Here is a 111,106-nt window from a genome sequence, read left to right as displayed (position 1 = left end):
AGCTGGACATGGTGCCGTCGCCGAGGGACTTGACGAATTGCCCGTCCGCGTCCTCGATGATCCGGCGCAGGGCGGCGAAATGGCGGGCGACCTCGGACGACCAGAGCCGGTCGCCCATCACCGAGGCGATGCGCGAGGAATTCACGATATCGGTGAACATGACCGAGGCGAAGCCAGCGCGCTGATCCAGGGCGAATCCCTGACGCGCTGCGGCGACCAGATCGGCAATCGCGGTCTGTTCGGTGCCGGTCATCGTGGCATTCGGGATCGGCACCGACCCGTGACGGTGCACGATGCGCCACGTCCCGCCTTCCAGAACGAAGACCAGCGTTGTGCGCACATTGAAAAGGCGGTCGGGCTGATTGGCGAAGATCAGCTCGTGGTTCAGAACGGCCCAGCCCGTGCCGCCATTTTCATGGGCCTCGGCAAAGGTTTCCTCGTGCCTGACGAGATCCGGGATCACGCCGAAGAATTCCGCGACCCCGTCGCGCACCGCGCCGCCGCGCCACAATTCGTCATCGCCGGTGCCCACGAACAGCAGATGATCGTGGTCGGTCAGCAGGTTGCGCAGTTCGTCGGGCCTGCGGTTGGGGATGGCGGCGATCCAGCGCCGCGCCACGGCCAGCAATTCAGGGGATGGCCTGACACCGCTCATGCCTGCCACGCAAGCCGATAGATCATGTGTTCGCCCTCCAGCCCCTTGAGTTTCACGGCCACGGCTTCGCCAAAGGCAAACTCGGGCGCGGTGCCGACCATGATCCGGGTGGCATCCGACAGGCAGATTTCCGCAGGCCCCGCCAGCGCCGCGACGCGCGCCGCCTTGTTGACGACCGTGCCGAAGAAATCGTCGCCTGCATCGACCACTTCGCCGGTGTGAATGCCAACCCGCAGGGGCAGGCGCGGTTCCTGCTGGCTTGCCGCCATGGCGGTCTGGATGTCGCGCGCCGTCTGAAGCGCCTGGCGGGCACTGGGATAGGTTGACATGGTGCCGTCGCCCAACGTCTTGATCAGCCGGCCACCCCCTGCCGAAATCAGGTCTGACAGGGTTTCCAGATGGCGTTTGACCGCGCCGCTCCAGACCGTGTCGCCAACGGTTTCGGCAATGGCCGAACTGTCGACGATATCGGTGAACATGACCGAGGCCATGCCGGTCTGGCCGATATCCAGCGGCGTATCTGTCGCGGCCTGCAAAAGCTCTTCGACGCCCCTGGCCTCATAGCCCATGTTCTCGGTATTGGGGCGGGGGCTTGAATGATGTGCGTGCACCAGCCGCCATTGCCCGCGCTCCAGGCGAAAAAGATGCGTGCCGCGCACCACCGCCGTCTTGCCGGTGGTAAAGGTGATCTCGACCCGGAAAACCGCATAGCCGGTGTCGCCCCGCTCGAAGGCGTTGACCTCCAGCCGGTCGAGCGCGAATTGGGGCTTTGTCTGCACATAGGCGGGCATGATCGCGCGCAATGTCGCCCCGTCCCACAGCTCGTTTTCGGCAGTGCCCTGATAGAACACCGCCGGGCTGTCGCTGAACAGGTTCAAGAGCGTCTCAACGTCATTGCCGCCATAGGCCGCAAGGTACCGGCGCACGATGGCGCCCAGCTCCGGGGAGGCGTCGAACTCTGTGTCGGCAAGCGTGGCCATCGCCGGTCAGACCTCGATCGCCAGCATCACCTCGGGTTCGATCACCTCGACCCCCGGCAATCCGGCGCGCAGATCTTCCGCGCCCTGTTCCAGAATCGGGAAGGTCCTGTAATGGCAGGGAATCACTGTCTGGAAATTGAAATAGCGCCTCGCGGCATAGGCGGCGGCCTTCATGTCCATGGTGAAATGCCCCCCCGCCGACAGGATGCCGATCTGGGGTTTGTAATACGCCCCCATCCAATCCATGTCGGCCATGATGTCGGTGTCGCCGGAAACATAGACCGTCTTGCCCTCGGCCCGCAGCATGTACCCCACCTCGGATCCGGCCGCCCTGGGACCGTCATCGCCCGCGAAAGTGGAACTGTGCGAGGCGGGCACCATCGAAAGCTGCACACCGCCCAGATCCACCGTGCCACCCTTGTTGAAACCAATGGTGTCCAGATGTTCGTGTTCGTTCCAATAGGACATCAGATCGTACTGGCCCACCATGGGCGCACCCAGCTTGCGCGCCAGCGGCAGCATGTCGGCCACGTGATCGAAATGCGCATGGGTCAGGATCAGGTGCGTGCCACCCGCCACCGCCGCCTCGTGCCGGTCTTCGGGCAGGACCGGGTTGCCGGTGAGCCACGGATCGATCAACAGCACCTTGTCGCCGGTTTCGATGCGAAAGCTGCCATGGCCAAGCCAGATGATTTGCATGATGACTCTCCCTGTGTCTGAAATGGGCTGGCACCAGACTAGCACGGCAAACCCGTGAGGGAAGACAGCAGATGGATTGGACGCGCAGCGTAGACAGCTATTGCGAGCGGCTGGGGCCACAATACTGGGCCGAACCGGTCAACGCCCTGACAAATCTGGCGTTTCTGGTGGCGGCCTGGGTGATGTGGCGCCGGGTGCAGGGGCCGGGCCTGGGGGTGGCGCGGGGTCTGGTCGGGGTGCTGGCGGCTATCGGGATCGGCAGCTACCTGTTCCACACCCATGCCCGGGTCTGGGCCGGTCTGGCCGACACCGTGCCGATCGCCCTGTTTGTCCTGCTCTACATCGCCGCCGCGAACCGCGCCTTCTGGGGGCTGCGCCCCTGGCCCGCGCTGGGCGCGACCCTGCTGTTCTTCCCCTTTGCCGCCCTCACCATCCCGCTGTTTGCGCAAATCCCCCTGATCGGCGGATCGGCCTTCTACTGGCCGGTGCCGCTCCTGATCGCGCTCTATGCGCTGCTGCTGCGCGCCCGCCTGCCCGAAACAGCCCGCGGCCTCGGCCTCGGCGCGGCGATTCTGAGCGTGTCCCTCACCCTGCGCAGCCTCGATGCGCCGCTCTGCGCCGCCTGGCCGCCGGGCACGCATTTCCTGTGGCATATCCTGAACGCAGTCATGCTGGGCTGGATGATCGAGGTCTACAGGCGGCACGTGATCCGACAGCACTGACCCCGCGCTCTTCTTTTGGCCCCAAATATCCCGGGGGAGTCGCCAAAGGCGACGGGGGCAGCGCCCCCCCATGGCCCCCGTCGCGGACCCGCGCGCCGGATCGGGCCGGAATGCCCGGCCAACCGCTTGCACCGCGCCGGGCGGGGCGGTAAAGGCTGTGGTCAAGTTGCAACCGGAGAGACCTCGCTCATGTCGATTGACAAGGACACCGCCGCGCGCGTTGCCAAGCTGGCGCGCATCAGGGTCGAAGAAGACGCGCTGCCCGCGCTGGCGCAGGAATTCAACACGATCCTGGGCTTCATCGAACAGCTCAACGAAGTGGATGTGAGCGGCGTGGAGCCGATGACCTCGGTCACGCCGATGCGCCTCAAGCGGCGTCAGGACGTGGTGACGGACGGCAATCAACAGGACAGGATCCTCGCCAACGCGCCGGACGCGCGCGAAGGCTTTTTCGCAGTCCCGAAGGTGGTGGAGTGATGGGCGATCTGAACAAGCTGGGGCTGGCCGAAGCCCGTGACAAACTGCGCAGCCGCGATCTGACCTCGGTGGATCTCACCCAGGCCTGTCTGGACGCCATCGAAGGCGCCGGCGCGCTGAACGCCTTTGTGCACAACACGCCCGAACTGGCGCTGGAACAGGCCAGGGCGGCGGATGCCCGCATCGCCATGGGCGACGCGCCGGACATGTGCGGCCTGCCGCTGGGCATCAAGGATCTGTTCTGCACCAAGGGCGTGCCAAGCCAGGCGGCAAGCGGCATCCTCAAAGGGTTCGTGCCCGAGTATGAATCCACCGTCACCCGGAACCTGTTCGATGCGGGTGCGGTGATGCTGGGCAAGCTGAACATGGACGAATTCGCCATGGGCTCGTCCAACGAAACCTCTGTCTATGGCAACGCGGTCAATCCGTGGCGCCGGGGCAATGAAGACACGGCGCTGACGCCGGGCGGCTCTTCGGGCGGCTCCGCCGCCGCGGTGGCGGCCGATCTGTGTCTTGCGGCCACCGGCACCGATACCGGCGGTTCGATCCGCCAGCCCGCCGCCTTTACCGGCATCACCGGCATCAAGCCCACCTACGGGCGCTGCTCGCGCTGGGGTGTCGTGGCCTTTGCCTCGTCGCTGGATCAGGCCGGGCCGATGACGAAAAACGTGCGCGACGCGGCGATCATGCTGGAAACCATGTGCAGCCATGACCCGATGGACAGCACCAGCGCAGACATCCCGGTGCCGAATTTCGAGGCGATGCTGACCGGCGACATTCGTGGCAAGAAGATCGGTATCCCCCGGGAATATCACATGGACGGGATGCCCGCCGAGATCGACGCGCTTTGGGCCGAAGGGCGCGAGATGCTGAAAGGCGCCGGCGCCGAGATTGTCGACATCTCGCTGCCGCACACGAAATACGCGCTGCCCGCCTATTACGTGATCGCCCCTGCCGAGGCCTCGTCCAACCTGGCGCGCTATGACGGCGTGCGCTATGGCCACCGCGCCACGCTAGCACAGGGCGACGGCATTACCGAGATGTACGAGAAAACCCGCGCCGAAGGTTTCGGCCACGAGGTGCAGCGCCGCGTGATGGTGGGCACTTACGTGCTGTCGGCCGGTTTTTATGACGCCTATTACAACCGCGCCCGCAAGGTGCGTGCGCTGATCAAGAAAGATTTCGAGGACGTGTTTGCGCAGGGTGTCGACGCGATCCTCACCCCGGCCACCCCGTCTGCGGCCTTTGGTCTGGGCGAGATGAGCGAGGCCGACCCGGTCAAGATGTACCTGAACGATGTCTTCACCGTCACGGTCAACCTGGCGGGTCTGCCCGGCATCGCGGTGCCGGCGGGGCTGGACAAGCAGGGGCTGCCGCTGGGGTTGCAACTGATCGGGCGGCCCTGGGAAGAGGGCGATCTGCTGAATACGGCCTATGCCCTGGAACAGGCCGCCGGGTTTGTGGCCAAACCGGCGAAATGGTGGTAAAACTGCTGCCAGGCAAGAAATAGCAGGGCAGACAATGAAGCGGATACTCCTTTCGGGAATTGCGCTGGCCATCCTGGCCGCGTGCCAGCCCCGGATCCCCGACAGCGCCGCCGGGGTCGGATTCGACAATGAGATCAACGCGCCCCAGGCGCGGGCCCGCCGCGAAGCGGACCTGAGCAGTCAGGCGGTTCCGCCGCCGCGCGTCGTCAGCCAGGAAACCGTTCCGGATGCGCCCCGCGTGACGGCGCCGCCGTTGCAGTCCACGGCGCCGCTGGCGACAACCGCCACCGCGCCCCGGCCCCAGCCGGCCACAACGCCCGGTCAATCCGCCAGCCAGGGCAGCGAAGCCGCCGATATCGCCCGCGAGACCGAGGCCGCACTGGCCGCGGCGCGCGCCAATTCCGGCCAGCAGCCGCTGGTCGCCAGCCCGTCCAACCCGCCGCCGCCGGTTCTGTCCAACCCCGGCATTTCCGACGAAAACGATTTTTCAGTCGTTGACGAGCGCCGGTCAATCGAGGCGGACGCGGCGCTGCGCGAACGCAACAAGGCCAATTACAAGCTGATCACACCGACGGCGGTGCCACAGCGGACGGGCAGCACCGGACCCAACATTGTGGCCTATGCGCTGTCCACAAACACTCCGCGCGGAACCCGGGTGTATCAGCGCATCGGCTTCACCTCCGCCGCGCGCTATGAAAAGAACTGCGCCAAGTTCTCCCATGCCGACCAGGCGCAAACCGCGTTCCTGGAAAAAGGCGGTCCCAAGGTCGACCGGCTGGGCCTGGACCCGGATGGCGATGGCTATGCCTGTGACTGGGATCCGTCGCCCTTCCGCAAGGCCGCCGGCAACTAGCGTGTCGGCCAGCCCGGACCCCGTGGATCTTCCCTCGCCGAATTTCGGGCCACGCCGCAACGGGCTGCGGCCCGAATTCGTCGTGCTGCACTATACCGCGATGATCAGCGCCAAAGCGGCGCTGGCGCGCCTGTGCGATCCCGGCCCGCAAGTATCGGCGCATTACCTGATCTGCGAAAAAGGGCGGGTTTTCCGGCTGGTGCCCGAAGAGATGCGCGCATGGCACGCCGGGGCGGGCCGCTGGCGCGGCAAGGATGACATCAACTCGCGCTCGATCGGTATCGAACTGCAAAATCGCGGCGATCACCCCTATTGCGAACCGCAAATGACGGCGCTGGAGACGCTGCTGACAGGGATCATGGCGCGCTGGAACATTCCGCCAGATGGCGTGATCGGCCATTCCGATATGGCGCCGGGGCGCAAATCCGATCCCGGGGCGCGATTCGACTGGCGCCGCCTTGCGCTGCAAGGCCTGTCGGTCTGGCCCGATGCCGGCGCCCGCGAAAGCGGCCCGCGGGACTGGCCGGAACTGGCAGCCCGGTTCGGCTATCCGATGGATGATCCGGACGCGAGCCTAGCCGCGTTTCGTGCCCGGTTCCGCCCGCGATACACCGGCCCCGCCGACATCGAAGACATACGCATCCTCGACCGCCTGCTGCACCGGTCCTGAACTTCATTTTGCCAAAAATACTCAAAAACCGACACTGCCACACGCGCTGCGATTGACGCCATGGGCGCAACCGCCTACATCCCGGAACGCGCAGAGGGCCGGATGGCCGCGGGGCAACCCGAGGAAAGTCCGGACTCCACAAGGCAACGGTGCCGGGTAACGCCCGGCCGGGGCAACCCGAGGGAAAGCGCCACAGAGAACAGACCGCCACCGCGCTCAGGTCGGGGAACCGATACCTGCGGGGGTAAGGGTGAAACGGTGGGGTAAGAGCCCACCGCGCCGCTGGCAACAGCGGTGGCACGGCAAGCCCCACCGGGAGCAATGCCAAATAGGGATCGCGTGCGGGTCAACCCGCAGGGGCGCCTTGCCCCGAGCAGATCCGGGTTGGCAGCTTGAGGCCACGCGGCAACGCGTGGTCCAGATGAATGGTCATCGGTCCCGGGGAAACCCGGGGTTACAGAATCCGGCTTACACGCCCTCTGCGCATATCTGCCTTCCGTCACGGCGGGGGCAGACAAACCTTGCCGATTGCGTTTAATCTGCCCGAAAACGGGATGGCGGGATGAGCATCGTCGAAGAGATTGCACTGCGCCAGGGCGCGCGGCTGGGGCTGATCGTGCTGGGGCTGATCGCGGCGGCGATCTATGCCCTGGTCTTTTGTCATCGCGGGCCGTCCGCCTGGAAGACCCTTGTGAAATCCATCCCGATGCCGGCCTTTGCGCTGGCCGCCGCGGTAAGTTTCGGCAGCCCGGCGGTGATCCTGGCGCTGGTGCTTTCGGCGGTCGGGGACGTGGCGCTGTCGCGCAACGGCGAACGGGCCTTTCTGGTTGGTCTGATCGGGTTCGCGCTGGCCCATCTGGTTTATGTCGGTCATTTCCTGTCGCTTTCGGGCGGCCTGACCGCGCCGGTCTGGGGGGTGGCGGCGCTGGTGCTGTTGGCCGCGTCAACCGAGCTTTGGCTGGCGCCGCATACCGGCACGATGAAATGGCCGGTGCGCATCTATGTAACGCTGATCACCGCCATGGGGGTAACGGCGCTGGGCTTGCCGGGGATGCCGCTGGCCGTGATCGGCGCGTTTGCCTTCCTGGCCTCGGACACGATCCTGGCAATACAGCTGTTTCGCATGTCCGGCATGTCGCGCTGGCAGCGCCCGGCCTCGGTCGCATTGTGGCTGCTTTATGCGGGGGGGCAATTTGCCATCCTTGCCGGCGCGGGCTGGGCAACGCCGCTCTTTCAAATCCTGTGAAATCGCCTTAGGTGAAGGGGATACCGGTGCGGAGGCCCCATGGCGTTTTTCAAGAAGCTCAAGGACAAGCTGTTCAAATCTTCCTCACGGCTGGAGGAAGGGCTGGAGGCCATCGTCGAAGACGGTGGCGAGGAAGGTGCCGCCGAAGCGGGGATGCCGCCAGAGCCCGCGCCTGATCCTGTCCCGGCCCCGGACCCGGCGCCGCAAGCCGCGACAGAGCCGGAACCGGAACAAGCGCCCGGCGCCGCGCAGGCGCGCGGGCCGGAGCCGGCCGCACCGGCCACCGGGCCGCAGACCCGGGACGCGCCAAAGCCCGGCATCCTGGCCCGGCTGACCGGGCGCGCTGCCGCCGCGAACGAAGTCAGGCGGGTGCTTGACGATGACATGCTGGAAAGCCTCGAAGACCTGTTGATCACCTCGGATATGGGGGTGGACACGGCGCTGCGTGTGACGGCGAATATCGCGGAAGGACGGTTTGGCAAACGCCTGTCCGCGCGAGAGATCAAGACGCTTCTGGCCGGCGAAGTGGCCCGGATCATGGAGCCGGTGGCGCGCCCGCTGCCGATCTATCCCAGCAAACCCCAGGTGGTGCTGGTGGTGGGTGTGAACGGGTCGGGCAAGACCACGACCATTGGCAAACTGGCCAGCCAGTTCCGCAATGCGGGCAAGAAAGTGGTGATTGCCGCGGGCGACACGTTCCGCGCCGCCGCCGTCGAACAGTTGCAGGTGTGGGGCGAACGCGCCGGCGTGCCGGTGATGACCGCGCCCGAAGGCTCGGACCCGGCCAGCCTGGCCTATGATGCCATGACGCGGGCCGAGGCCGAGGGCGCGGACCTGCTGATGATCGACACGGCGGGCCGGTTGCAGAACCGGCAGGATCTGATGGAGGAACTGGCCAAGATCGTGCGGGTGATCCGCAAGAAGAACCCGGATGCGCCGCACAACACCCTTTTGGTGCTGGATGCGACAACCGGCCAGAATGCGATCAGCCAGGTCGAAACCTTCCAGAAACTGGCGGATGTGTCGGGGCTGGTGATGACCAAGCTGGACGGCACCGCCAAGGGCGGCATTCTGGTGTCTCTGGCCGACAGGTTCGGCCTGCCGATCCACGCGATTGGCGTGGGCGAGCAGATTGACGATCTTGCCCCCTTCGACCCCGAGGAATTCGCCGCCGCCCTGACCGGGCTGGACGGGTGAACCGCCCAAGGCAATGCCCTGGCCATGTCTGACTGGCTGATCTCGCTGGAAGGCACCGAGGCGGGACGCCAGGTTGCGATGGGCCTGGCTTTGATGGCGGCGGTCCTGCACGCGGTATTCGGCGCCCTGCAAAAAGGGCGGCACGATCCATGGTTGAGCCGCGGCGCGATCGATTTTTCCTATGGCGCGATGGCGGCGCCCCTTGCTCTGTTCGTGGTGCCCTGGCCCGAGCCGCATATGTGGCCCATACTGGCGGGCGCGTTTTTCATCCATATCGGCTATAAGCTGATGCAAAGCTGGGCCTACACCAAGGGGGCGTTCACCGTCGTCTATCCGGTGGTGCGCGGCACGGGACCGTTTTTCACGGTCATCGGTGCCTACCTGATCTTTGGCGAGACCTTCAGCGGTCTGCAATGGCTGGGCGTGCTGGTGCTGATGAGCGGGATCCTTGGGCTGGCGGTCTACAACATGGTGTTCATGACCTCGGGGCGCGACACGCTGGGGCTGGCCATGATCCTGGCGGTTGTCACGGGGCTGTTCGTGGCGCTTTATACCACCTATGACGCCTACGGAATCCGCGCCACGGCCAACCCGTTCACCTTTCTGGCGTGGTTTTTCTTTATCGACGGGCTGTTTTTTCCGGTGCTTGCATTTCTGCGCTGGCGGTCGATGGTGCATCCGCCCGCGCCGGGGCCGCTGATGGTGCGTGGGTTGATCGGAGGGCTTGTGGCCTTTGCGAGTTTCGGCTCGGTGATGCTGGCCACGCGGCTCGACAAGGTGGGAGAGGCGGCGGTGCTGCGCGAAACCTCCACCGTGTTTGCCGCCGTGATCGGCTGGATGTTCCTGAAAGAGACGGTCGGGCCGCGCCGGGTGGCATTGATGGCATTGATCGCAGCCGGGGCTGTGATAGTGGAGATGGGAGGCTGAGAGGACAGGCGAACATGGACGACAAGAAGATCAACCCGACCCTGAAATTTACCCTGGAGATGGGGCCGATCATCGTATTCTTCGCAGCCTATCTGTGGTTGCGCGAACGTGTTTTCACGATTGGCGGGACGGAATACGAAGGGTTCATCATCGTCACCGCCGGTTTCGTGCCGCTGATGATCGCGTCAAGCCTGACCCTGTGGCGGCTGACCGGAAAGCTTTCGAAAATGCAGATCGCCACGCTGGTGCTGGTGGTGATCTTTGGCGGGCTGTCGGTCTGGCTGAACGATGACCGCTTCTTCAAGATGAAACCAACGATGATCTACCTTCTGTTCGGGGGCGTCCTGGGCGTGGGGCTGCTGCGCGGCGAAAGCTATCTGAAATACGTGATGGAAGAGATGCTTCCGCTGAAACATGAAGGCTGGATGATCCTGACCCGGCGCTTGACGATGTTCTTTTTTGGCCTTGCGGTGTTGAACGAGGCGATCTGGCGCACGCAAAGCACCGATACCTGGGTGTATTTCAAGACCTTTGGTTTGACCGCGGCGATCTTTGTATTCTTCATGACGCAGGGCAAAGTCTTTCAGGACTACGCCGACGAAACCGAGTAGGGGGCTTTGCCCCCGCCGCGCCTTGCGCGACTCCCCCAGGATATTTTGAGCCAAAAGAAGAACAGGGCGCAGGGATCTTCTTTTGGCCAAAAATATCCCGGGGGTGAATTGGCAAAGCCAAGAGGGGGCTGGCCCCCTCAGGCTCAGCTTTGCTGAGCCGCCGACAGATCGGCCTGCACCCAGGTGTCGGAACGGTCGGCGCGCAGGTTTGCGTGCAGGGCGCGGCCGCGGCGCAGGGCAGGGCGATCCCATAGCTCGTGCAGCCACCGGTCGAGATTGGGTTTGTCATCCAATGACTGTTCTTGCCCTTGCCAAAGCGAGGCCCATCCCCAAATCGACATATCCGCAATCGAGTAGAAATCTCCGGCTACGTAATGATTGTCCGCCAGTCGCCGATCCAGAACACCATAGAGGCGGGCGACCTCGTCGCGGTAGCGCGCTTTGGCATAGGCGATATCCTCCTTGGCATATTTCAGGAAATGATGGGCCTGTCCGGCCATGGGGCCGACGCCGCCCATTTGCCACATCAGCCATTCCTCGACCGAGATGCGGTCTCGGTCGGTGGTGCCGTAGAACCGGCCTGTCTTGCGCGCCAGGTACATCAGGATGGCGCCGCTTTCAAAGACCGAGACAGGCGCGCCGTCGGGGCCGTCGGGGTCGACGATGGCGGGCATTCGGTTGTTGGGGGCAATCTTGAGAAAATCAGGCGCGTGCTGATCGCCCTTGCCGATATTGACCAGGTGGGTGTTGTAGGGCAGCGCCATTTCTTCCAGCGCGATGGAGATTTTCCATCCGTTGGGGGTGGGCCAGTAGAAGAGATCGATGGGGCGGGTCATGGGGGTCTCCTGTCTGGGCCGCCATGATGCCTGTTTCAGCGGGCGGGGCAAGCGGAAGCCGTGCGGGTGTCGGGGCCGGGCGCGGGCGACAGGGTTTGCAGCCGCTGTAGCGTCAGGCGTTCGGGCGCCTGGATCAGGGCGCGGTAGAATGGAAAGACCCCGTCGCGCAGGTAGGTGGACCAGTGGCAGGCCCGGCGATGCGGCGGGGCGATGGCGAATCCAAGCTCGGACAGCCGGGTCAGCGTCCTGAAATCGTCCAGCTGTATGGTCATGGCGTTGCGGGCAAAAAGGCCCCGGCCCAGGGGCCGGTCCCGGCGGTTCAGGGCGTGCGTATAGAGAAAGTCGAAAAGCGCGTTCTCGCGGCTGGCGATATTGAAGATCTCGGCACCGCGCCCCGCCGGGGAGGCGAGTGCGCGGGTTGCGTCGAGCTGAAAGGCGGCGGCGTTCAACAGGATGACCCGCCCGACATCGCCCGCCCTGGCCCCGTGCAGTGCCCGCAACGCGACCAAGCCGCCCAGGGAATGCCCGATGAGATGCACCGGGCGGTCCGGTGCAAGGGCGCGCAGGATGGCGATGAGGTTGGTCAGCGCCTGTGCGGCCGCCGTCGCGGCGCTCCGGGCCTGTTGCAGGCTGCCGCGTGCGTTCCAGCCGAAGGCGATGCCGACACCGTGGCAGTCAAACCCCAGCCGCCGGGGCCAGCTGAGCGCCCTGGGGCAGTCGGCGTCCTGAAGCGAGAGGATATGCAGATGCGGACAATGCGCGGGATCGCCCGGCTGAAAGCGGTAGCCGTGGGTCATGATCGCGACCGGCCCCGGCGTGGCCAGCGCGCGGCTGAGTGTTGCGCGGATGCCTTGTCCAGCGCCATGCAGGATGGGCGTGGTGCCGTGGGCGTTGATCCGTATGAGCGCCATGGTTGCGTCCCACTACATCTTGTGTGCGGTTCGAGAATTTTTGTGCAAGTGGCGTGAATTCGGGGTTAGGGCAACGTGACGGTGTTGACGTGCAACGCCCGAAGGATTAATCGGACGGCGTGGCGATTTGTTACCGGATTGCGGGCCACGTTAAACAATTCCGCTAAAGAGGTCAGGAAGAAGGAGCCCCCTTTCGCTTGGCCGGAACGGGGCTTTTTTGATGGGCGGAGCATGCGCCCGAGGAGTGAACATGAGCGATTGGAACACACGCACAAAGCTGGTGCATGGTGGCACCCGGCGCAGCCAGTATAACGAGGTCAGCGAGGCGATTTTCCTGACCCAGGGCTTTGTCTATGACACGGCGGAGCAGGCCGAGGCGCGGTTTATCGAGGCGGGCCCGGACGAGTTCATCTATGCCCGTTATGGCAACCCGACCGTGGCGATGTTCGAAGAGCGGATCGCATTGCTGGAAGGCGCCGAGGATGCCTTTGCCACGGCCAGCGGCATGGCGGCGGTGAATGGCGCGCTGTGTTCGATGCTGAAGGCGGGCGATCATGTGGTATCGGCCAGGGCGCTGTTCGGATCCTGCCTGTATATCCTGGAAGAGATCCTGACCCGCTTTGGCGTGGAAGTGACATTCGTGGACGGCACCGATCTGGACGCCTGGCGCGCGGCGGTGCGGCCCGGGACCAAGGCGGTGTTCTTTGAAAGCATGTCCAACCCGACGCTGGAGGTGATCGACGTGGCCGGTGTGGCCGGGATTGCGCATTCCGTGGGCGCCAGGGTGGTGGTGGATAACGTGTTCTCGACCCCGGTGTTTTCCAACGCGATCGCGCAGGGGGCCGACGCGGTGATCTATTCCGCGACCAAGCATATTGACGGGCAGGGGCGCACGCTGGGCGGGGTGATCCTTGGCACGAAGGAGTTCATCCGCAAGACGGTTGAGCCGTACATGAAACATACCGGCGGCAGCATGTCGCCATTCAATGCATGGGTGATGCTGAAAGGGTTGGAGACCATTGATCTGCGGGTGCGCGCGCAGGCGGCGAGTGCATTGGCGCTGGCCGAGGCGTTGCAGGGCCATGCCGCGTTGGAGCGGGTGATTTACCCCGGATTGAAGGACCACGCCCAGAATGCGCTGGTGCAGCGTCAGTTGGGCGGCAAGGGCGGCACGGTGCTGTCGCTGGACATCCGGGGCGGGCAGGCTGCGGCGTTCCGCTTTTTGAACACATTGAAGGTTGCGGTGATTTCAAACAATCTGGGCGATGCCAAATCCATCGCCACCCACCCGGCGACCACAACCCATCAGCGGCTGTCGGACGATATGAAGGACGAGCTTGGCATCACACCGGGGTTGGTGCGGTTCTCGGTCGGTCTGGAAGATGCCGAAGACCTGATCGCGGATGTGCAGCAGGCCTTGGCGGCTTCGCAAGGGTAACAGGGCGCCGGCCCGGAGAAGTGATCCGGGCCGTCGCATTTGGCGTAAGACTCTTCGAGATTGGTAATCCGGCCGGGCATTGACTAGATTAGTCTGGCGACAGGACGCGAACGGAGGCACGCCGCCGATGAACATGCAGACACCCAAGGGCAGCGATACGCTGAGCCGTGACGACGCGCGCGAAGCGCTGGAAAAGCTGCGTGACTGGGCGGCGCAGGCCTCGGTCACGGAAATTGCCGAGCTGGACCCGGCCATCGCGCGTTTGCTGCCGCAACAGCCGCTGGGCAATTATCCGGACCTGTCGCGCAGCTATCCGGCCGATTTCAGGGGGGACGACGCCTATCGCGCCAGCCTGCCGGATTTGCAGAACGGGCCAAGCAGCCTGATCAAGGGCGAAAAGCAGCAGATCCAGCATGTGGGCATTTCCAATTTCCGCCTGCCGATCCGGTTTCACAGCCGCGACAACGGCGATATCACGCTGGAAACCAGCGTGACGGGCACGGTCAGCCTTGAGGCCGACAAGAAGGGCATCAACATGTCCCGGATCATGCGCTCGTTCTACAAACATGCGGAAAAGACGTTCAGCTTTGACGTGATGGAGGCGGCGCTGGCCGATTACATCACCGATCTGGAGAGCTTTGATGCCCGCCTTCAGATGCGGTTTTCCTATCCGATGAAGATCCGGTCGCTGCGGTCGGGGCTGGAGGGCTATCAGTATTACGATCTGGCGCTGGAAAAGGTGCAGATGAACGGCACGCTGCACAAGATCATCCATCTGGACTATGTCTATTCGTCGACCTGCCCCTGTTCGCTGGAGCTGAGCGAACATGCGCGGATGGCGCGGGGCCAGTTGGCCACGCCGCATTCGCAACGTTCGGTGGCGCGTATCTCGGTGGAACTGGCCGGACCGGACCGTTTGTGGTTCGAAGACCTGATCGATCTGGCGCGCACGGCGGTGCCGACCGAAACGCAGGTCATGGTCAAGCGCGAGGACGAACAGGCCTTTGCCGAGTTGAACGCGGCCAACCCGATCTTTGTAGAGGATGCGGCGCGCCTGTTTTGTGCGCAACTGAAGAACGATCCCCGGATCGGTGATTTCCGGGTGGTGGCCAGCCACCAGGAAAGCCTGCACAGCCATGACGCGGTGTCGGTCCTGACGGACGGTCCGCTGTTTGCCGGGCAAAGCCTGGACCCCAGGCTGTTCACCACCCTGTTCCATGTGGGATAGACCCGGGGCCCCCCCGATAGCAAGGTAGTGCTGTTTGCGGGCAACACCGGGGCCGGCGTATGGACCAAGCGGCGTGGTCAATTGGGTGGCCCGGTGTAGTCTGTGGCGTGGGAGGGAACCTGAAACGTGTTGCACGGAGGTTTCCAATGTGCAGGAACGACCCGGAAATTATCTTTGATACCAAAGGATTGATGGCGCGGATGGATCTTTTTCTGGCCAGCCAGGGCATGGGATTCAATGCGGGGATCGAGCGGCGGCGGCGTTTGCACGAAGCCTGGGCGCTGAACGCGCTGAGCGATCCGGAACTGACGGCCATGGGGCTGGCCCGCAAGGATATCCCGGCCTTTGTCTTTGCCGATCTGTTGGGGTGAAAATGCGGCTGGCGGCGGCGTGAACGGTTGATCCGGCTTGACAGTGCGCGACCGGCGGGCCAACGCTGCGCCCATGCTTGACCTGCGCCCTGTGGGATATGTGATCGGCCTTCTGGTGGCCATGCTGGGGCTGACGATGCTCTTGCCGATGCTGGTGGATCTGATCGACGGCGCCGGGCACTGGATGGCGTTTTTCATCAGCGGTGTGATCACGGTGTTGACCGGCGGGCTGGTGTCATTGTCCTGCCACAACGGCCGGGGAGGTGGGCTGACGCTTCAGCAGACCTTTCTTCTGACCACCGGTGTGTGGCTGGCGCTGCCGTTTTTCGGGGCGTTGCCCTTTTTGTTGGGGGCAACCGAAGCACGGTTCGTGGACGCGTTTTTCGAGGCGATGTCGGGGTTGACCACGACCGGGTCAACCGTGTTTTCCGGGCTGGATGCCATGCCGCGCGGGCTGTTGCTTTGGCGGGGATTGCTGCAATGGCTGGGCGGCATCGGGATCATTGTCGTGGCCATGGTGTTCCTGCCGGAACTGCGGGTTGGCGGGATGCAGATTTTCCGGTCTGAAGCTTTTGAAACAATGGGGAAAATCCTTCCGCGCGCTACGGCGATTTCCGGCCAGATCTCGGTGATATATCTTGCGCTGACGGGCGCGTGCATCATCACCTATACAGTTATGGGAATGCCGGTATTTGACGCGGTGGTTCACGCATTGACGACGGTTTCGACCGGCGGGTTCTCGACCAAGGATGCGTCTTTTGGCGCGTTTTCCGGTTCGCTGGAATACGCGGCCTCTGTTTTCATGGTCCTCGCGGCGCTTCCGTTTGTGCGCTATGTGCAGTTGCTGAACGGCAGCGCGCGCCCTTTGTTCGCGGATTCGCAGGTGCGGGTTTTCCTGCTGACGATCCTGGTTCTGGTTGTGGTGTTCTCCTTTGTCCTGACCGTGGTGTTTCCGAACCACTGGGAGCAATCGTTCCGCGAATCCCTGTTCAATATCACGTCCATCATCTCGGGAACCGGGTATGCCAGCGTCGATTATATGGCGTGGGGCAGTTTCATCATCACGATGTTCTTTTTCATCGGTCTGATCGGGGGATGTGCCGGATCAACCGCATGTTCGGTGAAGATTTTCCGGTATCAACTTCTGTTTGCGGCGATCAAGGTGCAGTTGCGCAAGATCCAGCATCCGAGCGGTGTTTTCACGACCCGGTATCAGGGCCGGCAGGTTGACGAGGACGTTCTGGGCTCGGTCATGACGTTTTTTGTGTTCTTCACCGTAAGTCTTGGGGTGTTGGCGGTGGCGCTGAGCATGACCGGGCTGGATTTTGTCACCTCGATTTCCGGCGCGGCGACCGCGATCGGCAATATCGGCCCCGGCCTGGGCGACATCATCGGTCCGTCCGGCAATTTTTCCAGCCTGAACGATGCTGCCAAGTGGCTGTTGACCATTGGAATGCTGGTGGGGCGGCTGGAGTTGCTTGCGGTTTACGTACTCTTTACCGTCCAGTTCTGGAGGGCCTGATGGGCGCGCCGGCCATGGCGCCGCTGGGGGCGCAGATTTCGCATATGCTGAGGGCGCGGGGGGTGGATGTGATCTTTGGCATTCCCGGCGTGCATAATATCGAGCTGTATCGCGGGATCGAGGCGGCCGGGATCACCCATGTTCTGGCGCGCCATGAACAGGGCGCCGGGTTCATGGCTGACGGTTATGCGCGGGCCAGTGGCCGTCCGGGGGTGGCTTATGTGATCACCGGGCCGGGTTTGTGCAATATCATGACGCCGATGGGGCAGGCCTATTCCGACAGCGTGCCGGTGCTGGTGATCTCGTCCTGCCTGGACGAGGCGGCGGCGGTGCGGGGGCAATTGCATCAGATGACGGACCAGCGCGGGGCGGCGGCCTGTGTGTGCGACTGGTCCGAAGAGGCGCGTTCGGCAGAGGCGGCCTATGGGCTGATCGACCGGGCGCTGGTGGAGTTCGCGGCAGGCCGGGCACGGCCAAAGCATATCCAGGTGCCAATTCCGCTATTGGGACAGGTGGTGGCGGCGGCGCCGCAGGTGCCCCCCGGGCAGGGCGCGGTTCGGGGGTGCCCGGCGCCCGGTGACATGCGCGCCATTGCCGGTGAACTGGCAGGCGCGCGCAAGCCGCTGTTCATTCTGGGCGGCGGATTGGCGGGGCACGGGGATGCGGGCGCGCGGCTGGCGCGGGCACTGGTGGCGCAAAGCGGCGCGGCGGCGTTCATGACCTATGCCGGAAGCGGGCTTTTGGCGCCGGATGACCCGATGAGTTTTGGCTGTTATCTGGGCCGGTCGGAGAGCAAGCGGATCATTGGCGAGAGCGACCTTGTGATCGCCATCGGGACCGAGCTGTCGCAAAGCGATCTGTGGCGCGATGAACTGGGTCACGAGGGGCGGCTGATCCGGGTGGATATCGACCCGGAGATGCTGACCGACCGGCATCGTGCCGATATCGCGGTTCAGGCGGATGCCCTGCTGTTCGTGCGGCAGGTGCTGGATGTGTCGGGTGCGGCGCGGCCCGCGAAATGGGATCGCGCCGGGATTGCCGCCGCGAAGGCCCGGTTCCGGGCCGAAACCGAGGCCGAGCGCCCCGGTATCGCCGGTTTGTGCGATGCCTTGCGCGCGGTCCTGCCGGAAGATGCGATGGTGTTTTCCGACATGACGCAGTTTGCCTATGTCGCCAGGGAAGTGTGGGACATGCCGGCGCCGGGCATGTGGCACCATCCGACAGGGTTCGGGACGCTGGGCTATGGCTTGCCCGCGGCGATTGGCGGGGCGATGGCGCGACCGGGACGCCCGACCCTGTGTATCGCCGGGGATTACGGGTTTCAGTATACGGTTCAGGAACTGGGGACTGCCGTGGAGATGGGGCTGCCCATTCCGATCCTGTTGTGGGACAATGGCACGCTGAAGGAGATCGAGGACAGCATGGTCGCCAGCCAGATCGCGCCCAATGCGGTAAAGGCTGTGAACCCGGATTTCTGTAAACTGGCCGAGGCCTATGGCTGTTTGTCCGAGGCGCCAGGCGATGTGGCATCGTTGCAGGGCGCGCTGTTGAAGGCGTTCGAGGCGGATCGTCCGACGCTAATCCGCATGACGCCGGAACTGACGACAGGCTAGGAGGGGGCGTTGCCCCCGTCGCCGCGCGCGGCGCCCCCCCCAGAGTATTTCGGGCAAAATGAAGAGGGGCGCCCGGTGTCAGGGGCACCCTTTGTCCTGTGGCCGTCGGTGGGTCAGTCCCAGCAGCTTACCAGGACGGTCATGCCGCTGGCCAGGCGGGCGAGATCTTCGGGGGCCATGTCGGGGCGGGGTGGTGTGGTGTCGGGGGTGACGCCCTCTTGTGCCAGCAGGGCGCGGATGGCATCGGCGTTGACCGCGAAATTGACCCCGACGGGCAATTGCCGGGTGCCGCTGGCGGGGCGGGGCAGCAGCATTCCGAACACCGCGCCCCCGGCGTCCAGAACCGGCCCGCCGGCATCGCCGGGTTGCGGGGCCAGTGTCAGCCGCGCGAGTTCCTGTTCGCCGCCCAGCCCCCTGATATCGGCCAGTTGGCCAAAGGTGAGCGTGGGGGCGCCCAGTTGCCCTTCATAGGAGTAACCGGCGACGGCGATGTCGGATTTCAGGCGCGGCGTGCCGGCGCGCAGGGTTGCCACACCGAGCGGGGCGAGGGCGTCGCGCGGTTCCAGAATGGCGATGCCAAGTGCCTCGTCCAGGGTTGCGACAGTGGCTTCGTAGTCTTCTTCCAGTGTGACCCTGGCGCAGCCCTGTACTGCCTGGGCGGTGGTGATGACGCGCCCGGCGCGGTCGATGAAGAAGCCGGAGCGCGACAGGTTCGGCTTGCGCACCTCGAGCCCGGAGACCAGATCGATATCTTGCGCAGGATTGCCGCCGGCGGCCGGATCGAGCACACCGTCGATGCGCGTGAAGCTGGTCTGCATTTGCGACAGGATACGCGTGCGGCGGTTTTCGTCGCCGGCCGGCCAGACAAGGGTAAATCCTTTGAGCGTGCCGTCTTTCAGGGTCACTTCGGTATGCGACACGATCCGGTCGTTTTGGCCGGTCAGAAGGAAGCTGCTGTCGTTGCGGTTGCGCGGGCCGGTGAGGGGCACGATTTCCAGCGTCTGCATGATATCGAAGAGGCCGAACAGCGTGGATTGATCGCCTGCCTGGCTGATCAACAGCACCCTGGCGGGGATGTCGCCGGTCGCCTCGTATTGCACGAAGGGATATTCGGTAGCGGATTTCGAGACCACGCCCAGGGGGATCAGCATTTCGATTCCGGCATCGGGCAGGGTGACGCGTTGCAGATCCATGCCATCGAGAATGGCAAAATACTGGCTGCGCAGGGTCTGGCGCTGTGCGGTGGTAAGCACGCCGGTTTCCTCGACGCCGTTGGCGCGCTGCCAGGCGGCCATGGCGGCGCGGGTGCCCCGGCCAAAGGCGCCGTCTATGGCGGCGTCGTAATGACCGGCCCATTTCAGCCAGGTCTGCAAGTCCTTGCGTTCGTCGCGGGTGAGCCTGGATTCGCTGGCGCGTGCCTGACGCGGGGTTTCATCGGCGGCCTGTGGCGCGGCGCTGGCGGTCCCGGCGGGCGGGGGCGGTGATGTTACCGGAGTGTTCAGCAGGTTCGCGCCGACGGGCCAGAATTGTGCGCGGTAGCTGTCGGAGGCGGAAATATAGCTGTCGCCCGGGATCAGCCCGTCGGAGAGGTAGGAGCGCAGCACGGTTTCGGCATCAGCGCGCCGGAAGGGGCCGAGCGCAATCGCGTACCAGCCGCCGCCAAGCGAGAACCCGTTCACATTGTCAAGGCGCCCGGCATGGATGCGAATGCGCTCTTGGGCCACGGTCAGGCTGGGCTGTGCTTCCAGTTGGACCCAGAAGGCATCGCTCCGGGCGGATTGGGACATGGCGGCGGTGGCGGAGATGGCTATGCAGGTAATCAGCGACAGAAGTAAGCGCAACATGGTCAGTCAGGCCCCTGAAATTCGGTTTGTTAACACGGTCAGACCTGTTTAGCAGGTTCCCGCCGTCATGCACCCCATTTTGTCCGCGCGCGCAATTGACCCCGTCCCGTCATGCGCATAAGCAAGAGCCGCGTTTTCAAGGGGCAGGGCCATGGTGCAATCAGACGGAAAACCACGCAGTTTTCAGGATATTATCCTGAGGCTACAGGGCTATTGGGCCCAAAAGGGCTGTGCGGTGATGCAGCCTTATGACATGGAGGTTGGCGCCGGTACGTTCCATCCGGCCACAACGCTGCGGTCATTGGGGCCCAAACCCTGGGCGGCGGCCTATGTTCAGCCCTCGCGCCGCCCCACCGACGGGCGCTATGGCGAGAACCCGAACCGGTTGCAGCATTATTACCAGTACCAGGTACTGATCAAACCCAGCCCGCCGGATTTGCAGGCGTTGTATCTGGGATCGCTGGAAGCGATCGGTATCGACATGGACATGCATGACATCCGCTTTGTCGAAGACGACTGGGAAAGCCCGACGCTGGGCGCCTGGGGGCTTGGCTGGGAAGTGTGGTGTGACGGTATGGAGGTGAGCCAGTTCACCTATTTCCAGCAGGTCGGCGGACATGACTGCCATCCGGTGTCGGGCGAGCTGACCTATGGGCTGGAGCGGCTGGCGATGTATGTTCTGGGTGTGGATCACGTGATGGACATGCCCTATAACGCGCCGGATGCACCGATCCCGTTGAGTTATGGCGACGTGTTCCGGCAGACCGAACAGGAATACAGCCGCTGGAATTTCGACGTGGCCAACACGGATGTGTTGCTCAAACAGTTCGAAGAGGCCGAGGCCGAGTGCGAGGCGATCCTGTCGCAAGCGCATGTTGATCCCAAGACCGGCAGGCGCATTGTCATGGCGCACCCGGCCTATGATCAGTGCATCAAGGCCAGCCATCTGTTCAACCTTCTGGATGCGCGCGGGGTGATCTCTGTCACCGAGCGCCAGGCCTATATCGGGCGGGTGCGGGCACTGGCCAGGAAATGCGCCGATGCCTTTGTGATGACACAAGCCGGGGGGTATGCGGCATGAAGGGGACAACGGTAGCGGGTTTCATCTTTGCGATTGCCCTGTTGGCGGGTGCCGCCATGTATTATTTGCAGGTTTATGCCTATTACGAAGAGGTGCCGGCGACGGGCACGGATGACGTGCAGCTGACGGCCCTGGCCAGCGGTGTGGCCGAACCGATCCTGTATGAAAATTTTCAGGCGATCGATGCCGACAGTTCTCCGATCCGGTACCGCGCCTGTTTCACCACCCCGACCAGCGTGCAGACCCTGAGCGAGACCTATCAGGCCTACCCGGGCGCCGAGCCGCTGGTGGCGCCGGGCTGGTTCGATTGTTTTGACGCCAAGGAAGTTGGCTATGCGCTGGAAGATGGCAAGGCGGCGGCGTTCATGGGGGTTGAGAATGTCGAATATGGCATCGACCGTGTTGTCGCGATCCTGCCGGATGGGCGCGGGTTTGTCTGGCATCAGATCAACCGGTGCGGCGAGGTGGTGTTTGATGGTCTGCCCGAGCCCGAAGGGTGCCCGCCCAAGCCGGAGAACTGATTTTTGTCCGACCCGATCCTGATACCGGACATGCTGACCGCGACTCTCGGGTTTGCCGTGTTCCTGCTGGGCGCGCGGCTGACGCGGAAGTTTGCGCTGTTGCGGGAGTTCAACATTCCCGAGCCGGTGACGGGCGGGCTTTTGGCGGCGTTGGGATTTGCGGCGGTGTCGTATGTTCTGGGGCGGGATTTCGAATTCAGTTTCGAAGGCCGGGATTTTTTCCTGATCCTGTTTTTCACCTCGATCGGGCTGAATGCGCGGTTGGCGGATTTGGCTGCCGGCGGCAAGCCTTTGGCGATACTGCTTGGGCTGACATTCGCGATCATCGTCGTGCAGAACGGGATCGGAGTGGGTGGGGCAATCCTGTTTAATTTTCCGATGCAGGCCGGGGTCATGTTCGGGTCCGCGGCCTTGATCGGCGGGCATGGCACCGCCATCGCCTGGGCGCCGGAGATCGCGCAATCGTCAGGGTTGCGCAGTGCGTCCGAGCTGGGCGTGGCGGTGGCGACGGTGGGGTTGATCGTGGCGGCGCTTGTCGGCGGCCCCGTCGCAAAGCTGTTGATCGAACGCAACAGGCTGAGCCCCAGCCGCCCCGACGAGGAACACACGGTGGGCCTTCCGTTCGAGAAAGAGGGCCACCAGCGCCCGATCACGCATATCAGCCTGATGCGGGTGATGCTGGCGCTGAACGTGGCGGTGATATTGGGGCAATTGTTGGCCGGGTTGATCGCGCAAGCCGGGCTGAAGCTGCCGGTTTTTGTGCCCTGCCTGATCATGGGGATTGTGATTGGCAATCTGATGCCGGCGCTGTTTCCCCGTGCCGCCCCGATTGCGCGCACGCCATCGCTGGCGGTGATTTCGGATTTTGCGCTGGGGGCGTTTCTGGCGATTTCGCTGATGACTCTGGATTTCGGAACGTTGGCCGGGCTGGGGCTGCCGATTGTCGCGATCATCGGGGTTCAGACATTGGCGACGGTGCTGTTCGTGCTTTACATCCTGTTTCCGCTGTTGGGGCGCGGCTACCGGGCTGCCGTGCTGGCGGCCGGGTTCGCCGGGTTTTCGCTGGGCGCCACCCCGACCGCCATTGCCAATATGACCGCCGTGACCAAGCGGTATGGGCCTTCTCCCATTGCTTTTGTGGTTTTGCCGCTGGTGTCGGCTTTTTTCGTGGATATCGCCAATGCGATTGTCATACAGACAATCGTGAACTTCTAAGGACCTGTCATGCCTGATCTGCTGATCGAACTGTTTTCCGAGGAAATCCCCGCCCGTATGCAGGCGCGGGCTGCCGACGACCTGAAAAAGCGCATGACCGACGGTCTGGTCGAGGCCGGGCTGACCTATGCCGGTGCCCATGCGTTTTCGACGCCGCGCCGTCTGACGCTGGCGCTGGAGGGGCTGTTGGGCGAAAGCCCGACGGTGAAGGAAGAACGCAAGGGGCCGAAGGTGGGCGCGCCCGAGAAGGCAATCGAAGGCTTTCTGCGCGGGGCCGGGATTGCACGCGAGGACCTGGAAGAGCGCGACACCCCAAAGGGGGCGATCTATTTCGCCACCATCACCAAGCCGGGCCGGCCGGCGGCCGGGATCGTGGCCGACGTGCTGGAAGACACGGTGCGCAATTTCCCATGGCCCAAGTCGATGCGTTGGGGCGCGGGCAGCTTGCGCTGGGTGCGCCCGCTGCATTCGATCCTGTGCATCCTGTCGAACGAGGCGGGGGCCGAGGTGGTGCCGCTGGAGATTGACGGAATCAGGGCGGGAGACACGACCGAAGGCCACCGGTTCATGGGCGCGGGGCGGTTTGCCGTGACCGGGTTCGAGGATTACGAGGCCAGGCTCAAGCGCGACCGGGTGATCCTGAGCGCGGCGGAGCGGGCCGAGCATATCTGGCACGATGCGACCAACATGGCCTTTGCCCAGGGGCATGAGGTGGTCGAGGACAAGGGGCTTCTGGCCGAGGTGGCCGGGCTGGTGGAATGGCCCGTCGTGCTGATGGGCGATATCGCCGAAGATTTTCTGGGCCTGCCGCCGGAGGTGTTGCAGACCTCGATGAAGGAACATCAGAAGTTTTTCTCGGTGAAGAATCCCAGGACGGGGCGGATCGAGAAATTTGTCACGGTGGCGAACCGGGAGACCAGGGATCAGGGCGCGACCATTCTGGCAGGAAACCGGAAGGTGCTGTTTGCGCGGTTGTCGGATGCGAAATTCTTCTGGGAGAATGACCTGCGGGTGGCCAAGGCGGGTGGCGCGGACTGGCTGGAGAGACTGAACACCGTGACCTTCCATAACAAGCTGGGGAGCCAGGGCGACCGGATTGCGCGGATCGCCGCGCTGACGCGCGAAATTGCGCCGAAGGTGGGCGCGGATTCCGATCTGGCCGAACAGGCGGCGCGTTGGGCCAAGGCGGATCTGTCGTCGGAAATGGTGTATGAGTTCCCCGAATTGCAGGGGTTGATGGGGCGCTATTACGCCGAGGCCGCCGGGTTTGGCGAGGAGGTCGCGGGCGCGGCCGAGGAGCATTACTCTCCGCTGGGTCCGTCGGATGACGTGCCCACGGCGCCGGTGTCGGTGGCGGTGGCGCTGGCCGACAAGCTGGACACGCTGACCGGGTTTTGGACCATCGATGAAAAACCCACCGGCAGCAAGGATCCCTTCGCGCTGCGCCGTGCGGCGCTGGGGGTGATCCGGCTGGTGTTGGAGAATGAATTGCGCCTGCCGCTGGACCGGTTTTTCGACGGCCAGCTTCTGCGACATGAGATCGCGCAGAATGGCGAAGACGAGGTGTCGCGCGGACTGATGGGCGACATGATGGACGAAATTGCCGATCACGGTGTTTTTGGCGCGGCGGTGCGCACGGTGCTGGATGCCTTTGACGGGGACCTGCCAGAGCATCTGGAGCGGTTGAAAATCCGCCTGCCGGACACGTCGCGCGATCTGCTGGGGTTTTTCCATGACCGCCTCAAGGTCTATCTGCGCGATCAGGGCATTCGCCATGACGTGATCGATGCCTGTATCGCGATGCCGGGCAATGACGATATCTGTCTGCTGGTCAAGCGCGCGCGCGCCTTGCAGGATTTCCTGGGCACGGATGATGGCGAGAACCTTTTGCAGGGGTTCAAGCGGGCCAACAATATCCTGAGCCAGGCCGAGGAGAAGGATGGGGTGGAGTATTCCTTTGGGGCGGATGTGAAATTTGCCGAGGAGGACAGCGAAAAGGCGTTGTTTGCCGCATTGGACGGGGCCGAGGGGGCGATCTCTTCGGCCATCGAGGCCGAAGATTTCGCGCCGGCCATGGGCTCCATGGCCTCCCTGCGCGCCCCGATTGATGCGTTTTTCGAAGCCGTGCAGGTGAATAGCGACAATACGGTGGTGCGCCGCAACCGGCTGAACCTGTTGTCGCGCATTCGCGCGATTTGCCTGAGCGTTGCCGATCTGGCCAGGATCGAGGGCTGATCCGCGACAAATATCACCGGGGCAAGCTTTCCCTTGCCTCGGGTCGGCTGGTGCGTATGCTCCTTTTCAAAGGAAGGTGCCGCAGTGCAGCAATATGACCAAGACATCACCCTGATCACCGACACGGCACCGGTGACGACGGCCTCGCACGGGGGGCGTGCCAAGTGTTTGCAGCGTTTGGTCCGGCTGGAACTGCCGGTGCCGGTGACGGTTGCGTTGAGCTTTGACGCGGTGCACCGGATCGCAGCCGGAGGAAGGCTGGACATGGACTGTATCCTGGCGCCGTTCGCGCAGGATCAGCTGTTATGCGTGCGTCCCTCCTCGGAAGACCCGGATTGGGGCGGGCCGGGGGCCGTGCTGAACATTGGCATGAACGGTGCAATGCTGGAATCGCTGAGCACGCGGATCGGGGCACGGGCGGCGGCGCGGCTGTATGTGAAGTTCATCCAGTCCTATTCGACCCATGTGGCGCGGCTGGACCCGGATATCTTTGACGATCTGAACATGGATGCGCCGGATGTGGTGGCGCAGTTTCTGGATGCCTATGAAGACGAGGCCGAGGAGCCGTTTCCGCAGGACAGGGGGGAACAGCTGACCGGCGTGTTGCGGTCGATGGCGCGCGCCTGGGAGGGCACGACGGCCCGCTTGTTGCGCATGGCCAAGGGCGCGCCGGCGGACGCGGGCCTGGGTCTGGTTGTGCAGTCCATGGTGCTGGGCGTGGGGCAGGGGGAATGTGGTTCGGGTGTGTTGCAGCTGGTCAGCAGCGACACGGGCGAGCCGCAGATCACCGGGCGCTACCTGAGCCAGAGCCAGGGGCGGGATGCCTTGCAGCGCGGGGCGGCGGCGCTGTATCTGGAAAAGGATGCGCGCGGCCCGTCGCTGGAGGAAAAAGCGCCCGAGGCCTTTGAGCAACTGAAGAAACAGGCGGCGCTGATGCGGCGCAAACTGCGCGAGGAGATGCAGTGCGAATTCGCCGTGGACAATGGCGAGGTGCATATTCTGGACGGGGTGCGCGTGCAGCGCACGGCGCGGGCGGCGGTGCGGATCGCGGTGGCGCTGGCCAATGACGGCATCATCCCGCGCGAAGAGGCGGTGATGCGGATCGAGCCGCGCTCGTTGAACGAGATCCTGCACCGGCAGATTGACCCGTCGGCCGATCGCGACGTGATCGGCTCCGGTGTGGCGGCCAGCCCGGGCGCGGCAACGGGCAAGATCGTGTTTTCCGCCGCCGAGGCGCAGGCCAGTGCCGCGCGCGGCGAGCCCTGTGTGCTGGTCCGGCGCGAAACCAACCCCGAGGATATTCGCGGGATGCATGCAGCCGCGGCCGCGCTGACCGAACGCGGCGGCATGACAAGCCACGCGGCGGTGATCGCGCGCGGGCTTGGCCTGCCCTGCGTTGTGGGGGCGTCGTCGATCCGGTTTCAGATTCGCAAGAAACGGTTGATGGCCGCGGACGGGCGTGTGTTTCGCGAAGGCGACGTGATCACGGTGGACGGAAGCAACGGGCAGGTACTGGCCAGCGAGCCGGCGCTGATCGAGGCGACGCTGGACGATACGTACAAGTCGCTGATGAGCTGGGCCGACGACGTGCGCGATATCGGCGTGCGCGCCAATGCCGACACGCCGGACGATGCGCGCACCGCGCTGAAGTTCAAGGCCGAGGGCATCGGGCTGTGCCGGACCGAGCATATGTTCTTTGAGGCTGACCGGCTGATCGCCATCCGCGAAATGATCTTTGCCGACACTCCGCGGGACCGGAGCGCGGCGCTGGCCCAGCTGTTGCCCTTGCAACGCGACAGCATCGCGGAACTGTTTGTCATCATGAAGGGCCACCCGGTTTGCGTGCGCCTGTTCGATCCGCCGCTGCACGAATTCCTGCCCACGGACCGGGCCGGGTTGCGCGATCTGGCCGAGGCGCTGAACCTGCCGCTTTCGGATGTCACCCGTCGGGTCGAGGCATTGGGCGAATACAACCCGATGCTTGGGATGCGCGGGGTCCGGTTGGGCATCACGGTGCCCGAAATCTACGAGATGCAGGCCCGTGCCATATTCGAGGCGATGCTGAAAGCCGCCGGGGACGAGGATACGATCGTGCCCGAGATCATGATCCCGCTGGTTTCGGCCAAGCGCGAGGTTGAACTGGTCAAGACCCGGATCGATGCCGTGGCCGCCGCCCTGCGCACCGAAAGCGGGCGCGATTTCGACTATCGGCTGGGGGTCATGGTGGAAACGCCGCGCGCCGCGTTGCGGGCCGAGGACATTGCCCAGCATTGCGAGTTTTTCAGCTTTGGCACCAATGACCTTACACAGATGACCTATGGCCTGTCACGCGACGACGCGGGGCGGTTCATGTCGCCCTATGTGCAGCAGGGCGTTTTCCCCGAAGATCCGTTTCATATCCTGGACCGCGAAGGTGTGGGCGAGCTTTTGAAGCTGGGCGCGGAACGCGGGCGCAAGACCCGCCCCGACCTGACGCTGGCAGTGTGCGGTGAACATGGCGGCAGCCCCGAATCAATCGCCTTTTGCCGTGAGATCGGAATGGACTATGTGTCCTGCTCGCCGTTCCGTGTGCCGGTTGCGCGATTGGCCGCAGCCCAGCTGGCAATTCAGGATAAACTGGGCTGAATAAACCAATTTTTCATGAGTCTACTTGACATTTCGGGCCGGGGCTGCCGACCCGGATTCGGGGTGGGGTAGACGAATTTTGCCTTTTCAGCTATGAGGGCGCGAGTTTCGGGCGGGGAGGGTCCGGCGGGAAATCAGTAGAGGCTGCCATGCAGAAGTTTTTTTGTGCATTTCTGAGCATTGTTCTTACGGCCGGATTGGCCGTTGCGGACGCCCCATCAGGCACCGTGGAAAAGGCTGAGAAACCGCGCCGTGTTGTGCTGTTCGATGGCAAGACATTGCGGGAAATCTTTGCGCCGAAATCCTCCAAGCCCACACAGATTTCCTATAGCCGCGAGTGGATCGATCAATTGCCGCGTGTGAAGGACGAGCGGCGGGACGCCGAATGGCAATGCTTGTCCGAGGCGCTGTATTTCGAAGCGCGCGGCGAGAGCGTCAAGGGCCAGTTCGCGGTTGCCGAGGTGATCATGAACCGGGTCAAGCGCGATGCCTTCCCCGACAGCATCTGCGGCGTGATCAAGCAAGGCACCGCCAGCGGCCGCAAGTACCGGTGCCAGTTCAGCTATAATTGTGATGGCGTGACCAACCGCATCCGCGAAAAGGACGCCTACGAGCGCGTTGGCAAGGTGGCGCGGCTTGTGATCGACGGCGCGCCCGATTTGCTGACCGAAGGGGCTACCCATTATCATACCACTGCGGTAAAGCCGTCCTGGGCGCGCAAGTTCACGCGCACCGCCGTGATCGGCGTGCATCATTTCTATCGGATGCCGCAGCGGGTCTCTCAGAAATAGCGGGCCGCGATCCGGGTCAGCCCCCTTTGCCGGTGACGCGTTTGGTCACTGGTTTGCCGCGCCGCGCTCTGCTATGGGCGGAAAAACCGCGTAGCCTGACATGGGCCACACGGACCGAGGCCCCACAGACAGGAGCGGCGCCATGAGCAATGAAATCCGGCTGGCCTTTGCGCATCCCCGGGAGCGTTCCGAGGCCATGGCAGGCCCCGATCCGATGGATCGGATTTCGTTGCGCGATCACATTGTCGACGTGGATATCGGCGCCTTTCAGACCGAGCGCGGGCAGATGCAGCGTGTGTGTTTCAACGTTGTTGTCGAGGTGCGCCCGCTGAGTGATCCGATTGACGACGATGTGGATCGTATCCTGTCCTATGACCGTGTGACCGAGGCGATTGCCCATGAGCTGGCCGCCGAGCGGCTGAACCTGCTGGAAACCCTGGCCGAGCGCGTGGCGGATCGTATCCTGCTGGAACCCCAGGCCATGCGGGCCTTTGTACGGATCGAAAAGCTGGATCGCGGACCCGGCGCGCTGGGGGTGGAAATCGTGCGCAGCCGCAAGACGGCGCTGGCGCCGGTGGATATCGGCACCGAAGAAGACGCCCCCCATCCGCGCGTGGTGTTCCTGTCCAATTCGGCGATTGCCGCGCCGCATCTGACGGGCTGGATCGATCAGCTGGAACAGGATGGCATTCCGGCGATTTTCTGCATTGGCGCGCCCGATGGCGAAGCTCCCCGAACCGGTCACGCCATGACCCAGCGCCGGATTGACCTGCTGGCCATCGAGATGAATGCCTGGGTTCTGGCCTCCAAAGACCCGCGCTGTGTTGTTGTCAATACGCGGACGGAACTGGATTGGGCGATGAAAAACGGCCAGATCTGTGTTTGGGCGCCTTCCAAGATCGTGCTGGATGCGGTGGACGGCCCGGCCCCCCATCCGCGTGATCCGGTGGCCCTGGCGGCGTGGTTTGCCGGTGAAATGCAGGCGCGCAAACTGTGGATCATCGGCGGAACCCCGCCGGAAACCGCGCCTGTGCCGGTGCGGATACTGCCGGATGATCAGGCCAGGCTCTGAACGCTTGCCTTTCACGCATCAATTGCGCAGGTAGCGGGGATGACCGACTATTTTCGCCCGATTGCCCAGACCGATGCAGCCCGCCCGCCAGAGGCGGAAACGCTGGCGGGGGGCTGGTGCTGGTTTACGCATGTTGAACACCTGAGGCGGGGCCGGAGTGCCGGGATCCTGCCGGTGGACGCGCTGCCCAAAGAGACTCTGGAGCGGCTGACCGCGCCGCGCCCCCGGCTGGGGCGGCTGCGCATGGACCGGCCACAGATCATGGGCATCCTGAACGTCACGCCCGACAGCTTTTCCGATGGTGGCGCGCATGTCGGACCAGCGCGCGGGCTGGCCCATGCGCGCGCGATGGTGGATGCCGGTGCCAGCCTGATCGACGTGGGTGGGGAATCCACGCGGCCCGGTGCGCTGGAAGTGCCTGCCGAGGCCGAGATCGCCCGCACCGCGCCGGTCATCGCCGCGATTTCCAACGTCGTGCAGGTGCCGATCAGCATCGACACGCGCAAGGCGGTTGTGGCGCGGGCGGCCCTGGACGAAGGCGCCTTTCTGGTCAATGACGTGTCCGGGTTCACCCATGATCCCAGGCTGGCCCTGTTATGTGCCGAGCGGGAGGTGCCGATCTGCGTGATGCACGCGTTGGGCGACCCTGAAACCATGCAAAGCGACCCGCGCTATGACGACGTGCTGCTGGATGTCTACGATTTCCTGGCCGCGCAGGTCAGTATGCTGGCCGGTCTTGGCATCCCGCGCGCGCGGATCCTGGTAGATCCGGGGATTGGGTTTGGCAAGACGATTGCCCACAACCTGGCGCTGCTGGCGCGGATCAGCCTGTTTCACGGTCTTGGGTGCCCGGTCCTTCTGGGCGCGTCGCGCAAGGGGTTCATCGGCAAGATCGGGGATGTGCCCGATGTAACCGAGCGCGCGCCGGGATCGGTGGCGGTTGCGCTTGAAGCCATTGCGCAGGGCGTGCAGGTTGTCCGGGTACATGACGTAGGCGAAACCCGGCAGGCCCTGCGCTTGTGGCAGGCGGTGACGACAGGAGAGCATCATGGGGCGTAAGCTATTTGGGACGGACGGGGTGCGGGGCACGGCGAACCGGCATCCGATGACGGCGGAAATGGCGTTGCGGATCGGCGCGGCGGTGGGGCGGTATTTCCGCAATGACGGAACCAACCAGCACCGCGTGGTGATCGGCAAGGACACCCGCCTGTCAGGCTATATGTTCGAAAATGCGCTGACGGCGGGGCTGACCAGCACGGGGATGAACGTGCTGCTTCTGGGGCCGGTGCCAACCCCGGCGGTGGGTCTGTTGACCGCGTCGATGCGCGCCGATCTCGGGGTCATGATTTCGGCCAGCCACAACCCGGCGGATGACAACGGGATCAAGTTTTTCGGGCCGGACGGGTTCAAGCTGAGCGACGAGGCGGAACTGGCGATTGAAAAGCTGGTGGAAGATGGGGTCGAGCCGGTCCAATCGCGCAATATCGGGCGGGCCAAGCGTGTGGATGACGGGCGGTTCCGGTATATCGAGCGGGTCAAGAGCTCGTTGCCGCGCGCGTTGCCGCTGACCGGTATCAAGGTGGTGATCGATTGTGCCAACGGCGCGGCCTATCGCGCGGCGCCCGAGGCGCTGTGGGAACTGGGCGCCGAGGTGATCCCAATGGGGGTGTCACCTGACGGGCGCAACATCAACCGCGAATGCGGCTCGACCAAACCGCGCGTGGCCAGCGAAACGGTGGTGGCACATGGCGCGGATGTGGGCATCTGTCTGGATGGTGACGCCGACCGGGTGATGATCATCGACGAGACCGGCCGCGTTGCGGATGGCGACCAGATCATGGGGTTGCTGGCGTCGCGCTGGGCGGCCGACGGGCGGCTGAATGGCGGCGCGCTGGTGGCCACCGTGATGTCCAATCTGGGCCTGGAGCGGTTCCTGCAGGATCAGGGTCTGCGCCTGGAACGCACGGCGGTAGGAGATCGCTATGTCGTCGAGGCGATGCGCAAGGGCGGCTACAATCTTGGCGGAGAGCAGTCGGGCCATATCGTGATGACGGATTATGCCACCACCGGCGACGGGCTGATGGCGGGGCTGCAATTTCTGGCGGCGATGGTGGAAACCGGGCGGCCCGCCTCTGAGCTGGCAAATGTGTTTGAAACTGTGCCCCAGATGCTTGAAAACGTGCGTTATGCCGACGGACAGGTGCCGCTGGAGATGGCCGGGGTGCAGGCGGCGATTGCCGGGGCCGAAGCGGATCTGGCCGGCAAGGGGCGGCTTTTGATCCGCAAGTCCGGGACCGAGCCGCTGATCCGGGTGATGGCGGAAAGCGAGGATGCGGCGCTGTTGGAACGGGCCGTGATGGGGGTGGTCGGGGCCGTGCAGGCGGCGGTGGCCGACGAGGCGGGTTAGGCGCGCCCGAACAATCGTTTCAGGGCACCGTATTGGCTGAGCCCGACCCCGATCAGGATCAGCAGCGCGGCCCAAAGCAGCGAGGCCCGGAGCGGTTCGGCCAGGAACAGCACACCAAGCGCCACGGACCAGAGCGGCACCATGTAATTGGTCAGGCTCATGAACACCGGCCCGGCGCTGCGGATCAAGAGATTGCGCAGCAGGTTGGCGCCTGCCGTGGGCACAAGGCCCAGCAGCATGACATAAAGCAGGCCCTCGGCGGCGGGTATCCGGGGCGGGCCATGATTGATCAGGGCCATGGGGATGACGACGGCCATGCCCAGGATCAGCGTGACCGCCGACAGGCCCACGGGATCGATCGGTGGCAGGCGGCGCATGACGATTGACGAGACAGCATAGCAACTGGCGGCGGCAAGGCAGGCCAGTCTGCCCCAGGTTTCAAGCGGATTGCCCGCGCCCTGAAAGGCGCCCGGACCGATCAGGACCAGCACGCCGCCAAAGCCGATGGCAAAGCCCGCCGCGCGGCGCAGGGTCATGCGTTCGCCGGGAATGAACAGATGCGCCAGGGGCAGGGTGATCAGCGCCACGGCGGCCATGGACACGCCGGTAAAGCCCGAAGTGACGTATTGCTGCGCCCAGGACAACAGCATGAAGGGCACCGCCACGCTGAGCAGCGAGACCAGCCCCAGACCGCGCCAGTCCCGGGTGTCGGAGGTGAACAGCTGCCCGCCCAGCGCCTGCCAGAGCGCAACCGTCAGCACGGCCGCAAAGCTGATCCGCCCGGCGGCCACCCATAGCGGCGGCAGATAGCCAAGCGCCAGCTTCTGCACCATGAACGTACCGCCCCAGATCAGGCCGAGCGCGGCGACCATGAGCCAGCTTTTTGTCGTGATGCCGGGGGGGTGCGTCATGCTGCTTCCAAAAAACACAATTGACCCCGACGCGGTGGCCGGGGTCAATTCATTTCTTGTCAGGACTGAACCGGGGCGTTTGCGCCGATCAGTTCTTTTCCTTGTCGACCATCTTGCCGGCGGAGATCCACGGCATCATGCCGCGCAGTTTGGCGCCGGTTTCCTCGATCATGTGTTCGTCATTGGCGCGGCGCGATGCCTTGATGGTCGGCTGGCCAACGGCGTTTTCAAGCATGAAGTCCCGTACGAACTTGCCTTGCTGGATGTCGGTGAGCACGTCCTTCATGGCCTTCTTGGTCTGTTCGTAAGGCAGAATGCGCGGTCCGGTGACGTACTGGCCGTATTCGGCAGTGTTGGAGATCGAATAGTCCATGTTGGCGATGCCGCCTTCATAGATCAGGTCAACAATCAGCTTCACCTCGTGCAGGCACTCGAAATAGGCCATTTCCGGCGCGTAGCCGGCTTCGACCAGGGTTTCAAAGCCGCAGCGGATCAGCTCGACAAGGCCACCGCACAGAACGGCCTGTTCACCAAAGAGATCGGTTTCGCATTCTTCGCGGAAGTTGGTTTCGATGATGCCCGAGCGCCCGCCGCCGATGGCCGAGCAATAGCTGAGGCCGATTTCCAGCGCCTTGCCGGTGGCGTCGTTGTCAACGGCAACAAGGCAGGGCACGCCGCCGCCCTTGACATATTCGCCGCGAACGGTGTGGCCGGGGCCCTTGGGGGCCATCATGATCACGTCAACGCCGGCCTTGGGTTCGATCAGGCCGAAATGCACGTTCAGACCGTGGGCAAAGGCAATCGCGGCGCCGTCACGCAGGTTGTCATGCACGTATTTCTTGTAGGTTTCGGCCTGAAGTTCATCGGGCATGGTGAACATGATCAGGTCACACCAGGCGGCGGCCTCGGCGATGCCCATCACTTGCAGGCCTTCGCCTTCGGCTTTCTTGGCGCTGGGCGAGCCTTCGCGCAGGGCGACGACGACATTCTTGGCGCCGCTGTCGCGCAGGTTCAGCGCGTGGGCGTGGCCCTGAGAACCATAGCCCAGAATGGCCACCTTCATGTCCTTGATCAGGTTGATGTCGCAATCGCGATCGTAATAAACGCGCATGTCGGCGCTCCCTTGTTGTGGTGTTTCTGGCGGCGATCATACGCGACGGAGAGACAAAGGCGAGGCACGGATCGCGTGTATTTTTCCAAATTTTCGCTGTTTTCATTCGTCACTATCCAAAATATAGAGATGTTCATGCTTGATGATCTGGATCGGCGCATATTGCGCCATTTGCAGGCCGACCCGGCGCAATCGATTCCGGACCTGGCCGACCGGCTGACGTTGACCGCCTCGCGCCTGACCCGGCGGATCGAGAAGTTGCGCGACGCGGGCGTGTTGCGCGGGCAGCGGGCGGTGATCGACTGGCAGGCGCTGGGCTATGCCGTGGAAGTGAGCCTGCGCATCACGCTGGACAAGACCCAACCACGTGCGTTTGACGAATTCATCAACGCGGCGCGCGGCATTGCCGAGGTGCTGGAAATCCAGACGTTTCTGGGACAGGTGGATGTGCGCCTGTCGGTGATCGCCCGGGACATGGCGCATTATCTGGACGTGTATCGCGACCGGATTCTGACCTTGCCGCATGTGGCCGATATCGAGGCGCTGATGCATGTGGCGCGGATCAAGACCGACGAAAGCCTGCCGCTGTGATCGAACTGGATGAAACCGACCGGGCATTGTTGCGCGCACTGGCCGAGGATGCAACGCAAGGCGCCGGGGCGCTGGGGCGGCGGTTCGGGCTGAGCCAGCCGGCCACATGGCGGCGGATCCGGCGGCTACAGGACAGCGGCGCGATCGCCGGGCGGCGGCTGGATCTGGATGCCGCGAAGCTGGGCTTTGGCGTGACCGTGTTCCTGGGGGTGAAGCTGGCGACCAAGGGGCGGATTTCGCTGGAAGATTTCGAACGCGCCGTGTCGGCCATTCCCGAGGTGCAGACGGTTGAGCATGTGCTGGGCATGTATGATTACCGGCTGCGGGTGACGGCGCGCGACATCCCCGATTTCGAGCGGGTTCTGCGCCGCCGGATCATGACATTGCCGGGGGTGGGCAATGTGGATGCCAACGTGCTGCTGAGCGAAGAGCGCCGTCCGGGGCCGCTTTGAGCCTTTGCATCGGCGCGCATTCGCGCTAGCCCTTGGGCAACGGACAAGGAGTTTCCCATGGCACATGACGTAGATCCCGGCGGTCTGGAAGAGTTTTCGGTGGTGTTCACCGACCGGTCGCTGAACCACATGTCCAGGACGTTTCAGCAGGTGATGCTGGATATCAACGACATGCTGAAAGAGGTGTACCACGCCGACGCGGTGGCGCTGATCCCCGGTGGGGGCACCTTTGGCATGGAGGCCGTCGCGCGCCAGTTCGCGCGCGGCGCGACCACGCTGGTGGTGCGCAACGGGTGGTTTTCCTATCGCTGGAGCCAGATTTTCGAAGCGGGCGGTTTTGCGGCGCACAGCACGGTGATGAAGGCGCGTCAGACAGGAAACGGTGTGACAGCGCCGTTTGCACCGGCGCCGATTGACGAGGTTGTCGCTAAAATTCAAGAGGTTAAGCCGGATGTTGTGTTTGCGCCGCATGTGGAAACCAGCGCCGGGGTGATCCTGCCGGATGACTATATCGCGGCGATGGCGGCGGCGGCGCATGACGTTGGGGCGCTGATGGTGCTGGACTGTATCGCCAGCGGCTGTGTCTGGGTGGACATGAAAAAGCTGGGGGTGGATGTGTTGGTCTCGGCGCCGCAAAAGGGCTGGTCGGCCTCGCCCTGTGCCGGGCTGGTGATGATGTCCGAACGGGCTTTGGCGCGGCTGGAGGAAACCGAGAGCGACAGTTTCGCGATCGATCTGAAGAAGTGGCGCGCGATCATGCTGGCCTATGAAAACGGCGGTCATGCCTATCACGCGACCATGCCGACAGACAGCTTGCGCGCGTTCCGCGACACCATGGCGGAGACACGCGATTACGGGTTCGGCAAGCTGCGCGAGGCGCAATGGGCGCTGGGCGAGGGTGTGCGGCGGATGCTGAAGGACAAGGGTGTTCTGTCGGTCGCGGCTGACGGGTTTGGCGCGCCGGGTGTGGTGGTGAGTTATACCAGCGATCCGGGCATCCAGAACGGCAGCAAATTTGCCGCCGAGGGGATGCAGATCGCCGCCGGGGTGCCGTTGGCCTGTGATGAGCCCGAGGGGTTCATGACTTTCCGGCTGGGCCTGTTCGGGCTGGACAAGCTCTTTGATGTAGAGGCCACGCTGGCGCGGTTGAAAACGGTGCTGGACAGGGTGCTGTAGGCCGGTCGGGCGACGCAAAGGTTAACGGCCTTGTTTTGCAGGGATTTGCGTGTCGGCATTGCGTCGGTATCGCGTCGGTATCGCGCCGGTTTCGGGGCGTTGCGGAACGGGGGTTAACACGGCGTGCGGGCAGGCGGGGGATGGCCGGCCCGGTCGCGCGATTTCGAAGTCGCGCCGCAAGGTTTCTGGAAACCCCCTGACCCCGGCCTTAGCGGACGCCGAGCCCCATTTGCATCAGCGTTTTGCGCACGGGCGCCATGGAATAGAGCGCGTTAAGACCCATGGCGCGCGCATCACGCAGGGCGCGCGGCGCAACCATCGAGGCGCGGTTCAGCAGATCGATGCCCTGCACCCGCAGTTTGACCTCGGCAAAGCGTTTGCGGTGATAGGTTTCCAGCATCTTCGCGCTGCCCAGCCCGGCGGGATCGGCCCTGGCCAGATCCAGCAGCACGCGCATGTCGCCCAGGGACATGTTCAGCCCTTGCGCGCCGATCGGGGGCACCACATGCGCCGCCTCGGCCATCAGCGCCAGGCGCTCGCCACAAAGACGTTCGGCGGATTGCGAGATGATCGGCCAGATGGTGCGGCGCGAGGCCAGCGTGAGGGGGCCGAAGAGAGAGCAGGAGCGTTCCGTCATCGCGGCCTGAAATTCGGCCACGTCCATGTCGAACAGCGCGCGCGCGCGCGGGCCGCGTTCCATCCAGACAAGGGCCGAGGACGGCTTGCCCTGATAGTCGGGCAGGGGCACCAGCGTGAAGGGGCCGCCGGAGCGGTGGATCTCGGTCGAGACATTGCAATGCGGGATCGGGTGGGTGACGGCCAGCGCCAGCGCCTTTTGCCCGTAGCGGGTGGTGTGCACCCTGATCCCGGCGGCCTCGCGCATCGGCGAATTTCGCCCATCGGCGGCGATCACCAGCCGGGCGCGGGTTTGGCTGCCGTCCGACAGGGTGACGCGGGCTTCGTTCGTGCGGGTGAAGAGCGTGGTGGTGGCTGTGCCCAGGCGCAGATCGACATTGGGCAAGTCGGCCAGGCGCGCCAGCATTTCACGGCGCAAGAGCCAGTTGGGCAGGTTCCAGCCAAAAGGCTGATCCGAAATGTCGGCGGCGTCGAAATCCTTGATGATGCGCGGTTCGGGCAGCTCGCCCCCGGCATCGACGATGCGCATGATCTGCAATGGCGCCGCATGGGGGGCGAGCCGCTGCCAGAGACCGGCCTCGTCCAGCAGGGTGCGGGCGGGTTGCAGAAAGGCGGTGGTGCGCAGGTCCGAGCCTTCGGCGTCGCGTTCGGTGACGGGGGGCGCGGGATCGACACATTGCACCGAAAACCCGGCGCTGGCAAAGGCGGCCGCTGCTGTCAGCCCGGCAATGCCGCCGCCGGAAATCAGGATGTCGGTCTGGGTTGACGTGGTCATGGGCAGCGCCTCCTGGGGGGCAACCTACGCCTGCCAGCGACAAAGGCAAGGGGATGACATGTCATCCCCGCGAGACATATACCAATGTCAGGAAGATCAGCGGCACGGTGGCGAGGGCCGGGATGTACAGGCCGGGGATGCCCCAGATCGCGATGGCGGTGCCCCACAGCGCCAGAAGCGCAAAGACCGCAAGGAACAGCCACCGCGCGCTGTGCGTACCGGCTGGCGGGCTGTCGTGATCTGTCACGGGGGTGGCGGGTGTTGGATCGGAGAGATCGGTATGTTTCATGAGAGTGTCCTGCTGTTGCAGGGGTCACGTAGGAACTCTGATGGCGGATTTGATGGGGCAGGGTGTCGCGGCGCTAGGACAGTTGGCTGAGAAAGCCGGGCAGGTCGTCGGTATGGTGGTGGATATGGCCGGCCCGGTGTGGTTCGGGCGCGACATGCACGGTGCGCATCCCCATGTCATGGGGGGCTTGCAGGTTGCGGGGGTCGTCTTCGAACATGGCGGCGGTTTGCGTGCAGACGCCGTCAAGCCGGAACACGGTCTCGAAAGCCGCGCGTTCCGGTTTAGGCAGGAAATCGGCATGTTCCACGCCGTAGACCGCATCGAAAAGCCCCGACAGGCCCCGCGCCGCGAGCACCCGTTCGGCATAGGGCGCGGTGCCGTTGGTGTAGACGATGCAGCGCCCGGGCAGGGCACGGATTTGCGCGGCGAGTTGCGGATCGGGTTCCAGATGGGCAAGCGAGATGTCGTGCACCGTGGTCAGGTAGGGGGCGGGATCGACATCATGTTCGCGCATCAGCCCGGCCAGCGTGGTGCCGTATTGCGCCCAGTATTTGCGGCGCAGCCTGTCCGCCCTGGGCTGATCCACCCCCAGCGCCTGCATGACATAATCCGTCATCCGCAGCTCGATCTGGTCGAACAGGCGGGCATGGGGCGGGTAGAGGGTGTTGTCCAGATCGAACACCCAGGTGGTGACATGGGCAAAGGCGTTGCGCGGCATGGGGGCAATCTAGGCGCTTGCGGCGGGCGGCGCAATGCGGGCCGGGAAGCAACGGCGCGTGCCCGGGGGCGCGGGGGCCATATGGGGTTGCGCCGCCCGGTTCAGCGCGTAGTCTGAGCGGCATTGCGAGGAGGAGGGCCGGGCAAGATGGCACAGGTGAAATCGACCAACAAGGATGCCTATACGCTGATCCTGGAGGCGATCGATGTCGGGATCTACAAGCCCGGCGACCGGCTGGTGGAAAGCGACCTGGCCGAACGGTTCGGTGTGTCGCGCACGCCTATTCGCGAGGCTTTGCAGCGGCTGGAGACACAATCGTTGCTGGCACGGGACGGGCGCAGCCTGATCGTGTCGTCGCTGGATCACAACCAGATGGCCGAGCTTTACGTGGTGCGCACCGAGCTGGAGGGGCTGGCGGCGCGGCTGGCGGCGCGCCATGCCACCCGTGAAGAGGTGCGGGTGTTGCAGGACATGGTGGATCGGGATCGCAAGCTGATCGACGATCCGTCGGCGCTGGCGCGGTCCAACCGGCGGTTTCACAAGCAGATCCATCTGGCCTCGCACAACCGCTATCTGGTGCAGCAGCTGGACCTGGTGCACCGGTCGATGGCGTTGATGGCGACCACGTCGATTGCCGCCGAAGGGCGCGGCAGCGATACGCTGGTCGAGCATCAGGCGATCGTGGACGCGATCAGGAGCCGCGACGAGGATGGCGCCTATGACGCGCTGCGCGACCATATCAGCCAAGCCTTTGTGACCCGGTTGAAACAGGAAAGCGACGCCTGATCAGTCCGGGCTGTCGGGCAGGTGCGCGCGCGTGCCTTCGGCGGTTTTGCCATGTGCCGTCTTGTCCCAGTAATAGGGCGCGCACAGCAGCTCGATCAGGGCCTTGTAGGCGGCCAGGGTGGCCATGGGAAAGTAGAACATCATGGTCAGAACCCAGGGGTAGAGCCGTTCGCGCCCCTGTCCCCAGACCGAGGTGAGCGAGATCGCCGCGCTCATGACCCCAGCGCTGATCATTCCGCCACCGATCCACAACAACGCGGTGTCGCCCAGCAGGTCGGTCAGCGGATGGGGCAGGCCAAAGGCGGCACCCCAGAAGCTCCAGATCACGGGGGCCAGAACAAACTGGGTGAGTGTGGTCATGAAAACCAGATGAAAGCCGATGAAGCGGCGCGCGCCCAGTTCGCGCCACAGGCGGCGTGGGGTGCGCATGTGGACGAAATACGTCACCATGAACCCCTTGAGCCAGCGCGAGCGTTGGCGGATCCAGGCGATGGGGCGGCAATTGGCCTCTTCCCCGGTGACGGTGCGTATCAGTTCGGTGCGATAGCCGAACCGGGCCAGGCGATAGCCGAGATCGGCATCTTCGGTGACGTTGTGGGCGTCCCAGCCCTGGACATGTTCGATGGCGGCGCGGCGCAGGAACAGCGTGGTGCCGCCCAGCGGTATCGCCAGCCCCATGCGGGCCAAACCGGGCAGGATGATGCGGAACCAGGTGCTGTATTCGATGGTGAAGCAGCGCGAAATCCAGTTGGTATAGGGGTTGTAATAATCCAGCACCCCCTGAAGACAGGCCACGTCGGGCGCGGCATGAGCAAAATGGCGCGCCACACAGTCGAGCTGATCGGGGGCGGGGGCATCTTCGGCGTCCCAGATGCCGATGATATCGCCCTTGCAGAAATCCAGCGCATAGTTCAGGGCGCGCGGCTTGGTCGTCAGCCCGGACCCGGCGGGCACCTGAACCACGCGCATCCAGCGGGGCAGGCGGGTCTGGGCGATGGTGTTGCGGGTCACGTCGTCCTTTTCTTCCAGCACCAGCACCACGTCGAGCAGCGCGCGCGGATAGGTCAGCCGGGTCAGGCGCCGGATCAGGGCATGGGCAATCTCCTTTTCGCGAAACAGCGGCACCATGACCGATATGCGCGGCAGGCGGGCGCCGGGGGGCAGATCAGGCGCAGGGGGATCGTGGCGGTGCAGCAGATGCAGAACGAAGGCGGTGGTTTTCATCGCCGTGGCGGCAAACAGCGACAACAGTGCCCAGCCCATCAGCCCGATCAGCATCAGGCGGGGCGCCAGCAGGACCAGCCCGGCAAGTGTGGCGGCGATGACCGCGAACCGGGCGGTCTGGTGCCACGAGCGCCGATCCCAGCCCCGGCAGGAGAGGCGCGGGTCCAGCCGGGTTTCGGCGTGGCGCGTAAGGTGGGCGCGATGGCGCTTGGCCAGATACCGGGTGATCTGTGTTTCCGGGGCGACGGTGATCAGCGCGTGGCGCAGGCCGGGGGGCAGGTGCGGGCGAAGCTCTGCGATCCGGTCGGGCCGGCCAACCGCCAGCACCGGGGTGCCGTCAAACCGTGCCCAGGGCAACACGCAATGGCGAAGGCAAAATGCCGGTGGCAGAAGGTCCTGGATCGTCGGGTCGGGCGGTTCCCGGTCCAGATCGACCTGCCCGCCCGCCAGGCCGCGCGCCAGCGAGGCGCGCAATTCGTCCTCGCCGATCCAGCCACGGATGCGCAGGATTTCCGCCAGCGAGGCATTCCAGCGGCGCTGGCAACGCAGCGCGTAGAACAATTGCCAGGGCGTGATGCGGTGCCGGTCGATCAGATCGCGGCCCAGGGCGACGTGATCATCCCGTTGCGGCAGGTCGGTGCCCCGGCCAAAACCCCGGTCCGTGCCCGTACCGATGCCCCCGTCGATCAGCCCAATTGGATCGTTCATTCCGCCGTCCGCGCCATTGCCGTCTGTCCCGCCACATTGGCGGCGCAAGAGTTAACAGCGCGTTAAGGTTGATGAAACCGCAGGCGAAAACGCCCTGAAATCAGGGGGATCAGGCGCGTTCGGCCATGCAGGCGGCGAATTTCTCGAACAGGTAAAAGCTGTCTTGCGGGCCGGGGCTGGCCTCGGGGTGGTGCTGAACCGAAAAGACCGGGCGGTCGGCCAGACGGATGCCGCAGTTCGATCCGTCAAACAGCGACACATGGCTTTCCACTACACCGTCGGGCAGGGATTGCCCGTCCACGGCAAAGCCATGGTTCATCGAGGTGATTTCCACCTTGCCGGTATCGTGATCCTTGACCGGGTGATTGGCGCCGTGGTGGCCGTGGTTCATCTTGACCGTCCTGGCGCCCAGGGCGAGGGCCAGCATCTGGTGGCCCAGGCAGATGCCGAAGACCGGTAGATCGGCCTTGAGCACGTCCCGGATCATGGGCACGGCATAGGCGCCCGTCGCCGCCGGATCGCCGGGGCCGTTGGACAGGAAAACGCCATCGGGATCATGTGCCAGCACCTCCTCGGCGGTGGCGGTGGCGGGCAGCACGGTCACGTCGCAGCCAACAGAGGCGAGGCAGCGCAGGATATTGCGCTTGGCCCCGAAATCGACGGCGACAACTTTGAATTTGGGGGCTTCCTGGCGGGAATAGCCCTGGGGCCAGGCCCAGCGCATTTCGTCCCAGCGATAGGATTGGGCGCAGGTGACTTCCCTGGCCAGATCCAGCCCTTCGAGGCCGTGGAAGGCGCGCGCCCTGGCCACAAGGGCCTTGGTGTCGAACGTGCCGTCGGGATCATGCGCGAGCGCCACATGCGGCGCGCCCTGCTGGCGAATGGCGCGGGTCAGGCGGCGGGTGTCGATCCCGCCAATGGCGATGCGGCCGCGCGCGGCGAGCCAGTTGGACAACGTGTCCACGGCGCGCCAGTTGGACGGCGCCGTGGGATCCCATTTCACCACCATGCCCGCCGCGACGGGATCGGCGGTTTCGTCATCCTCGGGCGTGACCCCGGTATTGCCGATATGGGGGAAGGTGAAGGTGACGACCTGCCCGGCATAAGACGGATCGGTCATGATTTCCTGATAGCCGGTCATGGCGGTGTTGAAGCACAGTTCGGCCACGGTTTCGCCGGTGGCGCCAAAACCGCGCCCGTAAAACAGCGTGCCGTCAGCCAGGGCAAGGCAGGCGGTCGGGTGGGAAGGGGGCTTTTGGGCCATGGGTCGACTCTCCGGCTGACAAATTGGCCGATACCTATGTCGCGCGGGTGCGCGCGTCAAGCCGGTGCGGGCGGCGATTATGTGCCATTGCCGCGCCGCGGCAGAGCGTGGCGTGGCGGTTGCGCCGGGACGCGGTGTTGAGTATGGTCCGGGGCTTATGTTCAGCAGCAAATGGCGAGACACATGACTCTGCGGGAAGACATCAATACGGCGTTGAAACAGGCGATGCGCGATCGGGCCGCGGCGCGGCTTTCGACCTTGCGGCTGGTGACGGCGGCGATCAAGGACCGTGACATCGCCGCGCGCGGCGAAGGCGAGGACAGAAGCGGCGTGGATGATGCCGAGATCCTGGGCATCCTGGCCAAGATGGTCAAGCAGCGCCAGGAAAGCGCGCGCACCTATGAAGAGGGCGGGCGGCTGGATCTGGCGGAACGGGAACTGTCCGAGATCGTGGTGATCGAGGAGTTCCTGCCCAAGAAGCTGAGTGACGCGGAAGTGTCCAGGGCGATCCAGGCCGCTGTTGCGGACGTTGGCGCGGAATCGATTCGCGACATGGGCAAGGTGATGGGCGCGCTAAAGGCGAAATACACTGGCCAGATGGATTTCGGCAAGGTTGGCGCCAGGGTCAAGGACGCGTTGAACCAGGGCTGACGGCCCGGTTTTGCGACGACCGGTTTCGCGAGGAATTGAAAGGCCCGGCGTTTGCGCGCCGGGCCTTTGTACGTCAGTGGACGGGTTCGATCAGACAAATACGAAATCGGTGTCGTCAATGGCAGAGGCCGCCACCCCGACAAGCAGGAAGCTGATGCCGTTATCCATATCGACCAGCGCGCCATCTGCCGTATCGGATGCCGAATAGGCCTGGTTGGCCGATGCGATGCGCAGCAGGTCAAGCCCGTCCTGGAAATCCAGGATGCGATCCAGCCCGTTATTGACGGTATCCAGAAAGATGAACTGATCCGCATCCGCGCCGCCGCGCAGGGTGTCGTCGCCCACCCCGCCGCGCAGATAGTCATTGCCGTCGCCGCCAAACAGGACATCGGCGCCGCTTCCGCCGGTGAGCGTGTCATTGCCCTGACGCCCGAACATCAGATCATCGCCGTCGCCGCCATGCATGGCGTCATTGCCGCGTTCGCCACGGATCGTATCGTTGCCCTGGTTGCCGTACAGCGTATCGTCGCCGTCGCCACCGCTTACGAAATCGTCGCCATAGCCGGCCTCGACCGAATCCTTGCCAAAGCTGCCCAGGATCGAATCGTTTCCGCTATTGCCGAACATGCGGTCGTCGCCGGTGCCGCCCAGAAGCGTGTCATTGCCATTGCCGCCGCGCATGTAGTCGTTGCCGCTGTTGCCGCCAACGAGGTCATCGCCGTCGCCGCCGCGTAGGAAGTCGCGCTGTGCGCCGCCCCGAAGCACGTCGTTACCGTCTTCGCCGAACAGGCTGTCGGTATCCGAGCCGCCGTTGATAACGTCGTCTCCGGCGCCGCCTGCCAGGAAATCGCCGCCGTTATCGCCGTTCAACGTATCTTCGCCTTCGCCGCCGGAAAGCGTATCGTCGCCAAGGCCGCCATCAAGCAGATCGGCGCCCCAACCGCCGGACAGGTTGTCGTTTCCGGCTTCGCCAAAAAGGCTGTCGTGGCCACCGCTCCCCTCGATCAGGTCATTCCCGTCGCCGCCACCGATCCAGTCCTGACCAAGACCGCCACGCATGACATCGTGCCCCTCGCCGCCGCCCATCGTGTCGTCGTCCGCGCCACCGAACATGCGATCATTGCCCAACCCGCCGGACAGCAGATCGTTGCCAAGCCCGCCGAACATGCGGTCCGATCCCCAGCCGCCAAACAGCGTGTCGTTGCCGAAATTGCCGTACAGGGTGTCATTGCCGAGTTCCCCATGAATAAGGTCGTCGTCGATACCGCCGAAAAGCACGTCAAAACCGCTGCCGCCAAGGATCAGGTCATTGCCCTCGCCGCCATAGACGAAATCGGCCCCATCGCCCGCGTCGATGTAATCGGCCGATCCTTCACCCTTGATCGTATCCATGCCCCGGCCACCGTAAAGGATGTCGCTGCCGCCGCCGCCTTCGATCAGGTCATTGCCTTCCTCGCCGAACAGAAGGTCCACGCCTTCCGCGCCGTAGAGCACGTCGTCGCCGTCGCCAGCCAGGGCAACATCCGATCCCGCGCCACCGATCAAGGTGTCGTCGCCGCCAAACCCCAGGAAGGTGATACGGCCGTTGGTCACAGTCACGAAATCGCCGCCGATGCCACCCTGGTAGAGCTCTGTCTGACCGCTGGAGAGCACATAGACCGGCTGACCGGAAACCACGATGACATAAGGCCCGGCGGCGGCGATAATCTCGGCGTCGCTGAGTGAGGGAAGGCGAAAAATCAGATCGCCGGGTTCCGGCAGAACGGGGGGTAGAATAGGCATGGCAGTGCCTCACTTTCCTGAAATCATGACAAATGTGGCGGAACTTTGTCGAGAATGAGGCCAAAACCGCCTCGCGGTCAACGAAGGAGTTAACACTAAATTAACTGTTTCCTGAATGGAGACAGTGAATCAGTCGGGCTGCAACAATATCGGGAACCAGTCGGTGCGCAGTTTCTGGCCCGGTGTCATGTCATGGTCCGGAAAGGGCGGAGAGGTGCGCCCGGGCCGCTCGACATAGCGTGCGTCATCCCCCAGAAGGCGCAGGGAAAAGGCCCGGCGGCGGGTGGCGGCGGTGTTGCCGCGCGCGCCGTGCAGCACGTCGTAATTGAAGGCCACGGCATCGCCCGGCTGCATCGGCCATTCCAGGATGCGCATGTTTTCGGCATCCGGGTCGGGCACGGGCATGTAATCGCCCTCGTTCGCAAAGAAGCTTTCTTCGTTGACCCAACGAGTGGGAAGAACCGGTTTTTCCCAGCGGTGTGACCCGGCCACCAGGCGCAGCGTGGCGTCGGTGACGGGATCGAGCGGCGACCAGAAGCTGACGGTCTGTTTGCCCTGCACAAAGTAATACGGCCCGTCCGTGTGCCAGGGTGTGGCCATCGAGGTGCCCGGTTCCTTGACCAGCACGTGATCGTGGAACATCTGCACGCAGTCCGATTGCATCAGCCGTGCCGCCACCTGTGCGGCGGGCGAGGATCGGATCACTTCGGCAAATTCGGGGATGCGCTGCCAGTTGCAGTAATCGTCAAAGAAGCGCCCGGTCTCTCCCGCCTTCCTGTTTTCCGATGCATAAGGCCCCGGCGCGGCCATGTTGCGCGCCACCCCGGCGCGCAGGGTTTCGACGTGGTCCGCAAAAAGACCCGGCACCAGGACAGCGCCGTCGCGCTGGAAATCGTCGATCTGTTCTTGTGTGACCGTGACCATCTTTGCCCCCGAAACCTGTTTGTGGGGGCGAGAGTGATCCCGCCCCGGCCCGGGGTCAAGCGGTTCAGCGTGCCGACACCTGGTGGCGCAGCGCGTGGGTCATGGCCAGCAGCTTGGGGCCAAGATCGTTTTCCAGCCGGTCCTTTGGCAGGAAAGGCGCGAAACCGCCCAGGTTAAAGGCCATGTGGGGGGTGCCGTCGCTGTGGCTGGGGAAGGGCACGGCGACGGAATGCACGCCTTCGGTCCATTCGCCGAAATTGGCATAAAAGCCCCGTTCGGCGATCTGTTGCGCGGCCTCGTCGATCCCGGCCCGCAGGGCGGGCCATCGGGCGGGGCCGTAATGCGCGGCCAGTTCATCGAGGATTTCGGCGCGCTCGTCGGGTTTGCACCCGGTGAGATAGGCCCGCCCCATGGCGGAACGCGCCAGTGAGATGCGCGAGCCGACGCCCAGTTGCAGCGACACCACCCCGTCGGTGGCGCGGGCGCAGGCCAGATAGGTCACGGTTGGGCCGTCGCGCGCGCCCATCGACACCATAACCCCGTCCCCGGCGGCATCCGCGAGCCGCTGCATCGGTTCCATTGCCGCCTCGCGGATCGGGATGCCGCCCAGACAGGCAAACCCCAGCGACAGCACCGGCACGCCCATGCGATAGCGCCCGGTCTGTTCGTCATAAAGCAGGTATCCGGTCTGCATCAGCGTAAAGGTGAGCCGCGACACGGTGGAATTGGGCAGGCCGGTGCGCTGGGCCAGGTCGCGGTTGGACAGACCGGCCCGGTCATCGGGGCGAAAGGCGCGCAACACGTCCAGCCCGCGCGACAGGGAGGTGACGAATTGCCGGTCGGTTTCAGGGCTGTCGGCAGAGGGGCCGCGTTTTCTCATGGGCGGGCCTTGGGGGTCGGGTGGGTCATGTCAGGTCTTTCCACAGCACCTTGCCCGCGCCGGATTTGGGCAGGGCCTTGGTGAATTCCACGATCGAGGGGCATTTATAGGCGGCCATTTCGCCCCGGCACCAGGCGATGATGGCCCGGGCGTCGGGGCGGGTGCCCGGGCGGGGCACGATCACGGCCTTGACCACCTCGCCCCGGCGCGGATCGGTGGCGCCGATGACACAGGCCTCGGCGATGTCGGGGTGATGCAGCATCAGCATTTCAATCTCGGCCGGCCAGACCTTGAAGCCCGACACGTTGACCATGCGCTTGACCCGGTCGACCATGTAGAAATAGCCCTGATCGTCGCGATAGCCGATATCGCCGGTGCGCAGGAACGCCAGGCCGTCCAGCGTGACAAAGGCGGCGGCGCTGTCGGCGGGGCGTTGCCAGTAGCCGGTGAAATTCTGCGGCGCGTGGGTGACGATCTCGCCGACCTCGCCATGGGGCAGTTCGGCATCCGTTTCCGGATCCAGAATGCGGGAATCCACCGCATGGATCGGCTGGCCCAGACATTGCGGACGGGGCGCGTCCACAGGATTGAGATGGGTGCCGGCCATGGTTTCGGACAGGCCGTAACCTTCGAGATAGTCCAGCCCGAGCATGGTCTTGAGCCGGGCGGCGATGGCTTCGGGCATGGCGGCGCCGCCACCGCCGATGGCGGCAAGGCTGGACAGATCGTAGCTGTCGAAATCCGGATCGTTCACCAGATCGATCACCATGGTCGCGATCGAGCGCCAGCGGGTGACGCGGTAGCGCGCAATCAGCGCGGCGGCCAGCCCGCTGGACCAGCGGGGCAGGATGACCAGCGTGCCCCCGGTGGCAATGGGGGCGTGCATGGCGTTCATCATGCCGGTGACGTGAAAGAAGGGCAGGGCGCCCAGATGCACCGTATCGGCATCCACCGGGTTCCAGCGGATGGTGGAGACCAGCGCGCACATGACCGAACGATGGGTGTGCACGCAGCCCTTGGGCTGGCCGGTGGTGCCCGAACTGTAGGGGATGACACAGAGATCATCGATCGTGGTGGAGCGCGGGGCGGGTGTGTGCCCGGCGGCCAGCGCGGCGGCAAAGCCGGTGATGCCAAGGGACGCGGCCTTGGAATCGGAGCGGGTGGGCAGGGCGCCGGGCACGGGCAGGTCGAAATCAGGATCGGCCATGTCGCCATAGCGCGCGCCGATCAGGTGATGCAGGTCGCCACGTTCCAGCGCGGGCAGGATGTGGTCTGCCAGTTCCAGCCCGCAGATTGCGACGCGCGCGCCGGTATCGGCGACAAGATAGTCGATTTCCCCGGCGCGGTTCATCGGGTTCACCGGCACCACGGCGCCGCCGGCGCGCAGGATCGCGTAAAAGCCGATGATGTAATGCGGGCTGTTCTGCATGAACAGCAAGACCGGATCGCCACGCGCCACTCCGGCATGTTGCAGATAGCCCGCGAGCGCGCGAACCTTGTCCCAGAGCGCGGCAAAGCTGAGGCCGGCGCCCTGGTGGATCACGGCGGTGCGGCTGCCGTGACGGGCGGCGGAAAGCTCGAGGTTGGCATCCATCGTGCGATTCGGGATGTGGTAGTCCCAGGGGCGGTCGGCGGGCCAGAAATCGGGCCTGCGCGCCCCCGTAGAGGTGATGTGCAGCGTATCCGTGCCCTGATCCCAAAGTGCCATGGTGATTTCCCGACGATTGACGGGATGAATGTGCCGCGACGTTACATTTTCTGCAATGTGAAATTTAATTCCGCGAAGTTGACGGGTGGTCAGGAGGATGCCACAAGTTGCCAAACCCGGACGCGCGGGCGCGGCGGGAGTGCGGAAATCATCAGGGAGGAACGGCGATGAGCGGGAACGAGGTTGTCAGTATCGAGGAAGTCGGCAAGGTCGCGCTGGTTTGTATCGACAATCCGCCGGTGAACGCGGGCGGCTATGGTGTGCGCAAGGGGTTGCAGGACGCGGTGGCCGGGATCAACGCTGACGGGCGCGCCGAGGTGATCGCGATCTACTGTGCGGGCCGTACCTTTGTCGCCGGGGCCGACATCACCGAGTTCGGCAAGCCGCCAAGGGCGCCGATCATGCCCGACCTTTACAACGAGCTGGAGCAATCGGCGCTGCCGCTGATCTGTGCCATTCACGGCACGGCGCTGGGCGGGGGGCTGGAGCTGGCCATGTCGTGCCATGCCCGTGTTGCCGTACCAGGCGCGCGGGTGGGCCTGCCGGAAATCCTGTTGGGGCTGCTGCCCGGCGCGGGTGGTACGCAGCGCGCGCCGCGCCTGATCGGCATTCCGGCGGCGCTGGATATCGCGCTGTCGGGCCGGCAGGTGCCTGTGGAAGAGGCGCATGCGCTGGGTCTGATCGACCGGATCATGGAAGGCGCGCCGCGCGACGTGGCGCTGGCGGCGGCCAGGGCGGTGATCGCGGGAGAACTGGCGGTGCGCAGGACTTCGGACCTGGCGGTTACGCCGGATGACGCGGCAATCGAGGCAACGCTGGCAAAGCTGACCAGCAAGCGACCCGCGTTGCTGTCGCCCCGTCGCTGTGTGCAGGCGGTGGCGGGTGCGACGCTGCCCTTCGCCGAAGGGCTGGCGCAGGAGCGGGCGCTGTTCATGGACTGTCTGGGCAGCGACGAAAGCCGGGGCATGATCCACGCCTTTTTCGGCGAACGGGCGGTGGCGAATATCCCGGAGAAGACAGCGACGCCGCGCGACATTCAAAGCGTCGGCGTGATCGGCGGCGGCACGATGGGGTCGGGGATTTCGACCTCGGCGCTGATGGCGGGGCTGCCGGTGACGCTGGTGGAAGTGACCGACGAGGCGCTGGCGCGCGGGGTCAAGACGATCACCGCCAATCTGGATGGCGCGGTCAAGCGCGGCAAGATGAGCGCACAAACGCGCGACGCGGCGCTGGCGCGGCTGACAGCGATGACCGGGCTGGACGGTTTGGGCAATGTCGATCTGGTGATCGAGGCGGTGTTCGAGAACATGGAGGTCAAGAAGGAGATCTTCGGCAAGCTGGACAGGATCTGCAAGCCGGGGGCCATTCTGGCGTCCAACACATCGTATCTGGATATTGACGAGATCGCCGCGACCACCAGCCGCCCCGCCGACGTGCTGGGGCTGCATTTCTTCTCGCCCGCCCACATCATGCGGCTGCTGGAAGTGGTGGTGGGGGCCAGGACCGCGCCCGAGGTTGTGGCGACGGGCTTTGCGCTGGCCAGGAAGATGAAGAAGGTCGCGGTGCGCGCGGGCGTGTGCGACGGGTTCATCGGCAACCGCATTCTGGGGCATTACCTCAAGACCGCCAGCTATCTTGTGCTGGACGGGGCGCATCCCGATCAGGTGGACAAGGCGCTGGAGGGGTTCGGCTTTGCCATGGGGCCGCATCGCGTGGGCGATCTGGCGGGGCTGGATATCGGCTATATGACCCGCAAACGCCTTGCCGCGACACGGCCCGCCGAGGAACGCTATGGCGGCGCGATTGCCGACCGGCTGAGCGAGAACGGCTGGAACGGGCGCAAGACCGGCAAGGGGTATTTTGTCTATGAGGACGGCAAGACGCTGGAAAACCCCGATCTGAACGCCATAATCGACGAGGCGCGCGCCGGGGCCGGGATCACGCCGCGCGACTTCGATGATCAGGAGATCGTGGACCGGTACATGACGGCGATGATTTCCGAGGCCGCGCGGGTGGTCGAGGACGGGATCGCGCTGCGGCCCGTCGATGTCGATGTGGTGTTCCTGATGGGCTATGGCTTTCCGCGTTTCCGGGGCGGGCCGCTGCATTATGCCGATACGATCGGCGCCGCAGAGCTGGTGCGCCGGATCGAAGCCTATGCGCAGGAGGATGCGCATTACTGGCAGGTGCCGGCATTGCTTCGCCGGATGGCAGACGAAGGCACCAGCTTTGCCGACATGAACAAGGGGATTTGAGATGGACCTGAGTTATTCCGCACAGGACATCGCCTTTCGTGACGAGGTGCGTGCCTTTCTGGCCGAGAACCTGCCCGAGCATATTTCCGGCGCCGTGCGCGCGCGTGGCGAGCCGGAAAAACGCGTGATGGAGGAATGGCACGCCATTCTGAACCGCAAGGGCTGGCTGGCGACGACATGGCCCAGGGCGTTTGGCGGCACCGGCTGGAGCCCGGTACAGCGCCATATCTTCGAGGAAGAATGCTGTCGCGCCTATGCGCCCCGGATCGTGCCCTTTGGGCTGAGCATGTTGGGGCCGGTGTTGCAGAAATTTGGCAGCAAGGAACAGCAGGATCATTATTTGCCGCGTATTCTGGATGGCACGGACTGGTGGTGTCAGGGCTATTCCGAACCGGGGGCGGGATCGGATCTGGCCTCGTTGAAAACCCGCGCGGTGCGCGAGGGCGATGCGTGGGTGATCAACGGGCAAAAGACATGGACCACGCTGGGCCAGCACGCCAACTGGATTTTCTGCCTGTGCCGGACGGACCCGGAGGCCAAGCCGCAGGAGGGCATCAGCTTCATCCTTGTGGACCTGAACACACCGGGCATCGAGATGCGCCCGATCAGGTTGATCGAGGGCGGTCACGAGGTGAACGAGGTGTTCTTTACGGATGTGCGCGTGCCCCTTGGCAATCTTGTCGGCGAAGAGAACAAGGGCTGGACCATTGCCAAGTTCCTGCTGACCCATGAACGCACCGGGATTGCGGGGGTCGGATTTTCCATGCAGGCGCTGGAAGAGGTCAAGGCGCTGGCGCGCAAGATGCGCCGGGGTGGCAGGCCGTTGATCGAGGATCCGCTGTTTGCGGCCCGGATCGCGCGGGCCGAGATCGACCTTGAGGCGATGAAGATCACCAACCTGCGGATGCTGTTCAAGGCGCAGCAACAGGGTGCGCCGGGGCCGGAAACCTCGATCCTCAAGATCAAGGGCACGGTGATCAACCAGGAACTGAACGATCTGGCGCGCCGGGCGCTGGGCCCGGCGGCGGCACCGTTTCCGGGGCATGTGACCGATGGCAACCTGGTGTTTGGCCCGCCGGACACGGCCAACAATGCGGCGACCTATTTCAACAACCGCAAGACCTCGATTTTCGGTGGATCGAACGAGATCCAGCGCAACATTCTGACCAAGACCATGCTGGAGCTTTGAGAGATGGATTTCAATCTGACCGAAGACCGGCAGATGCTGTCGGATACGCTGACCCGGTTCCTGGGAGAGAAATACCCCGTAGATCATCGAAACAAGGTGGCCTATGCGGCGCCGTTTCACGATCCCGCGCTGTGGGATCAACTGGTCGAGCTGGGCGCGCTTTATGCGCTGGCGCCCGAGGATGCCGGGGGGTTTGGCGGCAGCGGGTTCGACATATCGGTGGTGTTCGAGGCGATGGGGCGGGCGTTGTGCCCCGAGCCGGTGCTGGGCGCGGCGATGGCGGCGCGGTTGCTGTGTGCGGCGGGCGCGGATTGCGGGGCGCTGTTGTCGGGCGCGACAAAATATGCGGTGGCGATGACCGAGCTGGACGCGCCCTATGACCTGAATGACATGGCGACGACGGCCAGCGCGCGGGGCGCGGGCCATGTGCTGTCGGGGCGCAAGAGCACGGTTTATGGCGGGCAGGTCGCGGACGAATTCCTTGTCGCCGCGAAGCTGGAGGGCGGTGTCGCGCTGTTCGCGGTGCGGGCGGCGGAGGCCAATGTGACCGGCTATGCGATGATGGACGGCGGCGGCGCGGCAGAGCTTTTGCTGGATGACACGCCTGCGCGGCTGCTGTTGGCGGATGCGTCGGCGGCGCTGGAGGATGCGGTGAATGCCGGGATCGTGGCGCTGTGCGCCGAGGCGGTGGGCGCGATGGAGGTGCTGCACGCGATGACGGTGGAGTACCTGAAACAGCGCCGGCAGTTCGGGGTGCCGATCGGCAAGTTCCAGGTGTTGCAGCATCGCGCGGTGGACATGCTGACCGAGATCGAGCAGGCGCGGTCGATCACCATCAAGGCGGCGGCGGATCTGGGCGGCGCGGCGGGCGGTCGGTCGGCATCGATGGCCAAGAACCTGATCGGGCGCGCGGCGCGGCTTGTGGCGGAAGAGGCGATCCAGATGCATGGCGGCATCGCCATGACCTGGGAATACGCGGCCAGCCATTATGCCAAGCGCCTGGTGATGCTGGACGCGCAGTTGGGGGATACGGATTATCACCTGAGCCGGGTGATGGCGGGCGACGCGGCCTGAGGCATTGCAGCGACGGGACATGAAAGGGGCGCGGCCCGGTTTGGGCCGCGCCCTTTTCGCGTCAGCCCAGAATTCCGGGCCAGTTTGCCAGCCCCTTGGCGATATTGCCCGGGATGTCCTGGCGCCAGAGTTCGCGGGCGCGCAGATTGGCGTTGAGGTAGAGTTTGTCCTCGTAGATGGTCCAGGCATCGGGCATGGTAGGCGCAAGGTAGCCTTTTGAGGCGGCATAGGCGCAGTAGCCGCCAAACACCGGAGCATAGGCGCGGGGATTGGCCTCGAACATGGCGGCGTGGTCGGCGCTGACAAATTTCCAGGTGGCACCGCTCCACATCAGCATATGGGCTTCCTTTCCCGCGATCGGGCCCTGGCTGGTGAAGTAGGCGACCGGATCGGTTCCGTTGATCGCGTTCGGGTTCTGGAACACTTCGGCTTCGCGTGCCTGCGCAGGGCGTGGTGCCAGGGTCAGCGCAACAGGGGCGGCGGCCAGAAGGCCCAGGTATTTACGTCTTGTCAGCATGTTTTTCCTCCTGATCTGGAGCGATCATAGCGGGGCAATTGCGTCAGCGGACCCCACTTGACCAAGGTGTGATCGGGCCGTGAGCCAACGGTGTTCGGATTTGGTGGCCGCTGCGCTATGATGGGGCGGGTTCGGGATGGTGGCGCAGGTTGATATGCGCAGGAGGTCTGAAGATGATGAAACGGATGACACGTCGCACATTGTTGGCGGCCGGCGGGGCCGGGCTGGCCATGGGGGTGTCCGGCGCGATGGTGCCCGCGCGGGCCCAGGGGCTTGCGCCGACACGCACGATGCGGGGCGGGGCCAACAACTATCTGCCCGGCGCGCCGGTCGTGACGCGGATCGGGGGCGGCGGGTTCTGGATGGAGGGCACGGTGCGGCGCGCGGGTGACGGGGCGCCGCTGGCCGGGCAGCGCATCCAGATCTGGGCGCACACCACCGAGGGCCATGAACGTGACCCGCTAAGCCACGGGGCGACGCTGACCGACGCCATGGGGGCATTCCGGCTGGAGATGCCTCAGATCGTACCGGCCTTTGGGCAGCCGCACGGGCATCTGGCCTATGACAGCGGAGAATATCAAACCGTGTTCTTGCGCCCGGTCATGAAGCGCGCGACAGATACGCGCCTGCGGGCGGATTTTGTGCTGAGGCCTGTCTGAACGGTGGGCGCGCGGGCGTGGGGGCCATGGGCCCTGGTGGCTGCGGGTGTGCTGGTGCCGATCGGTCTGGCGGCGCAAAGCCCGTTGCTGCAATGGCGCGAGCCGGTCTATATCGCGGCCGGGTTTGCCGGAATTGCGGCGCTGGCGCTGATGCTTGTGCAGCCCTTGCTGGCGTTGGGGGTGCTGCCCGGGCTGGCGGCGCGGCGGGGGCGGCGGGCGCATCACCTGGTTGGCGCGGCCCTGGTCGCGCTGGTGATCGTGCATGTCGCCGCGCTTTGGCTGACCAGCCCGCCGGATGTTGTGGACGTGCTTTTGCTGCGGTCTCCCACGCCGTTTTCGCTGTGGGGCGTGCTGGCAATGTGGGCGGTGTTCGTGACCGCCGGCCTGGCCGTGGCGCGGCGCGCGCTTGGGGCGAGGCTGTGGCGGAAGGCGCATTTCGTGCTGATTTTGCTGATCGTGCCGGGCAGCGTGGTGCATGCGCTGCTGATCGAGGGCACGATGGAGCCGGTTTCGAAAGCGGTGCTGAGCCTGGCCGTGGCGCTGGGCGCGGCATGGGCCGTCAGGCGGCGCCGGCTGGCAGGTGTTTTCCTGCGAGGAAAACACCTCTGAAGAATTGATTTTTCAGGGGCGGGCTTCGCGGCGAAGCCCGCCTGAGCACACTCAGAGCACTTCGAACAGGCCCGCAGCCCCCATGCCGCCGCCAACACACATGGTGCAGACCACATATTTTGCCCCGCGCCGCTTGCCCTCGATCAGCGCGTGGCCAACCATGCGCGCCCCGGACATGCCATAGGGGTGTCCGATGGAAATGGCGCCGCCGTTCACGTTCAGGATCTCGTTGGGAATGCCCAGCACCCGCGCCGAATGCAGCACCTGGCAGGCAAACGCCTCGTTCAGTTCCCACAGGCCGATATCGTCCATGGTCAGCCCATGCGCCTTGAGCAGCTTGGGCACCGCGTAAACCGGGCCGATGCCCATTTCGTCGGGCTCCAGCCCGGCGGCCATGACACCGACATAACGCCCCAGCGGGGTCAGGCCGCGCTGTTCGGCCAGTTTTGCCTCCATCACCACCGAGGCGGAGGCGCCGTCGGACAGTTGCGAGGCGTTGCCGGCGGTGATGTGGGCGCCCTGTTTGACAAGCTGACCGTCCTTGAACACCGGTTGCAGGGCCGCGAGGTTGTCCAGCGTGGTGGAGGGGCGGTTGCCTTCGTCCTTGGACAGCGTGACCTCGTGGAAGGAAATCTCCTTGGTCTCCTTGTCCATCACGCCCATCGAACTGGTCAGCGGCACGATCTCGTCATCGAACCTGCCGGCGGCCTGCGCGGCGGCGGTGCGTTGCTGGGATTGCAGGGCATAGGCATCCTGATCCGCGCGGCTGATGCCATAACGGTCGGCCACGATCTCGGCTGTTTCGAGCATGGTCATGTAAAGCGCGGGCTTGTGCGCCTTGATCCAGGGATCGGCGGCGCGGTCGGTGCGCATGTTCTGGTTCTGGACGAGGCTGACGGATTCGACGCCGCCGCCGACCACCACATCCATGCCGTCATGCACCACCTGTTTGGCCGCGGTGGCGATCGCCATCATGCCGCTGGCGCATTGGCGATCCAGCGACATGCCCGCGACCGTCACCGGAAGACCCGCGCGGATCACCGCCTGGCGGGCGATATTGCCACCGGTCGAGCCTTGCTGGATCGCGGCGCCAACGATGCAATCGTCCACCTCGGAGCCTTCCAGCCCCGCGCGGGAAACCGCGTGGCTGACGGCATGGCCGATCAGTTCCTGGGCCTGGGTGTTGTTGAACGCGCCGCGATAGGCCTTGCCGATCGGGGTGCGGGCGGTGGAGACAATGAGAGCGTCGCGCATGGGTATGTCCTTTTGCTGGTTTTAGCCGGATTTTTCGAAGAAGAGGTTTTTCCACTGTGCCACCAGCGCGGGCTTGTCCTCGCCGCGAATCTCGACAGTGACGTTCCAGAGCATTTCCTGGACGCCCTCTTGCGGTTCGGAATATCTGGCGAGCGTGAACCGACCGCGTATTTCCGCCCCGGCACGGACCGGGGCGACAAAACGCACGCGGTCAAAGCCGTAGTTGATCCCGGTTTGCGCCCCGGCCATGCGCGGCACGGCGTCCGCCAGCATCTTTGACAGCAGCGACAGGGTGAGGAATCCGTGGGCCACGGTGCCGCCAAAACGCGAGTCGCGTGCGGCTTCGGGATCGGTGTGGATATACTGGTGGTCGCCCGTGGCATTGGCGAAGGCATCGATCATTTCCTGATCGATGCGCATCCATTTGGACATGCCGTATTCGCAGCCGACACCGTCCTGGGGGGATAGCAGACTGGCGATCATGGGCGCTCTCCTGTGGTTGTGTTTGCGGGTCGTCCTGCGGGAAGAGAGCGAATTCGGGCTTGCCTGTCAATCCGCAGAATTTAATTCCGCAATGCGGAAATCTGTGCCTTTCCCATGAAAGACAGCGGAATCCTTTGTATTCGGGGCCTGTGCGTGAAACGACGTTGCGTCAGGTCATGGCACGCAGGGCGGGGTTGGTGCCGGTGCCGGCGAACATGGCGCAACACCCCTAAGCGGGTGGACACCCCACCGGCCCTGCCGGCAGGCGTGGATTCGGGGCCGGGTTTAGACCTTGGTCTGGTTGCGCCGCAGGTCATGCGGCCCTAGTTTGGCGCCAGCACCGGCAAGCAGGAGGATCAACCGATGCACATGAGTGATCAGCGAGAGATCGCGGCCCCCGTGGCCGAGGTGTGGGCGGCGCTGTTGAGCGCCGAAATGTTGAAGGATTGTGTGCCCGGCGCCACCGAGGTGAGCGGCACGCCCGAAGATGGGTTTGACGCGGTTGTGACCCAGAAGGTTGGCCCTGTGAAGGCGACATTCAAGGGGCGTGTTGTGCTGTCCGATATCGTCGAAGGCCAGAGCCTGACGTTGAGTGGCGAGGGCAAGGGCGGCGCGGCCGGGTTTGCCAAGGGCAGTGCCGATGTGACCCTGGCCGAGAGCGGCGCGGGCACGGTGCTGAGCTATGAGGTGGATGCCAAGGTGGGCGGCAAGCTGGCGCAGCTTGGCTCGCGGCTGATCGACGGGTTTGCCAAGAAGATGGCGGATCAGTTCTTTTCGAATTTGCAGGACCGTCTGGAGGGCCCGAGCGAAGACGCCGGGACCGGCGAAGAGCCGGTCCCGGAGGGTGAAAAGAAGGGGCTTTTGAGCCGATTGAGAGGCGGTTGAACCGGGTGCGCCAGCGCACAGGCCGGTCTCTCGGTTTTGCCCTTGGTGTTGGTGCGTGGGATGATAGTCTCGCGCGGGCGAACACATGAGGGACGAATGGAAACGATTGCCGATATCCGCGATTTGCGAAAAACATATGCGGGCGGGTTCGAAGCGCTGAAGGGTGTGACGCTGGCCATTGAGACGGGCGAGATTCTGGCCCTGTTGGGGCCGAATGGCGCGGGCAAGACCACGCTGATTTCGACGATCTGCGGCATCACCAGCCCGAGCGGTGGCTCTGTCACGGTGGGCGGGCATGACGTGGTGTCAGGCTACCGCGACGCGCGCCGTCTGATCGGGCTTGTGCCGCAGGAAATCCACCTGGAACCGTTCTCGAAGGTCAAGGACACGGTTGCCTTTACGCGCGGCCTGTTCGGCAAGCCCAGGGATGACGGGCTGATCGAACGGATCCTGCGCCAGCTGTCGCTTTGGGACAAGCGCGATGCGCGGGTGGTGGAACTGTCGGGGGGTATGAAGCGGCGGGTGCTGATCGCCAAGGCGCTGAGCCACGAGCCGGCGCTGTTGTTCCTGGACGAACCGACGGCCGGCGTGGATGTGGAGCTGCGCAAGGACATGTGGGCCATCGTGGACGGGCTGAAGGCGCAGGGCACGACCATCGTTCTGACGACACATTATATCGAAGAGGCCGAGGCGATTGCCGACCGGGTGGGCGTGATCAATGGCGGGCAGTTGCTTTTGGTCGAGGAGAAGGCGGCGCTGATGAAGCGGTTGGGGCAGAAATGCCTGCAAATCGATCTGCTGGATCCGGTGACGGCCATCCCCGAGGTTCTGGCCGGGTATGGGCTGGAGATCGTCGGGAACGGCCATGCGCTGCGCTATACCTATGACACGCGTGGCGAGGGCACGGGCATTACCCGGCTGTTGGCGGATTTGTCGGCGGCGGGGATGTCGCTGCGCGATATCCAGACGGAACAATCCAGCCTCGAAGATATTTTCGTCGGTCTGGTCAGGGAGGGCGCCGCATGAACCGGGCCGCGATCCGCGCAATTTATGTTTCGGAAATGACACGATTTTTCCGCACAATCGCGCAAAGCTTCATCTCTCCGGTGATCTCGACATCACTGTATTTCGTGGTGTTCGGCGCCGCCATCGGCAGCCGGATCGACCAGGTTGAGGGCGTGAGCTATGGCGCGTTCATCGTGCCGGGGCTGATCATGCTGAGCGTGATGACCCAGGCGATCACCAACGCGTCCTTTGGTATCTATTTCCCGAAATTCATCGGCACGATCTATGAATTGCTGTCAGCCCCGGTGAATTTCCTGGAGATCGTTCTGGGGTTCGTGGGCGCGGCGGCGACCAAGGCGCTGTTCATCGGGCTGGTGATACTGGGCACGGCGGCGCTGTTTGTGGATCTTCAGATCCAGAACCCGCTGGCGATGATCGCGTTTCTGCTGCTGACCTGCCTGAGCTTTGCGCTGTTCGGGTTCATAATCGGCATCTGGGCGCAGAATTTCGAACAATTGCAGCTGATCCCGCTTTTGGTGATCACGCCTTTGGTGTTTCTGGGCGGCTCGTTCTATTCCATCGCGATGCTGCCGCCGGTCTGGCAGAAAATCACGCTGTTCAACCCGGTGGTGTACCTGATTTCCGGGTTCCGCTGGTCGTTCTTTGGCGTGGCGGATGTGCCGATCGGGCTGAGCCTTCTGGCGATTGCCGCGTTCACGGCCCTGTGTCTGGGGGTGGTGTGGTGGATTTTCCGCACCGGCTGGCGCATCCGCACCTGAGGCCCGTGCCGGGGCAAGGGGGCTGTGCGCGCATGTCCGGAATGGGTTGTTGCCGCAACGCCTGAATATGACACGACATCGCGGCTTTCTGCGGGGCCTGCCTTGTGAAAGGCTGGCGGGCATTCTATGTGCGAAGACATGAGACGCTGGATACCTTTCCTCAAAACCCCGCCAACCGTTGCCGTCGTGCGCCTGAATGGCGTGATCGGGGCCGGGCCTCGTGGACAACTGAATGACCAGACGCTGGGGCCGATCCTGGAAAGGGCGGTGCGGCGCGGCAAACCCAGGGCGCTGGTGCTGGAGATCAATTCGCCCGGCGGCAGCCCGGTGCAGAGCGCCATGATCGGCAGCCGCATCCGGCGGCTGGCCGAGGAAAAGGAGATCCCCGTTCTGGCCTTTGTCGAGGACGTGGCGGCGTCGGGTGGCTACTGGCTGGCGGCGGCGGCGGACGAGATTTATGCCGATGACAATTCGATCGTCGGGTCGATCGGGGTGATTTCCGCCGGGTTTGGCGCGCATGTGTTCCTGTCGCGCCAGGGGCTGGAACGGCGTGTGCACACGGCCGGTAAATCCAAGTCCATGCTGGACCCGTTCAAGCCGGAAAAACCCGAGGACGTGCAGCGCCTGACCGCGTTGCTGGAACAGATTCACGCCAGTTTCATCCGGCATGTCAAAACCCGACGGGGTGACAAGCTGGAAAACGTGCCGGAAATGTTCACCGGCGAAGTGTGGATCGGGCGCGAGGCGGAAAAGCTGGGCCTGATCGACGGGCTGGGCCACATGATGCCCGTGTTGAAGGAAAAATTCGGCAAGGATGTGAAGCTGCGCCGGTATGGGCTGCGCCGCCCGGTGTGGCAGCGTTTTGGCGCGACGCTGGCGCAGGATGCGCTGGCGGGGATCGAGGAACGGGCGGAGTATGCCCGGTTTGGCATCTGACGTGATTGTCAAGATTGTCTCTCTGTTTCTTGTTGGAATGGCGCTGCTGGCGATGATCGGCAAGCTGCGCTTTCCGGGCCAGAAACGGCTGCAATCCGCGAAATGCCCCAAATGCGGGCGATATCGGATCGGCAAGGGGCCGTGCCCCTGCCGCAAGAAGAAGGGCTAGGGATGGAGTGGGCTCTTGTCTCGTTGGGGCTGGTGATCCTGCTTCTGGCCGGGGACGCGCTGGTTCGGGGGGCGGTCAACCTGTCACTGCGGATCGGGATCCCGGCGCTGATCGTGTCGCTGACCATCGTGGCCTTTGGCACTTCGGCGCCGGAATTGTTGATCTCGTTGCAGGCGGTGATGAATAACGCGCCGGGTATCGCCATGGGCAACGTGGTCGGATCGAACACGGCAAATATTCTCTTGGTGCTGGGGATTCCGGCGATCCTGGCTACCTTGCACACCAGCCACTGCAACACGCGCCGGACCTACAATTTCATGATCGCGGCGACGCTGCTGTTCATTGCCCTGGCCTTTCGGGGCCTGTTCGATTTCTGGGCCGGAATTGTTCTGCTGGGCGCGTTGGCCTTTGTTCTGGGGGATGCCTTCCACCAGGCGCGCGCGCACCGGCGGGCGCTGGCGGGGATTGCCGAGACCGAGGAAGACGTGGAAGGCGCGGACCCGGACATGCCGTGGTGGCGCATCGCGGTGTTCCTGCTGTTGGGGCTTGCCGGGCTGCCGCTGGGCGCCGACCTGATGGTGGACAATGCCGAGATCATCGCGCGCCACTATGGTGTTTCGGATACGGTGATCGGGCTGACGCTTGTGGCGCTGGGCACGTCGTTGCCGGAACTGGCCACCACCGTGATGGCGGCCCTGCGCAGGCAGGCGGATGTGGCCCTGGGCAACGTGATCGGGTCGAACATGTTCAACCTGCTTGCGATCATCGGGATCACGGCAGTGGTGCATCCCATTCCGGTCGACCCGAAATTCCTGGTGTTCGATCTGTGGGTGATGCTGGGCGCGTCGGTCCTGATCGTGCCTTTCGTGTTCCTCAAGCGGGACATCTCGCGGCTCTGGGGGGTGGTGCTGACGCTGCTTTATCTGCTTTATATCATCGTGGTCCTGACATAGGAGAGGGCGATGGGAAAGGCCTTGGTCACAGGGGCGGGCAAGCGGCTGGGACGCGCGATGGCGCTGGAACTGGCGCGGCGCGGCCATGATGTTGCGGTGCATTATGCAGGGTCCGCCGACGCCGCAGAAGACACAGCCGGGGCGATCCGGGCGCTGGGGCGCAAGGCGGTCACGGTGCAGGCCGATCTGTTGATCGAGGCCGAGGCGCAGGCGCTTTTGCCACGCGCCGCAGAGGCGCTTGGCGGGGCCGTGACATGCCTGGTGAACAACGCGTCAATCTTTGAATACGACCGGATCGAGACCGCCACCCGCGCCAGCTGGGACCGGCATCTGGAGAGCAACCTGCGCGCGCCCTATGTTCTGATCCAGGCCATGGCGCGTCAGGGGCTGGCGGCGGCGCGCGACGCGAACGGGGAACCGGTGGCGGCGGGGCTTGTGGTGAACATGGTGGACCAGCGGGTGCGCAAGCTGACTCCCGAGTTCTCGACCTATACGATTGCCAAGATGGGTCTTTGGGCGCTGACGCAGACGGCGGCGCAGGGGCTGGCACCCCATATCCGGGTGAATGCGATCGGGCCGGGGCCAACGCTGAAGGGCGCGCGCCAGAGCGACAAACACTTTGCTGACCAGCGCGCCAACACGGTGCTGGAACGGGGGGCGGATACCGGAGACATCGTGGCGGCGCTGGGATTCCTGTTGGAGGCCAAGGCGGTTACGGGTCAGTTGATCTGTGTGGACGGGGGCCAGCACCTGGCCTGGAAATCACCTGATATCCTGGGCGTTGAATAGGCGCGGCGCGGTTGCCTTGCGGCATGGGAACGGCTTTGAACATGTGGGCGCCATACAAGTTTTGCACCTGCCGCGATCGCGTTACACAAGTGTTACAATTTTGTTAATGTTATCAGTCGTTTGTTGGTGTTGGAAAAAAATATCGAGCAAAAACAATCACTTGAGTTATCGCCTAAAAATTGGGCAAATCAACGAACCGGGCCGAAAACAACAAAAATTTCCAGTTCACGCAAAGATATCTCCAGACTTATCCACAGGTTTGGTGGATTTGTTTTGGGTTGCGAAAAAATCCCGGAGATTGCAGCGGGCCCAAAAGAATCATATCTCGGTGCACTATGACATCCCAGGATCAACAAACCCCTAACGCGCCCACCGGCTATGCCTGTATCCAGTCCTACCTGAAGACGCTGGACGGATCGCCGGGTGTATATCGGATGCTGGATGCCCAGGCGCGGGTTCTGTACGTCGGCAAGGCGCGCAACCTGCGCGCGCGGGTGTCAAACTATGCCCGGCCGGGCGGCCATTCGGGGCGGATCGCGCGGATGATTTCCGAGACCGCCTCGATGATGTTCCTGACCACCCGGACGGAAACCGAGGCGCTGTTGCTGGAACAGAACCTGATCAAGCAGCTCAAACCGAAATACAATGTGCTGCTGCGCGACGACAAAAGCTTTCCCAATATCCTGGTGAGCAAGACGCATGACTTTGCCCAGATCAAGAAGCATCGCGGCGCCAAGAAGGAAAAGGGCAGCTATTACGGCCCGTTCGCCAGCGCCGGGGCGGTGAACCGGACGCTGAACCAGCTGCAAAAGGTGTTCTTGCTGCGCAATTGTTCGGACGCGAGCTTTGAAAGCCGCACGCGGCCCTGCCTGCTTTACCAGATCAAGCGTTGTTCGGCGCCCTGTGTGGGCAAGATTTCCAAGGCGGATTATGCCCGGAGCGTGCATGATGCCGAACGGTTTCTTTCCGGGCGCTCGACCCAGATACAGGAAACCCTGGCCCGGCAGATGCAGGCGGCATCGGAGGCGATGGAGTTTGAGCAGGCGGCGTCGCTGCGCGACCGGATCAAGGCGCTGACCAATGTGCAAAGCGCGCAGGGCATCAACCCGCGCGGCGTGGCCGAGGCGGATGTGATCGCGCTGCATCTGGAAAAGGGGCAGGCCTGTGTGCAGGTGTTCTTTATCCGGGGGCATCAGAACTGGGGCAACCGGGATTTCTATCCGCGCGTGGGGGCCGAGATCGAGGCGGCGGAAGTGCTGGAGGCGTTCATCGGGCAGTTCTATGACACCAAGGATCCGGCGCGGCAGCTGATCCTGAGCCACGGGATCGACAATGCCGATCTGATGGCGGATGCGCTGAGCCAGAAGCTGGGGCGCAAGGTGGAGATCGTGGTGCCCCGGAGGGGGGAGAAGGCAGAGCTGGTGGCCGGGGCGGCGCGCAATGCGCGCGAAAGCCTGGCGCGCAAGATGAGCGAGACCGCGACGCAGGCCAGGCTGTTGCAGGGGCTGGCGGATGCTTTTGGCCTGACAGCGCCGCCGCAGCGGATCGAGGTTTATGACAACAGCCACATTCAGGGCACCAACGCGGTGGGCGCGATGATTGTCGCGGGGCCGGACGGGTTCATGAAAAACAGCTATCGCAAGTTCAATATCAAGGGCGACGACCTGACGCCGGGGGATGATTTCGGCATGATGAAAGAGGTGCTGACCCGACGTTTCAGGCGGCTGCTGAAGGAAGACCCGGACCGCGCCAACGGCATGTGGCCGGACCTGTTGTTGATTGACGGGGGGGCGGGGCAGGTCTCGGCCGTGGCCGGGATCATGCAGGAGATGGGGGTGGCGGATATCCCGATGGTGGGGGTCGCCAAGGGCGTGGACCGCGACGCGGGCAAGGAAGAGTTCCACCGCGTGGGCCAGCGGGTGATGGCGCTGCGCCACAATGATCCGGTGTTGTATTTCGTTCAACGCCTGCGCGACGAGGCGCATCGCTTTGCCATCGGCACCCACCGGGCCAAGCGCGCCAAGGCAATCGGGGCGACTCCGTTGGATGACGTTCCCGGCGTGGGGGCAACGCGCAAACGCGCCTTGCTGGCGCATTTCGGCAGCGCCAAGGCCGTGTCACGCGCCAATCTGGCCGATCTCAGGGCGGTGGACGGGATATCGGACGCGTTGGCCGAAACCATCTATGACTTCTTTCACGAGCGCGGCTAGCGGGCGCTCGTCAAGCCCTTGCGGGCTTTCCTCGCGGATCAGGCCGGGGTGCGGTCGTTGACGAACTGCATCCGCACCACGCGTTCGACAAAATCCGCCATGGCATCCGGCCCCGAGGCGCGGTCCTTGACGTGGATGCAGATATCGGGCCGTTGGCTGGCGATCATGGCCACGATGTCGCCGCGCACGTCGTCGGGCAGCGAGCCGCCGATGATGGCGCAGGCGATGTTGGGCTCGTGATCAAGCTGGTGCATGACCTCGGCGTGGTCATGTGCGCCCAGCCAGTTGACAGGCAGGTGATCGAGCTGTTGGGGCACGCTGCCGATGACCTGGCGCAGCTTGCCGATCAGGAGAACCACGGGTTTCATGTTCGGTCCCTCATTCATGTGTTTCGATGCACGCAAACACAGCTTAGCACATTCGTCGCACGCGCCCAAATTCGGGTCTGTGCGGGCTTCCTGTCGGGGGCAAAAGGACGTAAGCATTCACCATGACCTGGACGATCCCAAATATCCTTTCCGTGCTGCGGTTGTTGGCGGCGCCGATGGTGGCCGTGATGTTTCTGTATTTCACGCGCCCTTATGCCGACTGGTTCGCGCTGAGCCTGTTTTTGCTGGCTGCGGTGACGGATTGGTTTGATGGCTACCTGGCGCGGGCCTGGGGGCAGGAGACACGGATGGGTGCCATGATCGACCCGATCGCCGACAAGGCGATGGTGGTGATCGCGCTGATGGTGATCGTGGGCTATTCGTCGATGTCGCCCTGGCTGGTGTTGCCCGCGACGGTGATCCTGTTCCGCGAAGTGTTCGTGTCGGGGTTGCGGGAATTTCTGGGGGACGTGGCCGGAACGCTGAAGGTGACGAAGCTGGCGAAATGGAAGACGGCCACGCAAATGATTGCAATCGCTATCCTTTTTGCGCAGGGCGTGTTCGAACATTACCTGGGTATGAGCGCCTGGGGCATGGATCAGGACCTGGTGGATCAGATCATGGCGGGGCAGGTCGAGGACGTGCAGGGATTGCGCTGGAAATATGACGGTATGGTCTGGTCGGGCTGGATCGGGATGATCCTGTTGTGGGTCGCGGCGCTGCTGACGGCGGTGACGGGGGTGGATTATTTCAACAAGGCGCGGCCGCATCTGAGGGGGTAAGGCGATGGATGTGTTGTATTTTGCCTGGGTGCGCGAGCGGATCGGGCTGCCAAGGGAACAGGTTGAGACCAGCGCCGTCACGGTGGCCGATCTGGTCGAGGAGCTGAAGGCGCGCGAGGCGCGTTATGCGGCGGCCTTTGCCGATCTGAGCGCGCTGCGGGTGGCGGTGGATCAGGAACTGACCGAGTTTGACGCACCGCTTGCGGGCGCGCGCGAGGTGGCGTTCTTTCCGCCGATGACCGGGGGGTAGGATGCGGATCGAGGTTCAGGAAGCGCCGTTTGACCTGGGCAGGGAAACCAGCGATTTTGCCAGTGGTCACAAGGACATGGGCGCGATCGTCACCTTTACGGGCGTGGTGCGCGATCTGGCGCGGGGCGATCTGGACCGGATGGAGATCGAGCATTATCCGGGCATGACGCAAAAGGCGCTGGAGAAGATCGCCGCACAGGCGCAGGCGCGCTGGAGCCTGGGCGATGTGCTGGTTATTCATCGCCATGGTGCGCTGACACCAGGAGAGATGATCATGATGGTTGCCACCGCCGCGCCGCACCGCAAGGATGCGTTCGAGGCGGCGGAATTCCTGATGGATTACCTGAAATCCCGCGCGCCGTTCTGGAAGAAGGAATTCACGCGGGACGGGGCCGAATGGGTGGCCGCGAAAGACGCGGACGAAGACGCGCTGACCCGGTGGTGAACAGAGCCTGAACGGTGCGTTTGGGCGCGCGCGGCCAGGCCCGGTGCGAATCGGCCTGAAACCCTTTGGTTAACTGGGAAATCCGGGTTCGGCATCACGTCGGTATCACGTCGGCATTGCGCCGGTATGGCCGCGTGAAATCGCGGGTTCAACGCACCGTGCGGCGGGTTTGCGGGATCGTCAGGCGGATATGCCGGTGCCGCGTGTTTGGTGCGGCAGGTGGCCGGGCACGCGCGGCACGGCGTTATCCGTTTTGGTTCGCCCGCTCGATATAGGCGCGCAGTTCCTCGGCCTCGTGGCGGGCATCGCGCAGGCCGTCCATGGCCGCCGACAGTTCGGCCTCGGTCTGGGAGAGCTGGTTGGTCAGCTCGGCCTCGCGCTGTTGCAGGTAGGTGATCGCCTGATCGCGGGTTTCCTCGGCCTCGTGCAATTCCTGGCTCATGCGTTCCAGCTGATCCACGTCGGACTGGGCGACGCGGGTGAAACGATGCACCAGCCAGTTGGCGAACCAGCCCAGGCAGAAGGCCACGAAGAGGATGACGGCCGTCACCAGGATGAACTCAATTCGTGTCATTGGGGGTGCTCTCCGTACCGGTTTCTTCTGCGTCGGCGTCGTCATGCGGTGTGTCGGGGGGGTGCGCGCCATCCTCTGCGGGGGCGGCGGGTTTCCCGGATTGCGCGGTACCGTCCGTGGCCGTGTTGTCGGGCGTGTCGGCGCCGTCGGTTGCGGCGTCGGCCGCATCGCCGTCCCCGGCCTCGGGCGAGATCAACACAAACTCGATGCGCCGGTTGGCTTCGCGGCCTTCCTCGGTCCCGTTATCCGCGATGGGCCGGGTTTCGCCATAGCCGCGCGCGACGATGTTCGAGGTCAGCAGGCGGCGATCCTGAAGCGCGGTGAGGACCGATTGGGCGCGGGTCTGGCTGAGCGCCTGGTTCATGGATTCGCGCCCCTGGCTGTCGGTATGGCCCTGGATTTCCAGAGGCAAACCGGGGCATTCGCGCAACTGCCCGGCGACGGCGTCGATAATTTGCGCGGCGCTGGCATCCAGCGTGCCCGAGCCCGGTTCGAACAGGATCTTCTGATCCGTCTGGATCGCCTGCAACCCGGCGATGCATTCTTCGGGGGTCGGCAGGGCGGCGACCGGATCGAGCTCTTCGACATAGCGCACGTCGATGGAGAATTCGTCGTTCTGGGCGAGTTTTTCAGCCAGCATACGCGAAATTTCCGCGCTGGTATTGGCGTTGCCGGTGCGGCCCGCGAGCGAGACCGCATCGGGCGTGATCTCGAGCGCGCCGCTGTCCAGCTGGGCCAGCGCGTCAATCCCGGCCAGCACCCTGACCGGCCAGTTGGCGGGCAGGGTTTCGTCGATCCGGGCGGCCATGTGGACATGTTCGCCGCCAAACCGGGCCTTGGCATAGCTTTCGGTGGTCTGGCGGGTCAGGTCATCGGGGAGGCGGCCGCGCAGCTGGACCAGCCCTTCGGGGCTGAGCGTCGCGGTGAATTCCGGGGTGATGGGACCGCTTTCGTTCGTGTCGGGCAGGGGCGGCAGGGTGGAATTCAGCGCGAAGACATCGGGCAGACCGCTTTCCAGTTCGCCGACGACGCGGTCGAACAGGGGCTGATCGGTTCCGGGGGAAGCAACCAGCTTGATATCGGCATCCGAGAAGGTGACGACGCCGCCGCCCAGTTCCGCCAGCCCGGCCATCGCCATTTCGGCGGCCTCGGCCCAGCTGGGCGTGGGTACGCCCAGGCCGATGGTGCATTCGGCGCTGCCGGTCAGCCCGGCGGCGCGCGCGGCAGTCAGCAGGCGCACGCGGGCCTTTTCGCTGTCGGCGGAACAGGCATCGAACCGGGCGCCGTTTTCGTCGATCACGAATCGCAGGGTGAAGGGGGTTATCACCGGGCGGGGCGCGGATATGTCGAGATCAAGCCGCATGTCCTTGGGGGCGCGGCGCAGAAGCTGGGCTTCGAGATCGCGGCGCGCCTCGGGGCTGTCGGCCATGGCTGTCACCGACACCGCCCCGGCCTGGACCGAGACCTTGGCGCGCGGCAGGATATCCAGGGCCGAAAGACTAAAGCGCAGGGCCGTATTCCAGCCGCGCGGCGTGTCATATTCGGCGGTTTCCAGAAGGTCGGTGACATTGGGCCGCCCGGCAAGGTCGATCATCTGGTCGACGATATCGGCGCGGTCCGCGCCGATCGGTATCAACCCGATCAGCGAGATCCCGGCATCGTTGCGCAGGATTTCCACCGAAAAGCGTGGCGGGGCGATATCGGCGGCGGCCTCGACCTGCATGTTGTCGATCACGCGCGCGGCATCGACGATACCGCCGGCGGCGGACATGGCCTTGAAGCGGTCTGCCTCGGACGGGGCGACCCCGGCGAGGAAGACTTGCAGCCCTTCGGCGTAGACTTCTGTCCAGTCCAGGCCACGGGCGTCCAACTCACGCTTGACGGAGCGTTGCGAGCTGTCCTCGATCAGGTCGGCGGAAAAGCTGGCCGCGACCAGGCTGAGCAGCGCGGCGGTGGCGAAGCTGGCAAAGACGATGAGGAGAGATGAGAGACGCATTCAATGGGCCGGATATGGCAAGTGGTTGCAGGTTGATACGACGCGCGGGCGGCGGGTGCAATCACAGGAACCAGGCACCGGCGAAAAACAGCAAGGGGATCAGGCCGGTGTCGCGATTGGTGCGGAACAGCGTCATGCAGACCGCCGGATCGGCGGTGTCGAGGCGGCGCAATTGCCATTGCATGTGCCAGCCCATGGCCAGCGGCCCCAGCAGCGCCAGGGCCAGCGAGGCGGGGCTGCGTGGCAGGGTGGCGAGGATCACCGCCAGCCCCATGAGGGCGACGGTGGCAATGAGGAAGCCTTGCAGCCATTGCGGGGATCTGTCGGCAAAGAGGCGGGCGGTGGATTTCACCCCGATCAGGGCGTCGTCCTCGGTATCCTGATGGGCGTAGATCGTATCGTAAAACAGGGTCCAGGCGATGCCGGCGGCGTAGAGTACGATGGCGGGCGGAGCGAGGCTGCCGGTATGGGCCGTCCAGGCCAGCAGAGCGCCCCAGTTGAAGGCGATGCCCAGAAACACCTGGGGCCACCAGGTAAAGCGTTTGGCAAAGGGGTAGACCGCCACCGGTGCCAGCGAGAGAAAGCCCAGCAGGATGGCGGCGGTGTTGAAGGTGAGCAGAATCGCCAGGGCGACGAGCGCCTGGGCCAGCATCCAGGCGGCGGCCTGTGTGGGCGAGACCTGTCCCGAGGGAATTGGGCGCGAGCGGGTGCGTTCGACGGCGGCGTCGATCCTGCGGTCGGTGATGTCGTTCCAGGTGCAGCCCGCGCCGCGCATCAGGAAGGCGCCGAGCGCGCTTGCGACGAAGATCCACAGATCGTTCAGCCCGGCGCGCCCGTCCCACAGCATCGCCAGTGCCAGCCCCATCCAGCAGGGCAGCAGCAAGAGCCAGGTGCCGATGGGGCGGTCGGCGCGGGACAGGCGCAGATAGGGGCGCGTGGCGGGCGGTGCGAGGCGATCGACCCAGTTGCCGCGAACCGCGTCGGCGACCTGGCCCTGAGGCTCTGGCGTTGCGGGCTTGGGGGCCATATGTATTGCTCCATGAAAGATGCAAAAGTCAGGCTGTATGTAGAGCACCCGCTGGGGGAAGGGCAAACGGTTCCTCTGGAGCGGGATCAGGCGCATTACCTGTTCGGGGTGATGCGGCTGGGCACGGGGGACGCGGTGGCGCTGTTCAACGGGCGCGATGGCGAATGGCGCGCCGAGGTGGTGGAGGCGGCAAAGCGGCGCGGTGTGCTGGTGTGCCGGGCACGGACGCAACCGGTGCGGATGCCGCCGGACCTGTGGCTGATCTTTGCCCCGATCAAGAAGGCGCGCACGGATTTCATCGTGGAAAAGGCCGCCGAGATGGGCGCGGCCCGGATCCTGCCGGTGCAGACACATTACACCAATTCCGAGCGTGTCCGGCAGGACCGGTTGCAGGCCCATGCGGTGGAGGCCGCCGAGCAATGCGGCGGGACATTTGTGCCCGAGGTCTGTGATTTGCAGAGGCTGGACCGGGTGCTGGCGGATTGGCCCGAGGGGCGGCAGTTGATGTTTTGCGACGAGTCTGAAGCGGGCGGCTCCTCTGCCCTGTCGGGCGTCGTCGCGAGCAAGGCGGCCCGCGAGGGCCAAGGCGCGGGGCCCTGGGCGATTCTGATCGGGCCGGAGGGCGGGTTTTCCGATGCCGAGCGCGACAGGCTGCGGGCCTTGCCTTTTGCGCATGTGGTCTCGCTTGGTCCGCGTATCCTGCGGGCGGACACGGCGGCGGTGGCGGCCATGACGCTGTGGCAGATGGCGTTGGGGGATTGGCGATGAGAGAGGAATATTCCGACTGGCTGGTGGCGCAGGGGTACAACGAAAACACCTGCAACACGCAGAAATCCCATATCCGGCAGATCGAGAAATATTACGGCGATCTGGCGGACAGGATCGAACGTGGCGACTTGACCAGCCTGGTCGCGGAGTTCACCTACACATTGGCCGATGAAAGAGCGAACCGGGACAACCCGACCAAGGTGGCGTTCAGCGGGCGCAATTATACCCGGCTTCAATCCCTGAAGGGTGCGATCCGGCGTTATGCGCAATTCCTGTCGGGCGATGAAGATCACGCCTATGGGATGGGTCTGGAGCCGTTGGACGGAGTGGAGGACGCGGCCGATATCCGCCTGTCGCAGGAAAAACAGCGGTTTGCGCTGGAGCGGGACATGCAGGTTGCGTTGCGCGAGAATATCGCCGTGCTCGATCCGGGCCTGACCATTGTCGACGATGGCAGCGAACGCGCGGTCGCGTCCGGTTTCATCGACATTCTGTGTCAGGATGGCCGGGACGGGCAGGGCGGGCTGGTCGTGGTGGAACTCAAGGCGGGCAGGACGGATGCGCGGGTTGTGGGGCAGATTCTCGGGTATATGGGGGATCTGATCGCCGAAGGGGACGGCGAAGACGTGCGGGGCGTGATCGTGGCGCATGAGTTTGACAACCGGACGATATCGGCCGCGCGGGCCATTCCCAATCTGACGCTTGTCCGATACAGGATCCGGTTCTCGTTCGAGGCTTTGTCGTGAGTTTCATCCGCCCCGAAGCGCGCGCCGTGTTGCGGCGCTGGCGTGGGGCGTTGGTGGGGCTGGCGGTGTTGGCGCTGGGGCTGTGGTGGGCCAGCGGCCATGGCCTGATGCGGTGGCTGGGGGGCGGCGTGGCGGTGCTGGGGCTGCTTTTGCTGGTCACGGCCGTGCAGCGCGCGCGGTTTCGGGCCGGGCGCGGCGGACCGGGCGTGGTGCGGGTGGATGAGGGGGAAGTGACCTATTTCGGCCCTCTGGATGGCGGGGCGGTGGCGCTGCGCGACCTGGAGAGCCTGGTGCTGGACGGGGCCTCGCGCCCGCCGGTCTGGGTATTGCGCCAGGCGGGCCGTCCGGCGCTGCACATTCCGGTGAACGCGGAGGGCGCCGAGCGGCTGTTTGACGCCTTTGCCACTTTGCCGGGGTTGCGCACCGGGTTCATGCTGGCCCGGATGCAGGCGCCGCCGGCACAGCCGGTTGTGATCTGGCGCAAGGCGGGTGTGCGTCATCCTGCCCTGAGTGTGCATTGACACCGGGGCCAAATCGCCGCACCAAGGCCGGTGAGACAGCGCACAGGATCGGAGAACCCCCATGTCCATTCCTCAGTCCGGCGGCGGGCCGATCGAGCATCACGACCAGTTGGCCGCGTATCTGGAGAGCGGCTGCAAGCCGGAAGATCAGTGGCGGATTGGCACCGAGCACGAGAAATTCGGCTATTGCAAGGACACGCTGAAGCCGTTGCCCTATGAGGGCGCGCGGTCGATTTTGGCGGTGCTGGAGGGGTTGCGCGATGGCCATGGATGGGCGCCGGTGGAAGAAGGCGGCAAGCTGATCGGGCTGGAGAAGGACGGCGCCAATGTGAGCCTGGAGCCGGGCGGGCAGCTGGAATTGTCGGGTGCGCCGTTGGAAAATATTCACCAGACCTGTGACGAGGTGAATCAGCATCTGGTGGATGTGAAGGACATTGCCGACAAGATCGGTGTGGGCTTTATCGGGCTGGGCGCCGCGCCGATCTGGCGGCACGAGGACATGCCCTTGATGCCCAAGGGGCGCTACAAGCTGATGGACCGCTATATGCAGGAGGTCGGCACCATGGGCACCACCATGATGCGGCGCACCTGCACGGTACAGGTAAATCTGGATTTCGCGTCCGAGGCGGACATGGTGCGGAAGTTTCGCGTGGCGCTGGCGCTGCAATCGGTGGCCACGGCGCTGTTTGCCAATTCGCCTTTCCTGGACGGCAAACCCAATGGCCACAAGAGTTGGCGCAGCCGGGTGTGGCGCGATCTTGATGGCGCGCGCACCGGCACGTTGCCCTTTGTTTTCGAGGATGGGTTCGGGTTTGAATCCTATGTGCAATACGCGCTGGATGTGCCGATGTATTTTGTCTATCGCGACGGGAAATACATCAATGCGCTGGGGCAGTCATTTCGGGATTTCATGAAAGGCGCCTTGCCGGCGCTGCCTGGTGAGGTTCCGACGCTGAGCGACTGGGCGGATCATCTGACGACGATTTTCCCGGAAGCGCGGATCAAGAAATACATGGAGATGCGCGGTGCGGATGGGGGGCCGTGGCGGCGGCTGTGTGCCTTGCCGGCGTTCTGGGTGGGGCTGATGTATGACCAGGCTTCGCTGGATGCGGCCTGGGATCTGGTCAAGGGCTGGGATACGCCGATGCGCGAGGGGTTGCGGGTGGCCGCGTCGCGCGACGGGTTGCAGGCGCGGGTGGGGGATGTGTCGATGCATGACCTGGCGCGCGAGGTGCTGGCGATCGCGGAGGCCGGGTTGCAGGCGCGGGCGCGGGCGGGTGCGGGCGGGCTGGTGCCTGACGAGACCCATTTCCTGAGCGCGCTGAAGGAAAGTGTCGAGACCGGGCAGGTGCCCGCGGATGAGTTGCTGGGCCATTATCATGGCGATTGGGACGGCGATCTGAGCCGGATCTACGGCGCTTACAGCTATTGAGCCGGGCGGGGGCGCCGCCCCCGTCGCGCCGGGCGCGACTCCCCCGGAGTATTTCTGGCAAAATGAAGGGTGGGGTGTTGTGCCGGGTCAGGCCGGGGCGGTCAGCAGGCGATGGACGGCGCGGTAGAGGATGGCGAAGGCGGCGCCCCAGAAGGGGGCGAGGTAGAAGCCGAACCGCCACAGTGGCGCGAGGGCGTCCCAGTTGGGCGGGTGGCCGAGCGCGATCAGCATCAGCGCGAAGATTGGTGGGGAACCGATATTGAGGGTCACGGCGATCAGCGCGAAGGTGAGGGGATTGGGCGGCCAGCGGCGCAGGGCGAGCGCAAAGCCGGGCCCGGCCAGAAGCAGGTAGGGCATGGCGCCGAACCAGATGGCGAGGATCGGGATCATCGAGACCCAGAAGCCCAGCGCGGCCACGACGAAGGGTGCAAGCGTGAAGGCCGCGATATAGGCGAGCGTCTTGCCGACCTGGTCTGGCAGGGGCAGTCCGAGGCGGGTGCGCAGCGGGGTCATGACGGCGATTTTGCCCCGATTTTCGGCTCGGTTCCGGCGCGCAGGCGGCGGATATTGGCGCGGTGGCGCCAGAACACGATCAGGGTGAGCAGGACGCCAAGGAGAAAGGCGTCGGGCTGGCCCAGGAACACCATCCAGAAGGTTGATGTGGCGGCTGCGACGAGGGCCGAGAGCGAGGAATAGCGCGACAGGGCCGCAGTTGCGAGCCAGGTCAGGCAGGTGGCGAGGCCCACGGGCCAGGCCAATGCCAGCATCAGGCCGAGAAAGGTGGCAACGCCCTTGCCGCCGCGAAAACCGAGCCAGACCGGGTAGCAATGGCCGAGGAAAGCCATGAGCCCGGCAAGTTGTGCCGCGTCCTCGCCGGCCAGCGCGCGCGCCAGCAGCACGGCCACCGCGCCTTTGGCGCCGTCCAGAAGCAATGTGGCGGCGGCGGCTTTTTTCGAGCCGGTGCGCAGGACGTTGGTGGCACCGATATTGCCCGAGCCGATTTCGCGCAGATTGCCCAGATTGAAGGCACGTGCCACCAGTATGCCGAAGGGGATGGAGCCGAGCAGGTACCCCAGGGCCGCCCAGAGCAGCAGGATCGCGGGGGCTGTTTCGATGGGGGGCATGGGTGGCTCCGGGGCTGTGGGTTTGGGGGGAAGATTAGCGGGGGATGGCGCCGGGGGCTACCGGTTTGAGGTGGCGGGCGGGGGCTCAACCCCGCGTATAGACCGGGTTTCCGTTCACATAGGTGGCCAGCACCCTGCCTTGCATCCGCGCGCCGTCAAACGGGGTGTTCTTGGATTTCGAGCGCAGCTTGAAGCGGTCCAGCACAAAGGGGGCATCGGGATCGAAAAGGACCAGATCGGCGGGGGCGCCGGCGGCCAGCCTGCCGGAGGGCAGGCCGAGGCGGCGGGCCGGGTTCAGCGCCATGGCGCGCCAAAGCTCGGGCAGGGTGAGCTGGTCGGCATGGTAAAGCCGCATGGCCGCCGGAAGCAGGGTTTCCAGCGCGACGGCGCCGGAGGCGGCCTCTTCGAAGGGCAGGCGTTTGCTTTCCTCGTCCTGGGGGGTGTGCATTGACGAGATAATGTCGATCAGGCCGGATTTCACCGCCATGACCACGGCGAGCCGGTCATCTTCGGAGCGCAGCGGCGGCTTGATCTTGAAGAAGGTACGGTAATCGGCCACGTCCAGTTCATTGAGGGTGAGATGGTGGATCGAGGTGCCGGCGGTGATGTCAAAGCCGTTCTGTTTGGCCCGCTCCAGCGCCGGGAGGGCGCGGGCGGTGGTGATCTGGTCGGCGTGATAGCGCACGCCGGTCATTTCAACCAGGGCGATGTCGCGATCCAGGCCCATGCGCTCGGCCATGGGCGACACGGTGGGCAGGCCGCGCAGGGCGGCGAATTTGCCCGAGGTGGCGGCGGCGCCGCCTGACAGGCCGGGCTCTTGTGGGTGGGAGATGATCAGGGCGCCCAGCGAGCGGGCATAGGTCATGGCGCGGGCCAGTACCCTGGTGTCGGCCACCACATGATCGCAATCGGTGAAGGCCACGGCGCCGGCATCCAGAAGGAAGCCGAATTCGGTCATCTCGCGGCCCTGCCGGCCCTTGGTGAGCGCGGCCATGGGCAGCACGTTGACCGGGGCGGCGCCATTGGCGCGGCGTTCGACAAATTCCAGCGCCTCGGGCGTGTCGATGGCCGGGGTTGTGTCGGGGCGGGTGACGATGGTGGTGACGCCGCCCGCCGCCGCCGCCAGGCCGGCGGTCTTGTAGCTTTCCTTGTGGCGTTCGCCGGGTTCGCAGACCTTGACGCCGATATCGACGATGCCCGGTGCGAGGCATTTGCCCCGGCAGTCGATGGTCTGGCCCGGCTTATCCAGCCCTGGCGGGCTGTCTTCGCCCCGGTTCGTGATCGTCCCGTTTTCGACCCGCAGCCAGCCGGGGGTGTCGGTTCCGGTTTCAGGGTCGATCAGGCGGGCATTGGTGAACAGTTTGGTCATGATGTGCGTCTTTCCGGGGCGGCGAAATGCTGGCGGGGGATGTCTTGCCGCCATTGTCGCGGGCCTGAGCTCCCGCGCCTGATGGCGCGGTGCGCCGTGCAGGCGGCTTGTCCGGCGTCCGGGCCGCGTGGGGCGTCTGCGGTGACAGGTGCGACCGGGACGTGGACATGGTTGCAGCGCAAAATCATGGCTGTCCCCCGGCGGCGACGCGGCGGATGGCGGCGATGGTGGTTTTGGGGTCGGCCTGGTATTTGATCAGGTGTTTGTCGCCGGAATGGGTGACGATCTGCACGACAGAGCCGAGCGTGTTGAGCTTTTTGACCTGGGCCAGCGGGATGCGCCGCTCCATGGGGCCGAGGATGCGCTGATTGGTGAGATCCCAGCGCACGGACAGTTCCTCGGACATCAGGTAGAAGGCGCGCACGGCAACGGCGGCCAGCCCGCCTAAGGCGCCTGTCCAGACATAGGGATTGTCCAGCAGCCACAGGATGACCATGCCCGCACCCATGGCGGCGGCGGCCATCCAGGTGTTGGTGCGCACATAGGTGGCGCGGTCGGCGCGGAAGGATTGCAGCACCTCTTCGCCTTCGGCAAGCGGGGTATCGGGGGTCATGGACCGGTTCATTTGACGACTCCGTAGATGATCAGGCCGAGGAGGATGGTGGCAAGGGGCAGGGCCAGCAGGGCCAGCAACAGGGTGACATGCGGGTTGGTGCCGGGCGCGCCGGGGGCGGTTCGGGTGCCGGTGAGGCCAGTGGCCGAGGCGCCGGGCAGTTTTTCGAACGTGACGGGTGGTGTGTCTTCGGTCAGGGTGGCGACATGGGTGACGCCGGGGGCGGGTGTCAGCCTGGCCCCGGTGCCGGCGAAGGCGCGGGAATAGATCAGCAGAACGGGGCTGTTGATGGCATCGAGCCGGGCGGCGGCGCCGGTCAGATCCTGTGCCGCGACCCCGCCGCCGTCGCGCAGATAACCCGACAGGCGCAGATCGCCCAGAACCTCGGGGTCGAAGATTTCAAACCCGTCCGCCTCCAGCCAGTCGAGCCCGATCAGCAGGGCAACGGTGGCCTGTGGGCTGGGATCGGCGGGCGTGGGATCGGTCAGGCGCGCCAGGTCGCGCGCGGGCAGGTCGAGCGCGAAGACACGGATCACGCCGCGTTCCATCGGGCTGACCGAGAGGCCGGTCATCCGGCCACCCAGATCATCATGCCGACGACCGCGAAAAGCACGATCAGGGCCACCATGGCGACCATGCCCGAGGCGCGGGGGTCTTTCGGGTCTTCGTCGTTCATGCGTTCACCGCCCGGTTGGCGCGGGAGTCGCGCAGGTTGCGGGCGAGGAGGTCCATCGCCGCCATGCGCACGGCGACGCCCATTTCCACCTGTTCCTGGATCACCGAGCGGTTGATGTCGTCGGCGATCTCGCCGTCGATTTCCACGCCGCGGTTCATCGGGCCGGGATGCATGACGATGGCGTCGGGCCTGGCGTGGGACAGTTTTTGCGCGTCCAGCCCGTAGCGGTGGTAATATTCGCGTTCCGACGGGATGAAGCCGCCGTCCATCCGTTCCTTTTGCAGACGCAGCATCATCACCACATCGACGTCGCGCAGGCCCTCTTCCATGTCTTCGTAGATCTCGGCGCCGAACTCGGCGAATTGCGCCGGGACCAGCGTGGGCGGGCCGACGAGGCGGATGCGGTTTTCCATCTTGCCCAGCAGGATCAGGTTGGAGCGGGCCACGCGGGAATGGGCGACATCGCCGCAGATGGCGATGTTCAGCCGGTGCAGCCGACCCCTGGAGCGGCGGATGGTCAGCGCGTCGAGCAGCGCTTGGGTGGGGTGTTCGTGGCGTCCGTCGCCCGCGTTCAGCACGGCGCAGTTCACCTTTTGCGCCAGCAGGTCCACGGCGCCGGAATGGGGGTGGCGCACCACCAGAAGATCGGGGTGCATGGCGTTCAGCGTCATCGCCGTGTCGATCAGGGTTTCGCCTTTCTTGATCGAGCTGGCCTGCATGGCCATGTTCATCACGTCCGCGCCAAGCCGTTTGCCCGCCAGTTCGAAACTGGCCTGGGTGCGGGTGGAGTTTTCGAAGAACATGTTGACCTGGGTGAGGCCCTTGAGCGCGTCGGAATGTTTCTGTTCGCGGCGGTTGAGATCGACATATTGATCGGCCAGGTCCAGCAGGGCGGTGATTTCGGCCGGGTGCAGGGGTTCGATCCCGAGAAGGTGCTTCTGGCGGAAGGTCATGGCCGTCACTCCGTGGCTGATCTGGGGTTGCTTATAGAAACGGGCGGGGCGGGGGGCAAGGTGGGGCGCAGGGGGCCAGCCCCCTGGGACGAAAATGCGGGCATTTTCGACCTTACCCCCGGGATATTTGGGGCCAAAAGAAGAGCGCATGCGCCGCGCCTGTCAGCCGGCGGGATCTTCCATGGCTTTGCGCCAGTGGCGGCGGCACAGGGAGACATAGGTGTCGTTGCCCCCGATCTGGACCTGGGCGCCTTCGCGCAGGACAGCGCCGGTTTCGTCCTGGCGCACGACCATGGTGGCCTTTTTGCCGCAATGGCAGATCGTGCGCACCTCGCGCATTTCATCGGACAGCGCCAGGAGAGCGGCGGAGCCGGGGAACAGCTTGCCCTGGAAATCGACCCGCAGCCCGTAACACATGATCGGCACCTTGAGATCGTCCACGGCGCGGGCCAGTTGCCAGACCTGATCCTCGCTGAGGAACTGTGCTTCGTCAATGAAGACACAGGCGACCGGGCCGGTGGCCTGGCGGGACTGGATGGCGGCGAGGAGATCGGTTTCGGGGCCGAACGTGTCGGCCTCGGCGGCGATGCCGATGCGCGAGGCGATGCGTCCGGCGCCGGCGCGGTTGTCGAAGCGGGCGGTGAGCAGGTAGGTTTGCATCCCGCGTTCGCGGTAGTTGTGCGACGCCTGCAACAGCACCGTGGATTTGCCCGCGTTCATGGTGGAGTAGTGAAAGTAGAGCTTGGCCATGGTTGGGTGATAGGACGCCCCCGCGCCCGGGTGCAAGAGGCAAAACCGCCGCCCCGCCGGGCGGCTGTGGGGCGGGCGCATGGGATGCGGCCCGCCCCGGACCCGACCGGGGATGCGCGGCGCCGGTTCCGGGAGGTTGACCCCCGGGGGATGGCGATTTCGGGCCGCTGGCCAGCCGGGCCAACGCCGTTTCCGACAGTGGAGACGGACGCGGCGTGTTGGCATACCGGTGCCGGGGTACACACAGCCCCCGCAACGTCGGGGGCATTTATTGAATGACAAATTGGGGTTACGGCTATAATGGGAAAAGACTTGGCGCTTTCCCCGGCACGGGGGGCGGCGCGGCTGGGACTGGAGTTTGGTATGAGCGTTGTGGGCAGTTATCTGAAGAAACATTCGGAAGCGTTGGTCAAGGATGTGGGCATCGAGGCGGCCTGTGAACTGACCGGCAAGTCCAAGGCCACGCTGGGGCGGTATTATTCGGCCCATGACGAACATGGCGACCGGTTCATGCCGATCGACGCGGTGGCGGCGCTGGAGGAGGCGGCGTCTTATCCGCATGTCACCGCCGCGCTGGCCGAGCTGAAGGGGATCACGCTGAGCCATGACGAGCGGCGGCGCAACGCGTCCGAGAGCGGGGGTGTGAATTCCGACGTGATCGCGCTGAGCCAGCGATTTGCGGTATTGATGGCCGAATACAGCCAGTCGATCGCGGATGGCATCATTACCATGAACGAAGCCAGGCGGCTGTTGCGCGAAACGCTGGCCTTGCAGCAGGTGTTGGTGGACATGAAGCTGCACCTGGAAGAGGAAGCGAGCTGAGCCGTGGTGCACGAACACCAGCCCCGCCGCGAGCTTGTCGAGGCCGAGCGGCATGTGCCGGAGCTGTTGCAGGCGTTTCTGGTGGATCTTGAGGCGACGGCGCATTCGTCGGATGTCTGGCGTCTGATCGTGCGGCTGGGCCAGACCTTGAACCTGCCCTATATCGATTTCATTTCGGCAAGCAATTACCACAACTGGAAAAAGACGCTGTTCATTCGCACGTCTTATGATTCAACCTGGCTGAACGAGGTCAATCAGGATCCGGATCTGCACAAATGGTCTTATTTCCGCACCCATGCGATGCATTACCTGACGCCGCTGGCGGTGGGGTTGGAATTTGTCGATGAGAACCGCCATATTCCCGAGGCCCGCTACAAGGTGCTGCGCGAGGCGGCGGCGCGCGGAATCCGGGCGGGGTTTTCCATTCCGCTGCGGGTTCACGCCCCGCCGCAATCGGCGCTGATCACCTTTTCCGGTGATCACAGCAAGCGCGAGATGACGCATATCATCCGAACCCATGGCTGGGTTCTGAACACGGCCGCGTTGATGGGGCATCAGCGCTACATGACCCATTTCGCCGCGGAATTCACCGAACGCAATGCGATTTCGGACAAGCAACGCGAATTGCTGGAGATGATCGGGGGCGGGATGCAGGACAAGGTGATCGCCGAGCGGCTGGGGATTTCGGTGTCGGCGGTGCGTCAGCGCATGAACAATATCCTGGCCAAGACGGGGCTGGGCAACCGGGCCGAGCTGGCGGCATTGGCGATGAGCATGGGGCTGTTGCCGGATCCGCTGAGCCATCTGGGCGCCAAGGGGGATGCTTCGGTTCTGGTGGAGATGGGGGTGGCGGAGGACGGGCCGGGCAAGATCCGGATGCGCTGAGGCCGGCGGCCGGGTTCGGGGCGCGAGATATCGGCCGTTGACGCGCTGCGCCAGGATCCAGTGGTTCGGGTTTTGGTGGAACGCATTCGTGTTGGGTGTTTGACAATGGAAGGAGCAAGGATGAAACGTTTGATCCCCTCGTTGCCCGAGGGCGCAGGTTTGGCGGAAGTCTATCGCGCGTTTCCCGACAAGATGGCGCCGCTGTCTGAATACCAGAATCGGGTCATGCGCGGGGCCAGCGATCTTGGCGTCGCAGAGAGAGAATTGATTGCCGCCTATGTTTCGGGGTTGAATGCCTGTGGGTTCTGCCATGGGGCACATACGGTGCATGCCAAGGCTTTTGGCATTGATGTCAGTGACATAGAAGCGATGATGGAAGATATGGCCGCAGCGCCGGTTGACGAAAAACTCAAACCGTTACTGGCCTATGCGGGGAAACTCACCCGTACGCCGGCGCAGATGACCGAGGCCGATGCCGAGGCCGTTTACGATGCCGGCTGGTCGGAAGCGGCGCTGTTCGATGCAATTCAGGTTTGTGGGCTGTTCAACCTGATGAACCGGATGCTGGAGGGCACAGGCGTTACGGAGTACCACCTTGATCCGCATGGCGTGGACGAAAAAGTGCTGGACAGGTTGCGCAGCCCGACATGTTATTCCGATTTTGGCCGGGCCAGCGGGCTGGTGGAATGACCGCGCTGGCGGCAGCGTCAGCCAATGCGCCATAGCCCCCGTGGCGGGCGCGTTGCCTGCCCAGTGGAACCAGCCCGTGGAACGAATAAGGGTGCCCCGGAAACCGGAACACCCTTGCGTCATACAATGACATACAGGAAAATCGAGTTGCACGGGTGTGCGCTTCGATCAAACCTCTGCACGGGACAGCACAGAGTAGAAGGTGAACAGGGTTGCCCCCGCCCGAAACCATCTGCGCGGCCATCTGGGGATCTGGCCATATGCGCGTCTGACGCCTTCTGACATCCAAATTACCCTACGGAACCGGGGATGTCTGGTACGGAATCACAAACCTTTGGGTAAGGATTGACTGTTGTTTCTGACAGGTATTTTAGGTTGGCCTGTCATTCATGACATGCGGGTGTCGCGGGTCGGCGTCCAGAGGGCGAATCGTGGTGCCGCCGGTTGGCATTCGGCATCAGTGGCGGCGCACCAGCACCGATCCCACCGAATAGCCCGCGCCAAAGGAACAGATCATGCCAAGGTCGCCGGGGGCGAAATCGTCGGAATACTTGGAAAACGCGATGATCGAGCCGGCTGAGGATGTGTTGGCGTAATCTTGCAGGATATTGGGCTGTTCGCCGGGTTCGGGGGTGCGGCCCAGAACCTTTTTGCCGATGAAATCGTTCATCGTCTTGTTGGCCTGGTGCAGCCAGAGGCGGCGCAGGGCGGACTGGTTGATGCCCTCTTGCGACAGGTGCCCCAGCATATGGGCCGAAACCAAGGGCAGCACTTCCTTGAACACCTTGCGGCCGTTCTGCATGAACTGCATGTCGCGGCGATCGTTCAGCCCGTCGGGGCGCGAGCGGCGCAGGAAGCCGTTATTGTTGCGGATATTGTTGGAAAACTGTGTCGCGCAGCGGGTGGAGAGCACCTCGAACCAGGCGCCGGTGGCGTCGTCGCTGCGTTCCAGAACGGTGGCGGTGGCGACATCGCCAAAGATGAAGTGGCAGTCGCGGTCGCGCCATTCCAGATGCGCCGAGCAGATTTCGGGATTGACGACGATGGCCTTGCGCACCGATCCGGCGCGGATCATGTCGGCGGCGGCCTGGATGCCGAACGTGGCCGAAGAGCAGGCGACGTTCATGTCAAAGGCAAATCCGCCCGCGCCCAGTTCCTGCTGGATTTCGACGGCGACGGCGGGATAGGCGCGTTCCATGTTCGACGCGGCGCAGATCACCAGATCGATCTCGTCGGCATCCACCCCGGCCCGGGCCAGGGCCTTGTGGCAGGCATCCAGCGCCATTTCGCACATCAGCGAAGGTTCGTCATCGGCGCGCTGGCGCAGGAGCGGGTGCATGACATGCGGATCCAGAACGCCGGTCTTGTCGATCACATGGCGTTGGCGGATACCGGAGGCCTTGAAGATGAAATCGGTGTCTGAATGGGGGATCGCGTCCATCGTGCCCGCGGCGATGGCATCGGCATTCCTGTCATTTTCCAGATCGGCATAGGCGTTGAAGGCGACGACCAGCTCTTCGTTGGTGATAACCTGTTGCGGGGTAAAGACACCGGTGCCGGTGATGGCGGGCTGGTACATGAACGGACTCATTTCATAGCAGGTGGCAGGCAGATAGCACCATTTGGCGGGCGATGGTCAAGGGTTTCCCCAAGGTAAGGTTGGGGAAAGGGCCTTGTCTTGCAGGCCGGATCCGACCGGCGCAGGCTTGTTGGCGCTGCGCGGGGAGGGGGCGGGCGCCGTGCGGGGCCTACTTGACGATATGTTCGTCCTTGACGAACATGTTGGCCCAGGCGCGATCGATCAGGTCGGGGGACATCTGGTAGGGGATGCCTTCGAATTCGCAGATCGAGATCATCTGGTCGATCAGGAAGATCGGCTGATAATTGGCATAGACATTGTCGATCGTGGGGTATTTGCGTTTGAGCAGATGCACCAGCGATGCCTCGTCCAGCGGCATTCCCTTTTTCTTGGCCACCAGGGCAAAGATCTTGAGGAAGTTTTCCTGGCTGGGTCCGTCGATCTTGATCTTGAAGAAGATCCGGCGCAGCGCGGCCTGGTCGAAAATCTCGTTTGGGTGGAAGTTGGTCGAGAAGATCACCAGCGTGTCGAACGGCACCTCGAATTTCTCGCCCGATTGCAGGGCCAGAATGTCCTTGCTTTCCTCCAGCGGCACGATCCAGCGGTTGACCAGCGTCTGGGGCGGTTCGGCCTGCCGGCCCAGATCGTCGACGATGAAGATGCCGCCGGTGGATTTGAGCTGCAAGGGCGCCTGATAGGTGCGCGCGGTCGGGTTGTAGACAAGATCAAGCATGTCCAGCGACAGTTCGCCCCCGGTGATCACGGTGGGGCGGTCGCATTTCACGTAGCGGCTGTCAAAGCGGGCGACGCGGCGCAGGGAATTGGGATCCTGTTCGTCATCCTCGGCGGCGGAATGCACGATCGGGTCATAGACAGTGATCACCTGGCCGGCATATTCGATGGCGCGGGGCACGTAGATCTTGTCGCCCATGGCGTCGCGGATACCGTTGGAGATCGAGGATTTGCCGTTGCCCGGCGGGCCGTACATCAGGATCGAGCGACCGGCGCTGACGGCGGGGCCGAGATGGTCCAGCAGCGAGCCCGGCAGGATCAGGTGGCCCATGGCCGAGGTCAGCTGTTGGCGGGTGATCTGGATATTGCGGATCGACTGGCGCTTGACCTGTTCGCGGTAAACATCCAGCGGCACCGGCATGGGGCCGAAATACTCCGATTGCGCCAGCGCATCCTGGGCGCGGGCCTTGCCGAGATCGGTGAGCTGATAGCCCATCTCGTTGCCGCTGTTGGCGTTCAGCGTGCCGGTGGCTTCCAGAAGACGCTGGTCGCGTGCCATGTCGACCAGTTCCTGGGTCACGGCGCGCGGCAGGCAGATGGCTCCGGAAAGGTCCGAAACCATGTCGACATTCTTGCGGAACATGGTTTTCAGAAGGATGTCGCGCATCATCACGACGGGCAGGCGCATTTCTTCGAGCCGCTTGGGTGGCGGCGGGGCCATGACATGGGATGTCTGCATATTCATTGGCGAATCTCCGACCGGGCGCCACTGGGGCGCGGAATTCCTTGTTCTGGTTTAACACCAGAAAAATGGCGATATTCGGGCCGCCTCAGGCCCCCAGGAAGGCCCCGAGCGTCAGATAGATCGCCAGCGCGCCGCCCAGCGCGAGACCCATGGGAAAATCCCAGCCCTGATCCCAGCTTTCCCAATCGGGGACGGCGCGGCGGATCGGGGAATGTTTGGCGATACGGTGCGTGACCCAGGCCGCCAGCAACGTCGCGGCGAAAATCGCCAGCACCAGCCGCAGATCGCCGAAGGCGATGAACGGCGCGGCGGCGGCAGAGAACTTGGCATCGCCCGCGCCAACCAGGCCGCTGGCATTGAGCGCCATGCCAATCAGCAGGATCACGACCACATGCACCAGCCGCCAGGCGTAATCGCCAAACGGGAGGGCGACGAGGCCAACAACGACAAACACGCCCAACAGCGCCAGCACGGCGTTATTGGGAATGCGCATGGCGCGCATGTCGGACCAGGCCACGTAAAAGCAGATCGGCAGGACGAAGGGCAGGAACCACAGCGCCGACGAAGCGGTGATCAGCATGATTGGCCCCGCTCAGGTTTCTTCAAGCGCGTCGAGCGAGCGCACGGCCGCCTCGAAATATTGCGGATGGGTTTCGATCGCCTCGCGCAGCAGCGCCTTGCCGGTCTGGGTGTCGCCCTGTTTGATCGCCGACAGCGCCAGCGTGTGCAGAAGCTGGGCGCGTTCGGTCTGGACCATGGGGATCACGGGCAGGGTGTAATTGCGCTGGGCGCCGCGTGCCAGGACCATGTTGTTCTTGGCGGTGAACAGGGTGTTGTCCTGGCGGATGGCTTCGCTGAACAGGCGTTCGGCCTCGCCAAAGTCGCCGCGCGTCAGCTTGGAATATCCCCAGTTGTTGAGCACGCCGGCGGGGCGGGTCGTCAGCCCCACGGCGACTTCGTAGAAACTGTCGGCCTTGTTCCATTCCTGTTTGCTGTCGGCGATCATCGCCTCGAGCCGGTAGCGTTTGAAGGTTTCGTGCGTGGGGGGAATGGAGTCGAGCGTTTTCTCGGCCTCTTTCCATTTGCCCGCGCGGATCTGGGCATCGGCCAGATCGACCTTGTCGGTATTGGTGCTGTCCTTGTGGCGGACCACCCTTGACCAGGCAGGAACCGCCTCGGAATACCGTTTGGCGCGGACAAAGGAAATCGCCAGACCGCGCTGAAGATCGATCCGGTCCGGATTGTCTCCCAGGGTGCGCTGGAAATAGGCGATGCCCTCGTTCGGATCGGCCACCGTCAGCATGATGTCCGAGAGATTGGCCTCGTCCACCGCGTTCACATTCTGGATGGCGCGTTCAACGCTTTCGTCGCCGGTGTTGGCGCATGCCCCAAGAAGGGCAAGACCTGCCACACCGATTGTCCCAAGGAAAGGATGGCGCATTTTTTGCGTCCTTTTACTGCTCGTGCCTTTTCATGGTGTTTCCCGGATAAGGTAGTCGCTGCTGCCCCGCCGCACCAATTTGTATTCTTGTGTTTTCCCGTCATCATAGCCGGGGTTTTTCGATTTTGCGAGTACTAAGCGCAAATTGTCGCGGATTGAGTCACTTTCGCCATTGTCCAGCGCATAGGCCTTGCGAAATACCTGCTCGGCCTCGGGCAGATTGCCGCGCTCCATCAGGACAACGCCCAGATTGTTCCATGTTTCCGGGTTGTTGGGGTCTTCCCTGAGGCTGTCGCGCAAAATTGTCTCTGCCTGGCCCAGCCGGCCCAGCCCGAGATAGGCCGTGCCCACGGCGGCCTTGAGTTCAGGGGTGGTGCCGTGATCGACGGCATGGCGGGCAAAAGCATCCAGTGCGAGTTCGTATTCGCCGGCCTCCATCAACCGCCAGCCGACGACAATGCCGTCTACCGCCTCTTTGGTTGTGTCGACCGGTGGGGCATAGGGGCTGTCGGCCGACGGGCGAAGGCCGCCCGGAGAACAGGCGGCCAGAAGCGTGGCGGTAAGGAGCGGGGCGAGTACCCGAGATGCCAACATGCGCGTCCGTGTCTAGTTGCCGCCGATATTCTGAATTCCGACAATCGACGGCGACACCAGGATGATGAGAAGCGGCGGAACCGTCAGCATCATAGTGGCAAGGGTCATCTTGGTTGGCAACTTGTTTGCTGCCTCTTCGGCGCGCATCACCCGTTTGTCGCGCATTTCCCCGGCATAGACGCGCAGCGCCTCGGCGATGGATGTGCCGAAGGTGGCGGACTGGATCAGAACGGTGACAAAGGACGACACGTCCTGGACACCGCATCGTTCGCCCATGTCCGAAAGCACCTGTGCCTTGTCCTTGCCGGCCTTCATTTCGTAGGCGACGATCTGGAATTCGTCCGCCAGCGCCGGGTAGGAGGCGCGCAATTCGCCCGCGACACGCACGATGGACTGATCCAGCGACTGGCCCGCCTCGACGCAGACAAGCATCATGTCCAGGCTGTCGGGAAAGCCGGAGGTGATTTCCTCCTTGCGGGATTCGACACGGCGCGTGACCCAGTATTTGGGCAGCATGTAACCGATCCCGCCGGGGCCCAGCGTGTACATCAGCGTATCCTGCGTGGTCGCGCCTTCGGTGCCCTTGACATAGACGAAATAGAGCACACCGCCGATCAGGCCGAGAATGCCCAGAAGCATCTGCGCCAGATGATAGGCGCGCACCGCGTCGCGCGACGGGTAGCCGGCCTGCATCAGGGTCAGGCGCAGCGAGGACAGTTCTTCCTCGTTCTTGGGTTCGAGAAACGCCTTGTATTTGTCGAGCTTGGCGTTGTTCGACTTGCGGCGCAGCGCCTCCTTGCGGGAATCCTTGCCTGCGGCGCCCTCTTTCTGGGCGCGCTTGAACTTGTCGATCGGGTCTTCGCGGCGGCTGAGGATCAGCGGCACGGCGGCCATGATCACGAAGATCAGGACAAGCGAGACCCCGATCATCGGGCCGCGTGGACCGAGGATGTCGGTCAGCATCATGTTGAGGGCGTCGAGCGTGTTCATGTCGGTATCTCCTCAGACCTTGATGTTCGTCAGGACGCGCATCACGAACAGGTTGACGGCCAGGAACATGCCGACGGCGATGGCGCCGGGGATGAACCACGGGTGCGGCTTGACCTCGTCGTAATAGTTCGGGTCGAGCAGGTTGATGACGATCAGCGCCACGACCGGGAAGGCGGACAGGAACTTGCCCGACCATTTTGCCTCGGCGGTGATCGCCTTGACCCGGCGGAACAGGCGGAACCGGGCGCGGATCACCTTGGAGAGACCGGCGAGGATTTCGGCCAGGTTGCCGCCCGATTGCTGCTGGATGGTCACGGCGACGGCCAGAAAGCGCAGATCCTGCATGTCCAGGCGTTCGGCCATGTCCTTGAGCGCCTCACCCAGATCGCGGCCATAGGCACTTTCGTCGGCGATGACGCCGAATTCGGTGGCCAGCGGATCGTCGATTTCCTTGGACACGATCTGAATGGCGGAGGAGAACGGATGACCGACACGCAGGGAGCGCACCATCAGTTCGATGGCGTCGGGGAGTTGTTCCTCGATCAGCGAGATGCGTTTGCCCGCCTTCATGGACACCCAGGTATAGACGCCGCCCACACCCATCATCACCGAGATGACGACGGTGGTGATCACTCCGGTTTCGGTGCCGATGGACAGGCCGACAAAGGAGAAGACCGAAACGGCGGCCATCATCATCATCAGCTGTTTGGGCGTGAAGGCGATGGCGGCTTTCTGGGCCTTGTCGGCCAGCAGGGAATACAGCGGGATGCTGCGGGTCTGGCCGTGCTGTTTCATCTCCTTGCGGAGCTGTTCGAGCACTTCTTCGCGGCGCGCGCCCTTGTCGAGCATCTCGAGCCGGCGGTTGACGCGGCTGTTGAGGCTGATGGATTTGCCGAAGACCGTCAGGTAGACGCCTTCGACCAAAACGAAGACACCCACGAAGATAAGTCCGTAGACGATGAGTTCGGGAGAAAACGGCATTGGTCCTTACCCCGCAGTTGGTTCATAGATTTCGGCCGGAAGATCGTACCCCCACATGCGGAAGCGTTCGGAATAATGCGAACGCACGCCGGTGGCGGTGAAATGGCCGATGATTTTGTTTTCCGGTGTCAGGCCGGTGCGCTGATAGCGGAACACCTCCTGCATCGAGATGACATCGCCTTCCATGCCGGTGATCTCGGTGATCGAGGTCATGCGGCGCGAGCCGTCCTGAAGGCGCGAGGCCTGCACGATCAGGTTCACGGCGGAAGAGATTTGCGAGCGCACGGCCTTGATCGGCATTTCGATCCCGGCCATGGCGATCATGTTTTCCAGACGCGACACGCCGTCACGCGCCGAGTTGGCGTGGATCGTGGTCATCGACCCGTCATGGCCGGTGTTCATGGCCTGAAGCATGTCGATCACTTCCTCGCCGCGGGTCTCGCCCACGATGATGCGGTCCGGGCGCATCCGCAGGGCGTTTTTCAGACAGTCACGCGGGGATACCTCGCCCTTGCCCTCGACGTTGGGCGGGCGGCTTTCCATGCGGCCCACATGGGTTTGCTGCAACTGGAGTTCGGCCGTGTCCTCGATCGTGAGGATGCGTTCGTCATTGTCGATGAAGGACGAGAGCGCGTTCAGCGTGGTGGTTTTCCCCGAGCCGGTCCCGCCCGACACGATCACGTTGAGGCGGGTGGCGACGGCGGCCTGAAGATAGGCGGCCATCTGTTCGGAAAACGCGCCAAAACTCACCAGATCGTCGATGCCCAGCTTGTCCTTCTTGAACTTGCGGATCGACACCAGCGAGCCGTCCACCGCGATCGGGGGCACCATGGCGTTGAAACGCGAGCCGTCTTTGAGGCGGGCGTCGACATAGGGGTTGGATTCATCGACGCGGCGGCCCACGGCGGACACGATCTTGTCGATGATGCGCAGAAGGTGGCGTTCGTCCTTGAACACGACATCGGTCAGTTCCAGCTTGCCCGAGCGTTCCACGAAGATCTGCTTGGGGCCATTGACCAGAATATCGTTGACGCTGTCATCCTTGAGCAGGGTTTCCAGCGGGCCAAGCCCGGTGACTTCGTCATACAGTTCCTGGAACACGGTGCTGCGCTCTTCGCGGTTCAGCACGATGGCCTTTTCCTGCAACACCTCGGTGGCGATGGAGGTGATTTCCGCGCGCAGTTCCTTTTCCGACGCCTTTTCAAGCGCGGCCAGGTTCAGATTGTCGAGCAGTTCGCGGTGCAGTTCCAGTTTGATCTCGCCCAGGCGTTCCTTGCGGCGGCGTTCCTTGTCGCCGGCCACGGGCTGGGCCGCAGCCGCGGGGGCGGCCTTGCGCAGACTGGTTTTCACCGATACGGCGGCGGGCGGCGGCGTGGCAGGGGCGGCGGCCGGATTGGCGGAAGGACGGGCATTGAGCGCCTTGGCGGCCTTGTCAGCCACGGCGGCGGCCGGTTTGGGATCGGAGGTCTTCTTGTATCTGGAAAACATCGTCTTGCCCTTCCGTCAGGCTGCTTTGTCGTCGGTCTGGTCCAGCGCATGCAGGCTTGACGCCAGCTTGGCGATTTCCTTGCGCAGGGGGTTCTTGGGCGCGTTCAGGCCCAGCGGCTGGCCGTGGTCGCAGGCGGCGGGCACCTGGCGGCCACCGTCGGGCATGTGCAGATCGATCGAGATTCCCAGGCTTTCGGCCAGGCGCTTGACCCGGCTCTTGCCCGACAGATCGGTAAATTTCGGCGCGCGGTTCATCACGTAGCGCAGTTTTTCGAACGGCAGATCCTCGGCCTGGAAGGCGCGTTTCAGGCGCAGCGCGTTCTGGGCCGACCGCATGTCGATCTCCATGGTGGAGAAATAGACATGCGCGGCGCTCAGCACGACCTCGGACCATTGCACCAGCGTCTTGGGCATGTCGACGATGACGTAATCGAAATGGCGCCGCGCCACGTCGAGAATGCGTTCGACATCCTCGGGGGTGACAAGGTCCAGCGGGATGATGTCGGGCGGCGAGGTCAGCACGTGCAGCTTGTCCTCGTAGGTTTGCAGCGCCTGGCCAAAGCTTTCGCTGTCCAGCCCGTCGGTATCGGTGATCACCTCGAAGGCCGCATCCAGGCGGGGCAGATCGAGAAAGGTGGAGACCGAACCGAATTGCAGGTCGAAATCCAGCAGGCAGACGGATGGCGGCGCCTTCTTGTCGATGTTGGCCAGTTCCCAGGCGAGATTGACCGCCAGCGTGGTGGCCCCGGTGCCCCCGGCCAGCCCCTGCACGGCGATCAGCACGCCTTCGCGGGATTCGGTGGCCGAGCTGAGCGAGACCCTGGGCTGCTGGGCGACGGGTTCTGGCGCGGGTTCGGGGGCGTGCAGCTTGTCGATGACCGACTGCAATTCGCCCGGCGGCAACGGGTAGGGGATGAATTCGTCAGCGCCGTGGCGCAGCAGGTAGTGCAGCGACGCGGGCGTCACCTCTTCGGCAATCAACAGGGTGCGGATGCCGCGCTCGCGGGCGGCGGTGATGATTTCCACGATCTGGTCCAGGTTTTCCTCGTCCAGGTCGTCAATCGCCAGTGCCAGGAATTCAAGATGCGCCGCGTCAGGCTGTTCCATGAAGGGAATGGCGTCTTCAAAACCCAGATCGCCCCATTGCTCGCCAAGGGCTTCTTCCATGTCCACGATAAGCAGTTCGAAATTCTGTACGTCCCGGCAAATCGTACATGCCAGGATCGGACTCATCTCTGTCTGGGTCGGCTCGCTACTTGTCATAAGCCTCAAGTTCCTTGCACGCGGGTGACCGCTACTACTCTGACGGGTTCGTTCGCCGCATGAGATTTCCCAGGGCGTCCCGGTTCTGGGGAGTGGCCGACTCGGATTGGCACACTGGTCCCGTTGCAGTGAAAGTCGCTGGCAAGTGGGGCAACATTGGGGCCAAAAAACCGAAATTGTGCGGAATTATGCGACGATGGCGGTGCCCGTGCGCTATCGTTTCACAAAGAGAAGGACCGGCCACGGGGGCCGGTCCTGGAGGTTTACGAGGTTGGGTTGGGTTATTCGCCCGTGGTCCCGGTGGCGGACAGCCCCTTGAGACCGGTGCGCGGTGCCGCGCTGGTGACATATTCGCGATAGATGATCTCGGCATATTTGCCGTCCATGACGGTGGGATGGCGATCCACGAAGCCGGTCACTTCGGTTACGGTGCGCCGGTTGCGGCGTTCGCGGCCCTGGGTCACGATCAAGGGCTGGCTCTTGCCCAGCGACACGACCGCTTCGAGCCGGTCGCGCCCGATGCCCTGGCTGGAAAGATAGGCAACCACGGCGCGCGCGCGGCGCATTCCCAGCGCCTTGTTGTAGGCTTGGGAACCGACCGCGTCGGTATGGCCGTAAACCTTGAAGCGTACTTCGGGGAATTGCTGGATCCAGCTGGCCTGTTGGCGCAGGATCGTGCGGGCCTCCTGATCAAGCTGGGCGCTGTCGAAGGCGAAGTTCACGGTTGTGTCGACTTCCTCGGCAAAACGGTTTGCCAGGGACAGGACATACTGTTTGTCGCCATTCTGGATCGCGGTGTTGTTGTTGGTGGCATAGCCGAAATTGCCCGTGTCGATCACGGCGCCCGCCTCGTTGAAGAACGACGGTGTTACGGTGCCGCTGCCATCGGTGCAGGCGGCGACGAAGAGCAGAGCGGCGGCGGCAAGTTTGTTCCACATGGCGATGGTGGCTCCTTCGTCAGTCCATGACATAGCCGTAGGACCCGGAAAAGTCCTGTTTGGCCACTTCGCTGGCTGCGCCTTTCTGGGGGCGGCGATTTTCGTCGCGCGCGACTTTGCCGAACAGGAACAGATCGCGTTCCGTGGGCGGTTTCACACGGTCGGTGGGCAGGGCAAGCGCCTCGCCCCGCGTGGGGGTAACAAGATGCGCGGTGATGATGATCACCAGTTCGGACTGGTTGCGCTGATAATCGGCGCTGCGGAACAGGGCCCCCAGCACCGGGATGTCGCCCAGCCACGGCACCTGGGCGTTGTTGTCAAGGAAATCGTCCTGCAGGAGACCGGCAATGGCAAAGCTTTCGCCGTCGCGCAGTTCCACGGTGGTGGTGGTTTCGCGCCGCTTGAAGGCGCTGATGCTGAGCGTGCCGTCCGAATAGCTGTTGGTCGAGTCGATGGCGGACACGGCGGCGGCCAGTTCCAGGTTGATCAGATCACCATCGACAACGCGCGGGACAAAATCCAGCTCGACACCGAAGGGTTTGAATTCGACCGTGATGGCGCCGTCTTCCTGTGCCACGGGGACGGGATATTCGCCCCCGGCCAGGAAGGTGGCCTCCTGCCCGGAAAGGGCGGTCAGGTTCGGTTCGGCCAATGTGCGAACAACGCCTTTGTTTTCAAGGGCTTCCAGGAGAACGCCCACCTCGAACGCACCGACGCCGAACTGGAATGCCAGGGCGCCGACAGTGCCGTCGGAGACGGTAACCGGATTGCCCAGGCCGTTGTCGCCCGACAGCCAGGTGCCGGTTTCGATCCCCAGCCCTTCGCCACCCACGGCCAGCGACGAGCTGAGCGATTTGGAAACGGAGCGCTGCATCTCGGCAAAGCGCACCTTGAGCATGACCTGCTGCACGCCGCCCACCACCATCAGGTTGGAGACGCGTTGGGGCGCATAGCGTTCGGCCAGATCCAGCGCGCGCTGGAGTTTCTGGGCGGAACTGACGGTGCCCGACAGGACCACGCCGTCATTGGCGGTGCGCACTTCGATCTTTTCGCCGGGCAGGATCTGGCCCAGACGTTCCTTGAATTCCGATATGTCGGGCGCCACGCGCACCTCGACATTGGTAATCAGCTTGCCCGAAGCATCCAGCAGCGTGAGCGTGGTCATGCCCGGCGATTTGCCCAGCACATAGATGGTGCGGTCCGAAAGTGACGAGATGTCGGCGATCGCAGGGTTGGCGATGGACAGTTCCGCAAAGGGCACGTCGCTTTCGACCACCACGGCGCGGTTCATCGGAACCCCGAGCGTGGAAGACGTGCCGCTGCGCACGACGCGCAGGACTTCGGCCTGCGACGGGCCGGTCAGCACGAGGAGAATGCCAAGGATCGCACCCAGCAGGGCCGCCCCAAGAATACGTCGATATGTCATGTGACCTGCCTCTCGATCACGCCTCGGATTGCGGGTCTTGTGCCCGCCTTTGGCGACACTCTGCGCCAGATTGTGAAATTTTGCAAGAATCAAAGGTTTCGCCGCCTTTCTGCATGTGGATGTCCTGCCACAGGCAAGGCCATGCGGTGGGCGACTGCCGCGCCGGGCGGGCAACATGAAAGGGGCGCCCGACATGCGGACGCCCCTTTCATGACTCTGGTGGTGCATCAGTTCGTGCACGGGATCGGGATCTGCTTGATCTCGCCGCCCTTGCGGGTCTTGATGGTGCAGACGCGCTGTTCTTCGCGCTGTTCGACCACCTCCTGTTGTACCTCGATGCCCAGAAGCGCGCTTTGGTCCACCTCGATGGCCGAGGCCACGGTATCGTCCTCGGCCCCGACCAGCGACAGCGACAGGCGGCCGGTGGTTTGGGCCTGCGCCAGTGCCGCAACCTGCTGGGGCGAGGCAGCCACGGTGACGGTGCGCGCGATGGTGCCGGTATCGACCTCTTCATCGGCGGTCTGGTCGATGGCGACCAGCGACACGTTGGCCTCGATCAGTTTGGTGAATTCGCCGCGTGCGTCCTGTTTGCCGCCGGCGCGGCCGGTCCAGTAGACATCCACCCGGTCGCCCGGACGCAGAAAGCCCGAGACACCGCTGGCCACATCGACCTTGATGGCAAAGGCACGCTGACCGCGTTGCAGGCGCGACGTGATGCCGGCCTCTTCACCCGGTTTGGTGAGTTTGGCCTCGATCAGCACCTCGCCCTTTTCCATGGCGCGCAGGATCACGCGGCGGCGATCATCCCCCTTGGGGAACAGCGCCTCGACCGTGGTGAACATGCCGTCGGGCATGGCGGCCTTGGGCCATTTGACCTTGCGCACATCTTCTTTTTCAAGGGTTTCACCGTATTTCAGCGCCTTGGCGATGATGAAGCCGTCCACCAGTTCGATGTTCTGGCGCCCGGCGCGTTCCTTGGCCAGCGCGGCCTGGTAGCCTTCGATATAGTTCTGGGCCATGTAGACCGCAAATCCGGCAAGTCCCAGGCCAACCAGCAGCACTACTGCAAATATCGCACGCATGTCTCGTTACCTCGTTTTCCATCTTTCGCCCCGACTGACGAGTCGGGGCAGGGATTGGTTCCGGGTCACTGTGGCAGAGGATTATGGCGATTTGAGGGTCGCTTGGCGCAGCTTTGATGGCGGGTGCGGCGGGGGTGTCAGAAGCTGTCGCGGTCGTCGATGAAGCTGCTGGTGTCCCTGGCCTTTTGCTTGGCATCCGCGCCAAGCGTGCTCATCACCGCAAGCAGAAGGCCCACGACGCCGGCTGTCAAGACAACCCATTCGACGGAAATCGCGCCTTTTTCGCATCCCCGGAAGCGCGCAAGAAATTTTTTCATGACCTGACCCTTTCAAAATTGACTGACGCGCGGAACCAGGCGGGTCTTGAGCCGGGGGTCGTGTCAGGATGGCAGCAACTCGTAAACAAGTGGTTCAGCTGTATGGCGGCAGCCGAAAGAAAGGGGCCGTATCGCCCGGTGGCGCGGCCCCTTTCAAACTGGAATACCTGCGATGGATCAGTCCGTCGACAGGGTGTCTTCCACGGCGATCCGGCTGCCGGCGGCGGACGCCAGGTCTTTGGTTTCCGTTTCGATCGTGGTGTAGGCGGCAACGGCCAGGCCGACAACGGCGGCGGTCAGCACGACCCAGTCAACGGTCACGGCGCCATTTTCGTCTTTGCGGAAGTTCTTGATGAAGTTGATCATGGTTTGGTCCCTCCAAAGGATCAGGTTGGTTTTCAGTCTTGACCGGGGCGGGAATGGTGGGGCTCTCTCAAATCCCGATCCCGGCCTAGTATGATTGAAATATCCTTGGAGAATTGGGCGGGATTGAGGCCGCAATCGTGCGATTGTGGTTCTTTTCAGGGGAAGGTGCAGGACAATCGAGTGCCCCGGTGCGGGCGCCTTTGGGCAACGAAAAAGGGCCGCGCGAACCGCGCGACCCTTTCAAGCTGGAATTCCGGCCTGGGCTTAGTCGGTGGCCAGGGTGTCTTCCACGGCGATCCGGCTACCGGCGGCGGATGCCAGGTCTTTGGTTTCCGTTTCGATCGTGGTGTAGGCGGCGACGGCCAGGCCGACAACGGCGGCGGTCAGCACAACCCAGTCAACGGTCACGGCGCCATTTTCGTCTTTGCGGAAGTTCTTGATGAAGTTGATCATGGTTTGGTCCCTCCAAAGGATCAGGTTGGTTTTCAGTCTTGACCGGGGCGGGAATGGTGGGGGTCTCTCATATCCCGATCCCGGCCTGGCATGCGCAAATTATCGCCAGAGAATGGGGCGGGATTTGGGCCGCAATCGTACATTAGCAGTTCTTTTCCCGGGAATTTGAACGGCCGCGTCCATCGCGGCGGACGCCAGATCGCCAAAAGAAAGAGGGGCCGCGCGATCCGCGCGACCCCTTTTCAGGAAAATTCCGGGCCGGGCTTAGTCGGCGGCCAGGGTGTCTTCCACGGCGATCCGGCTACCGGCGGCGGATGCCAGGTCTTTGGTTTCCGTTTCGATCGTGGTGTAGGCGGCAACGGCCAGGCCGACAACGGCGGCGGTCAGCACGACCCAGTCAACGGTTACGGCGCCATTTTCGTCTTTGCGGAAGTTCTTGATGAAGTTGATCATGGTATGTCCCTCCAAAGGATCAGGTTGGTTTTCAGTCTTGACCGGGGCGGGAATGGTGGGGGTCTCTCTCAAATCCCGATCCCGGCCTGGTATGGTTAATGTTTCGCTGATCATTGGGGCGGGAATTGGGCCTGAATTGTACGTTTGTGCGATTTTACGCGGGCGTTTCCGTGTGCTGCCCCAAAGGCGGTGTCCATATAGAAGGCCCCTTGGGCCGGACAGTGATGTGACACAAAAAGAAAGGGCCGCGCGAACCGCGCGACCCTTTCAAGCTGGAATTCCGGCCTGGGCTTAGTCGGTGGCCAGGGTGTCTTCCACGGCGATCCGGCTACCGGCGGCGGATGCCAGGTCTTTGGTTTCCGTTTCGATCGTGGTGTAGGCGGCGACGGCCAGGCCGACAACGGCGGCGGTCAGCACAACCCAGTCAACGGTCACGGCGCCATTTTCGTCTTTGCGGAAGTTCTTGATGAAGTTGATCATGGTATGTCCCTCCAAAGGATCAGGTTGGTTTCGGTCTTGACCGGGTCGGGCCTTGGCGGGTCTCTCACATCAGCCCGTCCCGATCCGGTATGATTGAAATATCGTTGGGGATTGGGGCGGGAATTGGGCACAAGTGGCACCATTTTCGAGCGAGGGAAAATATTCGTACTTTTTTAATATCTATATGATTTTCAAATAGATTTTTGACAGGTCAGGGATTTGAAGCGTCAATTCCGGCAGAATCGCCACATCCTGGCGGCTGTGTGGCGCGCAAGGCTGGTCCGGAATGCGCGGGTCTGCGATGATCGTGGCGAGCAGACAGAAAACAGGCGCAGGTCAATGAAATGGCGCGATCTTGGTGTGGTGGCCCTTGTGGCAACCGGACTGGCCTTGCCGGTTGTGGTGCCGGTGCGGGCGCAAAGCCCCGCGCCGTTCCCCGATTTCGAAGCAAGGCGCGTCAAGCCGCCCAAACCCGGGCAAGGCAAACGGATTACCATACAGATCGAGCCGCGTGCCGCCCCGGCGGTGGCGGCCCCGTCGCCGGGTGTGGCGGCCGCAGCGGTGCCAGCGGTGGCGGGGCAAAGCTATGGCTGGTTCTGGCAGGGAATTTCGCCGGATCTGGAGGCAACGGGGCCGGGGCGGCTTGAACCGGCGCTGGTGCAGTTGGCCAACCCGCCGGCCGGAGCGGGGGTGCGGACGCCGCGATTGTCGGACCTGCGCGAGATCATTCAGGCACACGGGATCGAGATCCTGACCGCCACGGTGGGCACCGAGGTGTCGCCGGCGCTGGTGGTGGCGGTGATCGCGGTGGAATCGGGCGGGCGCGCGGACGCGCTGAGCGCGGCCGGGGCGCAGGGGCTGATGCAGCTGATGCCGGCCACGGCAGAGCGGTTCGGTACGGCCGAGGCGCTGGACGCGGCGCAGAACATCGCCGGCGGCGTGCGGTTTCTGGATTTCCTGATGCAGCGGTTCGGGCGTGATCCGATTCTGGTGCTGGCCGGGTACAATGCCGGGGAGCGCGCGATTGAAACCCATCGTGGCGTGCCGCCATTTGCCGAAACCCGCGATTACGTGCCCAAGGTGCTGGCGGCCTATACCGTGGCGCGCGCCCTGTGTCTGACACCGCCCGAACTGATCAGCGACGGCTGTGTGTTCGCGATGCCCTAGCGCGGGCTCAGCAGTTCGGCACGTTCACGGCAAGGCCGCCAAGCGAGGTTTCCTTGTATTTCTCGTGCATGTCGGCCCCGGTCTGGCGCATGGTTTCGATCACCGCATCCAGTGGCACGAAATGGGTGCCGTCACCGCGCAGCGACAGGCTGGCGGCGCTGACCGCCTTGATCGCGCCCAGCCCGTTACGCTCGATACAGGGCACCTGCACCAACCCCCGGACCGGATCGCAGGTCATCCCGAGGTGATGTTCCAGCGCGATTTCAGCTGCGTTTTCAACCTGTTCCGGGGTGCCGCCCATGACCGCACACAGGCCGGCGGCGGCCATGGCGGCGGCAGAGCCGACCTCGGCCTGGCACCCGGCTTCGGCGCCGGAGATGGACGCGTTGAATTTCACCAGCCCGCCAATGGCGGCGGCGGTCAGCAGAAATTCGTCGATGCGCGACGCGCTGGCGCCGGGCACGTGATCGAGCCAGTAGCGGATGACGGCCGGCAGCACCCCGGCGGCACCATTGGTGGGGGCGGTGACAACCTGCCCGCCGGCGGCGTTCTCTTCGTTGACGGCCATGGCATAGGCGCTCATCCAGTCGTTGATCGTGTGGGGCGCGTTCAGGTTCATGCCGCGTTCGGCCTGAAGCGCGTCGTGGATCGCCTTGGCACGGCGTTTCACGCCCAGCCCGCCGGGCAGGGTGCCGCCGGTGGTCAGGCCCCGGTCGATGCAGTCATTCATCACCTGCCAGATCCGCGCACAGCCCCGCGCAAGGCTTTCGGTGCAGCCCCGCGCGATCTCGTTGGCCTTTTTCATCTCGGCGATCGTCTTGCCCGAGCGCTGCGCCATGTCCAGCATTTCCTGAGCAGTTTTAAAGGGATAGGGGACGGGAGCGCCTTCGTCGGTGTCCTTGCCGGCGGCCAGTTCGGCCTCGGTCATCACGAAGCCGCCGCCGATGGAATAGTAGGTCTCTTGCAGGATCACGTCGCCCTGCGCGTCGGTGGCCATGAGGATCATGCCATTGGCGTGGCCGGGCAGGTTGGGGCCGAAATCGAACTTGAGATCCTCCTGCGGATTGAAACGCAGAGCGGGCAGTCCGTCGGGGTGCAGTCTGTGGGTCTGCCTGATCCCGGTCAGCGCGGCCTCGGCCTTGTCATGATCGTAGCTGTCCGGCCGGAACCCGGCGAGGCCCAGAATGGTGGCGCGGTCGGTGGCGTGGCCGACGCCGGTAAAGGCCAGCGATCCATGCAACGTGGCGCGCAAGCCATTGAATTCAAACGGTGATGCGCGCATGGCATCCAGAAAGCGCGCGGCGGCGACCATGGGGCCCATAGTGTGCGAGGAGGACGGGCCGACGCCCACTTTGAACATGTCGAAAACAGAGAGGAACATTCGCGCGTCCGGATCTGAGATGGCTTTGCGGCGAGATTAGTGCGCAGAGGTGGAAAAGACCGGCCCAAAACGACGCTTCGCACGCAAAAAGGCGCATGTCGGCGCGCCTGGCTTGTCCTGACCGTTCGTTGACCGACCGTGCCCCGGGGCGGGCCGACTGTGCAACGAATCGCCGGGGGGCACAGGTTAACAAGGGGCGGGGGCAAAAACGGTGCGTCGGTATCATGTCGGTATTGCGTGGGTATCGCGGCGGGGCGCGGGGCCGCAAATGGCCCGGTTAACGAGGCGCACGATGTTGCGACGGGTCGCGCGGTATCAGGATGATCCTGACCCGAAGGCGGAACTCCTGGCGGCCTTGCACATCTTTTGGCAAGGCGCGCGGCGCCCGGGCGACAGGCCGGAGAGAGCGGATGGGCCGGCGCCGGGGCGATTTCTGCGCCCGCTGCCACCGGAAGCGGGGAAAAGCGTGTTTTGACCGTGGCCCTGCGCCGACTTCTTTCCTATAAGTTCTGCGAGATCGCATGAAGGAGTCGTTGCATGTCCGGAGAATTGTCGCCTATCGACAAGGCCAAGTTCGTCGCCGCCAAGCGGGCCACGGATTTTGTCGAGGACGGGATGCGCGTGGGGCTGGGCACCGGATCGACGGCGGCCTGGCTGGTGCGCTGTCTTGGCGAGATGGTGCGCGACCAGGGGCTGCGCATCAAGGGGGTGCCGACCTCGACCCGCACGGCGGAGCTGGCGCGCGAGGTGGGGATCGAGGTGGTGAGCCTGGATGCCGCCAAATGGCTGGACGTGACCATTGACGGGGCCGATGAATTCGACGGCAACCTGAACCTGATCAAGGGCGGCGGCGGGGCGCTGTTGCAGGAAAAGATCGTGGCCACGGCGAGCGACCAGATGGTGGTGATCGCCGATGTGGGCAAGGAGGTGGAAACGCTGGGCGCGTTCCCCTTGCCGGTCGAGGTGGTGCCGTTCGGCTGGCAGACCACGCAGGCGCTGATCGAGGAAACGCTGGTCAGCATGGATGTTCTGGGCCGCACCACGACGCTGCGGATGAATGGCGATGCGCCGTTCATGACGGACGAGGGCAATCATATCCTGGATCTGCACCTGAAGCGGATCGGCGATGCGCGCCAGCTGGCCATGGTGATGAACCAGATGCCGGGCGTGGTTGAAAACGGGCTGTTCATTGATATCTGTGATGCGGTCGTGGTGGGCTATGGCGACGGGCGCGTGGAAGTGCGCGACATCAATGCCGGCACGATCGAAGAGGCGATGCTGGATTTCGCCGAAACCGACAATCTGTTCACGGATCTTGTGGACTAGGAAAAACGAGGGTTCATGTCTTTCGACTATGATCTGTTTGTCATCGGTGGTGGCTCCGGTGGCGTGAGGGCTGCGCGTGTGGCCGCGCAGGAGGGTGTGAAGGTCGCGCTGGCCGAGGAAGACCGCTATGGCGGCACCTGTGTGATCCGGGGCTGTGTGCCCAAGAAGCTGATGGTGTTTGCCAGCGAATATGCCCGGCTGGGCGAGGACGCGCGCGCCTATGGCTGGACATTCGGAGAGATCGCGTTCGACTGGCCGCATTTCCGGGGCAAGCTTCATGCCGAGCTGGACCGGCTGGAAGGCATTTACCGCAACATTCTGGCGTCCAACGGCGTGCAGACCTATGATCAGCGCGCCAGGCTGGCGGATCCGCACACGGTGGAGCTGGCCGACGGAACCCGCAAGACCGCCAGGCATATCCTGATCGCCACGGGCGGGCGGCCGGTGCTGCCGGGCCTGCCGGGCGACGAACTGGGCATCACGTCGGACGATGTCTTTCACCTGGACAAGCTGCCCGGTTCGATCCTGATCGTCGGCGGGGGCTATATCGCCAGTGAGTTCGCCGGCATCCTGAACGGTCTGGGTGTCGCGGTGACGCAGTATTATCGCGGGGCGCAGATATTGCGCGGCTTTGACGACGAGGCGCGCGGGCTGGTCTGTGAAGAGATGTGCCAGAACGGTATTGACGTGCATCTGGGCACGACCGTCATGGAGATGCACAAGGATGGCGACGGCGTGCGCGTCAAGGCCACCAACGGCACCGAGCGCCGGTTCGACAAGGTTCTGTTCGCGACCGGGCGGGTGCCCAATACCGACGGGCTGGGGCTGGCGGAACTGGGGATCGACCTGGGCCGCAAGGGCGAGGTGATCGTGGATGCGTATTCGCAGACATCGGTGCCGTCGGTTCATGCGGTGGGGGATGTGACCGACCGGGTGAACCTGACGCCGGTGGCGATCCGCGAGGGCATGGCCTTTGTCGAGACGGTGTTCCGGGGCAACCCGACGCCGGTGGATCACGCGCTGATCCCGACGGCGATCTTTACCCAGCCCGAAATGGGCACGGTGGGGCTGAGCGAGGAAGAGGCGCGCGAGATCGAGCCGGTTGAGGTATACTGCAACAGCTTTCGCCCGATGCAGACCAGTTTTGCCGGGCGCGATGACCGGGTTTTGATGAAGCTGGTGGTCAGCCGGGCGACGCGCAAGGTGCTGGGGTGTCATATCGTTGCGCCGGGGGCGGGCGAGATGATCCAGCTGGCCGGGATCGCGGTGAAGATGGGGGCCACCAAGGAAGACTTTGACCGGACAGTGGCGGTGCACCCGACCATGTCCGAGGAACTGGTGACGATGAAGAGCCCGGTGCGCACCGCCTAGGGGCGCATGGGTTGAAATTTGCGGCGCAGACCTCAGGTTAGAGGCAGCGCCGAATTAGATGTAGGAAAGGGATGAACCTTTATGGCAGGCAATAGTGGCGGCCCCTGGGGAGGGGGCGGCAATCAGGGCGGCGGCAACCGCGGGAACAATGGCGACGGACGACGCCCTCCCGAAGGGGGCGAGGGGCCGCAGATCCCGGATATCGACGAGCTTATGAAAAAGGGCCAGGACCAGCTGCGCGTGCTGATGGGCGGGCGCGGCGGCGGCGGCGGTAAATCAGGCGGCGGCGGGCCGCGCGGCGGCGGTGGCGGGCCGGCCCTGACACGGGGCACCGTGGGGATCGGCGTGCTTGTCGCGGCGGGCCTGTGGGCGCTGGCCAGTTTTTACTCGGTCAAGCCCGAGGAGCAATCGGTCGAGCTGTTTCTGGGCAAATACTCGGCCACCGGCAATCCGGGCCTGAACTTTGCCCCCTGGCCGCTTGTGACGGCCGAGGTGGTGCCGGTGACGAACGAACAGACCGAGGATATCCCGGCCAGTTCGCGCAGCACAGACGGGCTGATGCTGACCGGGGACGAGAACATCGTGGACATCGATTTCCAGGTGGTCTGGAACATTTCCGATCCGGCGCAGTACCTGTTCAACCTGCGCGACCCGGAAACCACGATCCGCGCGGTGGCGGAATCGGCGATGCGCGAGATCATCGCGCAGTCGGAGCTGGCGCCGATCCTCAACCGGGACCGGGGCATCATTGCCGACCGCCTGCAAGAGCTGATCCAGGAAACGCTGGATACCTATAATTCGGGCGTGAATATCGTGCGGATCAACTTTGACGGGGCCGATCCGCCCGAGCCGGTGAAGGACGCGTTCCGCGAAGTGCAATCGGCCAGCCAGGAGCGGGACCGCTTGCAGAAACAGGCCGACGCCTATGCCAACCGGGTTCTTGCCGGGGCGCGGGGTGAAGCCGCACAGGTTCTGGAAGAGGCCGAAGGCTATCGCGCACGGGTCGTGAACGAGGCCGAAGGTGAGGCCAGCCGGTTCTCGGCGGTGCTTGAAGAGTACCAGAAGGCGCCGGATGTGACCCGCAAGCGTCTGTATCTGGAAACCATGGAAGAAGTTCTGGGGGGCATCGACAAGGTGATCATCGACCAGGAAACGTCCGGTCAGGGCGTGGTGCCCTACCTGCCGCTGAACGAACTGCGCAAGCAGGGGGGGAACTGATATGCGTAAGACAACGTATCTATTGCCGGTTCTCGTGATCGTCGCGGCCGCGGCGCTGAGTTCGGTGTTCATCGTGGACGAGCGCGAAAAGGCGCTGGTGCTGCAATTTGGCCGGGTTGTGACCGTCAAGGAAGATCCGGGCCTGGCCTTCAAGATCCCGCTGATCCAGGAGGTGGTGAAATATGACGACCGCATCCTGAGCCGCGAAGTGGGGCCTCTGGAAGTCACGCCGCTGGACGATCGCCGTCTGGTCGTGGACGCCTTTGCGCGCTACCGGATCGCGGATGTGAAACAGTTCCGTCAGGCCGTTGGTACCGGCGGAATTGAGCTGGCCGAACGCCGGCTGGACAACATCCTGCGCTCGCAGACCCGCGAGGTTCTGGGCTCTGTGCGGTCGGATTCGGTGCTGTCGGCAGACCGTGTGTCGCTGATGAACCAGATCCGCGACGCGGCCATTTCCGAGGCGCGTGGCCTTGGGCTGGATGTGGTCGACGTGCGCCTGAAACGCACCGACCTGCCGCAAGCCAACCTGGAAGCGACCTTTGCGCGGATGCGGGCGGAACGTGAACGCGAAGCCGCCGACGAAATCGCACGTGGTGACGAAGCCGCGCAGCGGGTGCGTGCCCAGGCCGACCGGACCGTGGTCGAGCTGGTGTCGGATGCCAATCGCCAAAGCGAGATCATTCGCGGTGAAGCGGATGCGCGGCGCAACGCCATCTTTGCCGACGCGTTTGGCGCCGATCCGGAATTCTTTGAATTCTACCGGTCGCTGAACGCCTATCGTGCGGCGCTGGGCGGGGACAATTCGTCGATGGTGATGTCGCCGGACAGCGAGTTCTTCAACTATCTGAAGAGCGATACGGGCCGGCCATGATCGGCACGGCGATACTGGCCCTTGGGCTGGTCTTGATTGTGGAGGGGCTGGTCTATGCGCTGGCCCCTTCGCTTGTGGAAGACCTGTTGGCGGCGCTGCGCAGTCTTTCCGAAAACCAGCGGCGCACGCTGGGTCTTGTGGCGCTGGGTCTGGGCGTGGTTTTTGTCTGGGTGGCCAAGACGCTTGGCGCGTGACGGGCGCCGCAATTTCGGGACATGCCGCGGGATGTGACGGGATGCTCACCGGGTCGTGAAACCCTGAAACAAAGGGCGCGGGATTTCGCCGATGCCCGGATGGGCGGATGGGGCTGATGTTCCATCGGGTGTTTGCCTGGCCCGGGTGGTGGCCTGACTGATCGCGGGCTTTCTGCCTAAGGCATTTGAAATATTCAATTAATTTCCGGCAGCGCGGTGTTTCAGGGCGCGAATGGCCTGGGATTGTCGCGGCGATAGGCCAGCGGGGTCCGGGCGAATGCCCCTGGCGCGCGCGCGGCTTGCGGCCGGTTGGTGGCCTCACGGACGGATCACATCGAATTGCGGGCTTGCGATCGACATTGCGTTGTCGTGGCTGGCGCCTACATTCATGGTGTCGCCGCGCCGGACGAAACATGTGCAGGACCGGCCGGAAGAGAACAACACAGGAGAGAGAAGAGTGACACCTCAGGCATTGGCAATTCCGCGCCAGACATTGGCGCATTTCCGGGTGATTTGGCTCGCGGCATTGGTCTTGGCGGTGGCGCTGGTCCAGTCGGTTTCGGCTCAGGCCCGGCCCGAGAGCTTTGCCGACCTGGCAGAGAAGTTCAGCCCCGCGGTTGTGAATATCACCACCTCCACGGTTGTCGCGGGCCGCACCGGCCCTCAGGGCATCGTGCCCGAAGGATCCCCGTTCGAGGACTTTTTCCGCGAGTTCCAGGACCGGCAAGGCAATGGGGATCGCCCGCGGCGCACGTCGGCGCTTGGATCGGGATTCGTGATCTCGGAAGACGGGTATGTCGTGACCAACAACCACGTGATTGATGGCGCCGACGAGATCCTGATCGAGTTTTATTCTGGCGAGGAACTGCCCGCCAAGGTGGTCGGGACGGACAAGAACACGGATCTCGCGCTGCTCAAGGTCGAGTCCGACGTTCCGTTGTCCTTTGTCAGTTTTGGCGACAGCGATACCGCCCGCGTGGGCGATTGGGTGATCGCCATGGGCAACCCGCTGGGGCAGGGGTTTTCGGTGTCTGCCGGGATCGTGTCGGCGCGCAATCGCGCGCTTTCGGGCAGCTATGACGATTTCATCCAGACCGACGCCGCGATCAACCGGGGCAATTCCGGCGGACCGCTGTTCAACATGGATGGCGAGGTTGTGGGCGTGAACACCGCGATCCTGTCGCCCAATGGCGGATCGATCGGGATCGGGTTCTCGATGGCGTCCAACGTGGTCAAGAAAGTGGTCGCGCAGTTGCAGGAATTCGGCGAAACCCGGCGCGGTTGGCTGGGCGTGCGTATTCAGAACGTGAGCGAAGACATGGTCGAGGCTCTGGACGGGCTGGAAACCGCCGCGGGCGCGATGGTGACGGATGTCCCCGAGGGGCCGGCGCGCGAATCGGGCATGTTGGCCGGTGACGTGATCCTGAGCTTTGACGGGGTGGACGTGGCGGATGTGCGCGGGCTGGTCCGTCAGGTTGGCAATACCGAAGTGGGCAAGACGGTGCGCGTGGTGGTGCTGCGCGATGGCAAGACCCAGACGCTGAAGGTGACGCTGGGCCGCCGTGAAGAGGCCGAAGCGGTCCCCGCCAGCCAGCCGGCGCCGGATGCCGAGCCAGGGGAAAAGGAAATCCTGGGACTGACGGTGATGCCGCTGACCGATGCGGTGCGCGAGGAGCTGGGTGTGGATCAGGGCACCACCGGCCTGGTTGTGGCCGATGTAGACGAAGCCTCGGTGGCCTATGAAAAGGGGTTGCGCGCGGGCGACGTGCTGACCGAGGCGAGCCAGCAGAAGCTGCTGAGCATCGCTGATCTGGAAGCGCGGATCGACGAGGCGCGGGAAGCGGGGCGCAAATCGCTGTTGCTGTTGGTGCGCCGGGGTGGCGAGCCGCGTTTCGTGGCCTTGAGCCTAGAAGAGTAAGCCTGACCCGGGCAGTCAGGACAAGACGCGGGCGCCCCGGCTGAATGCCGGGGCGCCATTTTTTTGTCAGCGAGGCGGGGTCAGCTGTCGCGCGGGACCGCGATCAGCCCCAGGCGACGCGCGCTTTCCAGCGAGAGGATCGCGCTGTCCAGCCCGCCGGCCTTTTGATAGCGGCGGATGGCGGCGCGGGTGCGGGCATCGCTAAGGCCGGTGATCGGACCGTAGAACAGCCCGCGCGCCCGAAGCGCGCGTTGCAGCGAGCCGGTGAATTCGGCGGTCCAGACCTCGGCGCAGGGGGTTTCGAACCAGGTTTCGCGCCGTTCCCGGACAATGCGTTGCTGGGTTTCGGTGCGGTAGATGGCCTGGGACAGGACAGTGCCGTCATCCAGCACTTCGGCGGGCTGCACGATGATCTGTTCGGTCACGGTTTCCAGCACCGCCGGGGTCACGTCGCGCCCCCAGCAGCTGCCAGGGCGGGCATTGGGTGGTGCGTCGGCATCCTCGGCGCGGATGATGCGGGGTTCGCTCAGGGCGGCGATATAGGGCACGTCCGCGATCGGTTGCTGGCAGGCGCCTAGTGCCAGCAGGGCCAGCAGGGCCAGGGCCGGAAGGGATGCGGATCGCGGGGGCATTGCTCGGGCCTCGGTTGCGTGTTTGCCCCTTTGTAACCGGTTTTGCGCGTCGTCAAAAGCCTTTGGTCACGGCGCGGGGCGGGCGGGGTGCAAAAGGGTGTCGAGCATTGGCGAAATATCCTCGACCCGTTCGGCAATCACGTGGGTGACGCTGTTTTCCCGCTGGAGGCGCCCGGTGACGCGCAACAGCCGCCCGGCGATCACGGCGCGGCGGAACTGTTCATAGAGGCTGCGCCAGACGATCACGTTCACGACGCCGGTTTCATCTTCGAGCGTGAGAAAGATCACCCCCTTGGCGGTGCCGGGGCGCTGGCGCAGAATCACCAGCCCGGCCACGGTGACGCGGGCGCCGTTGGGCGGGTCGGCCAGCCGGTTGGCCGTGAGGGCCGAGGGCGGGCGGGGCCAGGTATCATATGGGGCGACATGCATGGGAACAAATATAGAACATTTGAGATTTGTCGCAAGGTTGCATGGCGTTTGTCGCAAAAGGGGCTGGCAGGGCGGGGGCAGCATCACTAGGTAGATGCGGACGGATTTGAGAAGGAGCCCGAAGGCATGGCCAAGATCACCTATGTCGAGCACAACGGAACCGAACACACGGTTGAGGTGGCCAGTGGCCTGACCGTGATGGAAGGCGCGCGTGACAACAATATTCCCGGCATCGAGGCCGATTGCGGCGGCGCCTGCGCCTGTTCCACCTGTCATGTCTATGTGCATCCCGACTGGGTGGAAAAGCTGCCTGTCCGGGACGACATGGAAGAGGACATGCTGGATTTCGCCTACCAGCCCGACCCGGTGCGCTCGCGCCTGACCTGCCAGGTGAAGGTGACGGACGCGTTGGACGGGTTGATCGTGCAGATGCCCGAAAAGCAGATCTGATGCGGGGCGCGGCCCTGATACTGGCCGCGCTTCTGGCCTCTGGCCCGGCGGCCGCCGGGATCGTTTCGGCGCGTTACCTGGAGCCGACCACGCGCTATGCGCATGGTGTTCTGGGCGATGCCATTGAATATGGCGCGCTGGAGATGGAGATGACGGATGGCAGGCGGGTGACGCTGACCTTGCCGGAAAGCTCTGTGTTCGAGGATATTGCGCCGCGTCTGGCGGATGTGGACGGGGATGGCGCGCCCGAGGTGATCACCGTCGAGAGCAGCCTGACCCGGGGGGCTCGGCTGGCGGTGTATGGCGTGGACGGGCTGATCGCGGCGACACCGCATATCGGGCGCTCCAACCGCTGGCTGGCGCCGCTTGGCGCGGCGGATCTGGACGGCGATGGCAAGATCGAGCTGGCCTATATCGACCGGCCCCACCTGGCCAGGATCCTGCGCATCTGGCGGTTCGACGATGGCGCGCTGGTGCCCTTGGCCGAGCGCGGGGGGCTGACCAATCACCGGATCGGCGAGGATTTCATTTCGGGCGGGATCCGCGATTGCGGCACCGGCCCCGAGATCGTGAGCGCGGATGCGGATTGGCGGCGGGTGATGATCACGACCTACAGGGGCGGGCGCATCGAAAGCCGCGCGGCCGGTCCGTTTGCCGGGCCGGAGAGCCTGGCGGACGCTGTGGCGTGCCGCGACTGATCCGGGGGATCCGGATCCGGTCTGGCCGTCGGGGACGTGCGGGGGTCAGCGGGGCGAGAACTGGTGCCCGGCATTGATCACATGTTCGCCGCTGATCGCGCCGAGGGACTGGAACAGGGCGGCGGTGTTGGTGGCGCCGAATTTCTTCAACAGCTTGGCGCGGTGCACTTCGACGGTGCGGTTGGACATGTCCAGCACCTTGGCGATTTCCTTGGAGGTCATGCCTTCGCTCATCAGCGAGAACACCTCGCGTTCGCGCCGGGTGAGATGCTGGTAGGGGCGGGTTTCGGAAAGGTCGGCAAAGCTCCAGACCGCGCGCATCAGCGGGTCGGCGGGGGTGAATGTGTGGCCGCGCACCCGGCACCAGAAGAGATCGCCGCCCCGGCGCATCATCACCCGTTCGTCCCAGTAGATGCCGCCCTCGCGCAGGCAATCGACGCCGCGATTGCGGATATTGGCGAATTCCTCCTGGCTGGGATAGAGAATGGCGAAGGTCTGGTCGCGCAGAGCGGCGCGCGTATAGCCGAACATGCCGGCGAAGGTCTGGTTGCAGTCGCGGATCACGCGGTTTTCGGTGACGACGATGCCGACCGGCACGAAGTGAAAGGCCAGATCGGTGAAGTCGCCTGACCGGTAGGCGTTTTCGACCGAAGGCTGGTCGGTCATCTTTCAAACTCCGCAAATGGTCCCCTGGCCGGCAAGGTAGTATGCGCGGGCAGGGGTGGCAATCGATTTGCGCCGGGTGAGCGGTCTGGGGTGGGGTGGGTCAGCGGCGGTGGCGCGCGAGGGGCGGTTGAGGGGCGCTGCCCCGCCGCGCGCAGGCGCGCGACTCCCCGGAGTATTTCGGGAACAATGAAAGCGGGGCCGGGCGTGGCCGGCTCAGAGTGCCCGCCAGCCGATATCGCGCCGGAAGAAGCCGCCGGGCCAGTCTATGGCATCCACCATGGCATAGGCGCGGTCGCGGGCCTCTTGCAGGCTGTCGCCGCGTGCCGTGACGTTCAGCACGCGCCCGCCTGTGGCGGTGATGGCGCCGCCGGCCGCGGTGGTGCCGGAATGGAACACCATGTTGCGGCTGTCTTCGGGAAGGGCATCCAGCCCGTTGATCACGCTGCCTTTTTCATAGGCGCCGGGATAGCCGTTGGCGGCCATGACCACGGTGATGGCGTGATCGTCGGCCCAGTTGACCCGGGTCGAGGCAAGGCGTTCTTCGGCGGCGGAATGCAACAGGTCCATCGCCTGTGCGCCAAGGCGCATCATCAGCACCTGGCATTCCGGATCGCCGAAACGCACGTTGTATTCGACAAGGCGCGGCTGGCCGTCCTTGATCATCAGGCCGACATACAGCACGCCCTGGTAGGGGGTGCCGCGCCGCGCCATTTCATCGATCGTGGGTTGGACGATCTGATCCAGGGCTTTTTGTGCGATCTCGTCGGTCAGCACGGGGGCCGGGGAATAGGCACCCATGCCGCCGGTGTTCGGCCCGGTATCGCCTTCGCCGACACGTTTGTGATCCTGCGCGGTGCCGATGGGCAGGGCGGTCTTGCCGTCGCAGAGGATGAAGAAGGAGGCCTCTTCGCCTTCCATGAATTCCTCGATCACCACTTCGGCGCCGGCGCCGCCAAAGGCGCCGCCGAACATGTCGTCGATCGCGTCCAGCGCGGTTTGTTCGTCCATTGCCACGATCACGCCCTTGCCGGCGGCCAGCCCGTCGGCCTTGACCACGATGGGCGCGCCCTGTTGGCGGATGTAGTCCCTGGCGGCCTGTGCATCGGTGAAATGGCCATAGGCGGCGGTGGGGGCATTGGCGGCGTCGCAGATTTCCTTGGTGAAGCTTTTGGAGGCTTCGAGCCGGGCGGCGGCGGCAGAGGGGCCAAAGACCAGGATGCCCGCCTCGCGCAGGCGGTCGGCAATGCCGGCGGCAAGCGGCGCTTCGGGGCCGACGATCACGAAATCGATGGCGTTGGCTTCCGCGAAGCTGACAACCGCGCTGCCGTCCTCGATGTCGAAGCTGGCGCAATCGGCAATCTGGTCGATCCCGGCATTGCCCGGCGCGACGATCAGCTTGTCGCATTTGGGGTTTTGCAGGACGGCCCATGCCAGCGCATGTTCGCGTCCGCCGCTGCCGAGAATGAGAATGTTCATTGGGGCACCCTTCTGCTTGGCCTTGCTTCCCGCGCGTTCTAAGCTGTGGCGCGCAGAGAGACAAGCGAGGCCAGATGTCGGACCTGATCGATGATCCCGTTGCGGGCGAAAACGCCCCTGAATTTAGTGTTTCGGACATTTCCGGCGCGCTGAAACGTACCATCGAGGGCGCGTTCGGCCGGGTGCGGGTGCGCGGCGAGGTGGGGCGCGTGATGCTGGCGCGGTCGGGGCATTTGTATTTCGACCTCAAGGATGACCGTTCGGTGCTGGCGGCGGTCAGCTGGAAGGGGCAGGTGAGCCGTCTGTCGATCCTGCCCGAAGAGGGTATGGAGGTGATCGTCACCGGCAAGCTGACCACATTCGGCAGCCAGTCCAAGTATCAGATCAACGTGGATGACGTTGCCGTGGCAGGCGAAGGCGCGCTGATGGCGATGCTGGAAAAGCGCAAGAAGGCGCTGGCCGCCGAAGGCCTGTTCGCGCCCGAGCGCAAGCAGCCGCTGCCGTTCCTGCCCGAGATCATCGGCGTGGTGACATCGCCCAGCGGCGCGGTGATCCGCGATATCCTGCACCGGCTGCGCGACCGGTTTCCCCGCAAGGTGCT

114 protein-coding genes, 1 other RNA gene and 1 riboswitch (2 of these 116 cut by a window edge) are annotated in these 111,106 nt (G+C 64.2%); of the genes, 62 read left to right on the top strand and 53 right to left on the bottom strand.

Annotated elements, in window-relative coordinates; translation table 11 throughout:
• The 3 genes in view from I3253_RS08545 to I3253_RS08535 are tightly spaced (at most 6 nt apart) and all read right to left on the bottom strand, a layout consistent with a single transcriptional unit that may run on beyond the window.
• Positions 1-655, bottom strand: partial view of an adenylate/guanylate cyclase domain-containing protein gene (locus I3253_RS08545; RefSeq protein ID WP_197917235.1) — the 5' portion only. Its footprint begins 320 nt before the window's first position; the window shows 655 of its 975 coding nt (coding positions 1-655); the start codon lies at positions 653-655; its stop codon lies off the left edge, out of view.
• Positions 652-1,635 carry an AtzH-like domain-containing protein gene (locus I3253_RS08540; protein ID WP_197917234.1) on the bottom strand — a complete coding sequence of 328 codons (984 nt, stop codon included), beginning with the start codon at positions 1,633-1,635 and terminating at the stop codon, positions 652-654. The genes I3253_RS08545 and I3253_RS08540 overlap by 4 nt, the downstream gene beginning before the upstream one ends.
• A gap of 6 nt (positions 1,636-1,641) precedes the next feature.
• Positions 1,642-2,334, bottom strand: coding sequence for a metal-dependent hydrolase (locus I3253_RS08535; RefSeq protein WP_197917233.1), 693 nt, complete (start codon positions 2,332-2,334; stop codon positions 1,642-1,644).
• A gap of 71 nt (positions 2,335-2,405) precedes the next feature.
• On the opposite strand from I3253_RS08535, the gene I3253_RS08530 reads away from it, so the two are divergent.
• From I3253_RS08530 to I3253_RS08485, 10 genes are all read left to right on the top strand, one after another.
• Positions 2,406-3,056, top strand: coding sequence for a ceramidase domain-containing protein (locus I3253_RS08530; protein WP_197917232.1), 651 nt, complete (start codon positions 2,406-2,408; stop codon positions 3,054-3,056).
• A 189-nt stretch (positions 3,057-3,245) separates the two neighbouring features.
• A complete protein-coding gene (gene gatC / locus I3253_RS08525; protein WP_197917231.1) occupies positions 3,246-3,533 on the top strand; it encodes an Asp-tRNA(Asn)/Glu-tRNA(Gln) amidotransferase subunit GatC in 288 nt (95 codons plus the stop codon).
• Positions 3,533-5,020 carry an Asp-tRNA(Asn)/Glu-tRNA(Gln) amidotransferase subunit GatA gene (gene gatA / locus I3253_RS08520; protein WP_197917230.1) on the top strand — a complete coding sequence of 496 codons (1,488 nt, stop codon included), beginning with the start codon at positions 3,533-3,535 and terminating at the stop codon, positions 5,018-5,020. The genes gatC and gatA overlap by 1 nt, the downstream gene beginning before the upstream one ends.
• A gap of 34 nt (positions 5,021-5,054) precedes the next feature.
• Complete coding sequence (locus I3253_RS08515) at positions 5,055-5,873, top strand: hypothetical protein (protein WP_197917229.1); 819 nt, start codon at positions 5,055-5,057, stop codon at positions 5,871-5,873.
• Between the two features lies 1 nt (position 5,874).
• Complete coding sequence (locus tag I3253_RS08510) at positions 5,875-6,543, top strand: N-acetylmuramoyl-L-alanine amidase (protein ID WP_408647797.1); 669 nt, start codon at positions 5,875-5,877, stop codon at positions 6,541-6,543.
• Positions 6,544-6,633: 90 nt separating this feature from the next.
• Positions 6,634-7,030: RNase P RNA component class A (rnpB, locus tag I3253_RS08505), an RNA gene on the top strand.
• 75 nt (positions 7,031-7,105) lie between these two features.
• The gene (locus tag I3253_RS08500) at positions 7,106-7,789 is read left to right on the top strand and encodes a lysoplasmalogenase (RefSeq protein WP_197917228.1); all 684 of its coding nucleotides are present in this window, start codon (positions 7,106-7,108) and stop codon (positions 7,787-7,789) included.
• Between the two features lie 39 nt (positions 7,790-7,828).
• Positions 7,829-8,986, top strand: coding sequence for a signal recognition particle-docking protein FtsY (ftsY, locus tag I3253_RS08495; RefSeq protein ID WP_197917227.1), 1,158 nt, complete (start codon positions 7,829-7,831; stop codon positions 8,984-8,986).
• A 24-nt stretch (positions 8,987-9,010) separates the two neighbouring features.
• Positions 9,011-9,913, top strand: coding sequence for an EamA family transporter (locus I3253_RS08490; protein ID WP_197917226.1), 903 nt, complete (start codon positions 9,011-9,013; stop codon positions 9,911-9,913).
• 14 nt (positions 9,914-9,927) lie between these two features.
• Positions 9,928-10,524, top strand: a complete 597-nt coding sequence (locus I3253_RS08485) for an inner membrane-spanning protein YciB (RefSeq protein WP_197917225.1) — start codon at positions 9,928-9,930, stop codon at positions 10,522-10,524.
• A 143-nt stretch (positions 10,525-10,667) separates the two neighbouring features.
• Here I3253_RS08485 and I3253_RS08480 read toward each other — a convergent pair whose 3' ends face one another.
• Together I3253_RS08480 and I3253_RS08475 are read right to left on the bottom strand one after the other, a co-directional pair.
• Complete coding sequence (locus tag I3253_RS08480) at positions 10,668-11,360, bottom strand: glutathione S-transferase N-terminal domain-containing protein (protein WP_197917224.1); 693 nt, start codon at positions 11,358-11,360, stop codon at positions 10,668-10,670.
• A 35-nt stretch (positions 11,361-11,395) separates the two neighbouring features.
• Complete coding sequence (locus I3253_RS08475) at positions 11,396-12,271, bottom strand: alpha/beta fold hydrolase (protein ID WP_197917223.1); 876 nt, start codon at positions 12,269-12,271, stop codon at positions 11,396-11,398.
• Positions 12,272-12,380: 109 nt separating this feature from the next.
• Positions 12,381-12,459: riboswitch (SAM riboswitch) on the top strand.
• Between the two features lie 62 nt (positions 12,460-12,521).
• Between I3253_RS08475 and metZ the strand changes: the two genes are divergently transcribed.
• From metZ to I3253_RS08450, 5 genes are all read left to right on the top strand, one after another.
• Positions 12,522-13,709, top strand: a complete 1,188-nt coding sequence (gene metZ, locus I3253_RS08470) for an O-succinylhomoserine sulfhydrylase (RefSeq protein WP_197917222.1) — start codon at positions 12,522-12,524, stop codon at positions 13,707-13,709.
• Between the two features lie 127 nt (positions 13,710-13,836).
• Positions 13,837-14,937, top strand: coding sequence for a GTP cyclohydrolase FolE2 (folE2, locus tag I3253_RS08465; protein ID WP_197917221.1), 1,101 nt, complete (start codon positions 13,837-13,839; stop codon positions 14,935-14,937).
• Between the two features lie 146 nt (positions 14,938-15,083).
• The gene (locus I3253_RS08460) at positions 15,084-15,308 is read left to right on the top strand and encodes a hypothetical protein (RefSeq protein ID WP_197917220.1); all 225 of its coding nucleotides are present in this window, start codon (positions 15,084-15,086) and stop codon (positions 15,306-15,308) included.
• A 73-nt stretch (positions 15,309-15,381) separates the two neighbouring features.
• Positions 15,382-16,830 carry a TrkH family potassium uptake protein gene (locus tag I3253_RS08455; RefSeq protein ID WP_197917219.1) on the top strand — a complete coding sequence of 483 codons (1,449 nt, stop codon included), beginning with the start codon at positions 15,382-15,384 and terminating at the stop codon, positions 16,828-16,830.
• Complete coding sequence (locus I3253_RS08450; RefSeq protein ID WP_232236863.1) at positions 16,830-18,443, top strand: 5-guanidino-2-oxopentanoate decarboxylase; 1,614 nt, start codon at positions 16,830-16,832, stop codon at positions 18,441-18,443. Before I3253_RS08455 ends, I3253_RS08450 begins: the two co-directional genes overlap by 1 nt.
• A gap of 113 nt (positions 18,444-18,556) precedes the next feature.
• Here I3253_RS08450 and I3253_RS08445 read toward each other — a convergent pair whose 3' ends face one another.
• A complete protein-coding gene (locus I3253_RS08445; RefSeq protein WP_197917218.1) occupies positions 18,557-20,287 on the bottom strand; it encodes a serine protease in 1,731 nt (576 codons plus the stop codon).
• A 151-nt stretch (positions 20,288-20,438) separates the two neighbouring features.
• Between I3253_RS08445 and I3253_RS08440 the strand changes: the two genes are divergently transcribed.
• From I3253_RS08440 to glmM, 9 genes are all read left to right on the top strand, one after another.
• A complete protein-coding gene (locus I3253_RS08440) occupies positions 20,439-21,368 on the top strand; it encodes a glycine--tRNA ligase subunit alpha (protein WP_197917217.1) in 930 nt (309 codons plus the stop codon).
• Positions 21,365-21,889 (top strand): DUF6446 family protein, encoded by a 525-nt coding sequence (locus I3253_RS08435; RefSeq protein WP_197917216.1) that lies wholly within the window; start codon positions 21,365-21,367, stop codon positions 21,887-21,889. The genes I3253_RS08440 and I3253_RS08435 overlap by 4 nt, the downstream gene beginning before the upstream one ends.
• Positions 21,890-21,892: 3 nt before the next feature.
• Complete coding sequence (gltS, locus tag I3253_RS08430; protein ID WP_197917215.1) at positions 21,893-23,104, top strand: sodium/glutamate symporter; 1,212 nt, start codon at positions 21,893-21,895, stop codon at positions 23,102-23,104.
• Positions 23,105-23,113: 9 nt separating this feature from the next.
• Positions 23,114-25,339 carry a glycine--tRNA ligase subunit beta gene (gene glyS / locus I3253_RS08425; RefSeq protein ID WP_197917214.1) on the top strand — a complete coding sequence of 742 codons (2,226 nt, stop codon included), beginning with the start codon at positions 23,114-23,116 and terminating at the stop codon, positions 25,337-25,339.
• A gap of 84 nt (positions 25,340-25,423) precedes the next feature.
• Positions 25,424-27,964 (top strand): putative PEP-binding protein, encoded by a 2,541-nt coding sequence (locus tag I3253_RS08420; RefSeq protein WP_197917213.1) that lies wholly within the window; start codon positions 25,424-25,426, stop codon positions 27,962-27,964.
• 149 nt (positions 27,965-28,113) lie between these two features.
• Entirely contained in the window at positions 28,114-28,755 is a 642-nt protein-coding gene (locus I3253_RS08415; RefSeq protein WP_197917212.1) for a cell wall hydrolase, read from the top strand.
• A gap of 142 nt (positions 28,756-28,897) precedes the next feature.
• Complete coding sequence (locus I3253_RS08410; RefSeq protein ID WP_197917211.1) at positions 28,898-29,827, top strand: dihydroneopterin aldolase; 930 nt, start codon at positions 28,898-28,900, stop codon at positions 29,825-29,827.
• Between the two features lie 39 nt (positions 29,828-29,866).
• Positions 29,867-30,886: a dihydropteroate synthase gene (folP, locus tag I3253_RS08405; RefSeq protein ID WP_197917210.1), complete on the top strand. Its 1,020-nt coding sequence runs from the start codon at positions 29,867-29,869 to the stop codon at positions 30,884-30,886.
• On the top strand, positions 30,876-32,234 hold the full coding sequence (glmM, locus tag I3253_RS08400) for a phosphoglucosamine mutase (protein ID WP_197917209.1): 1,359 nt from the start codon (positions 30,876-30,878) through the stop codon (positions 32,232-32,234). Before folP ends, glmM begins: the two co-directional genes overlap by 11 nt.
• On the opposite strand, the gene I3253_RS08395 is transcribed toward glmM, so the two are convergent.
• Together I3253_RS08395 and ilvC are read right to left on the bottom strand one after the other, a co-directional pair.
• Positions 32,231-33,145: a DMT family transporter gene (locus I3253_RS08395; protein WP_197917208.1), complete on the bottom strand. Its 915-nt coding sequence runs from the start codon at positions 33,143-33,145 to the stop codon at positions 32,231-32,233. The two genes, glmM and I3253_RS08395, sit on opposite strands and share 4 nt — an antisense overlap.
• An 88-nt stretch (positions 33,146-33,233) precedes the next feature.
• On the bottom strand, positions 33,234-34,256 hold the full coding sequence (gene ilvC, locus I3253_RS08390) for a ketol-acid reductoisomerase (protein ID WP_197917207.1): 1,023 nt from the start codon (positions 34,254-34,256) through the stop codon (positions 33,234-33,236).
• A gap of 135 nt (positions 34,257-34,391) precedes the next feature.
• Between ilvC and I3253_RS08385 the strand changes: the two genes are divergently transcribed.
• Genes I3253_RS08385 through I3253_RS08375 form a run of 3 tightly spaced genes read left to right on the top strand, consistent with a single transcriptional unit; the run spans position 34,392 to position 36,475 of the window.
• Positions 34,392-34,847 carry an Lrp/AsnC family transcriptional regulator gene (locus I3253_RS08385; RefSeq protein WP_197917206.1) on the top strand — a complete coding sequence of 152 codons (456 nt, stop codon included), beginning with the start codon at positions 34,392-34,394 and terminating at the stop codon, positions 34,845-34,847.
• Positions 34,844-35,299 carry an Lrp/AsnC family transcriptional regulator gene (locus tag I3253_RS08380; RefSeq protein WP_197917205.1) on the top strand — a complete coding sequence of 152 codons (456 nt, stop codon included), beginning with the start codon at positions 34,844-34,846 and terminating at the stop codon, positions 35,297-35,299. Before I3253_RS08385 ends, I3253_RS08380 begins: the two co-directional genes overlap by 4 nt.
• 57 nt (positions 35,300-35,356) lie before the next feature.
• Positions 35,357-36,475 (top strand): aminotransferase class V-fold PLP-dependent enzyme, encoded by a 1,119-nt coding sequence (locus I3253_RS08375; RefSeq protein ID WP_197917204.1) that lies wholly within the window; start codon positions 35,357-35,359, stop codon positions 36,473-36,475.
• A gap of 208 nt (positions 36,476-36,683) precedes the next feature.
• Here the strand turns inward: I3253_RS08375 and I3253_RS08370 are convergent, their stop codons facing one another.
• From I3253_RS08370 to I3253_RS08360, 3 genes are all read right to left on the bottom strand, one after another.
• Complete coding sequence (locus tag I3253_RS08370; protein ID WP_197917203.1) at positions 36,684-37,886, bottom strand: UbiH/UbiF family hydroxylase; 1,203 nt, start codon at positions 37,884-37,886, stop codon at positions 36,684-36,686.
• Between the two features lie 61 nt (positions 37,887-37,947).
• Positions 37,948-38,175: a hypothetical protein gene (locus I3253_RS08365; protein ID WP_197917202.1), complete on the bottom strand. Its 228-nt coding sequence runs from the start codon at positions 38,173-38,175 to the stop codon at positions 37,948-37,950.
• 73 nt (positions 38,176-38,248) lie between these two features.
• The gene (locus tag I3253_RS08360; protein WP_197917201.1) at positions 38,249-38,893 is read right to left on the bottom strand and encodes a pyrimidine 5'-nucleotidase; all 645 of its coding nucleotides are present in this window, start codon (positions 38,891-38,893) and stop codon (positions 38,249-38,251) included.
• Positions 38,894-39,040: 147 nt separating this feature from the next.
• On the opposite strand from I3253_RS08360, the gene I3253_RS08355 reads away from it, so the two are divergent.
• Positions 39,041-39,679 (top strand): GntR family transcriptional regulator, encoded by a 639-nt coding sequence (locus I3253_RS08355; RefSeq protein ID WP_197917200.1) that lies wholly within the window; start codon positions 39,041-39,043, stop codon positions 39,677-39,679.
• Here I3253_RS08355 and I3253_RS08350 read toward each other — a convergent pair whose 3' ends face one another.
• Together I3253_RS08350 and carA are read right to left on the bottom strand one after the other, a co-directional pair.
• Positions 39,680-41,611, bottom strand: coding sequence for a glycosyltransferase (locus I3253_RS08350; protein WP_197917199.1), 1,932 nt, complete (start codon positions 41,609-41,611; stop codon positions 39,680-39,682).
• 109 nt (positions 41,612-41,720) lie between these two features.
• Complete coding sequence (carA, locus tag I3253_RS08345; RefSeq protein ID WP_197917198.1) at positions 41,721-42,875, bottom strand: glutamine-hydrolyzing carbamoyl-phosphate synthase small subunit; 1,155 nt, start codon at positions 42,873-42,875, stop codon at positions 41,721-41,723.
• A gap of 183 nt (positions 42,876-43,058) precedes the next feature.
• Between carA and I3253_RS08340 the strand changes: the two genes are divergently transcribed.
• The gene (locus I3253_RS08340; RefSeq protein WP_197917197.1) at positions 43,059-43,526 is read left to right on the top strand and encodes a GatB/YqeY domain-containing protein; all 468 of its coding nucleotides are present in this window, start codon (positions 43,059-43,061) and stop codon (positions 43,524-43,526) included.
• 90 nt (positions 43,527-43,616) lie between these two features.
• Here the strand turns inward: I3253_RS08340 and I3253_RS08335 are convergent, their stop codons facing one another.
• The 4 genes from I3253_RS08335 to I3253_RS08320 form a co-directional block, all read right to left on the bottom strand.
• Positions 43,617-45,308: a calcium-binding protein gene (locus I3253_RS08335; RefSeq protein ID WP_197917196.1), complete on the bottom strand. Its 1,692-nt coding sequence runs from the start codon at positions 45,306-45,308 to the stop codon at positions 43,617-43,619.
• Between the two features lie 129 nt (positions 45,309-45,437).
• Positions 45,438-46,232, bottom strand: coding sequence for a phytanoyl-CoA dioxygenase family protein (locus I3253_RS08330; RefSeq protein ID WP_197917195.1), 795 nt, complete (start codon positions 46,230-46,232; stop codon positions 45,438-45,440).
• 64 nt (positions 46,233-46,296) lie between these two features.
• Positions 46,297-47,112 carry an IclR family transcriptional regulator gene (locus I3253_RS08325; protein WP_197917194.1) on the bottom strand — a complete coding sequence of 272 codons (816 nt, stop codon included), beginning with the start codon at positions 47,110-47,112 and terminating at the stop codon, positions 46,297-46,299.
• 25 nt (positions 47,113-47,137) lie between these two features.
• Positions 47,138-48,820, bottom strand: a complete 1,683-nt coding sequence (locus I3253_RS08320; protein WP_197917193.1) for a long-chain-fatty-acid--CoA ligase — start codon at positions 48,818-48,820, stop codon at positions 47,138-47,140.
• A gap of 167 nt (positions 48,821-48,987) precedes the next feature.
• Here I3253_RS08320 and I3253_RS08315 point away from each other — a divergent pair, with 167 nt between their 5' ends.
• From I3253_RS08315 to I3253_RS08305, 3 genes are read left to right on the top strand one after another with little or no spacing between them, the layout of a single operon-like run.
• On the top strand, positions 48,988-51,075 hold the full coding sequence (locus I3253_RS08315; protein WP_197917192.1) for a 3-hydroxyacyl-CoA dehydrogenase NAD-binding domain-containing protein: 2,088 nt from the start codon (positions 48,988-48,990) through the stop codon (positions 51,073-51,075).
• A 1-nt stretch (position 51,076) separates the two neighbouring features.
• Positions 51,077-52,264, top strand: coding sequence for an acyl-CoA dehydrogenase family protein (locus I3253_RS08310; protein ID WP_197917191.1), 1,188 nt, complete (start codon positions 51,077-51,079; stop codon positions 52,262-52,264).
• A 3-nt stretch (positions 52,265-52,267) separates the two neighbouring features.
• A complete protein-coding gene (locus I3253_RS08305) occupies positions 52,268-53,338 on the top strand; it encodes an acyl-CoA dehydrogenase family protein (protein WP_197917190.1) in 1,071 nt (356 codons plus the stop codon).
• A 61-nt stretch (positions 53,339-53,399) separates the two neighbouring features.
• On the opposite strand, the gene I3253_RS08300 is transcribed toward I3253_RS08305, so the two are convergent.
• On the bottom strand, positions 53,400-53,855 hold the full coding sequence (locus I3253_RS08300) for a YHS domain-containing (seleno)protein (protein WP_197917189.1): 456 nt from the start codon (positions 53,853-53,855) through the stop codon (positions 53,400-53,402).
• 173 nt (positions 53,856-54,028) lie between these two features.
• On the opposite strand from I3253_RS08300, the gene I3253_RS08295 reads away from it, so the two are divergent.
• Together I3253_RS08295 and I3253_RS08290 are read left to right on the top strand one after the other, a co-directional pair.
• Complete coding sequence (locus I3253_RS08295) at positions 54,029-54,514, top strand: peptidase associated/transthyretin-like domain-containing protein (protein ID WP_197917188.1); 486 nt, start codon at positions 54,029-54,031, stop codon at positions 54,512-54,514.
• A 36-nt stretch (positions 54,515-54,550) separates the two neighbouring features.
• A complete protein-coding gene (locus I3253_RS08290) occupies positions 54,551-55,123 on the top strand; it encodes a ferric reductase (RefSeq protein ID WP_332255664.1) in 573 nt (190 codons plus the stop codon).
• Positions 55,124-55,174: 51 nt separating this feature from the next.
• On the opposite strand, the gene I3253_RS08285 is transcribed toward I3253_RS08290, so the two are convergent.
• Positions 55,175-56,377 carry an acetyl-CoA C-acyltransferase gene (locus I3253_RS08285; protein WP_197917187.1) on the bottom strand — a complete coding sequence of 401 codons (1,203 nt, stop codon included), beginning with the start codon at positions 56,375-56,377 and terminating at the stop codon, positions 55,175-55,177.
• 21 nt (positions 56,378-56,398) lie between these two features.
• Positions 56,399-56,860: a MaoC family dehydratase gene (locus tag I3253_RS08280; protein WP_197917186.1), complete on the bottom strand. Its 462-nt coding sequence runs from the start codon at positions 56,858-56,860 to the stop codon at positions 56,399-56,401.
• Between the two features lie 363 nt (positions 56,861-57,223).
• On the opposite strand from I3253_RS08280, the gene I3253_RS08275 reads away from it, so the two are divergent.
• The 8 genes from I3253_RS08275 to uvrC all read left to right on the top strand — a co-directional run bounded on the left by I3253_RS08275 (position 57,224) and on the right by uvrC (position 64,586).
• The gene (locus I3253_RS08275; RefSeq protein WP_197917185.1) at positions 57,224-57,745 is read left to right on the top strand and encodes a CoxG family protein; all 522 of its coding nucleotides are present in this window, start codon (positions 57,224-57,226) and stop codon (positions 57,743-57,745) included.
• Between the two features lie 96 nt (positions 57,746-57,841).
• Complete coding sequence (locus I3253_RS08270; RefSeq protein WP_197917184.1) at positions 57,842-58,771, top strand: ABC transporter ATP-binding protein; 930 nt, start codon at positions 57,842-57,844, stop codon at positions 58,769-58,771.
• Positions 58,768-59,529, top strand: a complete 762-nt coding sequence (locus tag I3253_RS08265) for an ABC transporter permease (RefSeq protein WP_197917183.1) — start codon at positions 58,768-58,770, stop codon at positions 59,527-59,529. The genes I3253_RS08270 and I3253_RS08265 overlap by 4 nt, the downstream gene beginning before the upstream one ends.
• A 138-nt stretch (positions 59,530-59,667) precedes the next feature.
• Complete coding sequence (locus I3253_RS08260; RefSeq protein ID WP_197917182.1) at positions 59,668-60,465, top strand: S49 family peptidase; 798 nt, start codon at positions 59,668-59,670, stop codon at positions 60,463-60,465.
• On the top strand, positions 60,446-60,634 hold the full coding sequence (locus tag I3253_RS08255) for a hypothetical protein (RefSeq protein ID WP_197917181.1): 189 nt from the start codon (positions 60,446-60,448) through the stop codon (positions 60,632-60,634). Before I3253_RS08260 ends, I3253_RS08255 begins: the two co-directional genes overlap by 20 nt.
• A gap of 2 nt (positions 60,635-60,636) precedes the next feature.
• Positions 60,637-61,587, top strand: a complete 951-nt coding sequence (locus I3253_RS08250; RefSeq protein ID WP_197917180.1) for a calcium/sodium antiporter — start codon at positions 60,637-60,639, stop codon at positions 61,585-61,587.
• Between the two features lie 9 nt (positions 61,588-61,596).
• Positions 61,597-62,376: an SDR family oxidoreductase gene (locus I3253_RS08245; RefSeq protein WP_197917179.1), complete on the top strand. Its 780-nt coding sequence runs from the start codon at positions 61,597-61,599 to the stop codon at positions 62,374-62,376.
• Positions 62,377-62,711: 335 nt separating this feature from the next.
• On the top strand, positions 62,712-64,586 hold the full coding sequence (gene uvrC / locus I3253_RS08240; RefSeq protein WP_197917178.1) for an excinuclease ABC subunit UvrC: 1,875 nt from the start codon (positions 62,712-62,714) through the stop codon (positions 64,584-64,586).
• Positions 64,587-64,624: 38 nt separating this feature from the next.
• On the opposite strand, the gene I3253_RS08235 is transcribed toward uvrC, so the two are convergent.
• On the bottom strand, positions 64,625-64,954 hold the full coding sequence (locus I3253_RS08235) for a hypothetical protein (RefSeq protein WP_197917177.1): 330 nt from the start codon (positions 64,952-64,954) through the stop codon (positions 64,625-64,627).
• 122 nt (positions 64,955-65,076) lie between these two features.
• On the opposite strand from I3253_RS08235, the gene pgsA reads away from it, so the two are divergent.
• From pgsA to I3253_RS08220, 3 genes are read left to right on the top strand one after another with little or no spacing between them, the layout of a single operon-like run.
• On the top strand, positions 65,077-65,736 hold the full coding sequence (gene pgsA, locus I3253_RS08230) for a CDP-diacylglycerol--glycerol-3-phosphate 3-phosphatidyltransferase (protein WP_197917176.1): 660 nt from the start codon (positions 65,077-65,079) through the stop codon (positions 65,734-65,736).
• A gap of 4 nt (positions 65,737-65,740) precedes the next feature.
• On the top strand, positions 65,741-65,986 hold the full coding sequence (gene moaD / locus I3253_RS08225) for a molybdopterin converting factor subunit 1 (RefSeq protein WP_197917175.1): 246 nt from the start codon (positions 65,741-65,743) through the stop codon (positions 65,984-65,986).
• Between the two features lies 1 nt (position 65,987).
• Entirely contained in the window at positions 65,988-66,431 is a 444-nt protein-coding gene (locus I3253_RS08220) for a molybdenum cofactor biosynthesis protein MoaE (protein WP_197917174.1), read from the top strand.
• A gap of 244 nt (positions 66,432-66,675) precedes the next feature.
• On the opposite strand, the gene I3253_RS08215 is transcribed toward I3253_RS08220, so the two are convergent.
• The 3 genes from I3253_RS08215 to ubiA all read right to left on the bottom strand — a co-directional run bounded on the left by I3253_RS08215 (position 66,676) and on the right by ubiA (position 70,028).
• Positions 66,676-67,005, bottom strand: coding sequence for a hypothetical protein (locus I3253_RS08215; RefSeq protein ID WP_197917173.1), 330 nt, complete (start codon positions 67,003-67,005; stop codon positions 66,676-66,678).
• Entirely contained in the window at positions 66,992-69,001 is a 2,010-nt protein-coding gene (locus I3253_RS08210) for an OmpA family protein (protein ID WP_197917172.1), read from the bottom strand. The genes I3253_RS08215 and I3253_RS08210 overlap by 14 nt, the downstream gene beginning before the upstream one ends.
• A gap of 61 nt (positions 69,002-69,062) precedes the next feature.
• Positions 69,063-70,028 carry a 4-hydroxybenzoate octaprenyltransferase gene (gene ubiA / locus I3253_RS08205; RefSeq protein ID WP_232272127.1) on the bottom strand — a complete coding sequence of 322 codons (966 nt, stop codon included), beginning with the start codon at positions 70,026-70,028 and terminating at the stop codon, positions 69,063-69,065.
• A 12-nt stretch (positions 70,029-70,040) separates the two neighbouring features.
• On the opposite strand from ubiA, the gene I3253_RS08200 reads away from it, so the two are divergent.
• The 4 genes from I3253_RS08200 (at position 70,041) to I3253_RS08185 (ending at position 73,495) form a co-directional block, all read left to right on the top strand.
• Positions 70,041-70,796 (top strand): 16S rRNA (uracil(1498)-N(3))-methyltransferase, encoded by a 756-nt coding sequence (locus I3253_RS08200; RefSeq protein ID WP_197917170.1) that lies wholly within the window; start codon positions 70,041-70,043, stop codon positions 70,794-70,796.
• Positions 70,793-71,542, top strand: a complete 750-nt coding sequence (locus tag I3253_RS08195) for an endonuclease NucS domain-containing protein (RefSeq protein ID WP_197917169.1) — start codon at positions 70,793-70,795, stop codon at positions 71,540-71,542. Before I3253_RS08200 ends, I3253_RS08195 begins: the two co-directional genes overlap by 4 nt.
• Positions 71,539-72,063: a hypothetical protein gene (locus I3253_RS08190; protein WP_197917168.1), complete on the top strand. Its 525-nt coding sequence runs from the start codon at positions 71,539-71,541 to the stop codon at positions 72,061-72,063. Before I3253_RS08195 ends, I3253_RS08190 begins: the two co-directional genes overlap by 4 nt.
• A gap of 61 nt (positions 72,064-72,124) precedes the next feature.
• Complete coding sequence (locus I3253_RS08185; protein WP_197917167.1) at positions 72,125-73,495, top strand: glutamate--cysteine ligase; 1,371 nt, start codon at positions 72,125-72,127, stop codon at positions 73,493-73,495.
• Positions 73,496-73,582: 87 nt separating this feature from the next.
• On the opposite strand, the gene I3253_RS08180 is transcribed toward I3253_RS08185, so the two are convergent.
• The 7 genes from I3253_RS08180 to I3253_RS08150 all read right to left on the bottom strand — a co-directional run bounded on the left by I3253_RS08180 (position 73,583) and on the right by I3253_RS08150 (position 78,980).
• Positions 73,583-74,008 (bottom strand): hypothetical protein, encoded by a 426-nt coding sequence (locus I3253_RS08180; protein WP_197917166.1) that lies wholly within the window; start codon positions 74,006-74,008, stop codon positions 73,583-73,585.
• A complete protein-coding gene (gene plsY, locus I3253_RS08175) occupies positions 74,005-74,619 on the bottom strand; it encodes a glycerol-3-phosphate 1-O-acyltransferase PlsY (RefSeq protein WP_197917165.1) in 615 nt (204 codons plus the stop codon). Before plsY ends, I3253_RS08180 begins: the two co-directional genes overlap by 4 nt.
• An 85-nt stretch (positions 74,620-74,704) precedes the next feature.
• Positions 74,705-75,988 carry a dihydroorotase gene (pyrC, locus tag I3253_RS08170; protein WP_197917164.1) on the bottom strand — a complete coding sequence of 428 codons (1,284 nt, stop codon included), beginning with the start codon at positions 75,986-75,988 and terminating at the stop codon, positions 74,705-74,707.
• Between the two features lie 184 nt (positions 75,989-76,172).
• Entirely contained in the window at positions 76,173-76,601 is a 429-nt protein-coding gene (locus tag I3253_RS08165) for a hypothetical protein (RefSeq protein WP_197917163.1), read from the bottom strand.
• 8 nt (positions 76,602-76,609) lie between these two features.
• A complete protein-coding gene (locus tag I3253_RS08160) occupies positions 76,610-77,173 on the bottom strand; it encodes a hypothetical protein (protein ID WP_197917162.1) in 564 nt (187 codons plus the stop codon).
• A gap of 100 nt (positions 77,174-77,273) precedes the next feature.
• The gene (locus I3253_RS08155; RefSeq protein WP_197917161.1) at positions 77,274-78,230 is read right to left on the bottom strand and encodes an aspartate carbamoyltransferase catalytic subunit; all 957 of its coding nucleotides are present in this window, start codon (positions 78,228-78,230) and stop codon (positions 77,274-77,276) included.
• Positions 78,231-78,392: 162 nt separating this feature from the next.
• On the bottom strand, positions 78,393-78,980 hold the full coding sequence (locus I3253_RS08150; protein ID WP_197917319.1) for a thymidine kinase: 588 nt from the start codon (positions 78,978-78,980) through the stop codon (positions 78,393-78,395).
• A gap of 363 nt (positions 78,981-79,343) precedes the next feature.
• Between I3253_RS08150 and I3253_RS08145 the strand changes: the two genes are divergently transcribed.
• The 3 genes from I3253_RS08145 to I3253_RS08135 all read left to right on the top strand — a co-directional run bounded on the left by I3253_RS08145 (position 79,344) and on the right by I3253_RS08135 (position 81,377).
• Positions 79,344-79,802 (top strand): hypothetical protein, encoded by a 459-nt coding sequence (locus tag I3253_RS08145; RefSeq protein ID WP_197917160.1) that lies wholly within the window; start codon positions 79,344-79,346, stop codon positions 79,800-79,802.
• A gap of 3 nt (positions 79,803-79,805) precedes the next feature.
• Entirely contained in the window at positions 79,806-80,687 is an 882-nt protein-coding gene (locus tag I3253_RS08140) for a helix-turn-helix transcriptional regulator (protein ID WP_197917159.1), read from the top strand.
• 120 nt (positions 80,688-80,807) lie between these two features.
• Entirely contained in the window at positions 80,808-81,377 is a 570-nt protein-coding gene (locus I3253_RS08135) for a carboxymuconolactone decarboxylase family protein (RefSeq protein ID WP_197917158.1), read from the top strand.
• Positions 81,378-81,834: 457 nt separating this feature from the next.
• Here I3253_RS08135 and I3253_RS08130 read toward each other — a convergent pair whose 3' ends face one another.
• From I3253_RS08130 to I3253_RS08050, 17 genes are all read right to left on the bottom strand, one after another.
• The gene (locus I3253_RS08130; protein ID WP_197917157.1) at positions 81,835-82,956 is read right to left on the bottom strand and encodes a beta-ketoacyl-ACP synthase III; all 1,122 of its coding nucleotides are present in this window, start codon (positions 82,954-82,956) and stop codon (positions 81,835-81,837) included.
• 169 nt (positions 82,957-83,125) lie between these two features.
• On the bottom strand, positions 83,126-84,433 hold the full coding sequence (locus tag I3253_RS08125) for an ATPase (RefSeq protein ID WP_197917156.1): 1,308 nt from the start codon (positions 84,431-84,433) through the stop codon (positions 83,126-83,128).
• A gap of 85 nt (positions 84,434-84,518) precedes the next feature.
• A complete protein-coding gene (locus I3253_RS08120; protein WP_197917155.1) occupies positions 84,519-85,013 on the bottom strand; it encodes a prepilin peptidase in 495 nt (164 codons plus the stop codon).
• Between the two features lie 12 nt (positions 85,014-85,025).
• The gene (locus I3253_RS08115) at positions 85,026-85,874 is read right to left on the bottom strand and encodes a tetratricopeptide repeat protein (protein ID WP_197917154.1); all 849 of its coding nucleotides are present in this window, start codon (positions 85,872-85,874) and stop codon (positions 85,026-85,028) included.
• Between the two features lie 30 nt (positions 85,875-85,904).
• Positions 85,905-86,468, bottom strand: coding sequence for a tetratricopeptide repeat protein (locus tag I3253_RS08110; RefSeq protein WP_197917153.1), 564 nt, complete (start codon positions 86,466-86,468; stop codon positions 85,905-85,907).
• Positions 86,469-86,480: 12 nt separating this feature from the next.
• A complete protein-coding gene (locus I3253_RS08105; RefSeq protein ID WP_197917152.1) occupies positions 86,481-87,458 on the bottom strand; it encodes a type II secretion system F family protein in 978 nt (325 codons plus the stop codon).
• A gap of 12 nt (positions 87,459-87,470) precedes the next feature.
• Positions 87,471-88,439, bottom strand: coding sequence for a type II secretion system F family protein (locus I3253_RS08100; RefSeq protein ID WP_197917151.1), 969 nt, complete (start codon positions 88,437-88,439; stop codon positions 87,471-87,473).
• Between the two features lie 6 nt (positions 88,440-88,445).
• Complete coding sequence (locus I3253_RS08095) at positions 88,446-89,927, bottom strand: CpaF family protein (RefSeq protein WP_197917150.1); 1,482 nt, start codon at positions 89,925-89,927, stop codon at positions 88,446-88,448.
• A gap of 15 nt (positions 89,928-89,942) precedes the next feature.
• A complete protein-coding gene (locus tag I3253_RS08090; RefSeq protein WP_197917149.1) occupies positions 89,943-91,190 on the bottom strand; it encodes an AAA family ATPase in 1,248 nt (415 codons plus the stop codon).
• A gap of 281 nt (positions 91,191-91,471) precedes the next feature.
• Positions 91,472-92,128 (bottom strand): OmpA family protein, encoded by a 657-nt coding sequence (locus tag I3253_RS08085; RefSeq protein WP_197917148.1) that lies wholly within the window; start codon positions 92,126-92,128, stop codon positions 91,472-91,474.
• 19 nt (positions 92,129-92,147) lie between these two features.
• Positions 92,148-93,554, bottom strand: a complete 1,407-nt coding sequence (locus I3253_RS08080; RefSeq protein ID WP_197917147.1) for a type II and III secretion system protein family protein — start codon at positions 93,552-93,554, stop codon at positions 92,148-92,150.
• A gap of 227 nt (positions 93,555-93,781) precedes the next feature.
• On the bottom strand, positions 93,782-94,636 hold the full coding sequence (cpaB, locus tag I3253_RS08075) for a Flp pilus assembly protein CpaB (RefSeq protein WP_197917146.1): 855 nt from the start codon (positions 94,634-94,636) through the stop codon (positions 93,782-93,784).
• Between the two features lie 137 nt (positions 94,637-94,773).
• The gene (locus I3253_RS08070; protein ID WP_197917145.1) at positions 94,774-94,953 is read right to left on the bottom strand and encodes a Flp family type IVb pilin; all 180 of its coding nucleotides are present in this window, start codon (positions 94,951-94,953) and stop codon (positions 94,774-94,776) included.
• A 177-nt stretch (positions 94,954-95,130) separates the two neighbouring features.
• Positions 95,131-95,319: a hypothetical protein gene (locus tag I3253_RS08065; protein ID WP_197917144.1), complete on the bottom strand. Its 189-nt coding sequence runs from the start codon at positions 95,317-95,319 to the stop codon at positions 95,131-95,133.
• 264 nt (positions 95,320-95,583) lie between these two features.
• Positions 95,584-95,772, bottom strand: a complete 189-nt coding sequence (locus I3253_RS08060) for a hypothetical protein (protein WP_197917142.1) — start codon at positions 95,770-95,772, stop codon at positions 95,584-95,586.
• 264 nt (positions 95,773-96,036) lie between these two features.
• Positions 96,037-96,225, bottom strand: a complete 189-nt coding sequence (locus I3253_RS08055) for a hypothetical protein (protein ID WP_197917143.1) — start codon at positions 96,223-96,225, stop codon at positions 96,037-96,039.
• Positions 96,226-96,516: 291 nt separating this feature from the next.
• Complete coding sequence (locus tag I3253_RS08050; RefSeq protein WP_197917142.1) at positions 96,517-96,705, bottom strand: hypothetical protein; 189 nt, start codon at positions 96,703-96,705, stop codon at positions 96,517-96,519.
• A gap of 339 nt (positions 96,706-97,044) precedes the next feature.
• Between I3253_RS08050 and I3253_RS08045 the strand changes: the two genes are divergently transcribed.
• Entirely contained in the window at positions 97,045-97,872 is an 828-nt protein-coding gene (locus I3253_RS08045; protein ID WP_197917141.1) for a lytic transglycosylase domain-containing protein, read from the top strand.
• Positions 97,873-97,879: 7 nt separating this feature from the next.
• On the opposite strand, the gene I3253_RS08040 is transcribed toward I3253_RS08045, so the two are convergent.
• Positions 97,880-99,253 carry an L-serine ammonia-lyase gene (locus I3253_RS08040; RefSeq protein ID WP_197917140.1) on the bottom strand — a complete coding sequence of 458 codons (1,374 nt, stop codon included), beginning with the start codon at positions 99,251-99,253 and terminating at the stop codon, positions 97,880-97,882.
• A gap of 537 nt (positions 99,254-99,790) precedes the next feature.
• Here I3253_RS08040 and rpiA point away from each other — a divergent pair.
• From rpiA to I3253_RS08010, 6 genes are all read left to right on the top strand, one after another.
• Complete coding sequence (rpiA, locus tag I3253_RS08035) at positions 99,791-100,579, top strand: ribose-5-phosphate isomerase RpiA (RefSeq protein WP_197917139.1); 789 nt, start codon at positions 99,791-99,793, stop codon at positions 100,577-100,579.
• A 15-nt stretch (positions 100,580-100,594) separates the two neighbouring features.
• The gene (gene gor, locus I3253_RS08030) at positions 100,595-101,950 is read left to right on the top strand and encodes a glutathione-disulfide reductase (protein WP_197917138.1); all 1,356 of its coding nucleotides are present in this window, start codon (positions 100,595-100,597) and stop codon (positions 101,948-101,950) included.
• A gap of 81 nt (positions 101,951-102,031) precedes the next feature.
• Positions 102,032-103,168, top strand: a complete 1,137-nt coding sequence (hflK, locus tag I3253_RS08025; protein ID WP_197917137.1) for an FtsH protease activity modulator HflK — start codon at positions 102,032-102,034, stop codon at positions 103,166-103,168.
• A gap of 1 nt (position 103,169) precedes the next feature.
• Entirely contained in the window at positions 103,170-104,042 is an 873-nt protein-coding gene (hflC, locus tag I3253_RS08020; RefSeq protein ID WP_197917136.1) for a protease modulator HflC, read from the top strand.
• Positions 104,039-104,236, top strand: a complete 198-nt coding sequence (locus tag I3253_RS08015) for a DUF2065 domain-containing protein (RefSeq protein WP_197917135.1) — start codon at positions 104,039-104,041, stop codon at positions 104,234-104,236. The genes hflC and I3253_RS08015 overlap by 4 nt, the downstream gene beginning before the upstream one ends.
• A gap of 457 nt (positions 104,237-104,693) precedes the next feature.
• The gene (locus I3253_RS08010) at positions 104,694-106,154 is read left to right on the top strand and encodes a Do family serine endopeptidase (RefSeq protein ID WP_332255662.1); all 1,461 of its coding nucleotides are present in this window, start codon (positions 104,694-104,696) and stop codon (positions 106,152-106,154) included.
• 80 nt (positions 106,155-106,234) lie between these two features.
• Here I3253_RS08010 and I3253_RS08005 read toward each other — a convergent pair whose 3' ends face one another.
• Positions 106,235-106,786 carry a peptidoglycan-binding domain-containing protein gene (locus I3253_RS08005; protein WP_197917134.1) on the bottom strand — a complete coding sequence of 184 codons (552 nt, stop codon included), beginning with the start codon at positions 106,784-106,786 and terminating at the stop codon, positions 106,235-106,237.
• A 66-nt stretch (positions 106,787-106,852) separates the two neighbouring features.
• Complete coding sequence (locus tag I3253_RS08000; RefSeq protein ID WP_197917133.1) at positions 106,853-107,215, bottom strand: OB-fold nucleic acid binding domain-containing protein; 363 nt, start codon at positions 107,213-107,215, stop codon at positions 106,853-106,855.
• Positions 107,216-107,341: 126 nt separating this feature from the next.
• Here I3253_RS08000 and I3253_RS07995 point away from each other — a divergent pair, with 126 nt between their 5' ends.
• Positions 107,342-107,665 (top strand): 2Fe-2S iron-sulfur cluster-binding protein, encoded by a 324-nt coding sequence (locus I3253_RS07995; RefSeq protein ID WP_197917132.1) that lies wholly within the window; start codon positions 107,342-107,344, stop codon positions 107,663-107,665.
• Positions 107,665-108,363 (top strand): FG-GAP repeat domain-containing protein, encoded by a 699-nt coding sequence (locus I3253_RS07990; RefSeq protein ID WP_197917131.1) that lies wholly within the window; start codon positions 107,665-107,667, stop codon positions 108,361-108,363. The genes I3253_RS07995 and I3253_RS07990 overlap by 1 nt, the downstream gene beginning before the upstream one ends.
• A gap of 45 nt (positions 108,364-108,408) precedes the next feature.
• Here I3253_RS07990 and I3253_RS07985 read toward each other — a convergent pair whose 3' ends face one another.
• Both I3253_RS07985 and purD read right to left on the bottom strand, forming a co-directional pair.
• The gene (locus I3253_RS07985) at positions 108,409-109,029 is read right to left on the bottom strand and encodes a LuxR C-terminal-related transcriptional regulator (protein WP_197917130.1); all 621 of its coding nucleotides are present in this window, start codon (positions 109,027-109,029) and stop codon (positions 108,409-108,411) included.
• A 213-nt stretch (positions 109,030-109,242) separates the two neighbouring features.
• Positions 109,243-110,505 carry a phosphoribosylamine--glycine ligase gene (purD, locus tag I3253_RS07980; RefSeq protein WP_197917129.1) on the bottom strand — a complete coding sequence of 421 codons (1,263 nt, stop codon included), beginning with the start codon at positions 110,503-110,505 and terminating at the stop codon, positions 109,243-109,245.
• A 74-nt stretch (positions 110,506-110,579) separates the two neighbouring features.
• On the opposite strand from purD, the gene xseA reads away from it, so the two are divergent.
• On the top strand, positions 110,580-111,106 hold the beginning of the coding sequence (gene xseA / locus I3253_RS07975; protein ID WP_197917128.1) for an exodeoxyribonuclease VII large subunit. The gene runs 961 nt beyond the window's last position; the window shows 527 of its 1,488 coding nt (coding positions 1-527); its start codon is at positions 110,580-110,582; the stop codon falls past the right edge of the window.

Origin of the sequence: Thiosulfatihalobacter marinus, assembly GCF_016019955.1 — a bacterium.
GTDB classification, from domain to species: domain Bacteria; phylum Pseudomonadota; class Alphaproteobacteria; order Rhodobacterales; family Rhodobacteraceae; genus Shimia; species Shimia marinus_A.
This window is presented reverse-complemented; position numbering and strand designations above follow the sequence as displayed.

Coding starts and splice junctions, on each gene's coding strand:
- I3253_RS08435 (WP_197917216.1), top strand. CDS start 21,365: ATGAAGGGGACAACGGTAGCGGGTTTCATCTTTGCGATTGCCCTGTTG.
- I3253_RS08235 (WP_197917177.1), bottom strand. CDS start 64,954: ATGAAACCCGTGGTTCTCCTGATCGGCAAGCTGCGCCAGGTCATCGGC.
- ilvC (WP_197917207.1), bottom strand. CDS start 34,256: ATGCGCGTTTATTACGATCGCGATTGCGACATCAACCTGATCAAGGAC.
- I3253_RS08360 (WP_197917201.1), bottom strand. CDS start 38,893: ATGCCGCGCAACGCCTTTGCCCATGTCACCACCTGGGTGTTCGATCTG.
- I3253_RS08060 (WP_197917142.1), bottom strand. CDS start 95,772: ATGATCAACTTCATCAAGAACTTCCGCAAAGACGAAAATGGCGCCGTG.
- I3253_RS08450 (WP_232236863.1), top strand. CDS start 16,830: ATGGGCGCGCCGGCCATGGCGCCGCTGGGGGCGCAGATTTCGCATATG.
- I3253_RS08040 (WP_197917140.1), bottom strand. CDS start 99,253: ATGTTCCTCTCTGTTTTCGACATGTTCAAAGTGGGCGTCGGCCCGTCC.
- I3253_RS08220 (WP_197917174.1), top strand. CDS start 65,988: ATGCGGATCGAGGTTCAGGAAGCGCCGTTTGACCTGGGCAGGGAAACC.
- I3253_RS08355 (WP_197917200.1), top strand. CDS start 39,041: ATGGCACAGGTGAAATCGACCAACAAGGATGCCTATACGCTGATCCTG.
- I3253_RS08145 (WP_197917160.1), top strand. CDS start 79,344: ATGAGCGTTGTGGGCAGTTATCTGAAGAAACATTCGGAAGCGTTGGTC.
- I3253_RS08260 (WP_197917182.1), top strand. CDS start 59,668: ATGAGACGCTGGATACCTTTCCTCAAAACCCCGCCAACCGTTGCCGTC.
- I3253_RS08200 (WP_197917170.1), top strand. CDS start 70,041: ATGAAAGATGCAAAAGTCAGGCTGTATGTAGAGCACCCGCTGGGGGAA.
- I3253_RS08500 (WP_197917228.1), top strand. CDS start 7,106: ATGAGCATCGTCGAAGAGATTGCACTGCGCCAGGGCGCGCGGCTGGGG.
- folP (WP_197917210.1), top strand. CDS start 29,867: ATGACCGACTATTTTCGCCCGATTGCCCAGACCGATGCAGCCCGCCCG.
- I3253_RS08055 (WP_197917143.1), bottom strand. CDS start 96,225: ATGATCAACTTCATCAAGAACTTCCGCAAAGACGAAAATGGCGCCGTA.
- I3253_RS08155 (WP_197917161.1), bottom strand. CDS start 78,230: ATGACCTTCCGCCAGAAGCACCTTCTCGGGATCGAACCCCTGCACCCG.
- I3253_RS08385 (WP_197917206.1), top strand. CDS start 34,392: ATGCTTGATGATCTGGATCGGCGCATATTGCGCCATTTGCAGGCCGAC.
- I3253_RS08015 (WP_197917135.1), top strand. CDS start 104,039: ATGATCGGCACGGCGATACTGGCCCTTGGGCTGGTCTTGATTGTGGAG.
- I3253_RS08045 (WP_197917141.1), top strand. CDS start 97,045: ATGAAATGGCGCGATCTTGGTGTGGTGGCCCTTGTGGCAACCGGACTG.
- I3253_RS08165 (WP_197917163.1), bottom strand. CDS start 76,601: ATGACCCCCGATACCCCGCTTGCCGAAGGCGAAGAGGTGCTGCAATCC.
- I3253_RS08065 (WP_197917144.1), bottom strand. CDS start 95,319: ATGATCAACTTCATCAAGAACTTCCGCAAAGACGAAAATGGCGCCGTG.
- cpaB (WP_197917146.1), bottom strand. CDS start 94,636: ATGCGTGCGATATTTGCAGTAGTGCTGCTGGTTGGCCTGGGACTTGCC.
- carA (WP_197917198.1), bottom strand. CDS start 42,875: ATGGCCCAAAAGCCCCCTTCCCACCCGACCGCCTGCCTTGCCCTGGCT.
- I3253_RS08475 (WP_197917223.1), bottom strand. CDS start 12,271: ATGGCGCTCATACGGATCAACGCCCACGGCACCACGCCCATCCTGCAT.
- I3253_RS08455 (WP_197917219.1), top strand. CDS start 15,382: ATGCTTGACCTGCGCCCTGTGGGATATGTGATCGGCCTTCTGGTGGCC.
- I3253_RS08515 (WP_197917229.1), top strand. CDS start 5,055: ATGAAGCGGATACTCCTTTCGGGAATTGCGCTGGCCATCCTGGCCGCG.
- I3253_RS08150 (WP_197917319.1), bottom strand. CDS start 78,980: ATGGCCAAGCTCTACTTTCACTACTCCACCATGAACGCGGGCAAATCC.
- I3253_RS08100 (WP_197917151.1), bottom strand. CDS start 88,439: ATGCCGTTTTCTCCCGAACTCATCGTCTACGGACTTATCTTCGTGGGT.
- pyrC (WP_197917164.1), bottom strand. CDS start 75,988: ATGACCAAACTGTTCACCAATGCCCGCCTGATCGACCCTGAAACCGGA.
- I3253_RS08370 (WP_197917203.1), bottom strand. CDS start 37,886: ATGACCACGTCAACCCAGACCGACATCCTGATTTCCGGCGGCGGCATT.
- I3253_RS08530 (WP_197917232.1), top strand. CDS start 2,406: ATGGATTGGACGCGCAGCGTAGACAGCTATTGCGAGCGGCTGGGGCCA.
- I3253_RS08410 (WP_197917211.1), top strand. CDS start 28,898: ATGAGCAATGAAATCCGGCTGGCCTTTGCGCATCCCCGGGAGCGTTCC.
- I3253_RS08415 (WP_197917212.1), top strand. CDS start 28,114: ATGCAGAAGTTTTTTTGTGCATTTCTGAGCATTGTTCTTACGGCCGGA.
- I3253_RS08000 (WP_197917133.1), bottom strand. CDS start 107,215: ATGCATGTCGCCCCATATGATACCTGGCCCCGCCCGCCCTCGGCCCTC.
- I3253_RS08300 (WP_197917189.1), bottom strand. CDS start 53,855: ATGCTGACAAGACGTAAATACCTGGGCCTTCTGGCCGCCGCCCCTGTT.
- gatA (WP_197917230.1), top strand. CDS start 3,533: ATGGGCGATCTGAACAAGCTGGGGCTGGCCGAAGCCCGTGACAAACTG.
- I3253_RS08255 (WP_197917181.1), top strand. CDS start 60,446: ATGCCCGGTTTGGCATCTGACGTGATTGTCAAGATTGTCTCTCTGTTT.
- I3253_RS08245 (WP_197917179.1), top strand. CDS start 61,597: ATGGGAAAGGCCTTGGTCACAGGGGCGGGCAAGCGGCTGGGACGCGCG.
- gatC (WP_197917231.1), top strand. CDS start 3,246: ATGTCGATTGACAAGGACACCGCCGCGCGCGTTGCCAAGCTGGCGCGC.
- I3253_RS08250 (WP_197917180.1), top strand. CDS start 60,637: ATGGAGTGGGCTCTTGTCTCGTTGGGGCTGGTGATCCTGCTTCTGGCC.
- I3253_RS08210 (WP_197917172.1), bottom strand. CDS start 69,001: ATGCGTCTCTCATCTCTCCTCATCGTCTTTGCCAGCTTCGCCACCGCC.
- I3253_RS08215 (WP_197917173.1), bottom strand. CDS start 67,005: ATGACACGAATTGAGTTCATCCTGGTGACGGCCGTCATCCTCTTCGTG.
- I3253_RS08265 (WP_197917183.1), top strand. CDS start 58,768: ATGAACCGGGCCGCGATCCGCGCAATTTATGTTTCGGAAATGACACGA.
- purD (WP_197917129.1), bottom strand. CDS start 110,505: ATGAACATTCTCATTCTCGGCAGCGGCGGACGCGAACATGCGCTGGCA.
- rpiA (WP_197917139.1), top strand. CDS start 99,791: ATGTCCGGAGAATTGTCGCCTATCGACAAGGCCAAGTTCGTCGCCGCC.
- I3253_RS08295 (WP_197917188.1), top strand. CDS start 54,029: ATGATGAAACGGATGACACGTCGCACATTGTTGGCGGCCGGCGGGGCC.
- I3253_RS08330 (WP_197917195.1), bottom strand. CDS start 46,232: ATGGTCACGGTCACACAAGAACAGATCGACGATTTCCAGCGCGACGGC.
- I3253_RS08305 (WP_197917190.1), top strand. CDS start 52,268: ATGGATTTCAATCTGACCGAAGACCGGCAGATGCTGTCGGATACGCTG.
- I3253_RS08335 (WP_197917196.1), bottom strand. CDS start 45,308: ATGCCTATTCTACCCCCCGTTCTGCCGGAACCCGGCGATCTGATTTTT.
- I3253_RS08445 (WP_197917218.1), bottom strand. CDS start 20,287: ATGTTGCGCTTACTTCTGTCGCTGATTACCTGCATAGCCATCTCCGCC.
- uvrC (WP_197917178.1), top strand. CDS start 62,712: ATGACATCCCAGGATCAACAAACCCCTAACGCGCCCACCGGCTATGCC.
- I3253_RS08535 (WP_197917233.1), bottom strand. CDS start 2,334: ATGCAAATCATCTGGCTTGGCCATGGCAGCTTTCGCATCGAAACCGGC.
- I3253_RS08070 (WP_197917145.1), bottom strand. CDS start 94,953: ATGAAAAAATTTCTTGCGCGCTTCCGGGGATGCGAAAAAGGCGCGATT.
- I3253_RS08090 (WP_197917149.1), bottom strand. CDS start 91,190: ATGACAAGTAGCGAGCCGACCCAGACAGAGATGAGTCCGATCCTGGCA.
- hflK (WP_197917137.1), top strand. CDS start 102,032: ATGGCAGGCAATAGTGGCGGCCCCTGGGGAGGGGGCGGCAATCAGGGC.
- I3253_RS08130 (WP_197917157.1), bottom strand. CDS start 82,956: ATGTACCAGCCCGCCATCACCGGCACCGGTGTCTTTACCCCGCAACAG.
- I3253_RS08480 (WP_197917224.1), bottom strand. CDS start 11,360: ATGACCCGCCCCATCGATCTCTTCTACTGGCCCACCCCCAACGGATGG.
- pgsA (WP_197917176.1), top strand. CDS start 65,077: ATGACCTGGACGATCCCAAATATCCTTTCCGTGCTGCGGTTGTTGGCG.
- I3253_RS08280 (WP_197917186.1), bottom strand. CDS start 56,860: ATGATCGCCAGTCTGCTATCCCCCCAGGACGGTGTCGGCTGCGAATAC.
- I3253_RS08115 (WP_197917154.1), bottom strand. CDS start 85,874: ATGCGCCATCCTTTCCTTGGGACAATCGGTGTGGCAGGTCTTGCCCTT.
- I3253_RS07995 (WP_197917132.1), top strand. CDS start 107,342: ATGGCCAAGATCACCTATGTCGAGCACAACGGAACCGAACACACGGTT.
- I3253_RS08185 (WP_197917167.1), top strand. CDS start 72,125: ATGTCCATTCCTCAGTCCGGCGGCGGGCCGATCGAGCATCACGACCAG.
- I3253_RS08490 (WP_197917226.1), top strand. CDS start 9,011: ATGTCTGACTGGCTGATCTCGCTGGAAGGCACCGAGGCGGGACGCCAG.
- I3253_RS08325 (WP_197917194.1), bottom strand. CDS start 47,112: ATGAGAAAACGCGGCCCCTCTGCCGACAGCCCTGAAACCGACCGGCAA.
- I3253_RS08365 (WP_197917202.1), bottom strand. CDS start 38,175: ATGAAACATACCGATCTCTCCGATCCAACACCCGCCACCCCCGTGACA.
- ftsY (WP_197917227.1), top strand. CDS start 7,829: ATGGCGTTTTTCAAGAAGCTCAAGGACAAGCTGTTCAAATCTTCCTCA.
- I3253_RS08110 (WP_197917153.1), bottom strand. CDS start 86,468: ATGTTGGCATCTCGGGTACTCGCCCCGCTCCTTACCGCCACGCTTCTG.
- glyS (WP_197917214.1), top strand. CDS start 23,114: ATGCCTGATCTGCTGATCGAACTGTTTTCCGAGGAAATCCCCGCCCGT.
- plsY (WP_197917165.1), bottom strand. CDS start 74,619: ATGCCCCCCATCGAAACAGCCCCCGCGATCCTGCTGCTCTGGGCGGCC.
- I3253_RS08180 (WP_197917166.1), bottom strand. CDS start 74,008: ATGACCCCGCTGCGCACCCGCCTCGGACTGCCCCTGCCAGACCAGGTC.
- I3253_RS08395 (WP_197917208.1), bottom strand. CDS start 33,145: ATGACGCACCCCCCCGGCATCACGACAAAAAGCTGGCTCATGGTCGCC.
- I3253_RS08050 (WP_197917142.1), bottom strand. CDS start 96,705: ATGATCAACTTCATCAAGAACTTCCGCAAAGACGAAAATGGCGCCGTG.
- I3253_RS08460 (WP_197917220.1), top strand. CDS start 15,084: ATGTGCAGGAACGACCCGGAAATTATCTTTGATACCAAAGGATTGATG.
- I3253_RS08135 (WP_197917158.1), top strand. CDS start 80,808: ATGAAACGTTTGATCCCCTCGTTGCCCGAGGGCGCAGGTTTGGCGGAA.
- I3253_RS08125 (WP_197917156.1), bottom strand. CDS start 84,433: ATGAATATGCAGACATCCCATGTCATGGCCCCGCCGCCACCCAAGCGG.
- I3253_RS08095 (WP_197917150.1), bottom strand. CDS start 89,927: ATGTTTTCCAGATACAAGAAGACCTCCGATCCCAAACCGGCCGCCGCC.
- I3253_RS08275 (WP_197917185.1), top strand. CDS start 57,224: ATGCACATGAGTGATCAGCGAGAGATCGCGGCCCCCGTGGCCGAGGTG.
- metZ (WP_197917222.1), top strand. CDS start 12,522: ATGAGCGATTGGAACACACGCACAAAGCTGGTGCATGGTGGCACCCGG.
- moaD (WP_197917175.1), top strand. CDS start 65,741: ATGGATGTGTTGTATTTTGCCTGGGTGCGCGAGCGGATCGGGCTGCCA.
- I3253_RS08485 (WP_197917225.1), top strand. CDS start 9,928: ATGGACGACAAGAAGATCAACCCGACCCTGAAATTTACCCTGGAGATG.
- I3253_RS08120 (WP_197917155.1), bottom strand. CDS start 85,013: ATGCTGATCACCGCTTCGTCGGCGCTGTGGTTCCTGCCCTTCGTCCTG.
- I3253_RS08320 (WP_197917193.1), bottom strand. CDS start 48,820: ATGGCACTTTGGGATCAGGGCACGGATACGCTGCACATCACCTCTACG.
- I3253_RS08005 (WP_197917134.1), bottom strand. CDS start 106,786: ATGCCCCCGCGATCCGCATCCCTTCCGGCCCTGGCCCTGCTGGCCCTG.
- I3253_RS08195 (WP_197917169.1), top strand. CDS start 70,793: ATGAGAGAGGAATATTCCGACTGGCTGGTGGCGCAGGGGTACAACGAA.
- I3253_RS08540 (WP_197917234.1), bottom strand. CDS start 1,635: ATGGCCACGCTTGCCGACACAGAGTTCGACGCCTCCCCGGAGCTGGGC.
- I3253_RS07990 (WP_197917131.1), top strand. CDS start 107,665: ATGCGGGGCGCGGCCCTGATACTGGCCGCGCTTCTGGCCTCTGGCCCG.
- glmM (WP_197917209.1), top strand. CDS start 30,876: ATGGGGCGTAAGCTATTTGGGACGGACGGGGTGCGGGGCACGGCGAAC.
- I3253_RS08160 (WP_197917162.1), bottom strand. CDS start 77,173: ATGACCGGCCTCTCGGTCAGCCCGATGGAACGCGGCGTGATCCGTGTC.
- gor (WP_197917138.1), top strand. CDS start 100,595: ATGTCTTTCGACTATGATCTGTTTGTCATCGGTGGTGGCTCCGGTGGC.
- I3253_RS08375 (WP_197917204.1), top strand. CDS start 35,357: ATGGCACATGACGTAGATCCCGGCGGTCTGGAAGAGTTTTCGGTGGTG.
- I3253_RS08285 (WP_197917187.1), bottom strand. CDS start 56,377: ATGCGCGACGCTCTCATTGTCTCCACCGCCCGCACCCCGATCGGCAAG.
- I3253_RS08315 (WP_197917192.1), top strand. CDS start 48,988: ATGAGCGGGAACGAGGTTGTCAGTATCGAGGAAGTCGGCAAGGTCGCG.
- I3253_RS08440 (WP_197917217.1), top strand. CDS start 20,439: ATGGTGCAATCAGACGGAAAACCACGCAGTTTTCAGGATATTATCCTG.
- folE2 (WP_197917221.1), top strand. CDS start 13,837: ATGAACATGCAGACACCCAAGGGCAGCGATACGCTGAGCCGTGACGAC.
- I3253_RS08350 (WP_197917199.1), bottom strand. CDS start 41,611: ATGAACGATCCAATTGGGCTGATCGACGGGGGCATCGGTACGGGCACG.
- I3253_RS08340 (WP_197917197.1), top strand. CDS start 43,059: ATGACTCTGCGGGAAGACATCAATACGGCGTTGAAACAGGCGATGCGC.
- I3253_RS08310 (WP_197917191.1), top strand. CDS start 51,077: ATGGACCTGAGTTATTCCGCACAGGACATCGCCTTTCGTGACGAGGTG.
- hflC (WP_197917136.1), top strand. CDS start 103,170: ATGCGTAAGACAACGTATCTATTGCCGGTTCTCGTGATCGTCGCGGCC.
- I3253_RS08085 (WP_197917148.1), bottom strand. CDS start 92,128: ATGTGGAACAAACTTGCCGCCGCCGCTCTGCTCTTCGTCGCCGCCTGC.
- ubiA (WP_232272127.1), bottom strand. CDS start 70,028: ATGGCCCCCAAGCCCGCAACGCCAGAGCCTCAGGGCCAGGTCGCCGAC.
- I3253_RS08080 (WP_197917147.1), bottom strand. CDS start 93,554: ATGACATATCGACGTATTCTTGGGGCGGCCCTGCTGGGTGCGATCCTT.
- I3253_RS08270 (WP_197917184.1), top strand. CDS start 57,842: ATGGAAACGATTGCCGATATCCGCGATTTGCGAAAAACATATGCGGGC.
- I3253_RS08105 (WP_197917152.1), bottom strand. CDS start 87,458: ATGAACACGCTCGACGCCCTCAACATGATGCTGACCGACATCCTCGGT.
- I3253_RS07985 (WP_197917130.1), bottom strand. CDS start 109,029: ATGACCGACCAGCCTTCGGTCGAAAACGCCTACCGGTCAGGCGACTTC.